Source organism: Streptomyces sp. NPDC102278, from assembly GCF_044766345.1.
GTDB lineage: Bacteria > Actinomycetota > Actinomycetes > Streptomycetales > Streptomycetaceae > Streptomyces.
On sequence record NZ_JBIWLV010000010.1, the window covers coordinates 1 to 83,673 of the forward strand.

At 69.8% G+C, this 83,673-nt stretch carries 84 protein-coding genes, 16 pseudogenes and 1 CRISPR repeat array; of the genes and pseudogenes, 53 read left to right on the top strand and 47 right to left on the bottom strand.

The genetic code is table 11. The features are described from left to right. Positions 1-301: 301 nt before the first annotated feature. Positions 302-757: direct repeats of the CRISPR family, unit length 29 nt; unit sequence GTGCTCCCCGCCGACGCGGGGGTGATCCG. Positions 758-768: 11 nt separating this feature from the next. From ACIRO3_RS23145 to ACIRO3_RS23160, 4 genes and pseudogenes are all read left to right on the top strand, one after another. After that, positions 769-1,422 (top strand): tyrosine-type recombinase/integrase, encoded by a 654-nt coding sequence (locus tag ACIRO3_RS23145; protein WP_404139643.1) that lies wholly within the window; start codon positions 769-771, stop codon positions 1,420-1,422. Then, a pseudogene (locus tag ACIRO3_RS23150) lies at positions 1,419-2,275 on the top strand (tyrosine-type recombinase/integrase). Before ACIRO3_RS23145 ends, ACIRO3_RS23150 begins: the two are co-directional and overlap by 4 nt. 161 nt (positions 2,276-2,436) lie before the next feature. After that, positions 2,437-2,817, top strand: a complete 381-nt coding sequence (locus ACIRO3_RS23155) for a hypothetical protein (protein ID WP_404139646.1) — start codon at positions 2,437-2,439, stop codon at positions 2,815-2,817. A 26-nt stretch (positions 2,818-2,843) separates the two neighbouring features. After that, positions 2,844-3,110 (top strand): annotated as a pseudogene (locus tag ACIRO3_RS23160) (ATP-binding protein); the annotation flags it as partial. An 89-nt stretch (positions 3,111-3,199) separates the two neighbouring features. Here the strand turns inward: ACIRO3_RS23160 and ACIRO3_RS23165 are convergent. The 3 genes and pseudogenes from ACIRO3_RS23165 to ACIRO3_RS23175 form a co-directional block, all read right to left on the bottom strand. Beyond that, positions 3,200-3,625, bottom strand: a complete 426-nt coding sequence (locus tag ACIRO3_RS23165) for a hypothetical protein (protein WP_404139649.1) — start codon at positions 3,623-3,625, stop codon at positions 3,200-3,202. A gap of 358 nt (positions 3,626-3,983) precedes the next feature. Next, positions 3,984-4,604 (bottom strand): SMI1/KNR4 family protein, encoded by a 621-nt coding sequence (locus tag ACIRO3_RS23170; protein ID WP_404139652.1) that lies wholly within the window; start codon positions 4,602-4,604, stop codon positions 3,984-3,986. A gap of 169 nt (positions 4,605-4,773) precedes the next feature. Beyond that, positions 4,774-5,034 (bottom strand): annotated as a pseudogene (locus ACIRO3_RS23175) (transposase); the annotation flags it as partial. 130 nt (positions 5,035-5,164) lie between these two features. Between ACIRO3_RS23175 and ACIRO3_RS23180 the strand changes: the two are divergent. The 8 genes and pseudogenes from ACIRO3_RS23180 (at position 5,165) to ACIRO3_RS23215 (ending at position 11,836) form a co-directional block, all read left to right on the top strand. Beyond that, entirely contained in the window at positions 5,165-5,497 is a 333-nt protein-coding gene (locus tag ACIRO3_RS23180) for a transposase (RefSeq protein WP_404139655.1), read from the top strand. Then, entirely contained in the window at positions 5,479-5,655 is a 177-nt protein-coding gene (locus ACIRO3_RS23185) for a winged helix-turn-helix domain-containing protein (protein ID WP_404139657.1), read from the top strand. The genes ACIRO3_RS23180 and ACIRO3_RS23185 overlap by 19 nt, the downstream gene beginning before the upstream one ends. Before the next feature lie 127 nt (positions 5,656-5,782). Further along, complete coding sequence (locus tag ACIRO3_RS23190; protein WP_404139659.1) at positions 5,783-6,307, top strand: transposase; 525 nt, start codon at positions 5,783-5,785, stop codon at positions 6,305-6,307. Positions 6,308-6,391: 84 nt separating this feature from the next. Continuing rightward, a complete protein-coding gene (locus ACIRO3_RS23195) occupies positions 6,392-6,652 on the top strand; it encodes a helix-turn-helix domain-containing protein (RefSeq protein ID WP_404140273.1) in 261 nt (86 codons plus the stop codon). Positions 6,653-7,559: 907 nt separating this feature from the next. Beyond that, positions 7,560-7,793 (top strand): hypothetical protein, encoded by a 234-nt coding sequence (locus tag ACIRO3_RS23200; protein WP_404139662.1) that lies wholly within the window; start codon positions 7,560-7,562, stop codon positions 7,791-7,793. 506 nt (positions 7,794-8,299) lie between these two features. Further along, positions 8,300-8,749 (top strand): GYD domain-containing protein, encoded by a 450-nt coding sequence (locus ACIRO3_RS23205; RefSeq protein ID WP_404139665.1) that lies wholly within the window; start codon positions 8,300-8,302, stop codon positions 8,747-8,749. Between the two features lie 30 nt (positions 8,750-8,779). Next, a pseudogene (locus ACIRO3_RS23210) lies at positions 8,780-9,385 on the top strand (HNH endonuclease family protein); the annotation flags it as partial. 78 nt (positions 9,386-9,463) lie between these two features. Next, positions 9,464-11,836 (top strand): ADP-ribosyltransferase domain-containing protein, encoded by a 2,373-nt coding sequence (locus tag ACIRO3_RS23215; protein WP_404139668.1) that lies wholly within the window; start codon positions 9,464-9,466, stop codon positions 11,834-11,836. A 553-nt stretch (positions 11,837-12,389) separates the two neighbouring features. Here ACIRO3_RS23215 and ACIRO3_RS23220 read toward each other — a convergent pair. Beyond that, positions 12,390-12,611: a hypothetical protein gene (locus ACIRO3_RS23220; protein ID WP_404139671.1), complete on the bottom strand. Its 222-nt coding sequence runs from the start codon at positions 12,609-12,611 to the stop codon at positions 12,390-12,392. Between the two features lie 11 nt (positions 12,612-12,622). Here ACIRO3_RS23220 and ACIRO3_RS23225 point away from each other — a divergent pair, with 11 nt between their 5' ends. Together ACIRO3_RS23225 and ACIRO3_RS23230 are read left to right on the top strand one after the other, a co-directional pair. Next, positions 12,623-12,892, top strand: coding sequence for an Lrp/AsnC ligand binding domain-containing protein (locus ACIRO3_RS23225; RefSeq protein WP_404139673.1), 270 nt, complete (start codon positions 12,623-12,625; stop codon positions 12,890-12,892). Positions 12,893-12,979: 87 nt separating this feature from the next. Then, the gene (locus ACIRO3_RS23230) at positions 12,980-13,615 is read left to right on the top strand and encodes a hypothetical protein (protein WP_404139676.1); all 636 of its coding nucleotides are present in this window, start codon (positions 12,980-12,982) and stop codon (positions 13,613-13,615) included. Between the two features lie 218 nt (positions 13,616-13,833). Here ACIRO3_RS23230 and ACIRO3_RS23235 read toward each other — a convergent pair. Then, positions 13,834-13,911: pseudogene (locus tag ACIRO3_RS23235) on the bottom strand (IS5/IS1182 family transposase); the annotation flags it as partial. A gap of 192 nt (positions 13,912-14,103) precedes the next feature. Continuing rightward, complete coding sequence (locus tag ACIRO3_RS23240) at positions 14,104-14,733, bottom strand: winged helix-turn-helix transcriptional regulator (protein ID WP_404139678.1); 630 nt, start codon at positions 14,731-14,733, stop codon at positions 14,104-14,106. A gap of 81 nt (positions 14,734-14,814) precedes the next feature. Between ACIRO3_RS23240 and ACIRO3_RS23245 the strand changes: the two genes are divergently transcribed. The 3 genes from ACIRO3_RS23245 (at position 14,815) to ACIRO3_RS23255 (ending at position 16,474) form a co-directional block, all read left to right on the top strand. Then, the gene (locus tag ACIRO3_RS23245) at positions 14,815-15,567 is read left to right on the top strand and encodes an MBL fold metallo-hydrolase (protein WP_404139681.1); all 753 of its coding nucleotides are present in this window, start codon (positions 14,815-14,817) and stop codon (positions 15,565-15,567) included. 23 nt (positions 15,568-15,590) lie between these two features. Further along, positions 15,591-16,235, top strand: coding sequence for an NAD(P)-dependent oxidoreductase (locus ACIRO3_RS23250; RefSeq protein WP_404139684.1), 645 nt, complete (start codon positions 15,591-15,593; stop codon positions 16,233-16,235). A gap of 89 nt (positions 16,236-16,324) precedes the next feature. Continuing rightward, entirely contained in the window at positions 16,325-16,474 is a 150-nt protein-coding gene (locus ACIRO3_RS23255; RefSeq protein WP_404139687.1) for a hypothetical protein, read from the top strand. Positions 16,475-17,248: 774 nt separating this feature from the next. On the opposite strand, the gene ACIRO3_RS23260 is transcribed toward ACIRO3_RS23255, so the two are convergent. Further along, positions 17,249-18,112 carry a hypothetical protein gene (locus ACIRO3_RS23260; protein ID WP_404139690.1) on the bottom strand — a complete coding sequence of 288 codons (864 nt, stop codon included), beginning with the start codon at positions 18,110-18,112 and terminating at the stop codon, positions 17,249-17,251. A 749-nt stretch (positions 18,113-18,861) separates the two neighbouring features. Here ACIRO3_RS23260 and ACIRO3_RS23265 point away from each other — a divergent pair. Then, positions 18,862-19,146 (top strand): annotated as a pseudogene (locus ACIRO3_RS23265) (tRNA (adenosine(37)-N6)-threonylcarbamoyltransferase complex transferase subunit TsaD); the annotation flags it as partial. Between the two features lie 411 nt (positions 19,147-19,557). Here ACIRO3_RS23265 and ACIRO3_RS23270 read toward each other — a convergent pair. Continuing rightward, complete coding sequence (locus tag ACIRO3_RS23270) at positions 19,558-20,382, bottom strand: alpha/beta fold hydrolase (protein ID WP_404139693.1); 825 nt, start codon at positions 20,380-20,382, stop codon at positions 19,558-19,560. A gap of 216 nt (positions 20,383-20,598) precedes the next feature. Here ACIRO3_RS23270 and ACIRO3_RS23275 point away from each other — a divergent pair, with 216 nt between their 5' ends. Together ACIRO3_RS23275 and ACIRO3_RS23280 are read left to right on the top strand one after the other, a co-directional pair. Continuing rightward, positions 20,599-21,459 carry a helix-turn-helix transcriptional regulator gene (locus tag ACIRO3_RS23275; RefSeq protein ID WP_404140276.1) on the top strand — a complete coding sequence of 287 codons (861 nt, stop codon included), beginning with the start codon at positions 20,599-20,601 and terminating at the stop codon, positions 21,457-21,459. Between the two features lie 635 nt (positions 21,460-22,094). Further along, the gene (locus tag ACIRO3_RS23280; RefSeq protein ID WP_404139696.1) at positions 22,095-22,547 is read left to right on the top strand and encodes a hypothetical protein; all 453 of its coding nucleotides are present in this window, start codon (positions 22,095-22,097) and stop codon (positions 22,545-22,547) included. A 44-nt stretch (positions 22,548-22,591) separates the two neighbouring features. Here ACIRO3_RS23280 and ACIRO3_RS23285 read toward each other — a convergent pair whose 3' ends face one another. Beyond that, the gene (locus ACIRO3_RS23285; protein WP_404139699.1) at positions 22,592-23,041 is read right to left on the bottom strand and encodes a hypothetical protein; all 450 of its coding nucleotides are present in this window, start codon (positions 23,039-23,041) and stop codon (positions 22,592-22,594) included. Between the two features lie 526 nt (positions 23,042-23,567). On the opposite strand from ACIRO3_RS23285, the pseudogene ACIRO3_RS23290 reads away from it, so the two are divergent. Continuing rightward, a pseudogene (locus ACIRO3_RS23290) lies at positions 23,568-23,899 on the top strand (transposase); the annotation flags it as partial. Here the strand turns inward: ACIRO3_RS23290 and ACIRO3_RS23295 are convergent. Continuing rightward, entirely contained in the window at positions 23,877-24,626 is a 750-nt protein-coding gene (locus ACIRO3_RS23295; protein WP_404139701.1) for a hypothetical protein, read from the bottom strand. The pseudogene ACIRO3_RS23290 and the gene ACIRO3_RS23295 sit on opposite strands and share 23 nt — an antisense overlap. Positions 24,627-25,171: 545 nt before the next feature. Next, complete coding sequence (locus ACIRO3_RS23300) at positions 25,172-26,074, bottom strand: hypothetical protein (RefSeq protein WP_404139704.1); 903 nt, start codon at positions 26,072-26,074, stop codon at positions 25,172-25,174. Between the two features lie 490 nt (positions 26,075-26,564). Between ACIRO3_RS23300 and ACIRO3_RS23305 the strand changes: the two genes are divergently transcribed. From ACIRO3_RS23305 to ACIRO3_RS23330, 6 genes and pseudogenes are all read left to right on the top strand, one after another. Then, on the top strand, positions 26,565-27,794 hold the full coding sequence (locus ACIRO3_RS23305; protein ID WP_404139707.1) for an NAD(P)/FAD-dependent oxidoreductase: 1,230 nt from the start codon (positions 26,565-26,567) through the stop codon (positions 27,792-27,794). 18 nt (positions 27,795-27,812) lie between these two features. Further along, positions 27,813-28,757 (top strand): sigma-70 family RNA polymerase sigma factor, encoded by a 945-nt coding sequence (locus tag ACIRO3_RS23310; RefSeq protein WP_404139710.1) that lies wholly within the window; start codon positions 27,813-27,815, stop codon positions 28,755-28,757. Between the two features lie 701 nt (positions 28,758-29,458). Further along, complete coding sequence (locus ACIRO3_RS23315; protein ID WP_267802321.1) at positions 29,459-29,674, top strand: hypothetical protein; 216 nt, start codon at positions 29,459-29,461, stop codon at positions 29,672-29,674. A 445-nt stretch (positions 29,675-30,119) separates the two neighbouring features. Further along, a pseudogene (locus ACIRO3_RS23320) lies at positions 30,120-31,120 on the top strand (IS110 family transposase). Between the two features lie 35 nt (positions 31,121-31,155). Further along, positions 31,156-31,461, top strand: coding sequence for a hypothetical protein (locus tag ACIRO3_RS23325; RefSeq protein WP_404139713.1), 306 nt, complete (start codon positions 31,156-31,158; stop codon positions 31,459-31,461). Next, a complete protein-coding gene (locus ACIRO3_RS23330) occupies positions 31,458-31,769 on the top strand; it encodes a hypothetical protein (protein WP_404139716.1) in 312 nt (103 codons plus the stop codon). Before ACIRO3_RS23325 ends, ACIRO3_RS23330 begins: the two co-directional genes overlap by 4 nt. Positions 31,770-31,981: 212 nt before the next feature. On the opposite strand, the gene ACIRO3_RS23335 is transcribed toward ACIRO3_RS23330, so the two are convergent. After that, entirely contained in the window at positions 31,982-32,419 is a 438-nt protein-coding gene (locus tag ACIRO3_RS23335) for a hypothetical protein (RefSeq protein WP_404139719.1), read from the bottom strand. 260 nt (positions 32,420-32,679) lie between these two features. Between ACIRO3_RS23335 and ACIRO3_RS23340 the strand changes: the two are divergent. Next, a pseudogene (locus tag ACIRO3_RS23340) lies at positions 32,680-32,936 on the top strand (dihydropyrimidinase); the annotation flags it as partial. 44 nt (positions 32,937-32,980) lie between these two features. On the opposite strand, the gene ACIRO3_RS23345 reads toward ACIRO3_RS23340, so the two are convergent. Beyond that, on the bottom strand, positions 32,981-33,262 hold the full coding sequence (locus ACIRO3_RS23345) for a hypothetical protein (RefSeq protein ID WP_404140308.1): 282 nt from the start codon (positions 33,260-33,262) through the stop codon (positions 32,981-32,983). Here ACIRO3_RS23345 and ACIRO3_RS23350 point away from each other — a divergent pair. Further along, positions 33,179-33,527, top strand: a pseudogene (locus ACIRO3_RS23350) (NAD-binding protein); the annotation flags it as partial. The gene ACIRO3_RS23345 and the pseudogene ACIRO3_RS23350 sit on opposite strands and share 84 nt — an antisense overlap. Here the strand turns inward: ACIRO3_RS23350 and ACIRO3_RS23355 are convergent. After that, positions 33,497-33,859, bottom strand: coding sequence for a helix-turn-helix domain-containing protein (locus tag ACIRO3_RS23355; protein ID WP_361784528.1), 363 nt, complete (start codon positions 33,857-33,859; stop codon positions 33,497-33,499). The pseudogene ACIRO3_RS23350 and the gene ACIRO3_RS23355 overlap by 31 nt on opposite strands. Before the next feature lie 84 nt (positions 33,860-33,943). On the opposite strand from ACIRO3_RS23355, the gene ACIRO3_RS23360 reads away from it, so the two are divergent. Continuing rightward, a complete protein-coding gene (locus tag ACIRO3_RS23360) occupies positions 33,944-34,429 on the top strand; it encodes an NAD(P)-binding domain-containing protein (protein ID WP_404139722.1) in 486 nt (161 codons plus the stop codon). Between the two features lie 76 nt (positions 34,430-34,505). On the opposite strand, the pseudogene ACIRO3_RS23365 reads toward ACIRO3_RS23360, so the two are convergent. Continuing rightward, a pseudogene (locus ACIRO3_RS23365) lies at positions 34,506-34,747 on the bottom strand (dienelactone hydrolase family protein); the annotation flags it as partial. 160 nt (positions 34,748-34,907) lie between these two features. After that, complete coding sequence (locus ACIRO3_RS23370; RefSeq protein WP_404139724.1) at positions 34,908-35,183, bottom strand: alpha-amylase; 276 nt, start codon at positions 35,181-35,183, stop codon at positions 34,908-34,910. Positions 35,184-35,624: 441 nt separating this feature from the next. Between ACIRO3_RS23370 and ACIRO3_RS23375 the strand changes: the two genes are divergently transcribed. After that, complete coding sequence (locus ACIRO3_RS23375) at positions 35,625-36,161, top strand: TspO/MBR family protein (protein ID WP_404139727.1); 537 nt, start codon at positions 35,625-35,627, stop codon at positions 36,159-36,161. Here the strand turns inward: ACIRO3_RS23375 and ACIRO3_RS23380 are convergent. Beyond that, positions 36,098-37,339: a UTRA domain-containing protein gene (locus ACIRO3_RS23380; protein ID WP_404139730.1), complete on the bottom strand. Its 1,242-nt coding sequence runs from the start codon at positions 37,337-37,339 to the stop codon at positions 36,098-36,100. The two genes, ACIRO3_RS23375 and ACIRO3_RS23380, sit on opposite strands and share 64 nt — an antisense overlap. Before the next feature lie 17 nt (positions 37,340-37,356). Here ACIRO3_RS23380 and ACIRO3_RS23385 point away from each other — a divergent pair, with 17 nt between their 5' ends. Then, on the top strand, positions 37,357-37,881 hold the full coding sequence (locus ACIRO3_RS23385; RefSeq protein WP_404139732.1) for a hypothetical protein: 525 nt from the start codon (positions 37,357-37,359) through the stop codon (positions 37,879-37,881). 192 nt (positions 37,882-38,073) lie between these two features. Here ACIRO3_RS23385 and ACIRO3_RS23390 read toward each other — a convergent pair. The 3 genes and pseudogenes from ACIRO3_RS23390 to ACIRO3_RS23400 form a co-directional block, all read right to left on the bottom strand. Further along, positions 38,074-38,244 (bottom strand): annotated as a pseudogene (locus ACIRO3_RS23390) (transposase); the annotation flags it as partial. Positions 38,245-39,020: 776 nt separating this feature from the next. Beyond that, positions 39,021-39,758, bottom strand: coding sequence for a response regulator (locus ACIRO3_RS23395; protein WP_404139735.1), 738 nt, complete (start codon positions 39,756-39,758; stop codon positions 39,021-39,023). After that, positions 39,755-40,594, bottom strand: coding sequence for a sensor histidine kinase (locus ACIRO3_RS23400; protein ID WP_404139738.1), 840 nt, complete (start codon positions 40,592-40,594; stop codon positions 39,755-39,757). Before ACIRO3_RS23400 ends, ACIRO3_RS23395 begins: the two co-directional genes overlap by 4 nt. Positions 40,595-40,709: 115 nt before the next feature. Here ACIRO3_RS23400 and ACIRO3_RS23405 point away from each other — a divergent pair, with 115 nt between their 5' ends. Continuing rightward, complete coding sequence (locus ACIRO3_RS23405; RefSeq protein WP_404139741.1) at positions 40,710-41,420, top strand: ABC transporter ATP-binding protein; 711 nt, start codon at positions 40,710-40,712, stop codon at positions 41,418-41,420. Continuing rightward, positions 41,417-43,726, top strand: a complete 2,310-nt coding sequence (locus ACIRO3_RS23410) for an FtsX-like permease family protein (protein ID WP_404139744.1) — start codon at positions 41,417-41,419, stop codon at positions 43,724-43,726. The genes ACIRO3_RS23405 and ACIRO3_RS23410 overlap by 4 nt, the downstream gene beginning before the upstream one ends. 151 nt (positions 43,727-43,877) lie before the next feature. On the opposite strand, the pseudogene ACIRO3_RS23415 reads toward ACIRO3_RS23410, so the two are convergent. Beyond that, a pseudogene (locus ACIRO3_RS23415) lies at positions 43,878-44,177 on the bottom strand (response regulator transcription factor); the annotation flags it as partial. Positions 44,178-44,249: 72 nt separating this feature from the next. Here ACIRO3_RS23415 and ACIRO3_RS23420 point away from each other — a divergent pair. Next, positions 44,250-44,495 (top strand): hypothetical protein, encoded by a 246-nt coding sequence (locus ACIRO3_RS23420; RefSeq protein ID WP_404139747.1) that lies wholly within the window; start codon positions 44,250-44,252, stop codon positions 44,493-44,495. Between the two features lie 499 nt (positions 44,496-44,994). Here ACIRO3_RS23420 and ACIRO3_RS23425 read toward each other — a convergent pair whose 3' ends face one another. From ACIRO3_RS23425 to ACIRO3_RS23445, 5 genes and pseudogenes are all read right to left on the bottom strand, one after another. Next, positions 44,995-45,639, bottom strand: coding sequence for a LysE family translocator (locus ACIRO3_RS23425; protein ID WP_361772191.1), 645 nt, complete (start codon positions 45,637-45,639; stop codon positions 44,995-44,997). An 866-nt stretch (positions 45,640-46,505) separates the two neighbouring features. Further along, positions 46,506-47,489: a hypothetical protein gene (locus ACIRO3_RS23430; RefSeq protein WP_404139750.1), complete on the bottom strand. Its 984-nt coding sequence runs from the start codon at positions 47,487-47,489 to the stop codon at positions 46,506-46,508. 247 nt (positions 47,490-47,736) lie between these two features. After that, positions 47,737-47,997, bottom strand: a pseudogene (locus ACIRO3_RS23435) (hypothetical protein); the annotation flags it as partial. 324 nt (positions 47,998-48,321) lie between these two features. Then, the gene (locus ACIRO3_RS23440; RefSeq protein WP_404139753.1) at positions 48,322-48,549 is read right to left on the bottom strand and encodes a hypothetical protein; all 228 of its coding nucleotides are present in this window, start codon (positions 48,547-48,549) and stop codon (positions 48,322-48,324) included. A gap of 420 nt (positions 48,550-48,969) precedes the next feature. Beyond that, positions 48,970-49,198: pseudogene (locus ACIRO3_RS23445) on the bottom strand (isocitrate lyase/phosphoenolpyruvate mutase family protein); the annotation flags it as partial. Between the two features lie 475 nt (positions 49,199-49,673). Between ACIRO3_RS23445 and ACIRO3_RS23450 the strand changes: the two are divergent. Then, on the top strand, positions 49,674-50,468 hold the full coding sequence (locus ACIRO3_RS23450; protein ID WP_404140279.1) for a class I SAM-dependent methyltransferase: 795 nt from the start codon (positions 49,674-49,676) through the stop codon (positions 50,466-50,468). Positions 50,469-50,476: 8 nt separating this feature from the next. Beyond that, a pseudogene (locus ACIRO3_RS23455) lies at positions 50,477-50,699 on the top strand (MFS transporter); the annotation flags it as partial. Between the two features lie 574 nt (positions 50,700-51,273). Here the strand turns inward: ACIRO3_RS23455 and ACIRO3_RS23460 are convergent. From ACIRO3_RS23460 to ACIRO3_RS23470, 3 genes are all read right to left on the bottom strand, one after another. Then, positions 51,274-51,957 (bottom strand): hypothetical protein, encoded by a 684-nt coding sequence (locus tag ACIRO3_RS23460; RefSeq protein WP_404139756.1) that lies wholly within the window; start codon positions 51,955-51,957, stop codon positions 51,274-51,276. 509 nt (positions 51,958-52,466) lie between these two features. Next, positions 52,467-52,838: an STAS domain-containing protein gene (locus tag ACIRO3_RS23465; protein ID WP_404139759.1), complete on the bottom strand. Its 372-nt coding sequence runs from the start codon at positions 52,836-52,838 to the stop codon at positions 52,467-52,469. Next, positions 52,835-54,268 (bottom strand): PP2C family protein-serine/threonine phosphatase, encoded by a 1,434-nt coding sequence (locus ACIRO3_RS23470; protein WP_404139762.1) that lies wholly within the window; start codon positions 54,266-54,268, stop codon positions 52,835-52,837. Before ACIRO3_RS23470 ends, ACIRO3_RS23465 begins: the two co-directional genes overlap by 4 nt. Positions 54,269-54,766: 498 nt before the next feature. Here ACIRO3_RS23470 and ACIRO3_RS23475 point away from each other — a divergent pair, with 498 nt between their 5' ends. Together ACIRO3_RS23475 and ACIRO3_RS23480 are read left to right on the top strand one after the other, a co-directional pair. Continuing rightward, positions 54,767-55,006 carry a hypothetical protein gene (locus ACIRO3_RS23475; RefSeq protein WP_404139764.1) on the top strand — a complete coding sequence of 80 codons (240 nt, stop codon included), beginning with the start codon at positions 54,767-54,769 and terminating at the stop codon, positions 55,004-55,006. Positions 55,007-55,192: 186 nt separating this feature from the next. Continuing rightward, a complete protein-coding gene (locus tag ACIRO3_RS23480) occupies positions 55,193-55,627 on the top strand; it encodes a hypothetical protein (RefSeq protein WP_404139767.1) in 435 nt (144 codons plus the stop codon). Here the strand turns inward: ACIRO3_RS23480 and ACIRO3_RS23485 are convergent. Together ACIRO3_RS23485 and ACIRO3_RS23490 are read right to left on the bottom strand one after the other, a co-directional pair. After that, on the bottom strand, positions 55,611-56,096 hold the full coding sequence (locus ACIRO3_RS23485; protein WP_404139768.1) for a hypothetical protein: 486 nt from the start codon (positions 56,094-56,096) through the stop codon (positions 55,611-55,613). The genes ACIRO3_RS23480 and ACIRO3_RS23485 overlap by 17 nt on opposite strands. Before the next feature lie 5 nt (positions 56,097-56,101). Further along, positions 56,102-56,530, bottom strand: coding sequence for a hypothetical protein (locus ACIRO3_RS23490; RefSeq protein ID WP_404139771.1), 429 nt, complete (start codon positions 56,528-56,530; stop codon positions 56,102-56,104). A gap of 68 nt (positions 56,531-56,598) precedes the next feature. On the opposite strand from ACIRO3_RS23490, the gene ACIRO3_RS23495 reads away from it, so the two are divergent. Beyond that, positions 56,599-56,724, top strand: coding sequence for a hypothetical protein (locus ACIRO3_RS23495; RefSeq protein WP_404139774.1), 126 nt, complete (start codon positions 56,599-56,601; stop codon positions 56,722-56,724). Between the two features lie 98 nt (positions 56,725-56,822). On the opposite strand, the gene ACIRO3_RS23500 is transcribed toward ACIRO3_RS23495, so the two are convergent. From ACIRO3_RS23500 to ACIRO3_RS23510, 3 genes are all read right to left on the bottom strand, one after another. Next, positions 56,823-57,113, bottom strand: a complete 291-nt coding sequence (locus ACIRO3_RS23500) for a hypothetical protein (protein ID WP_404139776.1) — start codon at positions 57,111-57,113, stop codon at positions 56,823-56,825. A 66-nt stretch (positions 57,114-57,179) separates the two neighbouring features. Then, positions 57,180-57,440: a hypothetical protein gene (locus ACIRO3_RS23505; protein ID WP_404139779.1), complete on the bottom strand. Its 261-nt coding sequence runs from the start codon at positions 57,438-57,440 to the stop codon at positions 57,180-57,182. After that, positions 57,377-58,030 carry a hypothetical protein gene (locus tag ACIRO3_RS23510; protein ID WP_404139782.1) on the bottom strand — a complete coding sequence of 218 codons (654 nt, stop codon included), beginning with the start codon at positions 58,028-58,030 and terminating at the stop codon, positions 57,377-57,379. The genes ACIRO3_RS23505 and ACIRO3_RS23510 overlap by 64 nt, the downstream gene beginning before the upstream one ends. A 125-nt stretch (positions 58,031-58,155) precedes the next feature. Between ACIRO3_RS23510 and ACIRO3_RS23515 the strand changes: the two genes are divergently transcribed. After that, positions 58,156-58,572, top strand: a complete 417-nt coding sequence (locus ACIRO3_RS23515) for a DUF4232 domain-containing protein (RefSeq protein ID WP_404139785.1) — start codon at positions 58,156-58,158, stop codon at positions 58,570-58,572. Between the two features lie 52 nt (positions 58,573-58,624). On the opposite strand, the gene ACIRO3_RS23520 is transcribed toward ACIRO3_RS23515, so the two are convergent. The 4 genes from ACIRO3_RS23520 to arsM all read right to left on the bottom strand — a co-directional run bounded on the left by ACIRO3_RS23520 (position 58,625) and on the right by arsM (position 61,613). Continuing rightward, the gene (locus ACIRO3_RS23520) at positions 58,625-59,422 is read right to left on the bottom strand and encodes an immunity 49 family protein (protein ID WP_404139787.1); all 798 of its coding nucleotides are present in this window, start codon (positions 59,420-59,422) and stop codon (positions 58,625-58,627) included. A gap of 59 nt (positions 59,423-59,481) precedes the next feature. Then, positions 59,482-59,967, bottom strand: a complete 486-nt coding sequence (locus tag ACIRO3_RS23525) for a hypothetical protein (protein WP_404140311.1) — start codon at positions 59,965-59,967, stop codon at positions 59,482-59,484. Next, positions 59,865-60,581 carry a hypothetical protein gene (locus ACIRO3_RS23530; RefSeq protein ID WP_404140282.1) on the bottom strand — a complete coding sequence of 239 codons (717 nt, stop codon included), beginning with the start codon at positions 60,579-60,581 and terminating at the stop codon, positions 59,865-59,867. The genes ACIRO3_RS23525 and ACIRO3_RS23530 overlap by 103 nt, the downstream gene beginning before the upstream one ends. A 159-nt stretch (positions 60,582-60,740) precedes the next feature. Further along, positions 60,741-61,613, bottom strand: coding sequence for an arsenite methyltransferase (gene arsM, locus ACIRO3_RS23535; protein ID WP_404139790.1), 873 nt, complete (start codon positions 61,611-61,613; stop codon positions 60,741-60,743). A 106-nt stretch (positions 61,614-61,719) separates the two neighbouring features. Here arsM and ACIRO3_RS23540 point away from each other — a divergent pair, with 106 nt between their 5' ends. The 5 genes from ACIRO3_RS23540 (at position 61,720) to ACIRO3_RS23560 (ending at position 65,939) form a co-directional block, all read left to right on the top strand. Beyond that, entirely contained in the window at positions 61,720-62,109 is a 390-nt protein-coding gene (locus ACIRO3_RS23540; protein ID WP_404139793.1) for an ArsR/SmtB family transcription factor, read from the top strand. Beyond that, the gene (arsB, locus tag ACIRO3_RS23545; protein WP_404139795.1) at positions 62,106-63,233 is read left to right on the top strand and encodes an ACR3 family arsenite efflux transporter; all 1,128 of its coding nucleotides are present in this window, start codon (positions 62,106-62,108) and stop codon (positions 63,231-63,233) included. The genes ACIRO3_RS23540 and arsB overlap by 4 nt, the downstream gene beginning before the upstream one ends. 1 nt (position 63,234) lies before the next feature. Continuing rightward, the gene (locus tag ACIRO3_RS23550) at positions 63,235-63,645 is read left to right on the top strand and encodes an arsenate reductase ArsC (protein WP_404140285.1); all 411 of its coding nucleotides are present in this window, start codon (positions 63,235-63,237) and stop codon (positions 63,643-63,645) included. A 170-nt stretch (positions 63,646-63,815) separates the two neighbouring features. Next, complete coding sequence (locus ACIRO3_RS23555) at positions 63,816-65,090, top strand: APC family permease (protein WP_404139798.1); 1,275 nt, start codon at positions 63,816-63,818, stop codon at positions 65,088-65,090. A gap of 66 nt (positions 65,091-65,156) precedes the next feature. Then, positions 65,157-65,939 carry a TSUP family transporter gene (locus ACIRO3_RS23560; protein WP_404139800.1) on the top strand — a complete coding sequence of 261 codons (783 nt, stop codon included), beginning with the start codon at positions 65,157-65,159 and terminating at the stop codon, positions 65,937-65,939. Between the two features lie 215 nt (positions 65,940-66,154). Here ACIRO3_RS23560 and ACIRO3_RS23565 read toward each other — a convergent pair whose 3' ends face one another. After that, positions 66,155-67,342 carry an MFS transporter gene (locus ACIRO3_RS23565; protein ID WP_404139803.1) on the bottom strand — a complete coding sequence of 396 codons (1,188 nt, stop codon included), beginning with the start codon at positions 67,340-67,342 and terminating at the stop codon, positions 66,155-66,157. 292 nt (positions 67,343-67,634) lie between these two features. Between ACIRO3_RS23565 and ACIRO3_RS23570 the strand changes: the two genes are divergently transcribed. Further along, complete coding sequence (locus ACIRO3_RS23570) at positions 67,635-68,084, top strand: spore-associated protein (RefSeq protein WP_361772215.1); 450 nt, start codon at positions 67,635-67,637, stop codon at positions 68,082-68,084. Between the two features lie 538 nt (positions 68,085-68,622). After that, a complete protein-coding gene (locus tag ACIRO3_RS23575; protein ID WP_404139806.1) occupies positions 68,623-70,260 on the top strand; it encodes an NlpC/P60 family protein in 1,638 nt (545 codons plus the stop codon). Between the two features lie 158 nt (positions 70,261-70,418). Here ACIRO3_RS23575 and ACIRO3_RS23580 read toward each other — a convergent pair whose 3' ends face one another. Next, positions 70,419-70,955 carry a helix-turn-helix domain-containing protein gene (locus ACIRO3_RS23580; RefSeq protein ID WP_404140288.1) on the bottom strand — a complete coding sequence of 179 codons (537 nt, stop codon included), beginning with the start codon at positions 70,953-70,955 and terminating at the stop codon, positions 70,419-70,421. An 84-nt stretch (positions 70,956-71,039) separates the two neighbouring features. Between ACIRO3_RS23580 and ACIRO3_RS23585 the strand changes: the two genes are divergently transcribed. Further along, the gene (locus ACIRO3_RS23585) at positions 71,040-71,900 is read left to right on the top strand and encodes a class I SAM-dependent methyltransferase (protein ID WP_404139809.1); all 861 of its coding nucleotides are present in this window, start codon (positions 71,040-71,042) and stop codon (positions 71,898-71,900) included. Positions 71,901-72,595: 695 nt separating this feature from the next. On the opposite strand, the gene ACIRO3_RS23590 is transcribed toward ACIRO3_RS23585, so the two are convergent. Beyond that, complete coding sequence (locus ACIRO3_RS23590; protein ID WP_404139812.1) at positions 72,596-73,294, bottom strand: restriction endonuclease; 699 nt, start codon at positions 73,292-73,294, stop codon at positions 72,596-72,598. Positions 73,295-73,385: 91 nt separating this feature from the next. Next, on the bottom strand, positions 73,386-73,580 hold the full coding sequence (locus ACIRO3_RS23595) for a hypothetical protein (protein WP_404139814.1): 195 nt from the start codon (positions 73,578-73,580) through the stop codon (positions 73,386-73,388). A gap of 365 nt (positions 73,581-73,945) precedes the next feature. Between ACIRO3_RS23595 and ACIRO3_RS23600 the strand changes: the two genes are divergently transcribed. Genes ACIRO3_RS23600 through ACIRO3_RS23610 form a run of 3 tightly spaced genes read left to right on the top strand, consistent with a single transcriptional unit; the run spans position 73,946 to position 77,430 of the window. Continuing rightward, positions 73,946-75,139, top strand: a complete 1,194-nt coding sequence (locus ACIRO3_RS23600; protein ID WP_404139817.1) for a lycopene cyclase family protein — start codon at positions 73,946-73,948, stop codon at positions 75,137-75,139. Between the two features lie 27 nt (positions 75,140-75,166). Then, positions 75,167-75,877 carry a class I SAM-dependent methyltransferase gene (locus ACIRO3_RS23605; RefSeq protein ID WP_404139820.1) on the top strand — a complete coding sequence of 237 codons (711 nt, stop codon included), beginning with the start codon at positions 75,167-75,169 and terminating at the stop codon, positions 75,875-75,877. Further along, on the top strand, positions 75,874-77,430 hold the full coding sequence (locus tag ACIRO3_RS23610; protein ID WP_404139823.1) for an FAD-dependent oxidoreductase: 1,557 nt from the start codon (positions 75,874-75,876) through the stop codon (positions 77,428-77,430). The genes ACIRO3_RS23605 and ACIRO3_RS23610 overlap by 4 nt, the downstream gene beginning before the upstream one ends. A 73-nt stretch (positions 77,431-77,503) precedes the next feature. Here ACIRO3_RS23610 and ACIRO3_RS23615 read toward each other — a convergent pair whose 3' ends face one another. The 4 genes from ACIRO3_RS23615 to ACIRO3_RS23630 are packed head-to-tail and all read right to left on the bottom strand — an operon-like array spanning position 77,504 to position 82,180. Further along, a complete protein-coding gene (locus ACIRO3_RS23615; protein WP_404139826.1) occupies positions 77,504-78,496 on the bottom strand; it encodes a DUF5914 domain-containing protein in 993 nt (330 codons plus the stop codon). Continuing rightward, complete coding sequence (locus ACIRO3_RS23620; protein WP_404139829.1) at positions 78,493-79,464, bottom strand: phytoene/squalene synthase family protein; 972 nt, start codon at positions 79,462-79,464, stop codon at positions 78,493-78,495. Before ACIRO3_RS23620 ends, ACIRO3_RS23615 begins: the two co-directional genes overlap by 4 nt. Then, on the bottom strand, positions 79,461-80,999 hold the full coding sequence (locus ACIRO3_RS23625; RefSeq protein ID WP_404139832.1) for a phytoene desaturase: 1,539 nt from the start codon (positions 80,997-80,999) through the stop codon (positions 79,461-79,463). Before ACIRO3_RS23625 ends, ACIRO3_RS23620 begins: the two co-directional genes overlap by 4 nt. After that, entirely contained in the window at positions 80,999-82,180 is a 1,182-nt protein-coding gene (locus ACIRO3_RS23630; protein WP_404139835.1) for a polyprenyl synthetase family protein, read from the bottom strand. The genes ACIRO3_RS23625 and ACIRO3_RS23630 overlap by 1 nt, the downstream gene beginning before the upstream one ends. Positions 82,181-82,872: 692 nt before the next feature. On the opposite strand from ACIRO3_RS23630, the gene ACIRO3_RS23635 reads away from it, so the two are divergent. Then, positions 82,873-83,139, top strand: coding sequence for a hypothetical protein (locus tag ACIRO3_RS23635; protein ID WP_404139838.1), 267 nt, complete (start codon positions 82,873-82,875; stop codon positions 83,137-83,139). 76 nt (positions 83,140-83,215) lie between these two features. Here the strand turns inward: ACIRO3_RS23635 and ACIRO3_RS23640 are convergent, their stop codons facing one another. Beyond that, entirely contained in the window at positions 83,216-83,566 is a 351-nt protein-coding gene (locus ACIRO3_RS23640) for a MerR family transcriptional regulator (protein WP_404139841.1), read from the bottom strand. Positions 83,567-83,673 lie beyond the last annotated feature (107 nt).

The window sequence follows — 83,673 nt, forward strand, 5'->3', positions numbered from 1 at the left end:
CTTGATGCTCGTTTCGTCAGCCATGCCCCGACTCTACTGCGAGTAGAGGACGGGTGCGAGGGGTTCCGAGCCCAACGGCACCCCACTGCACCCCGGGGCCGGCGCCCAACGTGGCGGGGCTTGCCAACGACCGCCGTGCGCCCCAGCTCCAGCCACAAGGTCCGGCCCTCCCGGCCGATTCGAAACCAGCGACCAACAAGCGGCCCCACGGCAGCTCGGCGCTCCGTAAGCTCCGACCATGACCGACCGAGCAATGGTAATCGAATTGCAAATCCTCTGAGAAGGGGCAGGTCGCGAAGGGGTGCTCCCCGCCGACGCGGGGGTGATCCGGCCTTCAGGAGGGTCAGGCGCCGCCGGTGGATGTGCTCCCCGCCGACGCGGGGGTGATCCGTCACACGAGACGGTGGTGCGAGCGCTGCGGGAGTGCTCCCCGCCGACGCGGGGGTGATCCGGCCGGCATCGACCTCGGCCGGCTCGGTACAGCGTGCTCCCCGCCGACGCGGGGGTGATCCGTCGGGTACCGGTCCGGCGAGGGTGACGAGGCCGTGCTCCCCGCCGACGCGGGGGTGATCCGCACACCGACCCGTGGACGCCCGAGCAGATCGAGTGCTCCCCGCCGACGCGGGGGTGATTCGCTGGCGGCGTGCGCGACCGGCACCCACCAGGAGTGCTCCCCGCCGACGCGGGGGTGATCCGAAGAGGACCCCGATGTCCCACATCATGCCCGAGTGCTCCCCGCCGACGCGGGGGTGATCCGGCCTGGGACTCGTGCCCTACAACCGGCGACGAGGGCAGGTCTTCCTCTACTCCGACGCCGACATCACAGCGATCATGGCCGCAGTCAAGGAGACGATCCCCCAGCCGTTGCGGGCGGCGACCTATCACACGCTGATCGGGCTGCTGGCAGCGTCCGGCCTGCGCATCGGCGAGGCCATCAAGCTGGACCGCGACGACATCGACTGGGTCGAAGGCGTTCTGCACATCCGTGAGTCCAAATTCGGCAAGTCCCGACTGGTCCCTCTGCAGGACAGCGCCACGAACGCGCTGCGCGAGTACGACAGGCTGCGCGAAGATCTGATGCCCAGGCCCAAGGGCCCCGCGTTCTTCATCTCCCTCACCGCCAAACGGCTGATCTACGCCTGCGTCCATCCGGTGTTCCGCGCCCTGGTCGACACCGCCGGCATCGGGCTCGACGCCCCGCACAGACCTCGATTGCACGAGCTTCGACACACCTTCGCCGTTCGCACCCTGCTGCATTGGTATCGCACCGAGGACAACATCCAGGCAAGGATCCCGTCACTGTCGACCTATATGGGACACTGCGAACCGGCCTGCACCTACTGGTACTTGTCGGCGGCCCCAGAACTGCTCGCTCTGGCCGCCGCCCGCCGCGACAGCGTCCGGAAGGCGGCCCGCCCATGACCCTGATCGCTCCCACCCTGCAGGCGTTCTTCACCGACCGGCTCGCCCGCCAGCGCCAGGCCAGCCCCCGCACCATCGCCGCCTACCGCGACGCACTCCGCCTCCTGCTCGGCTTCGTCCAGCAGCGGATCGGCACCCCTCCGGCAAAGCTGGACTGGAACGACCTGAACGCGGACGTGATCTCCGCGTTTCTCAATCACCTGGAGGACGAGCGCGGCAACAGCACCAGGACCCACAACGTCCGCCTGACCGCGATCCGCTCCCTGTTCTCCTACGCAGCCCTCCAACATCCCGAACACGCCCTGCTCATCCAGCGGGTCCTGGACATCCCGCCGAAGCGGTTCGACAAGAGGACCGTCACGTTCCTGACCGGCCAGGAGGTCGACGCGCTGCTGGCAGCACCGGATCCGAAACGCTGGGAAGGACGACGGGACAAGGCCATGCTGGCGCTGGCCGTCCAGACCGGCCTGCGCGTCACCGAACTCACCAGTCTGAACTGCGACGACATCACCCTGGGCGACGGCGCCGCCGTCCGCTGCGAGGGGAAGGGACATAAACAGCGCACCGTCCCACTCGACCGACCCGTCCAGAACCTGCTGCGATCCTGGCTGAACGAACGCGCCGGTCACAGCGGCGACCCCGTACCCACACCCAGACCGCGGCGCGAGCCTGCCCGTCGCTGCTGGACAAGAGCATCCACCCGCACGTCCTGCGGCACAGTTGCGCGATGGCGCTGTTGCAGGCCGGCGTGGACACCACGGTCATCGCGCTCTGGCTCGGCCACGTCGGCGTCCGCTCCACCGACGCCTACGTCCACGCCGACATGACCATCAAGGAGAAGGCCTGGCCCTGACGGCACCGGTCACCGCCCGGCCGGGTCGATACCGCCCCGCCGACAAGGTCCTCGCGTTCCTCGACCGCCTGTGACTATGCCGAGGCTTTCTCAAAGGGTTTGCTTTCGCGGAGGGCAAGGTGCGAATGTCGGGTCGGCACCGCGGGCAGTCGAAGGAGCAGATGGTGGCGCTCGTCAAGAAGGGGTCCCGGCGCTTCGTCGTGGACGGCGTCACCTACCGTTGGCGCATCCGCCGCAAGCCGACCTACTGCCAGGCCAACGGCTGGACTCCGTTGACGTTCGCGGTCGAGGATGCTGCAGTCCCGGGAACTACGCTCGTTGTCCAGACCGACCGCCCCCACCCGGAGAACTGGTTCGGCCTGCCGACGAAGCCGGTCCTTCCAGTGGATGTCGGCCAGGCCATTCGGACCGCTCTCGCCCGAGGCTGGACGCCACGCGTCAGCGGATCGCCCTTCCACCTCGAAGTCTCAAGCGCAAGCAAGACAAGCGAGGACCCGGCTCGCGCCAGCGACATTCTCGGCATAGTCGCGGGCTCGGCATAGGTCGATCTATGCCGATATCCGCATAGATCGACGAACTCGGCTACATGGAACTCGACCGCCGCGGCGCCGAACTCCTCTTCCAGGTCCTGACCGAACGCGAAGAGAAGAACAGCGTCGCCATCGCCTCCAACGAGTCCTTAGGTGGTTGGACAAAGACCTTCACCGACCCCCGCCTCTGCGCGGCCATCGTCGACCGCCTCACCTTCAACGGCACCATCATCGAGACCGGCACCGACTCCTACCGCCTCGCCAGCACCCGAGCCCGAGCCGAAGAATCGGCCAAGGCCGGCTGATCCCTGCCACTGCCTACATCGACGGCCCGCCGCCCTCCGGGCGGCGGGCCGTCCTGGCCGAACCCAGTCGTTCCGCCCGGCAGGCTCACTCAATCCACCGTCCGTGAAGCGGCCGCTTCGATGCCTGATGCCCGCAGCCTTCGCGCCAAGAGCTCCATCTCGGGCAGGGTCCCTGAGTACTGCCCGGTCAGGACTTGCTCCAGCACGGCCTGGACTCCGTCCAGGCCGATGCCGAGTTCCGCCCGCAGCACCCGCATGATGGCGGCGTTCCTCGTCTGCGGGGCTACCCGCAACGTTGCCCGCCCGTGCTCAGAGAGCAGTCGGCCACGCAGTTCCTCCGGCAGGTCACCATCACACACAGCCAGGGCAAACCCGCAGGCCGGACACGTCGACTCAACATCCCACCGCAGTACCTCGCCCACCAGTGCCTGAACACCGCACCACTCCGCCTGGGCACCGCACCCCTGGCACACGGCGGAGTACCTGATGGACTCAACCAAGATCGACTTTTCCATAATCCCACCCCTCAAGAGGAGAGGTTAGACGGCAGACGGCGAACGTCTTCCGGGGCACCAGCATGTCCCCTGACACCCGAGCCAGCGGTCCAGGCCGCGCTGGTTCATGCGCTGACGCTATCTCTCGTGAACATTCCGAGGCCCGGTGATCACCAACTGACGCCCAAACCAGCAGACAAACGCTGCTGCTGAACATGAACAAAGCCAGACGAGGGCGCCGCGCCGGGTCTGGAGGAGGACCCGGCCACCCGGGCCGGTCGGGGTGAAGACGAGCAGCCGGTGTCCGTCGTTCTCCAGACTTTGCCCTGTCTCATGAGACAAGGGCGCTGCGGAGATATCGGTTCCGAGTCCCGTCGTCTTACCCCTCTGCGACCTGCCACGCCGGAGTTTCCCGAGCTCTGGCTCGGGGGCCCCCGGGGGCGCTTGCGACGGTCGCCGGGGAGACGAGTCCCAGCGCTTCGTTGTCCTTGCCGTCCCGCATGTGGTTGAGCCACCGTTCGTACCAGCTAAGGAAGTCCTGGGCCGAGGAGACGTTCGGAGGCCAGAAGCCATCGGCATTGCCGGTGACCATGCGGCCGATGAGGGGCCCGGTCACACCGATGAGGCACAGGTCGGAGCAGCCCATCTCGACAATGTGGAGGAACAGATCCCCTCGCAGCGCGTCCGGGTGGCTCACGTGATGGAATCCCCGCGGGGTGCCGTCCGGAGGTTTGCGGTCCATGGTGTAAAGCCTGCACTCCTCCAGCGGAAGCAAACCGTAGAAGGGGCCGGCGCCGCTGCCCCCGAGTTCGACAAGGAACTTCCGGTAGGCCGACGGCAATTCGATGTGGTATTCCGACTCAAAGGCATCGGCTTTCGAAGAGTCGATACGTGGGCCGAGGCGAAACTGGTGGCGCTCCGCGCACGCGGAGTGGCTACGCTGCGCCTGGTACGGCACCTTCGCCAGCTTGGAGCGTATGCGGGATATGCGGGAGTCCATCGGAGGATCTCTTCTTTCGACTGCCGCCACCCTACTGGCCCACCCGAATGAGACACCCCCAAGTGTCCGGAGAACCGTCGAACTTCTGCTCAAAGGCCAGAGCCGGCCCCGTACGGGGCGGGGTCGGGATGGTCTCGGCGGCCTTCGCCAACATCGGTTCCACCGGGGGGACCAGGCGGTGGAGCCTGGCCCATACCCGGGCCTTGCTCCACTCGGAGAACCGTCGGTGAGCCGTCGCTCCGGACGGGCCGAAAGGAGCCGTGGGAAGCTGCTGCCAGGTACAACCCGACGTTGCCACGAACACGATCGCGGCAAGCACCTCCCGGTCACCATGCCGGCGCCGTCCACCACCCTGAGGCCGCGACGGCGCCTCCGGAACCACCCGCTGGAACAGCACCCACAACTCGTCCGGCACCAGCCGTTCAACTATCCCACCATGGCCGACAGCCTATCGCGAAGGCCAAATGAGATGACTTCTACTGATCTTTTCGTTGGTTCGGTGGGTGTGGTGGCCTCGTGGGTGGGAGGCTGTCGGGGTGGCTTATCGACCTTCGTCTTCTGTGGCCGGTTCTTCTGTTCCTCCTTTGTCGCGCCCGCAGTTGGCGGAGGCGCGTCGTGTGCGGGCGGTCGAGTTGTTCGAGGACGGCATCTCGAACGCGGACGTCGCGACGGCGGTGGGGGTGTGTGCCGAGAGCGTGCGGCGTTGGCGGCGGCTGTGGGAGCAAGGCGGTGCTCCGGCCCTGCGGCGACGGGCAGCCACCGGACGCCCGCCCAAGCTGGACGACACCCAGGTCGAGACAGTCCGGGCCGCGCTGGAGCAGGGCGCCCAGGCGCATGATTTCGAGGCCGACCTTGGACCCTGGAACGAGTCGGCATGGTCGTGGAGCGCGTGACGGGGGTGTCCCTGTCGAGGGCGTCGGTGTGGCGGCTGCTGACCGGCCGGCTCGGGTGGAGCCTTCAACGACCGGAGCGGCGGGCGGTCGAGCGGGACGAGTCGGAGATCGTCCGCTGGATCGCGCACGAATGGCCGCGCATAAAAAAGGGGCCGTGAACACACGTGCCTGGATCGTCTTCCTCGACGAATCAGGCGTCTCACTCCTCCCACAGGTCCGCCGCACCTACGCGCCCCGGGGCCGCACCCCGCTCCTGCGGACCACCTGAACTGGAAGCGCGCGTCGATGGCCGGGGCCCTTGGCTACCACTCCACCGACCCCGACCGTGGGGCCCGCCTGTGCTTCCACCTCAAGCCCGGCAGCTACGACACCGCCGGGCTCGTCGAGGTCCTCGAGCAGATGAAGATGTTCTACCGCGGCGAGCGCGTGGTCCTGGTCTGGGACGGCCTGTCCGCCCACTGGAGCCGGGCGATGCGGGCCTGGGTCGCCGAACAGGACTGGCTCACCATGGAACGACTACCCGCCTACGCTCCCGAGCTGAACCCGGTAAAACTGCTGTGGTCCTCGCTCAAGAAGCGTGAACTCGCCAACCTCGCCGGCGACCACCTCTCCGATGTCACCGACGCCACCGAACAAGGCATCCACCTCATCAACAACAACCCACAACTTCCGTGGTCATTCCCCACCCACACCGGTCTCACCATCCACCCACCACACCCACCGAACTTACGGATCAGTAGTTGCCTCGACCAGAAACGTTGGCTTTGTAATCGTGTCGGTTTGACCTGGCCATTGACAGGCGGGTTGTGAGGCTTGCCGCCGGAGGTGGTGCTGGTGGCGCGTCAGCCCGAGGTGCTGGTGCGTTCGCTGGAGCCGGAAGAGGCACAGCGGTTGGTGAAGATCACGCGGACGGCGAGGAATCGAGTTCGGTTACGTAGGGCGGGGATTGTGCCGGCCTCGGCGCAGGGGCGCAGCGCCGCGGACGCGGCGGGAATGTTCGCGGCCACTGCGCAGTACGTGCGGCAGGTACTCCACGCGTTCAACGAGCAGGGGTTCGCGGCTTCGGACCCAAAATGGAGCGGGGTCGGCCACCGAAGTTCGGCCCCCCGGTCCGTGAGCTCAGCCAGTCGATGCGTACGCGGGTGCTATCGATAGCACGCCCAGCCTTGCGCGTGGTTCTGCTCAAGTTTTGCATACGCCCCCCCGCCGTACTGCAACCTACAGGCGTGGTTGAGATCCATCTCTCGCACGCGGTAGGTCGCCCAGCCATAGGGCGCGCCCATCCACATCGAGTCCACGCAGTGCCATCCCCTCGCGTGGTTCTCAACCAAGCGGGCGACGCTGGCGTCCCCCGGAGCGACTGTTTTCTGACAGTAGGCGCCCAGGTTGATGCCGCCGAGGCGGGTGGCCGCCGAGGCCGACGGAGCCATGACGGCCAATCCTGACGTGACTATGACCGTGACGGCCGCTGCGCTCAACCAGTTCCGTAGACCCATGTCAGCCCCTCCTGTCGCCTCAACGTCCCGCCCCTTCGCGGACCGAGAGCAAGTCTGCCCCTCGCTAGGTACGGACTGGAAGAAAAACACCGGATTTGTCCTACACCTATCCACAGCGTGTCCCCCGGGCGCCACGACGCACCCACCGGTGACCGTGTTGAACAAGGCGTCACAAGGAGTAATCGACAGCTGGCCGAGCGTGGCGCTGCGCGTCCGCGTCGATGTCGGCACCAAGGTGCTGACCGGCAAGCGGAACCGGCTTGTGGAGCACGTTCCGGCCGAACCCGGTCCTTGGTCGACCGCGCGACCTTGACCAACCGATGCGCCTGCTCCGGCTCCAACGGCCACACGAACCGCTCAGGCTGACGAGCCACCAGCAGCGTCCCAGCCGCCACCAGCAGCGGTCAGCCCGACACGATTACCACCCCAACCTTTCGTGACGCGGCACCAGCTGGACTGGCCGCGAGCAAGACCAGGGCGCCACGGTCGGTCTCCCACATCGCACTCAATGGGGTGGAACTGGCGGCGTCGCGCAACTCGTCCCCGCATTGATCGGTTCCCGGGATATGAGCGACGAGAGCGTGGTCACGATCGAGATCCGAGGCCACGAGAAGGCGGCGCTCGAAGCGGTGCACCGGATCTCTGCCCTGTTCCTGTCCAGCGGGCCGTGCCGGCTGCGGCGTAAGCCCGGCGAGGACGAAGTAGCGGTTCTCGTCCATGCGGACGTCGGCAGGCGTGCCGGTGAGGGCGGCTACCTCGATCCTGACGAGGCGGAGGGCGTAGACGCGTTTCTGCGGTGAACTGGCTCACCCAGCGGGGTGAGCCGTCTCCAACCGCCGGTCAGCGCCAAACCGTCCAGAGCCGCAGGAGTCGATCGAGGTCTCCAGCGAGAGCCAGGGCATAGATCCGTGCCCGGGATGCTGTGCTCATAGATGCTCAAACGATCCCGCATGAGCGGTCGAGCTTCGCCGAGATCGGTGAAACGCGACACTTGCGGGCCCGTTCTCAGGGGCGTCGGCGTGCGGAGCGGCCGGGGCGTCCCGGACGCGGGAGCGTGGCGCGCACGGCGGCACCGGGGATCGGTGGGCATGCCGAGCTCCCCGGCGGCCGGGGCAGGCCGTCGTACGGTCACGGGCGCGGGTGTCCGTGGCCCGGGGCGGGTAGTCCTGGCCGCGGAGTTCGGCAACGCCCTACAGGACGCGCCTCCGCGAGGGGCACCATGTGGTCACGCGGACCGAACCGTACGCGGACGTATCAGCCACCGTGCACGAAGCAGAGCCAGAGAGCCTGGGTAGGTCGCGCACCCGTGGCCCTGGCCGTCCCGGTCATCGTCTCCGGCCATCCGGGGGATACGCGGGCCGCATCCGGCGCATTTCCCGCCCCGCCGGGCATCCCTTGCTGGAACGAACTGGAACGAAAGGGAGACATGATGCCGCTCTATCTATCGAGGTTCAGCTACACACCGGAGACTTGGGCGAGGCTGATTCTCAACCCCGAGGACCGCGCAAAGGCTGCTCAGTCGTACATCGAGTCCGTTGGCGGGAAGCTTCACGGCTTCTGGTACGCCTTCGGCACGCACGACGGCTACAACCTGTGGGAGGCACCCGACAACGTGTCCATGGCCGCGGTTGCGCTGGCGATCAGCGGAGGCGGCGCGCTTAGCTCGTTCGAGACGACAGTTCTCCTGACCGTCGATGAAACCATGGCCGCCCTGCGCAAAGCCGAACGAGTCCAGTACCGGGCGCCGGGCGCGTAGCGGTCGCACCACTGCCCGCTCCGTCCACCCCTGCCCACCACCGTCCACGCCGCCGAACAGCGGCCGGCCGCCGCTCCGCAGATCGTGCCGATCGGCGTCGCGGTCTCCGCGCTCCAGCTCGCTACCGAGGACCGGACCGGCTACCAGCGCACCTCCTTCGAACACTGGAGTACCGGCGCCAACGCCTCGGACGGCTGCGACACCAGATGGAGGTCCTGATCGCTGAAGCGGTCGAGGCTCCCGAGGTCGGGCCCGGTTGCACGCTGACGGGTGGGGTGTGGTGGTCATACTACGACGAGCGGCCGGTGACCTCGGCAAGGGCGCTGGACATCGACCACATGGTCCCGTTGGCCGAGGCCTGGGGCATCGGGGCCTCTGCCTGGACGGCCGCGCGCCGCGAGGCGTACGCCAACGACCTCGGTCAGGAGGCGTCGCTGGTGGCGGTCACGGCCCGCTCGAACCGCCAGAAGTCCGACCAGAACCCGGCCGAATGGCTGTCTCCGGCCGCGCCGGTACGCCTCGGAGTGGACGGCTACCAAGCTGCGGTGGGGCCTGGCCGTGGACGCCCTGGAACAGGACCGCCTCTACGACTTGGCCGTGGGCTGCGGCGGGGACAACGTCACCTACACCCCCGCCCCGTCTCGTAAGCCGTGTTGTCAGTGCCGGCGGTTAGGTTCGGGGTGTTGTGAGGGTCGTTTCGACGAGGGGTGGACGATGACCGCGAGCAGTGCGCAGCCCGGGCTCCGGGTGGTGCTGACGGACGTCAACGAGCGTGTGGTGGAGGCGTGGCGGGCGGCGTTCGAGGACACTCCGGGCATCGAGATCCACCGGGGATCCATCCTCGACGAGGACGTCGACGCCTGGGTCACCCCGACCAACTCCCGCGGACGGATGGACGGCGGGGTCGACGCCGTCATCAGGCGGCACCTCGGTCCCGGCATCCAACTGCGGGTGCGGCGCGCGATCCGCGAGCGGTTCGCCGGCGCCCTCCCGGTGGGCAGCGCCGTTTGCGTCCCGTCGGGAGCGGATGTTCCCCGCTACCTGATCTCGACGCCGACCATGGTGAGCTCCTCGCAGAACGTGAGTGACACGCTGAACGTGGCCCTGTCCTGCGCCGCCGCGTTCCAGGCCGTGCACCGACAGAACCGGAAGGTTCCGGGCAGCATCCGCTCGGTGGCGCTGGTGGGCATGGGTGCGCAGACCGGTCGGGTCCCGGCCCGGGTGTGCGCCAATCTGATGTGGACCGGCTACACGCTCTTCCACGACCACTGGTTCGAGGACGACGACGAGCTGCGCGCCACGATCCTCACGCAGCTCAGCGGCATCGAGAACGCGCCGGTCGAGGAGCGGGTGCGCATCGTGCCGCCGAAGGCCGCGACGCCCGCCGAGCCCGCCGACCACTCCGCCCAGATCGTCCCTTCCCCGACGACCACGGTCACGATGACGACCACGACGACGACCACGACGACGACCACGACGATCGGAAGCACTCCTCCCATGACCGACGCCACCGACCCCCTCGCCCTCACCGAGCTGTTCCACGGCGGCGGGGAGCCCTGGCTCCCCCTGCTGAAGCCGGTCATCGAGGCGCAGCCGAACGCCGGCGGGTTCATCGGGAAGGGGCGCGGCCCCGAGGTCGTACCGGTCCGTGAGCTGACCTTCCAGGCGCTCAAGCCCCATCCCCCGCACAAGTGGAAGGTCGTCGTCTTCGGCCAGAACCCGTACCCGCGCCAGGAGAGCGCGACGGGCATAGCCATGTTCGACAACACCTTCAACGACTGGAAGGACAGTCAGTTCGGCAGGGTCGTCAGCATCCGCTGCCTCATCAAGGCCGCGGCGATGTGGAAGTACGGCATCGCCAAGAAGACGCCCATCGCCGACGTCCGCGCGCTGTTGAAGGAGCGGGAGACCGTCCAACCGCCGGAGTGGTTCCAGGCGATGCTGACGCAGGGCGTGCTCCTGCTGAACGCCTCGCTCACCGCCAGCGGCGACGGGGCGATGGGCGCCGACCAGCACACGGCGTTCTGGCGGCCCGTGGCCGAGCGCATCGTCGAGGAGATCCTCAGGTCGAAGCAGGACGCCGACGAGGAGGACCGCGGGGTCGTGTTCGCCTGGTGGGGGGCGCACGCGCGCAGCCTGAAGAGGGTCGTCCTGCGGCTCCAGGAGAAGTACCCGGACGTCGAGGTCCGGCACATCGACCACGCGAACCCGGCGGCGCAGGGCGACATCTTCTGCGAGGGCGACCACTTCGCCCAGGTGAACGAGGCCCTCGCGTCCTTGGGCGCCGACGGCATCGACTGGCTGCCGAGCAAGGGCTGGAACGAGGGGGCGGTCGGCGCCGGCTCGGACGGCGGCGTCGCGGCGCGCATGGGCGCCTTCATCGAGTCGACCATGAACCTGCACCAGATGTACCTGGAGCGCCTCACCAGCGTCAAGGACGAGGGCCTGGTCCTCCCCGCGATCACCGGTGTGTTCGACACCCCGCTGATGGACTTCCGCAACGCCGTCGCGCCCGTCGCGGAGACGCTGGCCGGGCTCGCGGGGCACATCGACCGGTCCCTCGACTTCGGCAAGCGTCGGGCGGACGGGACGACCGGCGGGCCGTCCGCCGACGCGGTCTCGGCGTTGTACCTCTACACCTGCGAGTCCGCCTTCTACCGCGAGATCAACGCCGTCCTCCGCTCCCCGGACCGCACCAGGATCACGCCCTACCTGCCGTACCTGCGGCTGCTGTTCTCGGCGATCTCGGAACTGCCCGCCCACACCCAACCGCTGTGGCGCGGGGTGTCGTTGGACCTGCGGGCGCAGTACCCGGTGGGTCGGACGGTGACGTGGTGGGGCGTCTCCTCCTGCACCTCCGAGCGGAGCGTGGCCCGGTCCTTCCTCGGCAGCCGCGGCAAGCGGACGCTCTTCGAGGTGACGCCGGCCCAGGCGGTCGGGATCCGGAACTTCTCCGCCTTCACCGGAGAGGAGGAGTACGTCCTCGCACCGGGCACGCAGCTCAAGGTGACGGACGTGCGGAGCGAGCGCGGCGGACTGTGCACGGTCAGGTTGACCGAGGTGGAAGCCGCTCCCCTGGTCTCCTGAGGCCACCGCTCGGCGGTGGTCCACGTGCCGGCGGGCGCTGCACGGTCGAAGGCCCTGGCACCGCACGGCCGACCCGCCCCGCACCCCGTACCCGTTCCGGTGCCGGTGCCGGTGCCGGTGCATGAGAGAGCTGTGCCGGGCCACGCACGGCGTCACCAGCCCTGGCATCGCGGCGCTGTGCCACCAGACCTACCGCTGACCTTGAGTCCCCGCCGCCGCGGCGGCAGGGCTCAACCTTCCTACGCGGCGCCGCTCGAACTGCGCTGCGCCTTCTCCAGGCGTGATGAAGAACTCTGTGCGTTCCTGGTCGGTGGCGTCAACGAGTCGGGAAGGCCCTTCGAGGAAGCAGCCGGCCGCCGGGCATGATCCCAGTCCCGGTGCCGTCACAGGACGACTCGGTGCCCGGCATCACCGGAGTGACCACGTCTCGTCGAATTGAGGCCGTCGGTGCCGGGCCGGAGGGAGGGGCCTTGCTGGTGAGCCGCGCCCGCCTGGACTGCACGTCAGCCGATGGGGACACGCCGGGCGACCCCGTGCGGCTTTCCTGTCGGACTCAGCGAGGCAGGAGGGTCCCGAGCGCTGACTCTGTCGGGTCGAGCGGTACGGCGGCCTGGCGCAGCGAGCGAAGCGTGCTGCCTTGCTGTCGGCGAGCCATCTGATGCCCCTGGAGCACCAGGGCGAGGACGTGCTCGCGCAGGCCCGTCTTGCTGGCGGCGATGCGCTTCCCGGTGGTCCGGCCAGCCGTCGGTGCGAGCTCGCCGGGCGGCCCGTACATGAGAAGCCTCCATGTCCGAGACCATCACCATGCCGCTCACCCCGATGACTCCCCACGCGGTGATGAGTGCCTTCAACTACCTCCGGGCGGTCGAGGCCGGCGACACCGGAGCCGTGCTGCGGGTGGTCATTGAGGACCTGGAGGCGTACGAGGTCCTGGTGCGCCACCGGATCCACGCCATCCCGGGCATCGCGTCGATCGAGTCGAGCTTGGCGTACGGCAGCGTCAAGCAGACCCGGACCTACCCCCGGCCCCGCCCCGGACATCCGACCCCGAAATGACCGCCGGTCAGCTGCCGTGCCGCGTAAGGGCGTTGTCGGGGTAATCACCGATGGTGGCGGCGCGGGGGCCGGCCGCAGGGTGGACCCATGACAGAACGAGCTGCACGACTCACCCGGTTCTCCTTCCTCGCGGCCCCCGTCCTCCTCGTGGTCTACGGGGCCGTACGCCTCCTGGTGAAGGGGTCCAAGGAGCCCGGCGCCGCGTGGATCACCGGCCACTTCGCCTTCCTCTTCGGGGTGTTGTTCTTCGGGGCGGCCTGCGAGGGGCTGCGCCGTACGGTGGCCGCTTCGGCCGGACCGGCCCGGCGGCGGGTGGCCCGGGCCGGGGCGGTGGCCGCCCTGGCGGGCGCGGCGGCGGCCACCGCCCAGGCCGTGATCGACCTGTACGCGGGGTTCCGGGCCGCCGACAAGCCGGAGATGAGCGAGATCTTCGCTCGGGTGCAGGACGTTCCCGGGGTGATGCCGGTGGTGTACACCGTCGTACCGGTCTTCCTCTACCTGGGGACGATCACCCTGCTCGCCGCGCTCAGGGGCCCGGGCGCCATCCGTTCGCTGGTGCTCTTCGTGCTGGGCACGGCCGCGATCGCGGCGAACCTGGACTTCCTGCCGCTCGGCGGCCTCTGCTATCTGCTGGCCTTCGCTCCCCTGCGCAGCCGCGTAGCCGGGCCGCACGCACCGGTGGCGGCCCGCCCGGTCCCGGTCGCCGGCGCCCCAACCCGGTGACCCCTTGTCCACCACAGTTCGCAACGCCGGCCGGTCGTCCTGGCTTGTCACGTCGAACGCAGCGATCCGAGCCGCGGCGACGTGCTGCTCGTTCCTGCCGCTCCAGCAGATGGCCCGCTCGGCCCCCCGCTCCAGCGCGTTGGTTCGTCCGACCCGTTCGCAGACGGAGCAATCCAGGTTCAGTTGGGCACGCGGGGACGGCCTGGCGGTCGTCGAGGCCTCTGGGTGCGGATCAGGTCGGCGAGGTGGTTCAGCGATCGGGTGGACAGCGGGATCGCGGCAGGGTAGGACAGCAACGAGGCTTTCGGGAGGGGCATCTTTCTTGGTCGATTGCTTGTCTTACCGGGAGCCTCACCCGACCCCGCGCTCTACCCCGATACGCGCCCTCAGCTGCCCAAAGCCAGTTGGAGAACGCTCAATGGACCGTTTTTGAGACCGGCGCAGACTCGGTGGAGCTTGAGATCGCAGGCCCGCGAGCGGACGGTCGATCAGCGGGGCAGGATGCGCATTACTGCCTCGTGTTCGCCGCTGAGCCGCAGGCCTTGCTGTACTGCGGCGCTCAGATCGAGGTCGCCGAGCAGGGTCGCGGCCAGCAGGTGCGGCGGTCCGGTCAGTGATGCGGTGGGGTGGTCGACACGGCCGGCGTGTGTGTGCACCGAGCCGTCCTTGACCTCGATGACCAGGTCTTCGTTGCCGTCAGCGTGCAGTTGCAGGGCGATTGCCGGCTGGTCGGGGCGGTGGTCGGTCAGTGCCCGGGCGGGCATGTCCAGCCAGTGGGTGCGGAAGGTGTCGTTGCCGGCCGGCTCACGCAACAGCGGAATTCCCCATCGGCTCAGTTCCCGCAGCACCGGCTCCAGCGCGCGGCCCCGTTCGGTGAGGGAGAACAGGGTGGTGGCCACCGGTGGCGGGGCGGCCTCGCGGTGGATCAGGCCGGCTTCCTCGAGTTCGCGGAGCCGGTCGACCAGCAGGTTGCTGGCGATCCCGGGCAGACCGTTGCGCAGGTCGGTGTGCCGGCACGGACCCAGGGCGAGCAGTTCACGGACGATCAGCAGGGTCCATCGGTCGCCGACGGTGTCCAGTGTTTTCGCGATGCCGCAGTACTGCCCGTAGGTGCGCATGCCACCACCCTACATCGTGGTGTTGAGATTCAAAACTCTCTTGTTGACTTTCTCAACAACGTCGGTCTAGCGTCGCTGCCCATGACCACCACCCTTTCCGTGCGTCGGCTGGCCTGGGCCGGCGTCGAGATCCGTCTCGGCGACACCCGCCTGCTGATCGACCCGCTCGAGAACGTCGCTCCGTTGGCGCCGGCGATGGGGCCGCCACACCGGCCGGTCGACCCGGTCGATACCCCGCCCGGCACCCACGCCCTCATCACCCACCTGCACCCCGACCACTACGACCACGATCTGATCGCCCGGATCGCGGCCACTGGCACGATCGGCTGCCACACCCCGAGCGCGGCGGCGCTGCACGAGGCGGGCATCACCCCCGTTGCCCAGGACCTGGGCCGGTCACGGCGCATCGGAAAGCTGACCGTCACCCCGGTGACCTCGCTGGACTGGCGCGGCAACGACTGTGACCAGGTCGCCTGGGTCGTCGAAGGCGCCGGCCGGCGGGTCATCCACTGCGGCGACACCCAGTGGCACGGCAGCTGGTGGCAGATCGCCCGCGACCACGGCCCGTTCGACGTCGCGTTCGTCCCGGTCAACGGCGTCATCGCCCACTTCGAGGGCTACGCGGCCAACGTCCCGGCGACCATGACCCCCGAGCAGGGCGTCGAAGCCGCCGTCGCACTCGGCGCCGGCACCGTCTGCGCCATGCACTACGGCCTGTTCCACAACCCGCCGTTCTACACCGAACAACCCGACATCGAGCAGCGCTTTCAGCACGCCGCCGACGAGCGGGGCATCACCGCGGCCATCATCGCCGACGGCCGGCCCGTCCTCTGACCATCAGAAACAAGGAGCAACACATGAAGATCATCCTGTTCGGTGCCGGCGGCAACATCGGCCGGCCCACCACCGAGGAATTGCTGCGGCGCGGCCACACCGTCACCGCGGTCACCCGAGCCGGCCACGTCGACGGCCTCGAACACAAGGCCCTGACCGTGACCACCGGTGACGTCACCGACCCCGCGGCGGTCGCCGGCCTCGCCGCCTCCCACGACGCCGTGCTCTCGGCCGTCGGCCCCCGGATCGGCCAGGAGAACGACCGCGCCACGATCGTCGGTGCCGCCCGTGCGCTGATCGACGGACTCCGCCGAGCCGGCGTCACCCGCCTGGTCACCATCGGCGGTGCCGGTAGCCTGCGCACGCCGACCGGCGCCCGGGTCATGGACGACCCGGCCTTCCCCGCGCTGTGGAAGGCCAACGCCGAGGCCCAGTCCGAAGCGCTCGACCTCTACCGCGGCGTGCACGACCTCGACTGGACGTACGTGTCGCCCGCCGCGGTCATCGGAGCGGGCGAGCGGACCGGGGCCTACCGCAGCGCCGGGGACACCCTGCTCACCGACGACGACGGCAACAGCCGCATCTCGTACGCCGACTACGCCATCGCCTTGGCCGACACGATCGGGAGCGGCACCGCGATCCGCCGCCGCATCACCGTGGCGTACTGAGCCATGAGCAACGACGCCGCCGGCCGGCACACCCGATTCATCGTCCTGCTCGCGGCGCTCGTGGCCCTGGTCCGGGCAGGTAGCCGTCGATGGACAATGGTCCCGGAATGGTCTCCACCGAATCGGCCTGGCTGAACACGGTCACCCGCTCCGGACAAACCGAAGCGGAGTTCCTCACCCGCCTCCACCTCGACACCTCGACACCTCGACACCTCGACCACCGTCTCGGACAACCCTGACGCCGTGGCCATCCGCGACGACAACTTCGCCAACAAACTCAACATCGTGCTCAACGGCCTGGCCGTCCAACTCAGCCACTGAACAACCCCCGGAGCGGGCGCCGCCCCGCGAGACGGCGGTCAGCCGGCTTGCTGCAACCCAACGGCCGGAAGACGAACAGCGGCCTGACCGCTCCAGCCATCACCTCGACCAAGAGGTCGTCACCCAAGACGCCGCGCAGCTGAGTGGCCGATCGGCCCGGGGCCATCTCCTCCGCGTCCCCGCCGCGTTCCTCCTATTTGCCAGTGACCCGTTTCCCGGGTGGCGCCTCGATGGCGTCGGTGATGGTCATCACCAGCCGTTAGGCCATCACCGGCTTGCGCGCCTTCCCCGAGAACTTCGGCGAACTGCTCAGCCTGAGGCGGATATCCGGACGCCATCGGCAAGAAGCTTCCCCCTTCGCCACCGACCTCCATCTTTCCCCGCTCAGCGCCGACTCTTTCGCCGCGTCACCTTGGATGCTGTCGCCCCGGCCTTCACACAGCCGACCCCAGGGCGGGCCGCGTGGCCGTCCTCGGTGTCACCGCCGCCGCGAACGGGTGGAGCCCGTCCGGCCGCGCCGGTTCGGCGACACCGGCCCCGCCGGAACAACTGGGCGGGGCCTGAACCCCGGTCGGAGCGCGATACCGACGGCCGGTCACAACGTGCGCCGGCCCGTATCGGCGCGAGGAACGGCATGCCCGCACCGACAGGAGCCAGCGTGGATTGCACGGCACCGTCCCCGCGGTCCGGTCTCAGACCGGGCCCAGCTCCGGGTCGCGGGTTTCGTGGACCTCCCAGTGGCCTGCTCGGTCGGAGAGGGCCGCCCGGCGCCACGCCATTAGCACGCAGGCTGACACGGCCACGATCCCGGCGAGGACGGCTGTACCCAACGCTGCACCCCAGGACATCGGCACCGCCAGTACGAACACGACGAGTCCGTAGGACAGCAGCATGCCGGCGAGCCAGGGCCAGTGGGCTCCGGGCAGCACGGCGGGGGGCGCGGGGGACAGCACCGTTCGGCGCTCCAAGTCGGGCTGCACGGGGGCGGCGGGGGCGAGGACCCGCTGGAATTCCTCGCGGTCCATCTTCAGCCACGCCACCTCGCCCTCGTCGGTGACGAAGACGACCGGCTGGGCATTCCCGATCAGACGCCAGTTCCGCGCGCCGCACAGCCGGCCCGGCCGTTGTCCCATGCGCGCCGCGAGGAGGGCGAGCCTCCTGGGCTCGACGGTCGGGGGACCGAGCAGCACTTCGGAGCCGTCCTCCAGTTGGATGCGCAGTTTGTGGTCCGATGTCACACGGACCGTGCCGTCCGCGGAGCCGAACGACGTGTGCTCGCCGCGCCGGGCCGCGGCGACTCGCGCTCGCACGGCGGGCAGTGCCGCCCCGCCGGCCGCGTCCGAGAGGAGCAGTTGAGCGGCGGTGTCGGCCTGCGGGATCCGGAACCTGCGCGGTGCCAGGACGAGCAGCAGGAACCCTCCGGGAATGATGGCGATCAGGGCACCGAAGGTGGGCAGGGAGAACGTGAGCGCAGAGTCCGCCTTCGCGTACCGGCCGATGTCGTTGCCGACGTCCACGACGCCGCCGAGTTCGGGCGCGGTCGGGGCATACAACACCTCGACCGGCTTGAAGGAAGGGCGCGTTCCTTTGGTGCCCGAGGTATCCGTTCACCACCTCGACCCGTCCGGCCTCCACGCCGTCGCCCCGGGCATGGACGGGGACTTCGACCGTCACGTCACCGCTGTACACCGGAAACTTGGGGTCCTCCTTCTGCAGCCGGTGGACGGCGACGATGCTGCCCTCGGCCACCTCGGCGCCGGCTTTCTGTATCGCCGCGATGCGCTTGAGATCATCGCCATCCGGACGGAGCGCCAGCTCGGTCACCACGGACAGGGCCGGCAACACCGCCATCACGCCCAACAGCCAAGACACGACTGTGAACCGGCTGAATCGATCCCAGGGCAGCCGCGCGGGCGGCGCCGGCACCGAGTCGACCTCCCTGGGCGACATGACCCTGACCGGCCGAGAACCCGACCACACCCACCCGGCAGCCAGCACCAAGGCCACCGCTCCGAGCACGGCCACGTCCGGCCGGTACACCGACATACCCGCGCGGAACAACAGCGACCATGTGGCCAGCACCGCGAACAGCAGCGGGCCCCGCACCCAGATACCTGGTTGTCCAGGCGTTTCTCCCCATGCCCGGAAACCTAGCAACCCCGTTGCCCAGAGCCGCCGGTGGCGGCCCGTAGGGGGAGATCGGACGAGCTGGGATACCGCGGGTTCGAATAACGCTTCCTCAGCAAGGCCCCCTCCCGCCGGCCCGGCACCGACGGCGTCAATTCAACGAGACGCGGTTACTCCGGTGATGCTGGGCACCGAGTCATCCTGTGACGGCGCCGGGACTGGGATCATGTCCGGCGGCCGGCTGCTCGCACACGGGGTTGCGTCGAGCAGGGACGAGCACACGCGGTTCGGCGGGGGCGTGCCGGGGCCGCGGCCCGCGCGCACCTGCTTGCCTTCAACCCGATCACACGGGAGGCCCTGGACCAGTCGGGGCTGCGGCTCCAGGACATCGACGCTGTGGCCGTGGCTACCAGGGCCGGACCTGTCGGATGCCCTCTGGGTGGGGCTGTCCGAAGTGAAGACTTGAGTTCCCCGTCGTTTATCGGCCCCTCTGCTTGGAGCACGACTCCCCCGAGCCGGGCCCGTCTCGGAGCAAGGTCCCCCACCACAGCACCGGAACGGGAGTGAACGCCCTGGCCCGCTCCGGGGGTCTCGCCGCGCGGCCGAAGGTCGGGGAAGCCCGCTCCGGTGCCCGGTAGGCTCGCCACACCCGCGCCGACATGGAGTGCGCCGGGCAGGGCCGTGCGTGAACGAGCTCGCCCCTCGAACTCCGGGACACCGGCCCGACACAGCTCCGGCAGCCCCTCGCGGTCCGCCGGGGCCTTTCGTCGACCCGGCGCCTGGGACCGGGCCGCTACGCGGTGTCGATCGCCGCCCGCCGCCGCGTTCAAGCCGTCGTCTGTTACCGGCCGCTCCAGAGGTGTCCCGAACGGTGCTACGCCCGGCCGCCGCGGGTGAACCGGCTGACCAGCTCGACGAATTCGTCCTCCTTCTCGAAGAACGCGACGTGGCCGGCCTCGATCTCCGCGTACGTGCTGTGCGCGATGGCGGCGTGCAGCTCGCGGCTGTTCTCCACCGGGACGGTGATGTCCAAGGTGGCGCCGATGACGAGTGTCTCGGCCTCGATGCGCGGCAGCAGGGCGCGGATGTCAACGCGGGTGTCGAGGTCGACGTGGCGCAGGGTGCCGGGGGTGGCCGGCATGTTGGGGATGAGGAGCTCGACCTGCTCGCGGCCGATCGCGTTGAGGAAGCCCCGGCTGAACCCGGTCATGGCGATGGAGCGGCCGAAGGCGGCCGGGTCGCAGGCGCCGAGTTGCTTCCACAGAGTGAAGAGGTTGCGCAGGTACTCGTCCCCGTCTGTGTGGGCCCAGCCGGCGACCAGGATCAGTCGGCGCACGAGATCGGGGCGCAGCGCGGCGACGGCGCCGGACACTGGCGCGCCCATGGAGAAGCCGAGTAGGTCCACCGGCCCGGTGCCGGCGTCCTCGATGACGGCGATGACCTGCGCGGCAAGCCCCTCTACGGTCAGCGGGCCGCCGTCGTCCGTGGTGCGGTCGCTGCCGGAGAGGTCGGGGGTGATCACCGTGTGGTCGGCGGTGAAACGGGGCCGGGTCTGCCCCCAGTTCACGGCGGAGCCGCCGGAGCCGGTGCCGTGGACGAGGACGAGCGCGGGGCCCTCGCCGGCGCGCTCGTAGGAGACCTCGGCGTCGGCGACGCGTACGGTGGCGCTCACGGTGGTGGCGGTGAGGGTCGTGGGCATGGCTGCTCCTTCTGGTGCGTGGGGCGGGGGCGTTTTTCCCTCCGGCTTCGCCCACACTGCCGCCGCGTAGCCGGGGGCGGGAGAGGCCCCTCGAACCTGGGACCGCCGATCCCTGGATACGAAACTTGTCGCGGCCTGCAGCGGGGCCTGCTGCGGGACGGGTTGCTCCGGGGGGCTCCGGGGGGCTCCGGGGGGCTCCCGGGGGGCTCCGGCATGATGATCCACATGACGATTGATCGCCGTGAGCTCGCCGACTTCCTCCGCCGTTCGCGCGAAAGGGTGCGCCCGCAAGACGCGGGCCTCAGCGTCGGGCCCCGACGGCGCACGCCCGGGCTGCGGCGTGAGGAGGTCGCCCAGCTCGCGGGCATGTCGGCCGACTATTACATCCGGCTGGAGCAGGCCCGCGGCCCGCAACCCTCGCCGCAGATGCTGTCCGCCCTCGCCCGCGCCCTGCGCCTGGGCGATGATGCGCGCGATCATCTCCATCTGCTCGCCGGGCACCGCCCGCCCGCCGCGCGGGTCGCCGGCGACCAGGTCGGCGCGGGCCTGCTGCACCTGCTGGACGCATTGTCCGGAACGCCGGCGCAGGTCCTGAGCGACCTGGGCGACGTACTGGCCCAGAACGAGATGGCCCGCAATCTCCTGGGCGGCGTGTGCACGGTGTCCGAGCACGGCCGCAACGTCGTCTGGCGGTGGTTCGCCGACCCGTCAGCGCGGGAGGCGTATCCGGCCGGGGAACACGAGCAGTACAGCCGGCTCCACGTGGCGGACCTGCGGGCGGCCGTCGGCCGGCACTCCTGGGACCCGGCGGCCATCCGTCTGGTGGAGCGCCTGCGGGAGGCCAGCGAGGAGTTCACCGCCCTGTGGGAACTACACGAGGTCGCCGTCCGCCGTCACAGCCGCATGCGGGTGATCCACCCGATCGTCGGCCCCGTGGACCTCGACTGCCAGGTCCTCCTTGCCCCGGAGGGCGACCAGCGCCTCCTGCTCCTGACGCCCCCGCCCGGCACGGACACGGCGGAACGCCTGAACCTCCTCCGGGTCGTCGGCACGGAACAGTTCGCGCAGCCCGGGTAACGCACCGGCCGCGGACTGGCCGGCACCGCTCATACGTGTGGGTGCCACCGCGGCCGCGCTCGGCTCGCTCCTCGCATTGATCCTTGGGATCTCGCGCACGACGCTGGCGAAAGCCCGACCGGCGCCTGCCCCAGGACAACGCCCACGTCATGAACGCGCGCGCCGCACGACGCACCGGCGACGACAAGGACCGGCCACCCACCTGCCGACGGTGTGGAGCCCAAGCCCTGACGATCGGCGGCCCCGAAGGCGGAGTCATCGCGCACGAAAGGACCTGCCCCAACCGGCGCGAAGGCGAACCGGCAACCCGCTCGCCCCACACCACCTGGCTACTCCGCCTGCCCGGCCTGCACCGCCTGCCGGAGCGGCGGGCCCAACCACGGTGCGCCGCTCCGGCAGCCCGGGGGTGCGCTCCGATACGCGGGCGCACTCCCCGAGGGGGCGCGTCCGGCTCGGGACAGACACCACGTGAGCAAGGTCAAGGGGTGGCGGCGGGCGAGGACGGCCCACCCCCCGTCACGCCCGCCCGGGACAGGAGCCCGTCGCTCCTCGACCACAGCAGCGTCGATCGGTGCGAGAAAGCGCTTCGTTTGAGGATCCCCAAACGATCAATCCGCCCGTTTGAGGAGACCTCCATGCCGTACCTGATCCCGGCCCGCACCCCGCTCGCCCCGGAGGAAGTCGACCGCACTTTCGACCACCTCCTCGCTCTGCAGATGGGCGGCGGGATCTACGCCTCTGACCGCACGCCGAACACTCCAGAGCTGGCCTTCCTGTTGCTGCGGCTCGCCGAGAACATCGTCTTCCCCACCACGGGGGCGACGCGGAGCCGCACGCGGACTCCTTCGCCCTGGACGAGGTCGGGTGCATCCTGCTGTCCGCCCTGCCCTACTACGGCCGTGCCGGGCATCGCCCGCAGCATCATCCGCTTCGTCGAGAACGTCATCCCGACCCTGACGACCACGGAGACACCCGCGCCACCCTGGAGGCCAGGCGCGACGAGCACCTGGCATGGGCTTTACCGACCCTGGGCTGCCGAGCCCTTCTGGCCTCGCCTGGCTCTCAGGGCTGAGGGAGCGGCATGGTGAGCTACCCTTCCCGCCCTCACACGGGCCGCCTGACCGGGGCCGGTTCAGCCAGCCATGGGGTTCCGCGCGCCGTCCTGGCCGATTGTCCCGAGCGGAATGCAGTTGTCCGGGACTCCGATAACCCCCTCGCACAGCTGGGCCCGGGACAGGTCCGCCTTCTCCGGTACCAGCTGCCAGGCAACGATCCAGTACGGGGTGTCAGCCTTCAGGTCCCCGAACTGGTTGTGTATGCCGGTGCTGTAGTCCTCGTTGCGTATCTGCTCCCCGGTGTAGTACTTGCTCCCACCGTCCATGCCGCCGCAGGCGATCAGGGTCCGCGCCTGCTGGGCCGCCTTGCAGCCGTCGTACTTGACCACCCAGTTCTTGGGATGCGGGGCCTTCATGGGGCGCCCGGGAGTACTGGTGACCTTCAGTATGAGCTGGATGTGCGTCAGGCCCTGGGGTGCCGGGGACTCAGGAGCGTCGGGGCTGAGCTCGGCGTGCGCGATCCGCACGGAGTGCGGATACGACCCGCTCTTCACGGACAGCGCCGGCCCTCGCCCCTCGATCCACTCGGCTGCCGAAGAGGGGGACTGGCTCGCCAGGGCGGACGCCCCGGGCGTGACTCCTGTGTCCGGGGCGGACCGGTCCGGTTGCGCTGAGGCTCCGCATGCAGCCAGAAGCCCGCCGCATGCCACGGAAAGGCCGCCTCGCACCCACCGGTTCCGACGTATGTGCCCATCGTTTCCCATAAGTCCCCCTACTACCGGGGCGCTCTCCCGACCACCCCTCTTGATCTTGGAACACACACTAGCGAAGCGGCCGGTCGCGCTTACCCCTGCGTGGGAACAGGTGGACGCTCCACACGCGCAGTCGTACCTGACCGTGCACATTCGGATGTACGCCGACACCGCACCGTGCAGTCCATGACCGGGCGTCCGTAGCCACGCGGACGATGCGCACTGGCGCGGTGGTGCGCATCCACCCGGTGCGCCTCCACTCGGTGGGTGTTGCGCACCGGTGCGGCCGGCGGTGCGAGCTGCCTCGGCGCCGAAGTCGGCCCAGCCGGCGGCGAAGAAGGCCCCGCAGGACATCTACAACGCCGAGGACCGCGGACACTCCGAACGGGCCATCAAGACCTTCGTCAAGCTCTACGGGGCGAAGTTCCCCAAGGCCGTCAAGAAGATCACCGACGACCGGGACGAGCTGCTGGCCTTCTACGGCTACCCGGCCGACACTGGATCCACCTGCGGACCACCAACCCCATCGAATCGACCTTCGCCACCGTCCGGCTGCGGACCAAGGTCACCAAAGGCGCCGGCTACCGCGCCGCCGCCCTCGCAATGGTCTTCAAACTCGACGTCCAGGCGCAGCCGCTTGAGGCGCAGGGGGTGGCGGTAGGCGCCGCCTCGGTCGATGGAGGTCTCCGCGACCAACTCCGGGCGGACCAGGGTCGTGTCCAGGGTGTCGCGTGAGCCCCAGGTGGAGGCGAACCGCACTCCCGTCCACGGATGTCCTGGGGCGGCGGGCGCCAGGTGTTCGGCGACGAGGCGGGACGCGTCGGGGCGTAGGGGGACGGTGCGGCCGATGCTGTGGAAGCAGCCAGCCCGGTCGTGGCGGCCGAGGACCAGGAGCTGTGGGCGGGTGAGGGTGTCGGTGATGGCGCCGATGATCGCTTCGGTGGTGTCGCGTCGTCTGATCTTGATCCAGGCGCGCGCCGGGCAGGTAGCGCTGACTCGTCCGCTTGACGACCAGGCCCTCCATCCCTGACACGTCGGTCCAGTCCTCCAACCACTCCCGCGCCTTCACCGGATCCGTGGCCATCGGACACAGCGTCCACGGGGCCGTCAGTCCCCGGGCCGTGAAGTTGACTTCCATGCGCCGGCGGCGCTCCCGGTACGGCAACGCGAGCAACTCGACGCCTTCGGCCTGGAGGATGTCGAACGCCACGAAGTAGGCCGGTGTCCGGGCGGCCTGGGCGGGGGCGGCGGCCCGGCGTTGCAGCGCCTCGAAGCTGAGCCGGCCCGCCTCCGGGTCCCAGACGAGCAACTCGCCGTCGAGGACCAGGCCGTCCGGCAACTGCTCCTCCGCCGCCGCCACGAGGTCGGGGAACCGGTCCTGGGCGAGCGCCTGGGCGGGCCTGGATCAGCACCCGCCCGCCCGGCCCGGCCGAGGTGAACAAGATCGCCCGGTGACCGTCGAACTTCTGTCATGCGCTGTTGAACAGTCCGTGGGTACTGTCCACACCCATGTCGATCACGGACTGCCAGGTCCACTTCGCCCTCCGCGATGTGCCTTGGCCTCGGTGGCCACGCCGCTGATCCCCGGGCTGCCGCTACCTCGCTGTGGCGGCGTTGCAAAGAGGCGAGGTCGCCGAGGGCCGAGCCGTGCCTGTCGGCGTCGTCCTGCAGGGACGCGTGCAGGCGGCGTGCCCGGATCGCCTGCCCGAGGTCTCCCAGGGCTTCGAGCTCGTGGGCGATGCCGCCGAGCAGGACCACATCGCGCGGGCCCGTACCGTCGAGGATGCGTATGAGTGCGGCGCGGGCCAGTTCGGTCCGCCCCTGGCGGCGGGCCAGCGCCGTCCAGGTGAGGTCGTACGCCTCGTGGGGATCCCGGCCGTAGTCCGACCAGTCGATGTCGGCCGCTCACTGGGCGAGCGCTCCTGGGCAATCAGGGAAACCGTCGAGCAGGAAGTGGACATCGGGGTCGGCCTCCCGCAGGGCCCGCAGCATCGCGTGGTCCTCCGCCATGCCGTGCAGGCCGACCAGGACCGCGGCGAGGCGGAGCTCCGGGGTGTTGCCGCGGTCGGCCGCCTCCTGCCGCAGGAGTGCGCGCAGGAGCTGAGGGTCCCCCGGCTGCCGGTCGTACTGGGCCGCGCGCAGGGCGGTGGCCCGCCGGACCGGATCGTTCGCGATCGTGTTCCAACAGTCCTGGTCTGCCCGCATCCGGACCAGATCGGCCCGACCGGGAGCGAGTACCGCCTGCCAGAGCGGCGGACGCGGAAGCCGGTCCAGCGATTCGTACGCGCAGCCTTCGTCCGCGTTCACCAGGAGGAACTCGGGCTCGGTCCGCAGGAGGCATTCCTGGAGCCGGCGCAGCAGTTCCCGTCTGGGGACCCTGCGCAGACCCAGCGCACTGAGCAGCGTGCTGCGATCGGCGTCCAGCCCAGGGCCGTAGGAGTTCCGGATCTCGTCTTCGGTCCGTGCGAAGACATCCTGCAACTCCTCGTCATCGGCTTCGGGGTCGAGGTCGGTGTAGTCGTGCCAGCCCGGCAGACCGATGACGATCTCCAAAGCCTCGTCCAAGCCGGCGCCGATGAGGCCCGCTCCGCCCTCGGAACTCGCGTACAGCACGGGCCCATCGGCGCACAGGAAGAAGGTCCCACCAGTGTCGTCGCCCGCCACGGCCCTCAGCGGCGCCCCGCTCGCCAGCCGGACCTCTTCCACGTGCTCGGCCCCGTCAAGATCGAAGTCGAAGGCGCCCGCGGCCAGCCTCACCAGATCGGGATCCCGGCGCAGGACGGTGAGTACGTGGTCGGGGTGTGTCATGGCCGGACCGTAACAACCGCCGCTGCACCGGATGGGGCACGGTCTCCGCAGCGGAGGGTCTACTCAGCAAGTCCGGCCGGATACCGGACACCACGAAACCCTGTCCATAACTTCTGCTCATACACCAGTCCGCCCAGGTGTGGCGCCATCGCGGGTCTGGGTGAAACGCGCTGACAGGCCCTCAATGAGGATGCATACGGCCCGGACGGCCATCGCGCTCGCCCCTGGCCTCGCACTGGTCGTCTACGCGACCGGCACCCTCCCGCATTGCCCTGGCCGCCGTCCATCTGAAGCTCCAGGTCCTGCACCGCGCCGAACTCATGGCCAGTGCCGTCGTCGCCGCAACACCGACATACGCGGGGCGATCACCTTTTACTCTGTGGCTCACGCCTTTCACCCTGTGGCTCACGTCACATCTGGTTCCTGTCAGGAATCGGGGGGCTGTCCCGCTCAAGTCGCCGAGAGCCCAGCGAACCGACAGGAGCATCACATGAAGCACCGCATCGTCGTCCTCGGCGCCGGCTACGCCGGGACCTACGTGGCCGGGAACCTGGCCCGCCGACTTTCCCCGGCCGACACCGAGATCACCATGGTCAACGCCGAGCCGGACTTCGTCGAGCGGCTGCGGCTCCACCAGGTCGCGGCCGGCCAGGAGATCGAGAACCGTAAGCTCGCCGACATCTTCGCCGGCACGGGGATAAGACTGCGCCTGGCCCGTGTCACCACCGTCGACCCCGAGCGCCGGGTCATCACCGTGGCCGGCGCTGATGGCGGCACCGACGAGCTCGGCTACGACACACTGCTCTACTCGCTCGGCAGCCACGGTGACGACCGCGGCGTCCTGGGAGTGGCCGAGCACGCCTACGATGTCGCGGCCCGGCCCTCGGCCCTGCGCCTGCGCGAGCGCTTGGACGGCCTGCGGGAAGGCGGGAACGTGGTGGTGGTCGGCTATGGCTTGACCGGCATCGAGACCGCGACTGAGATCGCCGAATCCCGTCCCGGCCTGTCCGTGACGCTGGTCGCCCGCGGCGAGTTGGGCGCCCAGCTCTCCGCCGGAGCCCGCGGCCACCTGCGTCTGGCCTGCGACCGGCTGGGCATCACCGTCCGGGAGCACACCAGCGTCGAAGCCGTCGAAGGAACTCGGGTCCTGTGCACCGACGGCACCGCCCTGCCGTCCGACGCGACGGTGTGGGCGGCAGGGTTCGCGGTCAACCCGATCGCGGGCGCCGCCGGGTTGGAGGTCACCGCGGACGGCCGGATCCTCGTGGACCGCACCATGCGCTCGCTCTCCCACTCCAACGTCTACGCCGCCGGCGACAGCGTCTACGCCGTCGGCGACAACGGCCGGCCGCTGCCGATGTCCTGCGCCACGGCCGGCTACACCGGCATGCAGGCCATGAAGGCCATCGTGGGACGCCTCACCGGCAGCAAGATCGGACACGTCAAGCTGGACTACCCGGGCAACCACATCAGCCTGGGGCGCCACGACGGGATCCTGCAGATGGTCGACCACGAGGCCCAGGCGAAGCCGAAGTACATGGGCGGCCGCAAGGCCGCGCGGATCAAGGCGGGCATCCTCAAGATGTCGCTGTGGACAAACTCGCACCCGACCTTCTGCATGCCCAAGCGCAAGCGCCACCTGGCCAACGCGCCGCAGTCTTCCGCCGCCAACACGGTCCCGTACGCGCTGGATGACCCGGCCGGCAAGGCGGTCGCGTAGCCGCCTAGGGTGATCCGCATGGACACCGTCAGTTTCGGCACCAGTCGGTTCGAGGCCAGCCGGACCCGGCTGGCCTCGCTCGCGTACCGTCTGCTCGGCTCGGGCGCCGATGCCGAGGACGTCGTGCAGGACGCGTTCCTGCGCTGGCAGGCCGCCGACCGGGAACGGATCGACGTGCCGGAAGCGTGGCTGACCAAGGTCGTCACCAACCTGTGCCTCGACCGGCTCCGTTCGGCACAGGCGCGCCACGAGCGAACAGCCGGCGCCTGGCTGCCCGAACCGCTCCTGGAGGGTGATCCGATGCTCGGCCCTGCTGACACCTTCGAGCAGCGCGAATCGGTGTCCTTGGCCGTACTGACGCTGATGGAGCGCCTCTCGCCGGTCGAGCGGGCCGTCTACGTCCTGCGCGAGGCCTTCTCCTACAGCCACGCCGAGATGGCCCAGATCCTCGACATCACAGAGTCCGCCAGCCAGCAGCACGTCCACCGGGCCAGGACCCGGGTCGCCGACGAGCGCCGCCGCAGCGGCGAGGCCGACCCCGCGTCGGCACGCCGGATCGTCGAGGAATTCCTCGCCGCCGCCGCGTCCGGGCGCACCGAGCGGCTGGTGGCGCTACTCACCGACGACGTGATGGCACTCTCGGACGGCAACGGCCTGGCCAAGCGGCTCGTGAAGTACACGACACCCGAGCAGGTTGCCTCGTACGTGCGGGCCGGCTTCAAGCCGACGCCGGCGAAGCGGCGGCTGGCAGGCGGCGCGCCCACCTTCCACTTCGCGCTGGTCAACGGCTCCCCGGCCGTCCTCGCCGTAGTCGACCACCGGGTCGTGGGCGCCGTGGCGTTCGAAGTCCGTGACGGGAAGGTCGCGTCCCTGCGCGGCATCGGCGCAGCGGTCCGGCTCGGGCGCATCAACGAAGCCTGGAGCCGCCACGAACCGGACGCGCCGGTCCTCGCCACATGGTGACCGGATCGGCTGACCAGGCTCGCCTACGAGTCAGGCCCAGTCCCGGCCCGGTCGCACCACCGCGGCGACACCGTCCCGGGGCGCCGGCGGGTACTTCAGCCAGGCCATGAACAGGCCCAGATCTCGGCTTGATTTCGTCGCGCAGGATGGCGGGGCATCCCAGTTCGGCCGCGAGCGCCCATGCGAGGGGTGGGCTTCCCGGGCCTGCTGCCTGCGCGGTGACGTAGGCGTAGCCGGGCACTCCATCCCGGCCGACGCCGAAATGCGGCAGGCCAGGCTGTACCGAACCTGCCGGAGCCGGCAGTTCGGATGGTGGCTCCGACAGCACAGAACACCCAGACGCGCCCCCAACTCCCCATCAATCGAAGCAATCCAAGGCAATCAGCCCGGGCAGCTCGCCTCCGAGTAGCCCGAATCGATAGATCAAGCCACCTGCTTGATTTAGCCCTTGCGCGCCAACCTGGCGGACCGTAAATTTTTACGGCCGCCGGGTTCTGCCTGGCCGCCAGGTTTTGCTCGGCAGTAAGAGAACCACGGAGCAAGGAATGAGCCGGCACAAAATGTGCCGCTGACTCGCAGACGCGGGCCAGCGGGCATTCATCGCTTGGTCGCACCTCCACAGCGAGGGGCACCGCCCAGGGAGACCTATGCCCTCGGCCGGATACCAAGCGAGCCCGCTCGCGCTTCGAGGAGATCTCACCTTGTTCGACCGCCTTGCTGACGTACTCACCCAGGCCAAGACGCTCCGGCTCGTCATCGACTTCTTCACCGTCGTCGTCCGCATCATCCCCGCTCTGCTCGTGGTGATCGCGCTCGTCCCCTCCTTCGCCTCCTTCGGCTTCCTCTCCCCCGGCCCTCGGCGCTCCCTGCTGGAGATCGTGGACCGCCTCAGGAAGTGGACCCTGGCCCAGCACTAGCGCCCGACCCCCGGGCCGGGCACCCTCCCGGCCCGGGGGCGCACATCTCCCCGGCCCTGCACAGGCATCGCCCCACTACAGGATCATGGAGGGGTGGCGCGGGGCCCAGCGAGACCTTCATGGGCGGCCGACCCGCCCGGGCGCAGCGTGCAGCGATCACGCAACGCCGAGCCGACGCGATCGACTTGAAGCTCGCCGCATCGACTGGCTGACGATCGGCCGGAAGCTCGCCGCCACCCGTCGATCAACAGCGACGATGTCGTCTACCCGCAGGGGTACGGGATTGAGGCATACCGCAAGGGACTTGAGCCCCCCATTACCGTCTTCAGCGGCTCCGCGATGGGGCCTCCGGCCTTCGGGTCCGGCATGACTTCCCCCCCTCGTTGCGGTTGATGATCCGGGGGGGGGTGGTGTCACCGGGCCCGGAGCCATCGACGAACCGCTGATGAGGGGCTTGAGCACCGGCTTCACCCGAGCCGGAAGAGCTCTCCGTAACGTGGGTGTGGCAGCTCGGTACCGAGGCAAGGCCGGACGAAGGCGTGAGCGGAGGGGCCTGCACGTGATCGACACCGGCGACATCGACGTCTTCCTCGGCCTGGACGTCGGCAAGGGCGAACACCACGCCACCGCTGTCACCCCGGCCGGCAATAAGGCCTTCGACAAGCGACTACCCAACACCGAACCCAAGCTCCGCGGGCTGTCGCCAAGCTGAAGGCCAAGCACGGAACGGTGCCGGTCGTCGTCGATCAGCCGGCCTCGATCGGCGCCCTGCCGCCGGCGGTCGCGAGGGACATGGGCTGCCCGGTCACCTACCTGCCAGGGCTGACGATGCGACGGATCGCCGACCTCTACCCCGGGGAGGCCAAGACGGACGCGAAGGACGTCTTCATCATCGCGGACGCTGCCCGCGCCATGCCCCACACGCTGCGCGCGATCGACGGCGAGGACGAGACCATCGCCGAGCTGGAGATGATCGTCGGGTTCGACGACGACCTGGCCGGCGAGGCCACCAGGGTCGCAAACCAGCTGCACGGCCTGCTGACCCAGATCCATCCTTCGCTGGAGCGCGTGCTGGGGCCGCGGTTGCAACATTTGGCCGTCCTGGCCTTGCTGGAGCGGTTCGGGTCACCGGCCCAGATCCGCAGGTCCGGCAGGCGACGGCTGGCCACGCTGCTTCAGTCCACAGCCGCTCGAACTCCTCTGCGGAGATCTCGGCCGCCTGCGGCTGGTCCTGCCAGCCGTCCATGGGACCTTCGGCGAGAACGCCGTACTGCCGTTCATAACGGAACATCGCCGCGAGATCGGCATGATCACGCAAGCGCAGCACCTCCTCCAACGAGGCCGCCGTCACCGGCTGCGAGTCCTGCCCTCGGACCGCAACCTGTCGTCGCTCCTGGAGCCTCCACGGACTATCGTGGCGAGGGTCGACCGCAGGAGGAGACGTGACAACCGCCCCCGGGCGCCCTCACGGGGTGCCCCCGATGCCCGAGCGCAGCATTCCCGCTCTTCGTGCCGCGATCGCCGCGCACGCCCCTGAGCTCTTGGCCGATTTCGAGGCGAACTGGCGGGCGAAGATCGGCGACACTTATGACATCAGCGCGGCTCCGGCCTTCCTGGCCCGGTGGTGGGGCGAGTACGCCCTGGCCCGCGACCCGGACCTGGACCGGCACGTGCGAGACCTGGAAGAGCGGGCCGCCCAGTCGGCAGACCCGGACAAGGCCATGGCCTTCCTGGAAGAAGCAGCACAGATCCACAACCGAGTGAGTCGGCTCGGGCCCGGCGAGTGACCGACGAGCTCACCGGCCCGCCATGGGCCACCGACTGGACCAAGAGTGCCTCCGAATACCGCGACAGCCTCCCCACCACCGTCCAAGAGCAGATCATCGACGCGGTCACCGAGCTGAAGTGCTCCCGCCACCCCTACCGTGACGATCACCTCGACACGACGAAGGTCAGCATCGAACCCGTCCGCTCCACCCAACCCCGCGGGGCGCCCCTCCTCTACTTCGACAACGGGCGCGGATGGCTCAGGTACGTCTTCACCCCACGCTCAGCCGATCCCCAGATCGTCATCGAGACCCTCTTCTGGCAGTAGGCCCGCCGGCACCCGCGGCAGCGCAGTCGCCCGCCAACCGCGTCAAACCAGTCGGCGCCGCCCGCTCACACGAGCGCGAGGGATTGGGACTGCTCTCACGCCCTTCGGGATGCCGAAGCCGGCCTTGTCCCTGAGCCACCGAACCAGCGGCCCGCCCCGCTCCGTCGCGGCGGCGAGCTCAGTGCCGCACGGCTCCTCGCTCATTCACCCCGTCAGTAGGTGGGGCAGATGATGGTGTGGGTGACAGCCAGGATTCGTGCGGCCTTGGTCAGGCCGTGGCCGTCGGGATGGGACGGGCTGGTCCAGCGCTTGTTGGTCTGCTCCGTCTGCTTGACCGGGTCCTTCGGGTGGTCCTTGACCATGCCGCAGGTGTCGATGCCGCGGCTGATGGCCTTGTCATCCTTGGCGTGAACGATGTCCTTGTCGATGGCGTTGAGTCCGTCGAGGAAGGCCTGCCTCTGACTGCCCTTCGGCTCCGGGGGCAGGCCTGCAGCCGCTCGGACCGCATCGCGATCGGCCTGCCGCCCCGCTGTCGAGGGCGAGCTGGTGGGCTTGTCATCCGCCTTGGGCCCCGTGGTGACAGCCTCGGCGCAGCCGCTGAGGGTAATGAGCGAGACGACGAGCAGTGCTGTGATGGCGTGTGTGCGCATTGCGCCACTCTGTCGGGATGTTGGGCCGTCAGGTGAACTTGTGACCCACCCGTGACTGCGCGAAAGTCTCTGCGGTGCACGGCGCCTGGCACCCGGAACCGAAGTTGCGGCGCTACTGACCCACCGCGTTGCCTCAGCATGTCGGTTGGACCGAACCGTCGGCCGACTCGCCCTCGTCCCCTTCGGCAACAACGGCTCCGGTGCCGCCCGCTGCTCGTCCGTGGGATCTCCCCGACCCATGAACCGTGATCGTTCACAGCGGGCGTGTCTACAGCGACGACGGGCAGATCCTGCGCGCCATGCAGCGGGCCTCCGGCAACGGCGGCCTGATCATGATGCAGGGCGGGAACGGCATCGCCATCGACCTCCTCGTCGACCAGGCCCTGGCGCGCGGGGAGACCGATCCCCGCCACCACGGCGAGGTCCTCAATATGTTGCTGGAGGCCGAGGCCACCCACCGGGCCGGCCGGCCGCCCGGGTGGCCGGCTCGCCGCCGTGCGTGGTGCACGTGCCGGCGCGTACGGACAGCACTTCATCCCGGCGGTCAGGGAACGGCTGACGTCACCGACTCCATAGCCGGCCCCTGCGTTCCGTCAGGGCCAGGGAGATCGAGACCAGGAGGTCGCGGTCCTCGGCCTCCGCCGAGCGCATGGCGGCCACCACGAGGTGGTTCTGTTCGTTCTCGGGCGTCGCCTTGCGGGCGCGGTCATCGGCCGCCGCCTCGAACATGGCGGCGAGGCCGGCGGCCACGGCTTCGCGCTCCGTGGCCCCGTCCTCCTTTCTCTCCTGGGCGACGTCACCGAGGAAGGAGTGTTGGAGAGCGCCCGCATCCACAGGGCACACGCCCTGTCGGCCTTGACGAGCTCGGATACGACCAACCTCGAAGCCACTCTGTACCCGCTCGATCAGTTCCGTTGTGCGTGTGTCCCTGCGCCTGTACGACGATGATTTCGCGACCGCTGTGCACCGCACTCTGCGTGCCGCTCGCCCCGAGGCCCTCACCCGCAGTCGAGCCGCGCATTCCTCCAGCCACGCGGCGGCCCCGCACCAGCCGTCGGGCGGCCGGCGGGCAGGCCCTCAACCGTGCGGGGCCCCGGCCGCCTCGAGGCCCTCGCGGCGCATCCGTTCACCGCCCCACACACCGAGCGCCCCGAGCGCCTGGTTGAGCGTGCGCCCGTGCTCGGTCAGGGAGTACTCCACCCGCGGCGGCACCTCGGCGTAGACCTTCCGGTGCACGAGTTGGTCCTCCTCCATCTCGCGCAGGTGCTGGGTCAGCATCTTCTCGCTCACTCCGGGCAGGCCCCGCCGGAGCGCGGCGAAGCGGCGTACGCCATGGGCGTGGAGCTCCCACAGGATCAGTCCCTTCCACTTGCCGCTCACCACGTCGAGCGCGGCGTCGATGCCGCAGATGTACGGCCCACGCCTCGGCGCCTTGGACATCACTGATCCCCCTTACTTAAAGGTAAGTACCCCAGGAAATAGTGGGTACTTCCGAGACTAGAGGTGCTCGCCGAGCATGGAGGGGTGAACGAACAACAGCACCACACCACCAGCCCGAACAGCGCCGTCACCGTCATCGGGCTCGGCCCCATGGGCCAGGCGATCACCCGCACCCTCCTCACCGCAGGCCACCCCGTCACCGTCTGGAACCGGACCGCCGGCCGGGCCGCCGGCGTCGTCGCCGACGGGGCGACGCTCGCGGCGACACCGCGCGAGGCGGCCGGGGAAGCGCTGCCGGAACTGCTCGCCTCCGCCGACTCGATCGGCGCCATCCTCAGGGCCGCAGAGGAGACCCCGGGCGCCGCGTTGGACGCCGACGAGCATCCCGGCGACCTCAGCACGGTCACCATGATGGGTGCGACGGCCGACCACATCGTCGAGACCAGCGCCGCACTCGGCCTCGACCTCGCTCTCCCGCTGGCCGTGCAGGCCCACTACCGGCACGCGATCGGGAACGGACACGGCGGTGACAACTGGACTCGCATCATCGACGGCATCCGGAACGCCTGAAGCATCGGTGGCTTGAGTCGAGGAAAGGGCCAGTGCGCGACGCCGACCAGGCCTGGCACCAGCATGCTTGCCTGGGTCATGCCCCCAGGTCCTTCCTCACGGGCAGGCACTCGGCGAGCAGGTCGATGACGTCGCGCCAGGCTCGCTGCGCGTGCCGTGGGTGGTAGCCGACGCCGGGGACCGTGGGGTGGTCGACCGGCGGGTGGTGGAAGGCGTGCAAGGCGCCGCCGTAGACCGCGAGGCGCCAGTCGACGCCCGCAGCCTGCATCTCGGCGGCGAACGCGTTCCGCGCGCGGGCGGCATGATCGGGTCCCGTCCTTGTGCCAGTCCAGGAACTGCACCCCGTCCCCGAACACGCCGCTGGCGGCGCGGTGACTGATCACGGGGGTACGGCGGTGTCACCCGACTGACCGAAGCGCTCGTCGACGCCTTCCGTGAGGACCTCTCAGGCGCTCGTCCGGCCCGTAACCTATGGGGCTCAGGAGCTGTCAGCGGTAACGAAGGCGGGATCGCACGTCCGCAGCCCCGTGACGTAGTTGCCTCCCGTCCCGTAGCCGGAGAAGGTCGCCCAGCCGCCGGGTTCGATCAGGCGGCACGGGGCCCACTGGCCATTTGTGTACTCGACCGTGACGGATGCGGTGTCGCCGCAGCCGTTGTGGACGTCGGTGTAGCGCCAGCTCTGGAAGTACTCCACGCACTCCGGAGCCGGCGAGCTGGTGGTCGCCAAAGCGGCCGGGGCGGTAGCCAGGGGCATCAAGAGACCCGCTGCGGTCACGGTGGCCAGAACGAGGGGACGTAATACGCGTGTCATCCGGTTTGCCATGTCCCGCATCCTCGACTCACCATGTGCATCGATGCAAGTTTCTGAAAAGGTTTTCAGTCAAGATCCTTTTCTGTGCAACTTAAGCAGCTCAGAGGTAACTTGGCGGATTCGAGGACCTTGCAGCCCCAGGGGCCGGACCGCCGACGATTCCCGCAGTCTTGCGGCAGCGGCCTTCGTCCGGGCACGAACTGAGGGCCGGTAGGGCTGCGTCATCCCCTTGAACACCATGCCTTCGAGACCGGATACGTCCGTCCAGGGTCAGCGCCGACCGGTGACCATCCGGGTCGCGTGCGCCGGACCGACGAAGGAGGAGAATTTCAACAGATGGGACGGGTAGGAGGGTCACGTCAAACAGCGAGGGGAGTACGCGTGATGGCCCATCCGACCGGTGACGGACAAGAGTCACGCAGCTCTTGTGAACGCCATGAGCCACGTGCGCCGCATCGGGCAGGCGCCTGGTCGCTGCTTGGGCTGCTGGCCGTCTGCTACGCGGTGGCCGGTCTCGGCGCGTGGGCCTCGGCCGACGCAGGGTCGGTGTACGCGTCCCTGGTTCGGCCTGGCTGGGCTCCGCCCGGTTGGCTTTTCGGTCCGGTGTGGACCGTCCTGTACGCCTCGATCGCCGTCGCCGCCTGGCTCGTGCTGCGCCGTCCTGCCGGATCCACACGGACGGCCATGACTTGGTGGTCCGTCCAGCTCGCCCTCAACCTCGCCTGGACACCGCTCTTCTTCGCGGCGGGCCAGTACGGCCTCGCCTTCCTCGACATCTGCCTGCTGCTGACTGCCCTGGCGCTCACGCTGACGTCCTTCACCCGCCACCGCAAGAGCGCCGCCCTGATGCTCGTCCCCTACGCAGCGTGGGTCGCCTTCGCCACGGTGCTGAACCTCTCGATCTGGCTGTCCAACACCTGAGAGGACCGCGAGGGAGAGGGCCGAGCCGGTGAATACCTCGCCTGCCGGCGGCCGGAGGCCGAGGCCGGACTCGGACCGGATCGCATCCCAGCCCTCCTTTGCGGCCCATCGATCACCGGGTGACACCGGCCGGGGATCCTGGAGGTATGGCCCGACGTCGGGTGCGTGCCTCCTGCGGAGCTGCGCTGCCGCCGAGGACGGCCTGGCGTCGGTACTGCGGTGCATCTGCCGGGCCCAGGCCTACCGGAACCGGCAGATCGCCGAACGGATCTGGGGACCTGGGCTCCTGCTCGGCGAGGCGACGACGACCGGCGACCGGCGACCGGCGACCGGCGACCTTTCCCCAGCCGGCTACGCCACACCCCCTGCCAAGGGCCGGCCGCACCCACCACGCGAAGTGCATCAAGGACGCGTCCACCACGACCGCGCACCACACGCTCGACACACAAAACCGGCACCCCCTCCCCCATACCGAACTCAGCCGCCTCCGCTGTCGTCGGCATCCTCACGGTGACCTTCTCACCAGCGAACCCGGGAACCGGCCCATCAGAGGTCATCGCGCCCAGCACACCGCCAACCAGCTTCCCCGGCTGGTCCAGCCCACAGGCTTCAACCACATCCACCGGATAGAAGGCCTCCTGTACCTGCACGACATCCCCGTCGATCAGGGCATGCCTGCCACGACGGACCACGAGCATGCCGGGCTCCAGCCCCAGCAGCGCGGCAATATCGGCAGGGGCGGCGATGCGCTCCAGAGCCAGGGAAACCACGCTGCCGCCCACACCCGCACTCACACCCACACCGGCCGCCGGCCACCGCTGTCTCCCACGGACCCATATCGCCACCAGGCCGCAGCACAGCGCCTTACTGGCCAGGGGAACACGAACACGGCCGCGACTGCGCACCACCGTCCCCACCCGCGGCTTCCGCACCACCAGACCGCGCTCGACCAGATCCCGGTAAGACCGCTCCACAGACGGCTTTGACTCACGATCGCGCCGCCCGCATGTCGACCGCCGCCGGACTGCGGTCGACAGCGTCCCGGGGCGGCAGGACGATGGAAGGAACACGGGGCACCCGCCAGTGGCCGGCACTTGCGGCCCGGAGCCGCGTAGGAGTCCCGACACGCGGGAGCGGCCCTCTTCGCACACGTTCCCGCGCTCCCGACTCGGGCCCATCCTGGAAGGAACGCACCATGCGCAGCTACCGAATCCGGTGCCTGATGGCGGCTCCTCCCTTGATCGTCTCCTCGCTCGCCATCGGGCCGGCCGCGTTCGCACGAACCATTCCGGACGCTGTTCCCGCGGCGTCCTGCCAGGTCGTACCGAACACCGTGATGCCCGGAACGGTCGCATTCGACCTCCGCGGCTTCAGCGGCGATGTTGTGATCACGAACACGGCCACCGGGAAATCCGACAAGGTCAATGTGTTCAACAGCAACCGTTTGCTCTATACCGGCGGCCAGCCGACAGGCGACTACACGGTGACGCCGGCCGGGGGCCAGCCCGTCCCTTGCACCGGAAGCGGAGGTGCAGGCGAAGCCGACCAGGAGAAGGCACAGGAGCAATACCGGGCGGGTTTCCAGCAGGGACTCAGGGACACCCTGGCCACCTGCGAGAAGAACCCGCCGAAGAACCTCGCCCCGGACCCGAACTGGCAGTCCGGCTACGACAAGGGCGCCGAGACCGCGATCAACAGCAAGCGCTGCACCGACAACTGAACGGCCCCGCAGCGCCACCAAGGGCAAGTGTCGGAGCGCCAGCGAGCCTCGCACCCGCCCAGGGGAACGCCGCGCCAGGGCGGGGAGCCCTGAGGGGCCCGGCGCCCCGGGCGGAAGAAGAGCGCATTGAGCACCACGAACGTCCAGCGCCGTGGCACGGTCCTTGTCAGCGTCACCGGTGAGGCTCTGCCGGGCACCGAAGCAGGGAGGCAGGTCCCGCCAGGGGAGACCGGTCCGCTGCCGGAACAGAATCCCATTGATCACACGAAGGTGGCATTGCCGGCGTCCACCCCGCCCGCGATTCACCGGCAAGTGCGGCTCCAGCCGAGCCCACTCCTCATCCGAAAGATCTCCCCGCCCCATGTCCCACGGAACGACTGCCCAGCGGGAGCGTCACACGACCCATCGGACAGCCCCTGGCCTGCGGCGTCGGCCTGGACCACAGGTTCAGGCCGACACTGCCTGATGGCTTTGCTTTGAGTCAGCGGGGGCTGACGCTGAAGCGCTGGGCAAGGCCCGCCGGTCGTTTGGATGACGATGATTACCCCGCCTTCACGACGTCGCCCTCCGGGGCATGGAGTGCCTGGCAGTCGAGGTCCACGGGTGCCCCAACCGGCGCGAAGGCGAACCGGCGGCCCGCTCACCCCACACCGCGCACGAGATCGGGGCGCATCGCGGCGACGGCGCCGGACACTGGCGCGCTCCTGGAAGACGGAAGCAGCCCCAAGCCGGGCCATGGTGCGTCACCGGTGAGCCAGGAACGGCTGTCGAGGGGGCGGGGCAGTCGGGTTCGAGAGCGCGTTGGTAGTCGGTGATGAACGTGTCTGGGCCCGTCGTCTGGCGGTGGTTCGCCGACCCGTCAGCGCGGGACGCGTATCCGGCCGGGGAACACGAGCAGTACTGCCGGCTACGGGAAGCGCGTTCGGCCCTGAGGCGGGCGCAACGTTCGCGGGCTGCAGGCGCGGACCGCGTCGCGGACGGCCGGGGCGGTTGCCAAAACCTCTGTGCCAGAACCCGTTCTCGTGAACAAGGCCACCATGACATTCCGCATCCGCGCACGCCGGCTAGTCAGCCTCTGTGCAATCCGGATGCTCTGGAACCCTCTGCTGTTTCGAGGGAGCAAAGGACGTTGATGCAGTTCATCGAGTGTTGCCTGAGGGCGGTCCGCTGCTGGTGTCGCCCGGTGCGACGAGTCCGGTTTCGTAGGCGAGGACGACGGCCTGGGCGCGGTCGCGCAGGTTCAGCTTGGCGAAGATCCGGGCGACGTGGGTCTTCACGGTCGCTTCACTGAGCGTGAGGTGCCGGGCGAGTTCGGCGTTGGACAGCCCCCGGCCCATGAGTGTGAGCACTTCGTGTTCGCGTGGCGTCAGGGCGGCAAGGTCGCGGTGGACGGCGGGAATCGTGGTGCCGGTGCGGGGCCCCGGTTCGGCTGCCGGGGAGCCAACGGCGAAGCGTTCCACGAGGCGGCGGGTGATCGTGGGTGCGAGGAGGGCGTCGCCGGTGTCGACGAGGCGTACGGCGGAGGCCAGGTGCGCGGGGGTGACGTCCTTGAGGAGGAAGCCGCTGGCTCCGGCAGCGAGGGCGGCGTAGACGTACGAGTCGAGGTCGAAGGTGGTCAGCATGATCACCCGGCAGTCCGGGGCCTGGGCAAGGACGCGGCGGGTGGCCTCCAGGCCGTCCATGTTCGGCATGCGGATGTCCATCAACACGACGTCGGGCCGCAGTTCCCGTACAGCGATGACGGCCTCGACCCCGTCGGAGGCTTCGCCCACCACGTCGATGCCGCGGGCGGTGAGGATCATGCGGAACCCGGTGCGCAACAGTTCCTGGTCATCGGCGATCACCACACGCGGGGCGGGTGCGGTGGGCGTGGTCACGGGCGGTCCAGGGGGATGCGGGCGCGGACGCGGTAGCCGCCGCCGAGGCGACGACGGGCGTCGAGGTCGCCGCCGTAGACGGACACCCGTTCGCGCAGACCGAGCAGTCCGCGTCCGGCGCCGTCCGCTCGTTTCTTGGCCGGCTCCGTCGGGGCGGGCGCCGTGCCCGACAGCACGCTCGGGCCGCTGTTGAGCACCTCGACGCGCAGGGAGTTGTCCGCGTAGCGCACCGTCACTTCGGCCTTCGCTCCGTCGCCGTGCTTGAGGGCATTGGTCAGGGCCTCCTGGACGATCCGGTAGGCGGTGACGTCGATCCCGGTCGGCAGCCGGCGCGGTTCGCCGGAGATCCGCACCTCGACGGGCAGCCCGGCGAAGGCGATCTTGTCGATGAGCGGGGTGAGCCGGCTCAGGCTGGGCTGCGGCGACAGGTCCACGTCGTAGGGCTCGTCCTCGCCGTCCTGTGCGGGGGCGAGGAGGCCGAGCAGGTGACGCAGCTCGGTCATGGTGGTGCGTCCGGCGCTCTCCACGGCGCTCATCGCGGCCGCCGCCGCCTCGGGCAGGGTCGTCAGCACCTCGCGGGCGGCGCCTGCCTGGACCACCATGACGCTCACGTTGTGGCTGACGATGTCATGCAACTCGGCTGCTATCCGCGCCCGTTCGGCACCGATGGCGGCCTGCGTCGCGCTCTCGCGCTCGCGTTCCAGCAGCCAGCCGCGTTCCTCGATGGCCTTGCGGTACTTACGCCGCTCCCGCGCCGCGGTCGCGTACAGCCACCCTGCAACGCCAACTGCCGCCACCAGGGCGATGAGCAGCCCGATCGTCCACGATTCCCCCACGCGATCATCTTCGCAGGCTGAGGCCGCGGCTTCGTACATCGCCAGGATGACCCGCGCGAACGGATACATACGGGGGCCGATGTTGCGCACCCGCCACCGGCCTAGATTTCGGGGCATGAGAAACGATCACGATGGTGCCCGGCCGACGGTGGTGCGGCTGGACGGCGTACACAAGGAGTTCGGCGACGCGAAGGCCCTGGACGGGCTGTCGCTGGAGATCCGGGCGGGCGAGGCGGTCGCGGTGATGGGCCCCTCCGGCTGCGGCAAGTCCACCCTGCTCAACATGGTGGCCGGTCTGGACCGGCCGACGTCGGGCACGGTCGAGGTACAGGGCCACGACTTGGGCGGGCTGAACGAGACGGGCCTGGCGCTGTTCCGGCGGCGGAACGTAGGCATGATCTTCCAGTTCTTCAACCTCATCGACGACCTGCCCGTCCTGGACAACGTGGCGCTGGCCGCGCAGCTGACCGGCGCCCCGGCCAAGCAGGCGCGCCGCCGGGCCTTGGAGCTGCTGGACGAACTGGGCGTCGCCTCACGCCGCAACAACTACCCTGCGACGCTCAGCGGCGGCGAGCGCCAACGCGTCGCCGTCGCGCGGGCATTGATGAACCGTCCGGCCCTGCTCCTCGCGGACGAGCCGACCGGCGCACTGGACAGCCGGGCGGGCGAGCAGGTGATGGACCTGCTGATCGATCTGAACCAGATCGGCCAGACCCTGTTGATCGTCACCCATGACCCGCAGCTGGCCACCCGCTGCGCCAGCCGGCTGGTGGAGGTCGCCGATGGCCGCGTCGCCCGCGAGAGCACGCTGGAGGTGTCCGCATGAGGGCCGTGTGGAGAGCCTCGCGCGCGGCGGTCAAGCGCCGCCGGGTCCAGACCTTTGTGATCGGGCTGGTGGTGCTCTGCTCCACCATGACCGTCCTGCTGGCGCTGTCCCTGCTGACCGCCGCCTCCAGCCCTTTCGACAAGGCGTACGCCGAACAGCGCGGCGCGCACACTGCGGCGTCCTTCGACACCACGAAGGTCACCCCCGAGCAGTTGGCAGGGACCGCGAAGCGGCCGGGGGTGGAGGCCGCCGCCGGGCCGTTCGGCCAGGCCGTCGTCGACATCCCCACGAATTGGCTGTGGATGGCGGGCGGCTCCCTCACCGTGGTGGGCCGGGCCGACCCGGGGGGCGCGGTGGACCGGATCGATCTGCTGGAGGGCCACTGGGCCACCGCACCCGGCGAGATCGTCGTCAACTGGTCGGCCCAGGGCTCTCCCGGTACCGAGTACCTCGGTACGGAGCTGAAGACGCCCGGCGGAGCGACGCTGACCGTCGTCGGATTCGCCACCAGTATGAGCAAGTCGGCGAGCGCCTGGGTCTCACCCGCCCAGATGACCCAACTGCACCCCACCTCAGGCCAGATGCTCTACCGCTTCACCGACTCCTCGACCGAAGCCCAGCTGAGAGCCTCGCTTTCGCGGGCCACCACAGGGCTCCCCGAGGAGGCCCTCACCGGCGCGCAGACCCACCTCGTCCTCAAGCAGGCCTTCTCCGCGCTGGCCGACTCCTACCTCCCGTTCATGACCCTCTTCGGCATCCTCGGGCTCATGGTCTCCGTCCTGATCGTCGGCAATGTGGTCAGCGGGGCGGTCGTCTCCGGATACCGGCACATCGGGGTCCTCAAGGCCCTGGGCTTCACCCCCAACCAGGTCGTCGCCGTGTACCTGACGATGCTTTCCATACCGGCTGTGGCGGGCTGCGTCCTGGGCACCTTGGCCGGCAACGCACTGGCCGGGCCGATCATGAAGGTCGCCTTCACCGGCATCGAGGTCGGCCGGGCCACGGTCGGCGAGGTCAGCCCTTGGCTGTCCGTCGTCTGCCTGGTGGGCATGCCCGCCCTGGTCCTCCTCGCCGCTCTGGTGCCGGCCCTGCGGGCGCACCGGCTGCCCGCCGCCCGGGCCATCAGCGCCGGCGGCGCACCGAGGACCGGGCGCGGGCTGCGCGTCCAGCGACTGCTCGGCTCCACCCGGCTGCCGCGCCCGGTCAGCCTGGGCCTGGGCCAGCCCTTCGCCCGCCCCGCCCGCACCCTGCTGACCCTGGCGGCCATCGTCCTCGGCGTCACCACGGTCACCCTGTCGACCGGACTGACCAGCACCCTGGTGGCGTACGGCAACATCGGCAAGGAGGACGGCGGCGCCCGCATCCAGGTCACCACCGGCGGATCCGCCGACGACCGTACGGCACCCCGCCTCAGTGACCAGGAGATCGAGGCACGGCTGAGCGCCCTGCCGGGTGCCCGGGGGGTACGGGCCCGCGCACTGTCCCAGGCGAACATGACCGGCCAGAACCAGTCCGTCTTCGCCGATTTCTACCGCGGCGACAACTCCGTGTACGAGCACAGCATCGTCCGGGGCCGGGCCCCGCACGCCGTCGGCGAGATCGTGGCCGGCCCCGCCTTCCTCACCCAGCGCGGCCTGGAGATCGGCGACCGGACCACTCTCGAACTGAACGGCAGGAAGATCCCCGCTACCGTCGTGGGCCAGGTCATCGAGGGCAACGCCCGCGCCCTGGAGTCCACATGGGAGACCCTGACCCGGCTCGCCCCGGACACACATGCCACCGAGTACACGGTCCGTCTCGCCCCGGGCGCCGACGCCCGCGCCTACGCGGAGGCGGCCGGGAAACTCGACCCGGCCCTGCACGCGTCCGTACTGGACCCCGGCAGCGCGGGTACCGCCACCGTCATCGCCTTCTCCACCGTGTTCACCGTGCTGCTGACCCTCGTCGCCTCGCTGGGCGTCTTCAACACCGTCCTCCTCAACACCCGCGAACGGCGCCGGGATCTGGGCATGCTCAAGTCCATCGGAATGACGCCCCGGCAGGTCATCCTGATGACGGTGACCTCGGTCGCCGGACTCGGCGCGATCGGTGCAGTGCTCGGGATCCCGCTTGGAATCGTGGCCCATCGCCTCGTCGTGGACCACATCGGCGTGATCGACTTCCCCGCCTACATGAAGGACGTCTGGCACGCCCCACAACTTGCCGCGATGTTCCTGGCGGGCGTGACGATCGCCGTCCTCGGCGCCCTCGTCCCTGCCCGGGCAGCGGCCCGCACCACCATCGCGACGGTGCTGCACACCGAGTAGCCCAGCACCTCGAAGCAATCACGACGAGGCACCCTGGTCCAGAGTCACCCCGACCACAGTGCGTCACACAGTCCTGAGCCGCCCCCCGCCGGAGGCGGCGGCAGGGCTGCGCGAGGAACGGATCAGGAACCGGGGTCGTTGTCAGACGCGCTCAGTCGGGGAGCGTGACGAGCCCCGCCTCATAGGCGGTGATCACGAGCTGAACCCGGTCCCGGGCCCCCAGTTTGGTGAGCAGGCGCGACAGGTGCGATTTGGCGGTGGCCACTGTGAGGAAGAGGTCCTCTGCGATCTCGGTGTTCGACCTGCCGCGCCCGACCAGGGTCAGGACTTCCCGTTCCCGGTCGGTGATGCCCTCGACCAGCCGTGGGGAGCGTGCCGGGGCTGTTTCGGGGCGCCCGGCGAAGTCCGCGATCAGACGGCGCGTGACACTTGGGGCGATCAGCGCGTCGCCGATCCTCGGCCCCAACGGAGCCGGCAAGTCGGTCTGGGCCTCGGCGTTCTGCTCCGGCACGCCGCCGGGACCATGCTCACCAGCGTCTTCACTCTGCTGATGCTGCCCACCATGTTCTCGGAGAGCAACCGCTGGTCGGCGGACGTCAGACACACGATGGTGTCGGCCGCCTGGGCTCGTCTGGCCCAAACCTGGGAGCCGGACCCCGGATCTCTGGGCTACACGGCCACGCTCTCCGGCTCCTGGACCGTGTACGCCCTCTGGCCGCTGGTCGCGGTCGGTCTCGCGGTGGTCGTCGTACGCCAACGCGACGTGTGAACGTGTCTGCGCAACGCGGGTTCACTCCCCGGAGACACAGGAGCAAGCCCCTCGAAGCTTCTCGCAGCCCTTGAACATCATCGCCGAGGAACTTGACAACCGCCCCCGCGAGATCCTTGGTTACCGATCACCGGCCGAGGGCGCCGTTGGGCAGGTACTGCCTCAGGGGTCGGTTCGTGTTTTTCGTTGATCCCGCGCTTCCAGGGGCTGCGGGGCTTGCAGAAACAGACGAAAAACACCCGTGGCCGCGGTGAGATCTCGGTGCTCGGCCATCGCCCGGCCTCGGTCCCAGCTCAGGGAACGTCGCAGCTGCTTCGGGATGCCGAGGATCGAGCGTGGGGGGTGCGGCGGCCGGCGCGCAGGGTGGAGGCTGGTGGGTCAGGCTTCGAATCTCTCCCACGGCCCTCTCTGCGGCCGATGACAGGGCTCTCACGACCTTCTGTCCGATCAAGTCCACGCCGGCAGCCCCAGCCTGGCGTCACGGTGACCGCTGCCGGTTTCAGGCGGAGACGGGGGTACGGGAGAGCGCGGTGCGCAGCGCGAACGCGCCGAGGAGGCCGCCGGCGGTGAGTCGCTGGGCAGTCATGGCACGTGGCCGGGCGGTGAGAAACCCGGAGACGCGTGCCGCGCCCAGCATGATCAGAGCGTTCACGGAGACCCCCACGACAATCTGCACCCCGCCGAGCTGGAGCAGTTGCCCCCAGGCGGGTCCTGCCTGTGGGTCCAGGAACTGCGGCAGGAGAGCGGCATACATCAGAGCGATCTTGGGGTTGAGCAGGTTCGTCAGCAGGCCCATCGAGAACAGGCGGGCGTCGGACACAGGGGCCAGGTCCGGGTCCGGATCGAAGGGCGAGCGACCACCGGGCTTGAGCATGCCCCATGCGAGGTAGGCCAGGTAGGCGGCACCGGCAAGCTTGACCACCAGGAAGGCCAGCGGCACGGCGGCGAACAACGCCGACAGGCCCGCGGCTGCGGCCAGCAGGTAGCACACGAATCCCACAGCGGTCCCACTGAGGCTCACCAGGCCCGCCCTGCGCCCTTGGGTGATCGCGCGGGAGGCGAGGTGGATCATGTTGGGTCCCGGGGTCAGGGCCATGCCCAGTTCGATCATGGCCACTCCCACGATGGCGGGCAAAGTGATCACCGGTCAGCCTCCTGATCATTGGTCGGGCTCCGGACGCGAAACCGAGCGCCGACACGCCAGGAACGGCTCCGGCGGCCCAGCATCGACGCTTGTCCAGCGTCAGGAGAATACGGCCTCCCTGCTCGCCGCCTTCACGCACCCCGACGATGCACTCGGCCCACCGACGTCAGCTCCAACTCCAGCCCCAACTGTGCGTGCCTACCGTGGCCGCGGATGAACCGTCCTGAGTTCTCCTACCTCTCAGAAGCTTTCCTGACCGGCAGCTTCGGTCACCCCCGGCAGGGGATCAGCTCAGCGCCACGGAGGGGGTCCCTGACGGGTCCTGGGACGCCCTCAGGACCAGCGCTACTGATCTCACACTGCCCGCACCTCTCGGTCACCGGGCAGGTCGAAGAGCGCCTCGTGTCCCCTTGCCCGAAGCCACTGAACGGCTGCCGGCTCCCTCGAACCCGCAGCCGTTCCGCCCGGTCCCTCTCGGAGAAACGCCGGCTCGTCCACGCCCCCATGGCCTCCACCCCGCTCAGCAGCCGCCCACCGAGTTCATGGAACGACGCCGTGATCCGAACAAGAGCATCCGCCCAGCGATCCACCAGGCTTCGCCCAATCGCAGGCAGTCAGACGGGCTCTGCCGCGTCGCGCCGCCCGACTCCCGACTTCCGACTCCTGGCTCCTGGCTCCTGGCTCCTGGCTCCTGGGGGGCGGCTACCGGCGTCCTGACCCCCAACGGCCCCGCGGTTGCTCTGAGGGCGTTGAAGACTCCGTTGCGAAGTTCCCATAGGTCATGTAGCGATCACATCGCGAAATTGTGCCCCTCTGGGAGCGATCGGTCACTCACACGCGTCTGAGTCGCCGCACTCGTGCACGTGTCATGCCGGGGGCTTTTGCAGCCAGTCCGCTTCGGTGGTCCAGAACATGTGGCGCGCACCGAGGTAGTCGTGGGCGAAGTCCGTGAACCGTTCGCGGGTGTACGGCTTACCGGTCTTGGGGTCCTTGGCGTTGATGTCGGGTTCCTGGACTGCCATCGCGACGAGGGGCAGGGCATCCTTGTATGCGTGGAGGAACTTGTAGGAGTTCTCCATCTGGTACTCCCGGTCCGGCAGGGTGTCCGGTCCTCCGATGCCGATCTTCTTGGCCTTGGCGAGGTCGAACATCTCCTTCATGCGCTGATGGTCGTCGTCATCCGGCAGGAAGTTGATGTACTGGATGAACTGCGTTTTGGTGAAGACCTTTTTGCCGTGACGCATGTTGTCGATCTCGGCATCGATGTACGACTTCGAGGTGTACTTGGTCTGATCCTTCTTGGTGTCCACCTCAACCGCGGTCTCCGGAAGGTTCACCCCGGCGAGCTTGCCGTCGAACTTCTCCGCCATTGCCGTCAGCATGGCCTGGAAGTCTGCTCGCACCTCTTTGTTCCACTGCGCGGCCATGGCCCCATGCGTGGTGGGGTTGTCAGGGTTCTCATCAACCGTCGGCGCGACCCCGCCCTCGTCCTTCACATATTGGGGAACGTTCGCGTCCTTCACGGCTACATCGAAGAACCGATCCTGAACCTGGACGAACAGCTTCTTGTGACGTTCCTGGAGATACTTCAGGGCATTGTCCAGCCGCGACCACTCGTACTCTCCTTTATTCCCTTCAAGGGCTTTCCAGGGCGCCACCACCTGTACGCCGCCGATGTCCGTACGGTCAATCATGGCCTTGACCCTCGGGTCCTCGCCGGACGTGGCATCCTCGAATGCGCCGAGCGACATGTACAGATTGTCCGTCACCTTGCCATGGGACACCGAGGCGGCGGCTTTGTCGGGGGCGGGAACCGCGGCCGCCACCCCGACGATGGCCGTCAAAGCCACGGCCGTAAGGACAGCAGATCCCACTGCACCACGTTGCATCATCATGAACGAGACGCTAGGGGAATTTTCTAAGTGAAAGATAAGAGCGTCCGTCGCGGCGATGCGGTGCCATCCATGAGGGAATCAACCACGAACTTGTGCAGCGCCAGTTCGCCGAGCTCACCGGCTGATTGGCCAGGTCTTGGAGCATGGGGCGGCCAGTTGGTTGGCCACCGCCTCGAGACGAGTGTGCGCGGCTGGTCGCCGGTCAGCGGCCGTCGGTGGACAGGATGAGGAGGAACTGGCCGCCGCCGACCTCGATGTCGGCGGCCACCGGCAGCCCCGGTACCAGCCGGGAGAAGCGGTCCACCAGCCAGTCCGCCGCCTCTTGGGCGTCCTTCCTGGTCGGGCAACGGCCCACCATCTCGCGGCCGCCCTTGCGCTCCAGCCTCTCGGCAACGGTGATCAGCGGAGCGGGTTCGACCACGTACAGGCGCTCCGGCCAGGCGATGACCACCTTGACATCGCCGACCTCCTCATGGACCACCACACCCCGCAGCGCAGGCCTTGGCCGACGGGGTGAACGACATCCGACTCGGCGCGGTGCTGCGCGCGCACTCGCCCCGAGAAGGTGCCGAGACCGTCGGCGAAGCCGGAGGCTCGGCCGGCAGACCATCCGCAGCTCTCGCCGCAGCGAGGTCCGTCTTGGGCATAGCGAGTTTGGAGAGGACCGGCTTAGTGTCCGACGCGGGCTCACTGGCCGCCGACGTACAGCCAGAAGGGCAACCAGATCCCATCTGTGGGCTTCGACTACGACGACACGGAGTAGGAGTCGCGGACTGCGGTCCGCCGGTCAGGCGACCTCCTGATGCTCGGGCGCCTTGCGCGTCTTCACACCCCCAACGATGAGCGCCAGCCCCACGGCGACGACACCGAGGTACGCGGTGGACGAAAGGTCGACGGCCTTGTGCATCCAGCCCCACTCCGTACCGAAGAGGGTCTGCGAAGCGAAGCTGACGAGCCCCTGGGCTCCTATGACGTAGCCGATGCTTTCGACGGTGTATCCGATGGCTGTTCGCACGGATCAACCCTCTCGCGGCAGTGCCGCCAGATCATCCTCCACAGGACCGAGAACACGGTAGGCCAAAGGATGCAGTCGCTTGTCGAAAGCACCGGACAGCATCCCGCCACAGCAGAGGAGCGGCCGGCACCAGACGGCTCGAAGATCACGCCCTACGCCCAGGGCACGGGGTCGTCGACCCCAGTCACCCGTCATCGGGCAATAGATAGCGGGCAGTTGGCAGGCCCGGAGCGTCTGACCGGTCACCTGTGCCCCAGGCCTTATGCGAAGGCCGGCGAGGGTAGAAGGAGTCGCCCTTCTTCCTGGGCGTACCCAGGCTCTCCCAGCTCACCGCCCGCACAGGCCGAGCTACCGAGTGGCCGGCATTGGAGCTCGGGTGCGCCCTTCTCCAAGAGCCGCACCCGTCGCTCGATCAACTCTTCAGGCCGCCCACGGTCCGAGCATGTCCTTCGTCGCATCCGTCTTTGCGAACTGGAGCAGCGGGCCGTAGATGATGCGGCCGACGCCCAGGCGGAAAGCGCTCGGGACCCGGCTTGACCGGATGGGCGGTGGCGTTCACGGGAATTGCGACGGCGCCGCCGGCTGCTACGCGGAGGTCGTCGTCGTCCTGAAGACGCACCGGATAGCCGCTGTCGACGCCGGCCTGCTCCGGCCATGATCCGTCGGCGCTCCCCGCCCCGAGACCGGCCACGAGGGTTACCTCGAACCCGACGGAATCGCCGGGGCCGTAGTGGCCGCGCGGGCTGTCCCCGACCGACAGCATCGGCGTCGCCACGAACTGGCCGGCACCCGATACGCTCCCCCACACGGTGCCGTCACCCCTCGTCGGGGTCAGAGGCCGGCAGGTTGAGGTGCGAACGGGCTGCGTAGGATCCGCAGGCCGGCGCCCGGGTCGCGGTGATCCTGATATCGCAGGTGCGCGGTGGCGCGGTGCCAGTCCAGGTTTCCGACGAGCCGGCTCTGGAGGGTATCGACTTCTCTGGTGAGCAAGGTGGGGTCGGTGTCGGCGAGGTCGGCTCCGAGGCACGCGGTGGGACGGCGCGGCGGGGGTGGGGCTTTCTGGAGGCGACGTTACTGTTGCCGCTGTGACGGGAAGCGATGCCGACCGGCGGTGGTCCGAGTCCATGCCGGCGGCCTACGAGCAGTACCTGGTGCCGGTGCTCTTCCGGCCCTTCGCCGAGGACCTGGCCACCCGAGCCGCGACACTCCGTCCTCGGCGTATCCTCGAACTGGCTGCGGGTACCGGCGCTTTGACGTCGCTCCTGCTCGCGGCGGCACCGTCGGGCGAAGTGACGGCCACCGACCTGAACGAGGCCATGGTCGTCTTCGGGTCGACCCGGGCCCCCGGCGCAACGTGGCGGCAGGCCGACGCGCAGGGGTTGCCGTTCCCGGACGGAGCCTTCGACCTGGTGGTCTGCCAATTCGGCGTGATGTTCTTCCCTGACCGGGTCGCGGCCTTCACCGAGGCTCGTCGGGTGCTGGCCCGGGGCGGCCGGTTCCTGTTCAACACCTGGGGCCCGCTCGAGACACACGCCTTCGGCGCCGCGGTACAGGCGGGGCTGGAACGGGCCTTCCCGGCCGACCCGCCACAGTTCCTCCCCACGGTCCCTCACGGCTACTGCGACCCCGCCGTTGTGGTCGCAGACCTGGCGGCCGCGGGCTTCGCCGTCGAGGACGAGCAGGAGCTGACGTTGGAGGGCCGGGCCACGTCGACCGCCGACCTCGCCACCGGATTCCTTACCGGGACCCCGGTGCGCGCCGCCGTCGAGGAGCGGGGAGACGGGCCGGCCGTCCGGGCCACCATCATCGAAGAGATGACGGCCCGTCTGGGCGACGGGCCGGTTGCCGCCCCGATGACGGCGTACGTCTTCCGCGCCATGGACTCAACACTCGACACGCCCGCGCCGAAGAGGGCGTGAGCCGGCTCGCCTTCGAACCGGCGCTGGACCCGGTGGGCGCGATCTGTGTGCTGTCTCTCGCGGCCGGGCCGGCCACGGCGAGGCAGCATCTTCACCCTGCTGTCTCGGGTGCCACAGCAACCACAGGTGGGCAGTGTCACCTGCATCGTGGGCGCGGTGGGCGGCCTGGACAGCTTCGTGCCGCCGCTGGTCCTGGGCGCGGTGTGCAGCGTCCAGGACTTCTACTCGATGGTCACCAGGCCGATCGGCCGGTGATCGGTGATCGGTGATCGGTGATCGGTGATCGGTGACGCATACGACGGTCCAGGTGCCGGGCGTCTTCGGGTAGCTGCTCTGCCGGGCGGCGACGCGTTCCTGCGTGACCGGGCCGCCGAGGTGCGCGCGGACACGGTCGTCGGGTCAACCCCAGAGAACGGATCTGTCGCTATTTTGGGGGTAGTTGGGCAACTCTCCAGTGTGATGGGTGGCGTTCAGGTCGGGGATCTTCTCCGCCGGGTGTCGCGGTGAAGGTCGATCAGCTGGTTCTGACGGATGTGGAGGTCCGGGTCGCCGTGCCGTCAGGGGCCGTGTCGGCGGCTTGTCCGGGATGCGGGCGGGCGGAGATCTTCGAGAGTGCACTGCTACTGGCGTCCGGCACAGACCCTACGCCCGGGTCCTCAGACGGGCGGAGGGCCGCCACCGTCGCGCGACAATCCAACAATCCCCGGCCGATGGCCAACGGGTGAGCCTCCCATACCGGGGGCTCCTACCGGGGGCTCCCCACCCTCACGTGACCGGGCCGTCAGCCGCTCCGACCGACTGTTCGTCAGGCGTCGACGTAGTTGGTCAGGATGCAGCCCTTGACGATGGCCGGCTGGGTGGTGGACTGCGGCGTAGCCGCGTAGTGGGGCGCGCAGTTCAAGCCGAGTGTGCCGAGGGACAGCATCTCTCTCTCGTCGCTGTCGGTCGCGAAGATCCGGGCGGCGAAGTTCTGGCCGATGAACCAGCGGGTTCGCGTGTCGCCCTCGCCCGCGGCGAGCTTCGCTGCCTGGCGTGCCTTGAAGGCGGCTTCGAAGCGGGCCATGTCGCTGACGACGAGCAGTTCGTGACCGTTGGCGCTGGCGTCTCTCCCGTCGCAGGTGACCCGTTCCTTGATGCCCCACTCGGCGTTCGTCTTCGCCATGTCGGCAGCGGCGTCCTCGGAGGCGGCGTCGACGTCGCTGAAGGTCGTGTCCTTGGGGTTCGTGGAGGCGGACGTGCAGGTCGTGACGTTGCTGATCAGCCGTATCAGCTCGTCCGTACCGGCCACCTTGGCGAGCTGGGCTTCCGCCCCGCCGCTCGCGCCCGCAGTGCCGTCACCATCCGAGCCACCTCCCGCTTGCCCCCCGTTCTTGGCGGCGGGTACCGGGCCGCTCTGGCCCCCGGACGATCCCGCGTCGTCGGCGCAGGACGAGGCGCCCATGAGGGCAAGGAGAGCGGCGGCGGCCGCGACGGCCTGTTTGGTACGCATGAGGGACCCTTACCTGAGGTCGGGAATTGAGACCACCGGAACCTAGCCGAAGTGATCAACGGACGGCAAAAGACCACGACATGCCTTGCGGGCGGGCCCGGCGGTCGCACGGCGTGAGTGGTCCAGCGCCACGTGGCGCACCTGGACGAAGCCGCACACATCGCCCCAGATGCGCAGTCGGTCGACTGGGGTCCACCGCATGCACACACATCGACCCGCCGACCCCATCGCCCCGGGCAGGAGCAGGAGTTGGAGAAGGTCACCGAACCGTTGCATCGGTGGGAGTCCGCTCGCGGATGCCGGAGCGGAACGGCCCGGTACAGGTGCGCCGCTCCGGCACAGTCCCTAACCTCGTGATCCGAGGAAAGGTCACTCCTCGCGGCGGATCGCGGGCCTATCAGTCGACGCCCAGGGCCTGAGCCTGACGCCGCGACAGGGCCCGGGTGTGTCCCGGAGCCGATCTCAGACGTTGAGCCCGGTGTGACCCCCGGCCCATCTTCCGGGACGGCTTACGCGGTGGCCCTGTCTTGGCTGGGGGTGTGCGCGACGAGGGCGTGGGCGGCGGTGGGGTGGGCGGGCAGCAGAGCGCTGAGGCCGGTGAGGTCCAGCATCCGCCAAAGGCGGTCGGGGACGGCGGCGAGGACCAGGGTGCCGTCGGCGGTCTTGGCGCAGCGGAGGATGCCGATCAGGGCGTTGAGGCCGGAGGAGTCACAGAAGGTGACGGCTGCGAGATCCAGGATCAGGTGACGGTGGCCTTGTTCGATCAGGGCCAGTGCCTGGGCGCGCAGGTGGGGGGCGGTGTCTATGTCGAGGTATCCGGCGACGTGGGCCAGGGCGAGGTCGCCGTCGGTGTGCTGTGCGGTGAGGCGGAAGTCGGTCACGGGCGGCTCTCCGGCGTCTCGCCGGCGGGGGCGATGGTGTGGGCGGTGGCGGTCGCGGTGAGGCCGTCCGCGGCGTCGGCGAGGGGGACGGACAGCGCCAGCAGGGCGACGTCGTCACCGACCCCGTGGGGCATGGCGTCGATGAGGCCGACGGTGTCCCCTACGACCTCCGCCGCGCTGACGGGCCCGGTGCGCGCGGCGAGGAAACGGGTCAGGCCCTCTTCTCCGATCATGTCTCCGCCCAGGGTGCGGGCCTCGGTCAGCCCGTCGGTGTAGAGGAGCAGTCCTTCACCCGGGGCGAGGTGAACGGTGAGGGAGGCGAAGTGTGCGCCGTCGACGGCGCCGATGAGCATGCCTCCCTTGGGCTGCACCGCTTCCACTGCTCCGGAGTGGCGCAGGTGGTAGGTCGGGGGGTGCCCGCCGGTGGCCACCGTGACGATGAACCCTTCCTTCTCGTGCGGCTCGAGGACGCCGAAGACGGCCGTACAGAACCGGCTGCCGATGGCGGGGTCGAGGAGCAGCGCGGTGTTCAGCGAGGTGAGGACGACGTCGGGGTCGGGGGCGATCAGGGCCGCGGCGCGCAGGGTGTAGCGGGTCAAGGAGGTCAGAGCGGCGGCTTCGGGGCCCTTGCCGCACACATCGCCGAGGAAGAACGCCCACCTCTTCCCGTCGAGGGGGAAGACGTCGTAGAAGTCACCGCCCACGTTCTGCGGGGAGGCGGTGGCGTAGTGGCAGGCCAGCTCCAGCCCGGGCACCACCGGAAGCGCCGGCGGCAGCAGAGTGCGTTGAAGGGTGGAGGCGAACGCCTCGATGGCGCTCTTGTCCCGCTCGGCGCGCTGCCGAGCCTCCTCCTGCTCCCGGCGCCGCTCCTGCTCGGCGCGCAGGGCGTTCAAGGCGGCCAGGCGGACCTCCATCTCGTCCAGCACGATCGCGGCCAGGTCCGCGAGGGTGGCGGTGTCGTCCTCGGTGATCAGGCGCGGCCTGGTGTCGAGGATGTTGACGGTGCCCAGCCGGTGCCCGTCGCCGGTGATGATCGGAGCCGCGGCATAGAAACGGACGCCCATCGGCCCGGTGACCAGAGCGTTGGAGCACGCCACGGGGTCGGTGAGCGTGTCCGGGATCACCAGGATCTCATCGGCCAGGACCGCCGAGCCGCACAGGCCCGGCTCGCGGCCGATCTCGCTCACGTCGTCCAGACCGTGGGCGGCCTTGAACCAGATCCGGTCCTCATCCACGATCGTCACGCTCGCCACCGGCACCTTGAACAACCGGGCCGCCATCGCCGCGACACGGTCGAACGCACCGTCCGGCGGGGTATCGAGGATGTCATAGCGGCGCACCGCATCCATCCGAGCCGCCTCTTCCACGGCACTGAGCGCCACCCGCCCCGGCATGCCCGCCGGGCTGGTCGCGTGTCCCGCTTGCGGCATCGTCTACATCTCCTCGCCGCGCCGGCGTCGATGCCGACGACTGCGGCAGCCTAGACCAGCCCCCCGTCGTCAAGAAACCAGAGCTCGAGACGAACGGCTTGAGCTATGGGCTACCGGCATACGAATCCACCGCCTCTGAAGGCGGACGGCCCCCGCGTGTCCCTTGCCGCTCTGGCTGATGGAGGAGAGGCCCAGCAGGAGCGCTCCCTCTAGGCCGGCCGCCCTCCGAAGGCCCCCACCCCGGCGACCGGCTGACCGACCGTGAGGCCGCCGATGTCCTCGGCCTCGCGCACCAGACCGTCCTCGCCTACGCCACCACCGGGTGCCTGCCCCCGGCGAAGAGCTGTACGGGCGGCGCTGGTGGACCCGCCGCGATGTCGACGTCCGCCGCGCGGCAGGCGACCAGCGCAGCACCCCCCGGGAAACCGCCGTCCGCGCCCTGGCCACCGAACTCGCCGGGCCGGACAGCGCGCAGCCCAGCGCACGACGGGCGCGGCCGTGGAGCTCGCGCCGGCCGGTGCGCTCGCCACCCAGTGCTACTACAAGGTCAACGCCAGCGACGGTCTGCTGATCCGCAGCGGTCCCGGCACCAGCTACTCGGTCGTCGGGTCCTACGCCAACGGCTCCACGATCCTCGCGTCGGCGTCCACCACCAACGGTTTCCGCACGGTGGGCACCAACCGCTGGGGCTCCTCGGCGTACACAGTCCGCATCGTCAACCTTCCCTGCGAGTCCTGACAGGGACCCGCGCCGAGGACACCGTTCCCCAGCCCTTCAACGGACCGCCGGCCGCCGGAAATCCCTCCTGCGGCCGGCGGCCCGTCCGCTGCCTCCGACCGGCCTCCGAATTCATCACTGAGCTTCTTCAGCGTTGCAGCTCCAGAGTGAGGATTTCTTCGATGGCTGACCGCGCATCCCTGGACTTTGGCCGCGGCACTCCTGGCGGCGGACGCGGGCGGGGCCTGGGCTTGGCGCCGGCAGAAGGCCACCCGGTGGGAGGAGGTCCGGGCGAGCGGTCTGCGCTACGCGCTCGGACACCTCGAGGGCATCTATCCCCGGACGTTCGAGTTACAAGGAGGACGGATGGGCGCCGGCAAGACCGTCGACATTCCGGACCCGCACGTCCTCAGCGGCCCCGGCGGGCAGGTCCACGATAACGACGTCCTGGTCCTGCTCACCAACGGCCGCGTCACCGCCGACGCCGTCACCTTCGCGAAATCCCAGCGCTTCCACCTTGTCGACCGAACTCTCCTCGCCGAGGACACGGCGGCCGCCTACCGCGCAGTTCGAAGGTCCGACTGTCCGCACCACGCGGGGCAGGGCGGTTCACCGGGCCGTCGGGTCACTGCTGGAGCTTGAGGCGGAAGGCCGGGCAGACATCGGGGTCGCTGTCGTCGTAGACGAACACCCGCTCGGCGTCGATGCCGATGGAGAGCTTGTCGAGGGTGTCTCCCGAGGTGACATCGGACGGATCGTCGAACTGCATCCGGATTAGGGACCTGCCCTTCGGCGGGCGGGCATCCTCCACTTCCCATGTGCCGGAGCCGGTGAAGGCTTTGCCGGGCTGGGATGTGTGGAAGTTGCCGGTGGGCCAGTTCGCAGCCGTGAGGTTACCCCCTCTGTTGGAGCCAGGGGTGGCCGTGAGAGTGAGATGGACGCCCTCGGCTTCATGGGAGCCTTCGTAGGTACCGACGAGCTGAGCGGCGCTCGTCGTCGTCGACGCCTCCGGGACACAACGTTTGAAGGCGTCCGAGCCGCAGGCGGTAAGCGAGCCGACCAGGACGGTCAGGGCTGCCGCTGTGCGGCGGATGCGGTATCGGTGGTGCACAGGGACTACTTTCCGTCTGCCAGGATGCGCTCGGTCCAGGTGATCTTCTGATCGATGGTGGACAGCATGCCCTCCTCGCGGTTCGTCTTCTCCAGCCAGTCGTAATAGCCGATGTAGTGGAGGAGCGATTCGTTGCTCGTCTTGTTGTTCAGGGTGTACTCCACCACCAGCGAGCCGTCAGGATCCTGTCCCCTCACGTTGTAGTCGAGGGAATACGAGCCCACGAAGGCCTCGCCGAGGTGCTCCTCGTCATTGGTGAAGATCGCCGGGAGGTCGGTGGTGACAAGCTTCCTGAGCGCGCCGATCTTCCCGTCCTTGGAGATCGAGTGGCTGACGGTGCCGTCCTGGTTCGCCGCCCCCTTGTCCCTCCAGTCGACGAGGGTGTCGGCCCGGAGCTGGTCCATGCTCACGCTCTTCTTGATGAGCTCCGTCATCCTGTCACCGTCGTGGTACTCGCGGCCTCGTGGGCCGTTGCACGAACGACGGCGGGACCAGGTCGCGGATGGCGGTCACGATCACCGCCGCTCCGACCATGGGCCGGGCGGAGCACAAGAGCCTGCTGCGGGAGACGCTGGTGTACATGGCCCGCGAGTTCGGGTACGTCGACGCGGAGGTGGATCGACTGTAGGCGGATTGCCGCACCCCTCGGGAGATGGGGGCCCAAACCACCGGGTGCGTGGGCCGAGCCCCACAGCCGGACAGCGCGGGAGTTGCGCTGATGCCAGGTCACCCGGCGACGTCCCAGGCCTGTTCCTTGTCGGCAACGGCGAGGCGATCGTGTTCCGACCGGGCGGCTTCGAGTAGACATCGCCAGGACGTGGCCAGAGGGCGCCCGGTACACAGGACCTTGGCTCTGTTCTGGGCCGCGCCGTCCACGAAGAGCTCGTCCGGATCTGCGGTTCGGCACACCGCTCGCTCACCCAGGTCTCCCGATCTTCCCCGTCCACCCCGACGCCGCCCTCCCCCGGGCCGGCGCAGTCCGAAAGCGGTACGGCAAGCACGCGGGGCAGGGGACATCTTCGTATGGCTTCCATCCCTAGGGTAAAGGGGCCTTGACGGTTGCCCCGCGCTTCGTAGCGGGGCTCAGCCGGTGGCCGAGCAGCCGGGCATCGCCGGCAGCGAGGCCTCGCCGCTCACAGCGCTGATGCGCCGCCGGATCGCCGCGAACATCGCGGCCCGGTCTTCCCTGATCGGGTAGTCGAACCGGTCGTAGCGCAGCTGGAGGGTGGCGGTGTGGTCCGGGGACTTCAGGAGAACCAGGCCCAGGCTCTCGCCGGGAGTCAGGTCGCGGTGTCCGCGCAGTTCCAGGGGCAGTCCGTGCTCCGGGCCGGTGAGGGCCTGCACCAGCTCGGCCCGGCGCAGGCCGGTCTCGGAGTCGTGGTCCAGCTCCAGGATCCACCACTCCCCCAGCCGGGCTTGTGACCAGTGACGACCTGCGGGACGGCGACGGTGTGCAGGAGGCCGAGGCGGCGCAGCAGCCCGCTGGGGAGCCAGGCCGCGTCACGCCAGGTGGATTCGTACAGGAGCGGCTGGCGCTCGTCTTCCCACCGGCGTTCGTGGACGGTCCAGGTGTCGCCGGCGAGCCAGCCGGCCTCGCCTCCGTGGTCACGGATTCGTTCGGCGAGAGTGGCTTCGGCCTTGTGCAAGGCGCGTCGGGAGGGGCCGGTGAGATGGGTGCTCGTCGGCTGTCCGAGACGGCGGAGTTCGATGCCGCGCTCACTTCGTGCGGTGATCCGGCACCCGTTGAGTCCGTGGATCTCGTCGTCGCCGGTGCCCACGGAAACGCGGGCGGGCAGGAGGCCGGCCTGCAGGCCGTCGAGACTGGCGTTGCTCCCCAGGTGGAACCGGATGCCCTCCGCGGTGGGCTGCACGTACCGGATGCCGAAGGGGTACTCGCAGAAGTTCCTCTGGGAGCTGAGGACCCAATAGAACACCTGAGACTCGAGGAGGAGTTGCGCAGGGTGGGATGGTGCCGGGATGAGGGGCGCGCTGGGTGGCAGGGCAGCGCTGTGGTCACGAAGGGGCTCCCTCACGGGCGGGCGGCACGGAGGCGCGGGCGTTGACGGCTCCGGGCTCGGTGACCGTCAAGGTCTCCTCCCCGCAGGGCGCGCCCGCCGGCGTCCGCGTGATCACGGTGACCAACAACGTCTCCACCTCGTGCGGCCTGGACTACCACCCCGCCATCGGCTTCAGTGCCAAGGGCGCGGCGCTCGGCATCCAGGCCACCGCCCCCGAGGGCCTGGGCGGCGCGCCCGCGTACCCGGTGCGAGCCGGCGCCACCGCGTACGCCGCCGTGAACCTCAACCCCTCGGGCGGCAACGGCCCCGTCGCCGACGAGATCAACATCCTGGCCGACGGCTCGCACATGCCGAACGCGGACGGCGTCAGCCTCCCGCTCGCCAAGCCGGGCAGCGTCGTCAAGCCGAAGGTGGGCCTGTACCGCACCACCGCAGACGACTCACTCAAGACGCTCTGACGCACTGCGCACTCCGGCCGATGCCGGCCTCGACGCCAACCGATGCCGGGGCTTACGTGTCGAACTCGCCGACCCAGCTCCGGTTCAGGAGCTGGGTCGGGAGGTAGTCGGAGACCACTTCGATGGGAAAGTCGCCGTCGAAGGCGAGGCACGCCATGGCCAGGGGGCCGATCGCCCACAGGCCGGTGACGTCGAAGTCGCGGTCCTCCTGGTTCCAGTACGTCTTGTGTGCTTCGAGCGCCTCGACCAAAGCCTTGTTGAAACCGTCGTGGTCGCGCTTGACGAACCGGTAGAAGAGATTGATCGGCGGATACGAGACCTGCTGGAGCCACTCCCGAGGCGCGATCCGGACCACGTCGGGATGGGACAGCCGAAAGGCCGCGGTCAGCTCCTCCACCATCTCCGCCTGCCGGTGCGTCCAGTACGCCTGGAGCGCCCCGACCCAGTGGTACAGGTACTCGTCGTGCATGGCCCCGGACGCGCGGAGCCTGTCCACCGGAACCGCGCACAACTCGGTCATGCGTTCCTGGTCACGGCAGATGACCGCGAAGAAGAAGGCGTCCAGCCAGTTCGGCGCACTGGCGAACTTCTTGGGGCCCATGGCCGGAAGTCGCCGGATCCCATGGTGAATTCGACACTCGACGGTTCCCTCGGTTGCTGCGGTGATCCGGAACAGCGCGGAACCCACCTGTGCGGCATTGACCACCGCTTCCCAGGTATCGATGGCCCCGCCGACCGGATCCACGGCCGCGCGTGCACCCACGACGATCCGGGCAGAATTCCACAGCGCGTCGATCATTCGCGGTGAATTCTCCAGGGATTCGATCCGCTTGATCACCGAGCTTGTCATTCGCTCCGCATAGCGATCGTCACCAGGTTCGGCGTCTCCGTGGCGCTCAACAGTGACGGTCACTCGATCTCCCTGATGTCGAACTTCTGCTTGGTGTAGCCAGTGTACGTACCGGCATTGCCCTGCCCCTTGACCACAATGTAGTCAAGGCGCCCGTCATCGAGGGCCACAATGAGCTTCTCCGCGAGATCGCCGTCGCTCTCGAACTTTGGGTTCTCGCCCCTGAGTTCCATCTGCTGGATGATGTCGAGAAAATAGGTACGAGAGCCTTGGGAATGGCGGGCGCCATCGACGATTCGCTCACCCAAGGCAGTGTCGACATTGCTCTTCGCCTCTACGACGATGAACTTGTCACCCTGCTGCCACACCTGATCGAATTGATCCCTGCCGCTCTTCGGTCCGTGCAGCTTGAATTCCGTGGCGTTGGGATACGTTTCGGGAATCATGTGGTGGCGCGCGATGCCTTCCCCGTACAGCTCGCTCGCCTTCGTCGCCAGGGCATGGGGACCCCTGTGCGCCGCCGCCGCTTCGTCCAGATCGGCCACCAGATCCAGACGCGCCGATGATCCCTTCCGCCGACATGCGCGTCCTCAACTTGAGCCACCCGCGCTGACCGGGACGGTACCGGGAGCCGGATTCCCTGATCATCAAGCCCTCGACGCCTGCCGCTCCCCACGCCGGGTCCAGCCTGCTGCGGTCCGTCGCGGCATCGGCGGTCTGCCGGGCACAGCGCCCAGGGCGCCCCGAGGCCGAGGGACGCGAAAAGGTTCTCCAGTGCGCTCCTGCGCCGGTGCAGGAGCTGGTCCGTGAGGACGCTGCCGGAGAGCTCGAGCAGCTCGAAGGTGATCAGGTGGGCGGGCTGCTCCCGGGAGGCGCGCTCAGCCCTGGCGCCGCGGAGTCCAGCCCGGTGCTGCAGGGCGGTGAAGTCCAGCCTGCCTTTGTGCCAGACCACCAGCTCGGCGTCGACGACCGCCTCGACGCCGAGCGGGGCCGCCGCCCGGGTAATCCCCGGGAAGGCCGGTCCGAGATCGGCACCACGGGTCTGGAGATACGGCTTGGGGCCGGTGAACACGAGGGCGCGGAACCCGTCCGCCTTCTGCTCGAACAACACCGGCCTTGCCCCGGACGACGGCAGAGCCGTCACGGAGCGGGCCGGCATCGGCTCGACCGGCGGTGAGAAGTGCACTATCCACTCCTACGCCTTCCGCGCCCCACCCGCCCGCCGCGCGGCCCGCGGCTCACCAGGTGCGCAGCAAATGTCCGGACCCGACAGAGCACTCCATTGATCACCCGGCGGTGATCACTCCACCGGCCCCGATCAGCTCTCGCAGCCGCAGCCGGCCGCGGCCTTCGTGTCTGCAGGAGTGGCCGCAGGGTCGGTGACCTCCTCTGCGGGGGTACAGCAGGCGGCGGTCGCGAGGGGCGCTGCGCTGGTGCCGGTCTTCAGCGGTTTGACGGCCCGGACGATGGCGGAGTGCATGCCGTCCGCGACGCCGTGAGTCGCGGTGATCTCGATGTCCGTGAACCCGGCCGCTTCGAGTCCGGTGCGGTATTCGGTGAAGGACAGGGCGCCGGCGATGCAGCCGACGTAGTCGCCGCGTTCTGCCCGCTGTTCGGGGGTGAGGGTGTCGTCGGCGACGACATCGGAGATGCCGATGCGGCCGCCGGGGACCAGGACGCGGTAGGTCTCGGTGAAGACGGCCTGCTTGTCGGTGGACAGGTTGATGACGCAGTTGGAGATGACCACGTCGATCGTCGCGGCCGGGAGCGGGATGGCCTCGATGGTGCCCTTGAGGAACTCGACGTTGGTGGCGCCGGCCTTCTTCTGGTTGGCCAGTGCGAGAGCGAGCATTTCCTCGGTCATGTCCAGCCCGTACGCCTTGCCGGTGGGGCCGACGCGGCGGGCGGAGAGCAGGACGTCGATGCCGCCGCCAGAGCCGAGGTCCAGGACCCGGTCTCCTTCGTGGAGGTCGGCGACCGCGGTGGGGTTGCCGCAGCCCAGCGAGGCGGCGACGGCGTCGGCGGGCAGGGTGTCGCGCTCGCCTCCGGTGTAGAGGGCGGAGCCGAAGTTGTCGTCGATCTCGATCGCGGCCGGTCCGCAGCAGGCGGTCCCGCCCTCGGTGACCTGGATCGCGGCCGCCGCGTAGCGCCGGCGGACGGTCTCGCGCAGATCGGTGGACTGTTCGGTCATGACCTTCACTCCTCATGGGCAGGGCCTGGCGGGGCCCGGACTTCGCTGGATTCACGTTCTTCGATTCAACCTTGCGCCTTGGATCGAAAAACGTCAACATAGAGGCATGTCGAAACAAGAACTGGTGGTGCTCGGTCAGGACGCGGCCGACGGCTGCTGCCCGACCCTGCTGACCGCCCCCCTGGACGAGGAAGCGGCCACCGGCCTGGCAAAGGTGTTCAAGGCCCTGGGCGACCCGGTGCGGCTGCGGCTGCTGTCGATGATCGCCTCGCGGGACGGCGGGGAGATCTGCGTCTGTGATCTCACCCCGGCCTTCGACCTGTCGCAGCCGACGATCTCCCACCACCTGAAGCTGTTGAAGCAGGCCGGGCTGATCGACTCCGAGCGGCGGGGCACGTGGGTGTACTACCGGCTGCTGCCCGCCACCACCGACAAGCTCGCCGCCGTCCTCACCCGCCCCGGCGTCCCCGCCGAACCGGCCGGAACCGCCCCGTGAGCGACACGAGAACTGCGGCGGCGGGGCCGGTGGCCGGGCGGCTGTCGTTCCTGGACCGCTTCCTCGCCGTGTGGATCCTCGCCGCGATGGCCGCCGGACTCGGTCTGGGCCGGCTCGTGCCCGGCCTGGGCGACGCGCTCGCGAAGGTCACCGTCACCGGGGTGTCCCTGCCGATCGCGCTCGGGCTGCTCGTGATGATGTACCCGGTCCTGGCAAAGGTCCGCTACGACCGCCTCGACACCGTCACCCGCGACCGTCGCCTGCTGATCCCGTCCCTGGCCTTGAACTGGGTCGTGGGGCCGGCGCTCATGTTCGGGCTCGCCTGGGTCTTTCTGCCGGACCTGCCCGAGTACCGCACCGGCCTGATCATCGTGGGCCTGGCCCGCTGCATCGCCATGGTCATCATCTGGAACGATCTCGCCTGCGGCGACCGCGAAGCCGCCGCCGTCCTCGTCGCCCTGAACTCCGTTTTCCAGGTCATCGCGTTCAGCGGACTCGGCTGGTTCTACCTGAACCTGCTGCCCGGCCGGCTCGGGCTGGAGCAGACCACCCTGGACGTGTCGGTGTGGGAGATCGCCCGCTCGGTGCTGATCTTCCTCGGCATCCCGCTGCTGGCCGGGTTCCTGACCCGCCGGCTCGGCGAGAAGGCCAAGGGTCGTACCTGGTACGAGGCGAAGTTCATCCCCCGGGTCGGGCCGTTCGCCCTGTACGGGCTGCTGTTCACCATCGTCGTGCTGTTCGCCCTCCAGGGCGACGCCATCGCCTCCAAGCCGTGGGACGTCGCCCGAATCGCGCTGCCGCTGCTGGTGTACTTCGCGCTCATGTGGGCCGGATCCATGGCCGCAGGACGTGCGGTCGGCCTCGACTACCCGAAGGCGACCACGCTGGCGTTCACGGCCGCGGGCAACAACTTCGAACTCGCCATCGCGGTGGCCATCGCGACCTTCGGCGCCACCTCCGGCCAGGCCCTCGCCGGAGTCGTCGGCCCCCTCATCGAGGTCCCCGTCCTCATCGGACTCGTCTACGTCGCCCTCGCCGCCCGCCGCTACTTCCCCCGGCCCGCACCGACGGCCACCCCGGCCGCCAGCCCGGCCGCCACCCCGGAAGGCTCCGCCCGTGTCTGACATCCCTCCCGCCGCGAAGCCGTCGGTGCTGTTCGTATGCGTCCACAACGCCGGCCGCTCCCAGATGGCCGCCGCCTTCCTCACCCACCTGGCAGGCGACCGGGTCGAGGTGCGCTCCGCCGGGTCCGCACCGTCCGGCACCGTGAACACGGCCGTGGTCGCCGCGATGGCCGAGGCGGGCATCGACATCTCCGCCCGGACCCCGAAGATCCTGACCACCGAGGCCGTCCGGGCGTCCGACGTGGTGATCACCATGGGTTGCGGAGACTCCTGTCCCGTCTTCCCCGGCAAGCGCTACCTCGACTGGGAGCTGGAGGATCCGGCCGGGCAGGGCGTCGAGGCGGTCCGTCCGATCCGGGACGAGATCGAACACCGCGTCCGCGGCCTGATCGCCGAACTGCTGCCCTGCTGACACCACCCGCGGCCGCACCGATCCGGACCCCCGATCGCCGCTCGGCACCTCGGCACGGTCGCCGCCGGCTCCGGTGCTGCGGCGACTTCCGCCCGTCATCCTCCCCGGCTACGGTGCGCCGGGTTGAGGACCGTTCAAAGGTTGAGGACCGTTCAAAGAAGGAGTGAGCGATGAACGCGCGGAGCGTGCCGGCGGCCGCAGGCGGGATGAAGCGCCGTCTGGGGGTGTTCGACGCGGTGGTGATCGGTCTGGGCTCCATGATCGGAGCCGGAATCTTCGCGGCGCTCGGCCCAGCGGCCGGGGCCGCCGGTTCCGGGCTGCTGCTCGCCTTGGCCCTGGCCGCGGTCGTGGCCTACTGCAACGCAACGTCCTCGGCGCGGCTGGCCGCCCTCTACCCGCAGTCCGGCGGCACCTACGTCTACGGCCGGATGCGCCTGGGCGCCTTCTGGGGCTACCTGGCCGGCTGGGCGTTCGTGGTCGGCAAGACCGCCTCCTGCGCGGCCATGGCCCTCACCGTCGGCGCCTACCTCTGGCCCGGCCAGGCCCACGCGGTGGCCGTGGCCGCCGTCGTGGCGCTGACGGCGGTCAACTACACCGGGGTGCAGAAGTCCGCCCTCCTGACCCGCGCCGTCGTCGCGGTCGTCCTGGCCGTGCTCGCCGCCGTGGCCGTCACCGCCCTGACCTCCGCGGGCGCGGACACCGCACGGCTGGACATCGGCCCGGACGCCACCGCCACCGGTGTCCTCCAAGCCGCGGGCCTGCTGTTCTTCGCCTTCGCCGGATACGCGCGCATCGCCACCCTCGGTGAGGAAGTCCGCGACCCCGCCCGCACCATCCCACGCGCCATCCCGATCGCCCTCGGCATCACCCTCTCCGTCTACACCCTCATCGCGATCGCCGCCCTGACAGTGCTGGGTCCTGCCGGGCTGGCGGACGCGAACGCCCCGCTGTCGGACACCGTGCGGGCCGCGGGCGCCGATTGGCTGGTGCCGATCGTCCGCGTGGGCGGCGCCGTCGCGGCCCTCGGGTCCCTGCTCGCGCTGATCCTCGGTGTCTCGCGGACCACGCTGGCGATGGCCCGTGACCGGTACCTTCCGCACACCCTGGCCGCCGTCCATCCCCGCTTCGGCGTTCCCCACCACGCCGAACTCGCCGTCGGCGCCGTCGTCGCCCTGCTCGCCGCGACCACCGACGTACGCGGCGCCATCGGGTTCTCCTCCTTCGGCGTCCTGACCTACTACGCCATCGCCAACGCCGCCGCTCTGACCCTCACCGTGCAGGAGCACCGGCCCCACCGGCTCATCCCTGTCGCCGGCCTGGCCGGCTGCGCGGTCCTGGCCTTCGCGCTCCCCCTGAGCACCGTGATCCCCGGTGCCGCGGTCCTCATCCTGGGGGCCGCCCTCTACGCTCTGCGCAAGCTCAGGACCGGCAACACCGGCCATTGACGCCCCTGCCGCCCCCGCCTTGCCGCCGGGACCGATACTGGCCCGGGTGATCTCAAGGGGGCAGTGGTGGACTGGTGGCTCGGACTCGGTGGACTGGCGGCAGGACTGCTGATCGCGGTGGTCACCGCACCCGTCGGGGTATCGGGAGCGGTGTTCCTCCTGCCGGTCCAGCTCAGCCTGTTCGGGGTGCCCAACCCGGCGGTCACCCCCACCAACCTGCTCTACAACGTGATCGCGGGCCCCGGCGCGCTGTGGCGCCATCACCGCACCGGCCGCCTGTGGTCCCCCCTCACCCGCCGCCTCCTTGCCGGAACCCTTCCCGGCGTCGTGGCCGGAGCCGTCATCCGGGTCTTCGCCCTCCCCGGCCCGACCGTCTTCCGCCTCCTGATCGCCGCCCTCCTCCTGCCCCTGGGCCTGTGGCTGTGCGCCCGCACCCTGCGCCCGGCGAGCACCGGGCCCGTCCGGGAGCCGTCCCCATGTGCGCTCAGCGCGCTCGCCCTGACGGTCGGAGTCGTCGGCGGGATCTACGGCATCGGCGGCGGCTCCTTGATCAGCCCGGTCCTGGCCGGCCGCGGCATCCCGGTCTCCCGCGTCGCCCCTGCCGCCCTCGCCGCGACGTTCGCCACCTCCATCGTCGGCGCCGCCACCTTCGCCCTGCTCTCCCTGGCCCACAGCGGCGCCATCGCACCCGACTGGTACCTCGGCATCTGCTGCGGTCTGGGCGGCCTGGGCGGCGGCTACCTCGGCGCCCGCCTCCAGCCCCACCTCCCCGAGAGCCTCCTGCGGCTCCTCCTCGGCAGCCTCGCCGCCGGGGTCGGCACCCTCTACGCCGTCCAGATCCTCACCTGACCTGGGTAGACCTGCGATCCGGGAACAGGAAGGGGCCACGACCTCGGCGCGCGACGCGATGCCCGGCACCATCACGAGGGTGGTCCTCGGCGACGTCACGCGCAGGTGGAGTTCCAGGCCGGACCCCATCGCCCTCGCTGGACGAGATCCCGGACACAGTGGTCGATTTCGCGCGCCGCGCGATGAACTCGCCGGAGGGGCGCGGTACTACCTGGTCATCCCGTCACTTCCGCGGTCATACCCTGCTGCGGCCGGGTCCGCATGCCCCAGCGGGCAAGGGATGGGCCGGCAGCGCCCAGCGCCGCGAAGAACAACGCCAGCAGCAGCCAGCCGGTCGTGCCGAGGCCGAGCACCACGGTGGTGAGGATCGCGGGGGCGAGAGCCTGGCCCGCGTTGAAGCCGAGGCCCAGGAGACCTTGGTACTGGCCCTGGGCATGGTCGGGGGCGAGACCGAAGCCCAGGGCGAAGCCCGCCGAGGACTCCCAGACCTCTCCCAGGCTATGGACGAAGATCGCCGCCAGGACCAGTCCCGCTGCCGCCCAGACCGGGGTGTACGCAGCCAGTGCCATCATCGGGCAGCTGACGAGGAAGAGCAGCCCCGCGGTGCGAAACGCCCTGCCGCCGTCGTGCGGGGTTTCGATACGGGAGCCGATCCTGGTCTGCATCAGTACGCAGAACGCGGCATTGATCGCGAACAGTGCCGCCACCGTCCAGCGCGGCGCTTCGGTGTGTTCGGAGATCCAGATCGGCAGGAGCAGGGAGACCACCGGGTATTGCAGCCCCATGGCCCCGTAGAGGGCGGTGAACGTCAGGAACGGGCGGTCCGTGAAGGCGAGTTGGCGACGCTGCTGCGGCGGGGCGGCCGGCACCGGATAGCGGGGCAGCAGGAGCAGAAGCACCGCGCACAGGGCGAAGCTCGCCGCGTTGCCGAGGATCAACGTGAGATAGGCGCCACGGGTGTCCGCGGCCAGCGCCAGCCCGGCACCCACCGTTCCGAGAATGACGCCCAGGTTGACGAAGGTGCGCAGCTTCGCCCGGAACAGGGCCGGGCGATCACCCCCGACCCGGACCACCAGAGCGCCCCAGGCCGCCCCACCAACCGCCGCGGCGATCTGGTCGACCGTCGCGATGATCGTGAGCGCGGCCCAGCTCTCGACGAGGACGAGGGCCGCCATCGACATCGCCTGGACCGCGAGGGCCGGCATCATGATCGTGCGCGCGCCGCGCCGGTCGGCGAGATGCCCTCCGGGTATCCCCGCGGACAAGCCGATCACTCCGGCGATGGTGAGCGCGGCGCCGACCTGCGCCGCGGGCAGGCCCACGACCGAGGTGAAATAGAGCGCCGACGCCGCGTTGAACAGACCGTTGCCGACCCGGTTGGTGAAACTGGCGGCGATCAGCACGCGCTCCGGCCTGCTGTCCCCCGCCATCCGACCTATTCGGCCGGTCAGGCCGCCCTTGATCATGGACGGCAGGCTAACAGCGGCCGCTGGTCCGGCAGTAGTCACGCCAAGATCGCGTGCCCGCATTGCGACACGGGCCCCGACGTAACGCGACAGTCAGAGCCATCAGGCGCAGCGACGACAAGAACGGCTGCACCGGTCGCATCTTCTGCAGACGACGCGGAACCGTTCGGCCGTCCTGCATGTCCCACCATGCAGGAGCGAGCAACTCCGATGACCACCAGGGGGAAACATGAAATTCACCCGTTCCGTCATGACCACCACCGCATTCGCCGCCCTGGCTCTGGGGGCCACGACCGCGCTGGCGGCGCCCGCCTCCGCCGCGCCCAACACCACGCCGCAGAAGGTCTGTGGAAGCGCCTACAAGACCGTGAACTCGGCCGCCATCGGCTCGCTGGGCACCGTCTACCTGACGTACAACGCCTCCAACGGCAAGAACTGCGTCGCGACCATCCGCAACAACCCGGGTGCGGCCGTGGACATGGCCCTCTGGATCGAAGTCACCGACACCTGGGAGCGGGGCGAGGACTACGGCCGGTACACGTCGTACGCGGGTCCGGCCTACGTGTACGGCAAGGGCCACTGCGTCGACTGGGGCGGGGGCATCAGCAACGTGCACGTGCAGGTGTACAACTCCAACTGTGGCGCGCGCAAGGAGCACCGGGTCACCGAGGTCCGCTGACCCGATCCTCCTCCTGACCCCTCCTGACCGCGACGTTCTGCGCCGTCGTGCGGTCGTCGGGGGCAGGGTCTCCGACCCGACGACCGCACGGGAACCGCCGTGATCCGCCTCGCCCCGGCAGACTCGCCGAGTTCTGCCGGGGCGAGAGCGCGTCCGGCCTCCTGTCTCGGGTGCGTGGCCGTCCGGTCGGCGCGTCGCCGCCACCGTCCCGGGGATGCCGGCCCGCGCCACCCCCGATACGCAATACGCGGACGGTTTCCGCGCGTTCTCCGGCTGCACCGGATCCAGCTTCGCCTCCTACCGCGAGATGGCCACCGGCTGGGCCGGCCGGGACACCACCGGCCGGCTATGCGCGGCGGGGGGCAACGCCCTCTGAGGCACACACCAAGTGGATCATTACCGCATGTCACATACGTCTCGACGCAATGTCCTTGCCGTCTTCGCAACTGCGGCCGCCTCCGTGCCACTCGGCACCTTGAGCGCCGCAGCCTCGCCCAGAACCTCGGTTGCGACCGCTCCCTCCCGCACAAACTCGGCCGTGGCCGCAGCGGCGGCTCCCGGGTCGCTCACCTCGCCCCGGTCCTCCGTCACGATCGGCGCACTGGATCCCACCTACTTCACGCGAGTCTCCCTCGCCTCCTTCACCACAAGCGTGCTGCCGGGCGCACCGGAGCGTCTGGAGGTCACCGCCGGCTCCCAACGCGTGGCCATCCTGACCAAGGGCGCACGCACGGTCATCCTGACGGGCCCCCAGCGCACCTTCAGCGAGAACAAGCAGCCCTTCGCCGACGACTTCCAGCGCACCCTCCCTGACCAAGCGCTCCCGGTCCCGGATCGCACGTACTGGGGGACGTCGCCCGCCGGCGGCAGCTGGTCCACCCTGGGCCCCGCCGACACCGACTACTCGGTGGTTCCCGGCAGCGCCACCATCACGCTCACCACCGACTACGCGAGCCGGCACGCCACCCTCCGGGACGACGAGATCACCGACGTCGACGTCCGCGCGGTCGCGCGGTTCGACAAAGTACCGACCGGCCAGGCCTGCTCGTACGCCCTGTCCTTCGGCTACCAGGACACCCACAACAACTACCGGGCCAGGCTGTCCTTCCTGACCTCGGGTACGGTCGAACTCCGCGTCGAGAAGGAGGTCACGGACACGGTCACCCAACTGGCCACGGCCACCCCCCTCGCCACCGCGGTTCCGGCGGGCACGAACTGGACGATCCGCGTACGCCGCGAGGGCGCCCGCATCCAGGCCAAGGCCTGGCGCACGGACACCACCGAGCCCACCGGTTGGGCCGCGGACGTCACGGACTCCACCTTCTCCAAGGGACGAGTAGGCCTGCGGGCGCTGGCCAACCAGGGCTGTACGAACCTGCCCGTCAAGCTGGTGGTAAGCCGCTTCCAGGTCGACGCGGCGACGTGGCAGCAACCGCCGACTGTCACCCACGACACCTGGGTACGAGTCCTCCCCGCGCCCTTCGACGGGACATGGACCCCTGCCTTGGAACAGATCGTCCGAGGCTGGGCCGGTTCCCCCACCCCCGACGTTCTGGCCCACGCGGCCGCGTTCCTCGCGGGAGCGCCCGCGGTCACCACCGCTGCCACCCCCGCAACGGGCAAACAGGTCATGGGCAAGGCCGGCTACGGCTACCTGGATCCGCAGGGATACCGCTACGAGGGCGCGGACTTCCACGAGTACATGAACCTCGGCTGGACCTTCCCCGACGGCACCCGAACGGGGCCTTCGAGCAAGCAGGTCGCCAACCTCGACTGCTCGGGTTACACACGCATGGTCTACGGCTATCACATGGGCGTGCCCATGGCCGCCGGCGAGGACACCTCGAAGACCCGCATACCCCGCAAGTCCCGCCACATGGTGGACTACGCCCCCGGCACCCGGATCGACCAGACCGACGGCACGAACCCGCCCGCCGCACAGCAACTGCAGCCCGGAGACCTACTCCTGTTCAACGCCGACTCGGGCGACGACACCGTGACGATCACCGTGGACCACGTCGGCATCTACCTCGGCCTCGACACCACCGGCAAGCGACGCTTCCTCTCCAGCCGCAAAACCGGCAACGGCCCCACCATGTCCGACCTGGGAGGCGCTTCACTTCTCGACGGACCCGGCACCTACGCGAAGAAGCTGCACACGGTCCACCGCATCTGACCCAAGCATGAGCACGCCGGGTCGGAGGGAAAGCCGTACAACTGCCGTCGAAGCGCGGCGCCTTCGGAACGCGTCGTGGTCACCCTCCACCCCACGGGCTACGGCCGCCTCCATCTCTGACGACAAGCTGGAGGCGGCCGTAGCCGGTGAGGTCGTGCTCAGGTGTGGAGATGGTTGCGCTCGCCGTTGTGGTCGAGGATGAGCAGGATCTCGGCGGGACCGCGGTCGCTGCGGATGGCGTGCGGGGTCATGGTGGAGAACGAGGCGGCCTGACCGGTCTCGACGCGAATGACGCGTTCGCCGAGGTACAGGACGACGGTGCCGGACAGCAATGTGAACCAGTCCCTGCCGGGATGGACGCCCAAGTCGTCGGGGATGACGCTGCCCGCCTGGTCGGTGACGCGCATCTTGGCGACGGTCAGTCCCTGGGGTCCGTCGTCCTTGGTGAGGAGCCAGGTGGTCAGACCGCGGGCCTCGTCGCGGTCGGGTCGGATGACGACGTCCGAGTCATCCGGGGACTCGACGAGCTCGTCGAGGGACTTGCCCATCGCTGCGGAGATGGCGGTGAGCTGGTCGAGGCTGATGCGGCGATGCCCGGTCTCGATGCGGCTGAGCTGCGACGGGCTGATGCCCGCACGCTCGGCGAGGTTGTCCAGCGACCAGCCGCGCGCCTTGCGCAAGGACCTGATCCGCATCCTGATGGTGGCGTCCAATGTCGCTTCTTGCTCCACCGGCAAGAGCCTAAGACATGCGGGCAGTGGTCGTCTTACCGTCGCAGCATGAACACACGACATGCCGGCACTGACGGCCGTATGGGACACGCGAGCGCGACCGGCTCCGACATCGCGATGGCGCGGTTGCTGGAACTGGACGCCGAAGTCCTCGCTTCCTACATCGCCGAACTGACGGGCCGGCTCGCGGAGCTCACGAGTTCCGCCCCGGCCCGGATCCTGGACCTGGGCAGTGGCCCCGGCACCGGCAGCCTCGCCCTCGCCCGCCAGTTCCCATCGGCGCATGTGACAGGGGCGGACATCTCCCCGCAGATGCTGCACCGCCTGCACGAGCGGGCCGCCGCACACGGAGTCGCCGAGCGAGTCACCACCCTGGAAACGAACCTCGACGAACCGTGGACCGAGATCAGTGAGCGCGGACCGTACGACCTGATCTGGGCCGCCGCGTTCCTCCACCACGTGGCCGACCCCGCCCGCACCTTCACCCGGGCCTTCGAGCAGCTCCGCCCGAGCGGGCTCATCGCCGTCACCGAGATGGACTTCTTCCCCCTGTTCCTGCCCGAGGACACCGGCTTCGGCCGGCCCGGCCTCGAGGCCCGCCTGCACGCCGTCACGAACACCCAGCCGCCCCACGAATGGGCCGGCTCCCTGACGGACGCCGGATTCACCGTCGAGGAGCGGCGTCCCTACGAGATCCGACTCGACCACGCACAAGCGGGGCCGTCCCTGAACGCCTACGCCCAGATCTGCCTGGCCAAGCTGCGCTCCCACGCCACTGACGTCTTGGACGCGGATGACCTGGCCGCCTTGGACGCCCTGCTGGACGAAAGCCAGCCGCAGAGCATCGCGCACCGCGAGGACCTGCGCGTGCACACGACCCGCACCACCTGGATCGCCCGCCGCCCCTGAACCGCGGTGGCTCCTCACTGACTTGGTGTTCGCCATGAACACCGCATCCGCCGCGGCCTTCGCACTCGTCGGCGCGTCCGCGCCACGTCGTGGCCGCATCCTGGCCATGCTGGGCCTGGCGCGGTTGATGGTGGTCCTGGGCACCACCCTTGCGGGCATCGCCCTGCCTCGGCCCAGACCGACACCTCGGCTTCTCAGACGGTTTGCGGCAGGGGTCATTACCGCACAGGCGCCGGCCACACGGCGCGCTACCCGGGTGGCGCGCTTCTTCCGACCGACCAGCCGGATCGTATCCTCACTGCATTGCCTCGCGGTGGCGTCGGGCGGTCCTCCGGGTGCTGCGCATGACGTTGGTGGCGACCCCGAGCAGCCAGGTTCCGTGGCTGGCGATGCCGTCTAGGGGCTCGCGGAGCCGCCATGCCTCAAGGAAAGGTGAGGGAGACGATGTCTTCCGCACCGGCGGGGTCGGAGGTCATCGGGCCTCCCCTCCTATCACCGCTGCGCCGCCAGCCGTGGCGGAGGCGGCGCCATCCGTGCGCGCCCACCGCATCAGAGCGAGCGCGACACCCTTGGCTCAGATCAGGGGGTCGGGCCCCTCGACCCAGCGCAACGCCGGCTGGTTGCCCAATGACCCCAATGCGCTGCTCGACTTGACGCGTCCCCGGCGTCGGCGGCATGCCCTGGTCGCCCGCGATTCAGAGCCCGGCCCGGCGGCCGGCTGGAGGGAGGGCGCGCAAGTAGTCCCACAGGGGGCGGGATCCGGCGGCCCATTCGGCGAGGAGGTGGCGGTCGACCAGGTGAAGACGTTGGGACTTCGCGAAGTCGGCGGCGTTGGCGGTGATGCGCCCGTTGGTGAGCATGACCAGGACATCGCCGTGGTGGACCTGGCGGCCGGTGCCGTTGAGCACGTGGAGGTCGGGGGTACCAACGGGTTTGCCCGACCAGCCGTCTCTCTTGTGCTTGCACTGAAGGACCCAGCGGCGTCCGTAGGGATCGGTCGCTATGACATCGGCGCCGTTGTCACCACGGCCGCCGACTTGCTGCGCGTCGGCACATCCGTCGCGCCGCATGAGGTCCCGTACCGCGTACTCGAACGCCCGGTGGTGAAGGCCGTCGAGCTGGGCGAGCGCGTAACGCAGACCGCTCGCCCGAACCTGGTCCCAACGTACCGCCTCCCTGCGCCGCCACGCCCAAGCGCCGGTCCCGGCGGCGGCCATCGACAGTACGGAGACCACGGTCCAGGGGTGGGCTGCCAGCCGGCGCAGTACGGTGGTGGCCAGGCTGAACGCGACCACGGCCGCGAGTACCGCGAGAGCCACCTGCTCAAAGCCCTGGTTCTTCCGACGCCGGGGCCGCCGGCCGGAGCGCCTGGCCGGGCGTCGACGCCCGCTCACCGGATCCTCGCCGGGCACGAGACGGCAGCCCGAGGTGAAGTCGCAGAGTACCGCCGGCCAGGCAGGAGAAGCCGTCGCGGCGAGGTCACGGTCACTGGTTGGCCTTGGAGACGCCGCCGACGAGTTGACCGAGGAAGTGGGCGATGCCCTGACCCACTTCGGTGGGCGCGAGCACGATGCCCAATGCCAAGACAATGAACACGGTCATCTTCTCGTCGAACCGGCTCCGGGCTTCGGTACGCCGGCGCAGCCGCAGTACGACGATGACCACCAGCAGTACCGCCACGTTGATCGACAGTGTTCGACGGACGCCCTCTCGACAGAGCCAGGGGAAGGTGTCGCAGTCGTGCTTCGCGTCAGTTCACACTTCGCTGGGCGAACTGTCACAGAGCTTCAGGGATGCCCCCCGGACTGTAGAGCCGTGGACCAAGACGATGTTCTGGACTGAGTGGGCACCGGCAGGCTGGTGGGCATGAGGCCCGGCCCGCGCGTGGTCGTCTCGACCGCGCAGAAGGGGTGGGTCCAGGGGCCACGGGGATGGTCCGCGCGTGTGCGCACCCGTGCCCTGCGGGGCCGGCCCTCCGGGAGCGGTTTACTGCATCCGCCGGGTTGCCCGGTGGGGAAGAGGGACGAGGAGCAGGAGGTCGAGAGGTGGGCTGGGACACTGACGTGACCGTGGTCGGGGCGGGGGCGGCCGGGTTGTCCCTCGCCGTCGGCATCGCGGAGCCCTTTCCCGCCGGCCGGCGCGCACCGCGCGTGGCCGTGGTCGAGGCGCCGCCCGGGCCGCTGCGTTCGTCCGGACGGACCTGGTGCTACTGGGAGTCGGGCGTGGGCCCGTACGACGGGTTGCTGGCGGCGAGTTGGAACCGGCTGCGTCTCTACGCCCCGGACGGGACGGTGATCGACCGCCCGCTGGGGGCCATGCGGTACAAGATGCTGAGGTCGGATCGGTTCGAGGCGGCCATGGTGGAGCGGCTCGGCCGGTGGGGTGTCGAGGTACGGCAGATGGCCGTGACGTCGGCGCGCGACGCGGGTGGCGGGGCCGTGGTGCACGGTCATGACGCGTCGGGGGCGCCGTCGGTGATCCGGTCGGGGTTGGTTTTCGATTCCCGGCCGCCGGGGCGGCTGCCTCCGGCCCGGACCGCGTTGCTTCAGCATTTCCAGGGCTGGTTCGTGCGGACGGCCCGGCCGGTGTTCGATCCTGGCGCGGCGATCTTGATGGACTTCCGGCTCCCCCAGCCGCCCGGCGGCCTCGCCTTCGGCTACGTCCTGCCCATGAGCCGGTACGAAGCGCTGGTCGAATACACGCAGTTCTCCCGGGCGGCGTTGGACAGGGCGGGGTACGAGCAGGCTCTGCGCCACTACTGCTCGGTGGTCCTGGGGCTGGGCGACTTCACCGTGCAGGAGCGGGAGCAAGGGGCCATCCCCATGAGCGACGGCGTCTACCCCCGTCGCGGCGGCCGTCGCGTCTTCTTCATCGGAGCCGCCGGCGGTGCGACCCGGCCGTCCACCGGGTACACCTTCGCCGCGATCCAGCGCCAGAGTCGTCACCTCGCCGCAGCGGTGCGCTCGGGCCGCTCCCCCGCCCGGGTCCCCGCCGTACACGGCCGCAGGGCGCGGGCGATGGACGCGGTGTTGCTGCGCGCGTTGGACACCGGCCGAGTCGACGGAGGGGCCTTCTTCACCCATCTCTTCTCCGCTGTACCGGCCGATCGGGTCCTGCGATTCCTGGACGGTGCGACCTCTCCGCTGGAGGACTTCCGCATCGGTCTGCGCACGCCCGTGCTGCCCATGGCTCGATCGCTCCTGGAACTGCCTCTGCTTCGCCGCTCCGTCCCTGCCTGAGTCTTCGATCGATGCTGAAAGGCTGTCATGTCAATTCTGTGCGAGGACGCCCTGGCGGTCGCCTTCGACCATGCCGCCGCACGCTACGACCTGCTGGTCTCGGCGAGTCCCGGCTATCACGGGCATCTGCGCCGCTCGGCCCGTCGCCTGGGTCTGCCCGACGAGGGTCGCGGTGCCCGTGTCCTTGACCTGGGGTGCGGTACCGGCGCCTCGACGGCCGCTCTGTTGACCACCGCGGGGCGCGCTCGGATCACCGCGGTGGACGCCTCGCAGGGCATGCTGGAGCGGGCTGCGGCCAAGGAGTGGCCGGGCGCGGTCCGTTTCGTGCGGGGGTCGGCCGATCGGCTCGCGGAGGCGGGCGTGGAGGGGCCGTTCGACGCCGTCTTCGCCGCCTACCTCTTTCGCAATGTGCCGGATCCCGACGTGACGCTGTCCGCGGTGCGCGCGGCGATGGCGCCGGGCGCACGGATCGCCGTGCACGAGTACGCGCTCAGCGGCAAACCGGTGGATCGGGCGCTGTGGACGACCGTGTGCCGGACGGTGATCATGCCGCTGGGCCGTGTGGGCGGGGACGCGCGGCTGTACGAGCACCTGTGGCGCAGTGTCCTCGGCTTCGACACCGCGCCAAAGTTCGCGGCACGGATGCGCACGGCCGGGTTCACGGACGTTCGGGTGTTGCCGCTGCCGGGGTGGCAGACGGGGATCACCCACACCTTCGTCGGACGGGTCGCGGCATGAGCGGGGCCTACCCGGGGCGGGACCGACGGGCCCGGCGTCTCGATGCCGGCGACGGGCGTGCGAAGGTCGAGACCGGCCGACCGCGGGTGGCCGTGGTGGGCGGGGGCATCGCCGGCCTGTCGGCGGCCACGGTGCTCGCAGAGCGCGGTGTGCACGTCACCTTGTACGAGCGGGAAGCCCAGCTCGGGGGTCGGGTGGCGGGGTGGGGGACGCGGTTGGCGGACGGGTCGGAGGCGACGATGAGCCGCGGCTTCCACGCGTTCTTCCGGCAGTACTACAACCTGCGGGCTCTGCTGCGCCGTACTGATCCCGGGCTCAACGGTCTGACGGGGTTGGCGGACTATCCGCTGCGCCACCGCGACGGCGGGCAGGACAGCTTCGCGCGGGTGCCGCGCACGCCTCCGCTGAGCGCGCTCGGCTTCGTCGCGCAGAGCCCGTCCTTCGGCTGGCGGGACCTCGCATGGATGAATCCGCGGGCCGCTCTGCCCCTCCTGGACGTGGGTGTGCCCGGGGTGTACGAAGCCCTGGACGGGGTGAGCGCCACCGAGTTCCTCGCCTCGATCCGGTTTCCCGAGGCGGCACACCACTTGGCGTTCGAGGTGTTCTCGCGGAGCTTCTTCGCCGATCCGGCGACCCTGTCGGCGGCCGAGTTGGTGTTGATGTTCCACATCTACTTCCTCGGGTCCAGCGAGGGGCTGCTGTTCGACGTGCCACGCGAACCGTTCCCGCAGGCCCTGTGGGACCCGCTGGCCGGGTATCTGGGTGGGCTCGGCGTGGACATCCGCGCGGGCGAGGCGGTGCGGGAGGTGCACCCGGCAGGCTATGAGCGGGTGGAGGTCGTCGCGGAAGCGGCGGCGGTCGAACAGTACGACGCGGTGGTGCTGGCTCTGGACACCGCCGGGCTGAGGACGGTGGTCGGCGCTTCGCCCCGGCTCGTGGGTCCGGCGTGGCGGGCCTCGATCGCACGGCTTCGGACGGCGCCGCCCTTCCTGGTGTCGCGGCTGTGGCTGTCGCGTCCCGTCGCGGGCGATCGGCACGGGTTCCTGGGCACCAGTGGATTCGGCGGCCTCGACAACGTGAGCGTCCTGGACCGGTGGGAGGGCGAGGCCCACCGGTGGGCGTTGCGTACCGGGGGTTCGGTGGTGGAACTGCACGCCTATGCGGTAGGTCCGTCGCGGCGGCGCCAGGACGTGGAGCAGGATCTGGTGGGCCGGTTGCGCGAGGTGTACCCGGAGACGGGGCGCGCCGGCATCGTCGATGTCCGGCACGAGTGGCGCGAGGACTGTCCCTTGTTCACGGTCGGCGGCTACCGGGACCGGCCTGGTGTGCGCACGGGTGACGCACGGGTGGTGGTCGCCGGGGACCTGGTGCGCACGGGTCTGCCCGTCGCCCTGATGGAACGGGCGGCCACCAGCGGCTTCTTGGCGGCCAGTGCCCTGCTGGAGCGTTGGGGGGTTCGGGGCGAGACGCTGTGGACGGTGCCGGATCGGGGCCGTTCCGCCGCGGCCCGGGCGCTGGCGGCTCTGGGACGCAGGGCGTCACGCGTGCCGTGAGGATCAGGTCCGATTGTGCGCTGCCAGGCCGCCAACGTCCCCGCGCCCCGGCGGTGGTGGCGATGGGGTCGGGTCAGCCGGGGAAGCGGCCGGTGCTGCGCAGTTCCCAGCGTCGTTCGGCGTAAGCCAGGTCGTCGCGCCACAGGCGGCCTGCGGCGTGGCGCATGAGGGGTCGTAGCAGGGGGGCGGCGGTACGGGCGAGCTTGAACCCGGGCCGGTGGGAGGTGGCGATCACGGCTTCGGTGACGCGGGTGCGGGGGCGGCCGTCGCGGTCGGTTCCCAGCGGGGTGGCATGTGTTTCGACGACGGAGCCCGCCCCTTCGCCGTCCGTGATGCGCATGACGACGGTACGGGGGCCGGGGGCGGTGAACTCCGCGGTCACGGGCACGACGATCCGCCGCGCCACCTTGAAGGAGACCTGCACCGTCAGGACATCGGACTCGGCGCCGTCGTCGAGGACGGTGAGGTCGACGAAGGAGTACGGGTGGAACCACGCCCCGTGCCAGGGGTCGAGGCGGTTGGCGACGATGTCCTCGGGCTCGCAGACGCCGGTGTCCGTGTAGACCGCGGTCAGCGAGGCGGCGGCGGGCGGGCGCAGGGGCACGGCGGGGGTGTCGAGGGGCTCTTCGCCGCCGTGCGGGTCGAGCCGTGCCCAGGCGAGGATGCCGTCGTCGTGGGCCGGGTAGGGGTTCCAGCCGGCGAAGGAAGCGCCGCCCAGGGCGAGTCCGTGCCAGGGGCAGACCAGGGTGCCGCAGCGTACCGGGGCCTGCGCCAGCGCCGCGCCCAGGTGCGGGCAGGCGCCGGGGCCGGCGACGAGGGCGCCGTCGGCGGTCCGCCAGGCGACGAGCTCGGTGCCTTCGACCGTGGTTCCGTAGCCGGCGTCCGTGCGGACGGCGGTGCTGGGACCGATCACGTACCAGTTGCCGGATGGCCGGGCCCGCGCCCGTTCGAGGGCGGCGGCGATGAGCCGGGGTGAGGCGTCCCGCCAGGTCGGTTCCTGGCGGTGCCAGGACACCGGGTCGCGACGCAACCTGACCGGGATGCGCCGTCGGGGTGCCGGGCTCATCGGGTCGGCTCTTCGACGACGGCGGGGATCGCGGGGGCGGGGCTGGTGAGGCGGCTTGCGGCGATGTTGGCCAGTCCGGCCGCCGCGACGACCGCCCTGCGGATGGGGGGGACCACGGAGCGGCGGTGGACGCTGGCGTACCCGTCGCGGGCGACGGCGTCGAGGATGTCGCCGTAGAGCACGAAGGCGGTGCGGACGCAGGGCCGGGACGCGGGTGCGAGCATGTCCAGTCCCGGACGGGCCCGCGCGTAGAAACGTCGGGTCAGGGCTGTCGCGGAACGCAGGGCGCGGGTGATGCGCGGGTCGTCGCGCCCGGTGCGTCTGCTCCAGTACAGCAGTTCGCGGTCCACGCCCTCGGCGGCCAGGAGGTCGGCGGGCAGGTAGACGCGGTCGCGGTCGAGGTCTTCACCGACGTCGCGGATGAAGTTGGTGAGCTGGAACGCCTCGCCGAGGGCGGCGGCGTGCGGAGCGGCCTCCTCCCGGGCGGTGACGTGGCCGAGCACGGGCAGCATCTGCAAGCCGATGACGGCCGCGGATCCGTGCATGTAGGTGCGCAGCTCGTCCAGTGTTCCGTAGTCGGTGACAGTGAGGTCGCTGCGCATGGAGGTGAGGAAGTCGTCGAAGTGGCTGTGCGGGATGCGGTAGCGGTGTGCGGTGTGGGCTACGGCGGCCACGACGGGGTGGCGGCCGGATCCGCCGTTGATTGCCGTGCGGAGGTCGTGCGAGAGGGTTTGAAGCCGTTGGGCGCGGTCGCCGGGCTCGGCGGGGGCGAGGTCGTCGACGATGTCGTCGGCGAGCCGGGCGAAGGCGTAGAGGGCGTGCACGGCGGGACGGCGGGAGGCGGGCAGCAGCCGGGTGGCGAGGAAGTACGTCTTGCCGTGTCGTGCGTTGAGGCGGCGGCATCCCTCGAAAGCCGTGCGCAGGGCGGGGTCGGTGATGGTGGCGGCCTCGAGTTCGCGTCGCGTCATGCGGTGCTGCCTTTCCTGGCGGTGGGCGTGCCTGGTGTGGTGCGGTGGCGGGTGCCGGGCAGGCCGGTGATGCGGGCGGCGGCGAGGCGGCCGGAGATCAGGACGGTGGGGACGCCGACGCCCGGGGTGGTGCCGCAGCCGGCGAGGACGGCGTTGGCGGTGCCGCGAACGAGATTGCGGGGGCGGAAGGGTCCGGTCTGGGGGAAGGTGTGGGCGACGGAGAACGGGGTGCCGGCGGCGTGGCCTTGGGCGGTCCAGTCGGCGGGGGTGACCAGGACCTCGGTGTCGATGGCGTCGGTGAAGCCGGTCAGGCCGCGGCGCTCCAGCTCGCGCAGCAGGGTGTCGCGGTAGCGGGGTCCGAGGTCGTTCCAGGTGGCGGGTGAGGGCCCGAGACGGGTGTTGGGGCATGGCGCCAGTACGTAGTGGGTGTGCTTGCCGGGCGGGGCGAGGCCAGGGTCGGTGGCGGTGGGCCGCGTGACGAGGAGGGACGGGTCGCTCATCAGCCGCCCGGTGCGGGTGAGTTCGTGGAAGGTCTGCTTCCAGGCCGCCCCGAAGGAGATCGTGTGATGGGCCAGATCCGGCCAGGTGCGATCGGTGCCGACGTGCAGAACGACAGCCGACGGGGAGTGCCGCAGGGCGATCGGCCTGCGCGGGTGGGTGCCGAGCAGCCGGTAGGAGACGGGCAGCTCCGGAGTCATGACGACCGCGTCGCAGGCGATGCGCTGCCGGTCGGTGACCACGGCGGTGATCCTGTCGCCCCTGCGTTCCAGGTGCGTGACGCTCTGCCCGTAGTGGAGGGTGGCGCCCGCTTCGGCGGCGGCCGCGGACAGCGCGGCGGGGACGGCGTGCATGCCGCCCTCGGGGAAGTACACGCCGGCGATCGTGTCCATGTAGGCGATGACGGCGTACGCGGCGAGCGCGCGGGCCGGCGGGACGCCGGCGTAGAGGGCTTGGAAGGAGAAGAGGCGTTGGAGGCGCTCGTCGGTGATGAACCGGCCGATCGCCGGTTGGAGGCGACCGAATCCGCCGAGTGCGGCGAGGCGGGCCAGGTCCGGGTGCAGGAGGGAGAGGGGCGAGTCGAAGTTGGTGTCGATGAAGCGCCCCATCTGCGCCTGGTAGAGGTCGTGCAGCCACCGGCGCAGACGCCGGTAGCCGGCCACGTCGCGGTCCCCGGCGAAGCGTTCGATCTCCGCTTCCATGGCTTGGGCGTCGGTGTGGACGTCCAGGCTGCTGCCGTCGGCGAACCGGGCGTGGTAGGCGGGGTGGAGGGGGTGCAGGGTCAGACGGTCGGACATCTTCCGGCCGACTGCCGCGAAGGCTTCCTCCAGCAGGTGCGGCATGGTCAGCACGGTGGGGCCGGTGTCGAAACGGTAGCCGTCGCGCTCGATGAGGCCGGCCCGGCCGCCGGGGAGTGGGTCGCGTTCAACGAGGGTGACGGTCCGGCCGGCGCCGAGGAGATGCAGGGTGGCGGAGAGGCCGGCGAGTCCTGCGCCGACAACCACCACATGGTCGGTGGGCCCGGTGATCCTCTTCATCACATGCCTTCGTGCAGGTCGTTCGGTTGTGTGGCGGTGGCGTCCTGGTGGGGGGAAGCGACCTGTCTCAACAGGTCGGCCAGGTGCCGGAAGGCAGGGCCCTCCAGGTGGGCGGCGGTGAGGTGGCGGTCGGAGGCGCGCACAAGACGTTCGATGCGCCGTTCGACTTGGGCCGGTGCGCCGGTCGACCGGAGGGCCTCGCGTACCCGGGCCAGTTCCGTCCCCGAGAGGGGGCCGCTACCCCGGCAGCCGTGCAGGATCTCGACAACGTCGGTGGCGCCGGTGGCGCGAGCTCGCGCGTGGGCCAACGCGAGAAGGTACGTCGCCTTCCCGGAACGCAGATCGTCCCCGCACGGCTTCCCGGTCACCTCCGGATCGCCGAACACTCCCAGGAGGTCGTCGCGCAGTTGGAAGGCGATGCCCGCGCATCGGCCGGCCGCGGCCAGGGCGCGGGTGGTGGACTCGTCCGCGCCGGCGAGGGCCGCGCCCAGGGCCACGGGCTGTTCCACGGTGTAGCGGGCTGTCTTCAGGCACACGGTGCGGATGGCCTGGACGGCCGAGCGGGAGGATGTCGCCTGGCCGTGCAGGTCGAGGTACTGACCCGCGATCATCTCCGTCCGCATGGCCCGCCAGATCCGCAGGACGTCCGCCCGAACAGGCGGGAGAAGGTCGACGGTGGCGACAAGGTCGTCCGCCCAGGACAGCGCGAGGTCGCCGGCGAGGACCGCGACCGAATGCGCGAACGGTCCTGCGGGGGCCGCGACCGAATGGGCGAACGGCGAGGGGTCCGGTTCACGCGGGGGCGCGCCCGACTGGAACTGCTGCGCGATCTGAGCGTGGAACGACGGCCTGCCGCGGCGCAACGCGGACTGGTCCATGACGTCATCGTGGACCAGGGCGCAGCTCTGAATGAGTTCGAGTGCGGCGGCGATGCGCAGTGCCCCGGCCACGTGGGTGTCCGTGCCGCCGCAGGCCCTCATGGCCCACCACAGGAACCGGGGCCGGATCCGGGAGCCGCCGTTGAGAGTGAAGGTGGCCAGCCGCTCGGCCACCTCTGTGGCGAACGTGGGGTCGAGCGAGCGGCTGTACGCGACAAACTCGGCGCACAGCCGCCCCAGTTCGCTCGTGACGGCGGCGGCCACGTTCGCGTCGACGGTGGCTGCGGCGGTGGGTCGAGGCATGTGCGAGGTCCGGGACGAGGCGATGAGATGTCGAGCAACCGACTTCGCGTGCATGAGTCCTCCGAGTCGTGAAGTGGTGCTTGAACCCTGTTCGCCGTTCACCCTGCTGCCGGATGCGCCCGCCGTACTCGCACCTGCGAACCTTGTATCCCCCGCCACGGGAGGGGCTCCGCCGGGACCGGCATCCCGTCCACCCGATGGGTGCACGAGCGCGTGCCGAGCGGGCGACGCCGAGCCGGGACGGTTGCGGACGTGGCACTCCGCGGATCGGTTCGAGCCGGCTGCCGGGCCGGGTGGGGCGGGGCGGGGCGGTGGAGGCCAACGGCAGGTCGGTCCGCCTGCCTGCCCGGCCTGCCTGTGCGACGGTCGGGGCGAGCCGAGCGTGTTGCCGTGGCGGGCCACATCCCCGGCTGCGGCGCGCGTCGTCATGACGTCGCCGCGCAGGTGGAGGTGTCGTCCGTCGGTACGGGCGAGGGTTGCCACGAGATGGATGGAGCGCACTGCGACCCGCCGACACGCCTGCTCGCCTGCTCGCCTGCTGCGCATCAGCCTGCGCGACAGCCGGGCCGAGTTCGTCTGCGAGGCACTCCTGACCACTGCGCATGCGCGACGGGCAAGTACAGGAGATTGTTCCCGAGGTCGATCCGCCGTTCGGTCTCAGCCTCCAAGCCTCACAGGCCAACGCCTAACGGTTGCAGTCGCCGGGCCTGCGGCCGGGCGACCGGCTGGTGATGCTGACGGACGGCATGCTGGAGCGAAACGCCAAGAGCCTCAATCCGTCCGGCCTGATCATCCGCAGCCGCGCACTGCCTCCCCGGGGAGCCGCCCGCACCCTCATCGGGGCGATCGTCGACGCCGTCCGCGGCGGCGGCAACTCCCGACGCGACGCCGCCACCGACGCCGACCTCACCGACGCCTCACAACCGTCCAAGACGGAACGGGCCGCTCCCGGGCAATGAACCCCGGGGGTGGGAGAGCAGGGCCGTCAGGGCGCGGACCCGACTCACGCCAACACCCGGGCGGCCACGTACCTCCTCAGTCCGCGGACGGCGAATCCGTCGGCGCCGCGGCGTTGCGGTACTCGGCGTTGAGGCGCTGCGCTTCTTCCAGCTGGTCTTCGAGGATGACGATGCGGCAGGCGGCCTCGATCGGCGTGCCCTGGTCGACGAGCTCCCGGGCACGGGCCGCGATCCGCAGTTGGTAGCGGGAGTAGCGGCGGTGCCCGCCCGCGGAGCGCAGCGGTGTGATGAGGCGGGCTTCGCCGATGGCGCGGAGGAAGCCCTGCGTGGTACCGAGCATCTCGGCGGCCCGACCCATCGTGTAGGCGGGGTAGTCGTCGTCGTCCAGGTGACCGCCCAGCGGGCCGGTCGGGGTCTCTGCCGTCATTGCACCTCTCTGTGAAACGCGTGGAGGGGCCCCGGTGCCTATGGCACCGGGGCCCCGAAGGAACTGCTACACCATCTACCGGCCCTGGAACTGCACCGGCCTACTGT

Bases quoted from the DNA above. Each gene is read 5' to 3' on its own strand.
- ACIRO3_RS23570 (WP_361772215.1), top strand. From the start codon at position 67,635: ATGAAATTCACCCGTTCCGTCATGACCACCACCGCATTCGCCGCCCTG.
- ACIRO3_RS23450 (WP_404140279.1), top strand. From the start codon at position 49,674: ATGCCGGCGGCCTACGAGCAGTACCTGGTGCCGGTGCTCTTCCGGCCC.
- ACIRO3_RS23245 (WP_404139681.1), top strand. From the start codon at position 14,815: ATGACCACCACCCTTTCCGTGCGTCGGCTGGCCTGGGCCGGCGTCGAG.
- ACIRO3_RS23280 (WP_404139696.1), top strand. From the start codon at position 22,095: ATGCCGTACCTGATCCCGGCCCGCACCCCGCTCGCCCCGGAGGAAGTC.
- ACIRO3_RS23495 (WP_404139774.1), top strand. From the start codon at position 56,599: ATGGCGGTCACGATCACCGCCGCTCCGACCATGGGCCGGGCGGAGCAC.
- ACIRO3_RS23220 (WP_404139671.1), bottom strand. From the start codon at position 12,611: ATGTACGGGCCGCCCGGCGAGCTCGCACCGACGGCTGGCCGGACCACC.
- ACIRO3_RS23405 (WP_404139741.1), top strand. From the start codon at position 40,710: ATGAGAAACGATCACGATGGTGCCCGGCCGACGGTGGTGCGGCTGGAC.
- ACIRO3_RS23270 (WP_404139693.1), bottom strand. From the start codon at position 20,382: ATGCCCACGACCCTCACCGCCACCACCGTGAGCGCCACCGTACGCGTC.
- ACIRO3_RS23585 (WP_404139809.1), top strand. From the start codon at position 71,040: ATGAACACACGACATGCCGGCACTGACGGCCGTATGGGACACGCGAGC.
- ACIRO3_RS23305 (WP_404139707.1), top strand. From the start codon at position 26,565: ATGAAGCACCGCATCGTCGTCCTCGGCGCCGGCTACGCCGGGACCTAC.
- ACIRO3_RS23250 (WP_404139684.1), top strand. From the start codon at position 15,591: ATGAAGATCATCCTGTTCGGTGCCGGCGGCAACATCGGCCGGCCCACC.
- ACIRO3_RS23185 (WP_404139657.1), top strand. From the start codon at position 5,479: ATGGTCGTGGAGCGCGTGACGGGGGTGTCCCTGTCGAGGGCGTCGGTG.
- ACIRO3_RS23620 (WP_404139829.1), bottom strand. From the start codon at position 79,464: ATGACGCGACGCGAACTCGAGGCCGCCACCATCACCGACCCCGCCCTG.
- ACIRO3_RS23555 (WP_404139798.1), top strand. From the start codon at position 63,816: ATGAACGCGCGGAGCGTGCCGGCGGCCGCAGGCGGGATGAAGCGCCGT.
- ACIRO3_RS23530 (WP_404140282.1), bottom strand. From the start codon at position 60,581: ATGCCGGCCCGCTCCGTGACGGCTCTGCCGTCGTCCGGGGCAAGGCCG.
- ACIRO3_RS23225 (WP_404139673.1), top strand. From the start codon at position 12,623: ATGTCCGAGACCATCACCATGCCGCTCACCCCGATGACTCCCCACGCG.
- ACIRO3_RS23470 (WP_404139762.1), bottom strand. From the start codon at position 54,268: ATGCCGCAAGCGGGACACGCGACCAGCCCGGCGGGCATGCCGGGGCGG.
- ACIRO3_RS23460 (WP_404139756.1), bottom strand. From the start codon at position 51,957: ATGCGTACCAAACAGGCCGTCGCGGCCGCCGCCGCTCTCCTTGCCCTC.
- ACIRO3_RS23190 (WP_404139659.1), top strand. From the start codon at position 5,783: ATGGCCGGGGCCCTTGGCTACCACTCCACCGACCCCGACCGTGGGGCC.
- ACIRO3_RS23385 (WP_404139732.1), top strand. From the start codon at position 37,357: ATGCGCAGCTACCGAATCCGGTGCCTGATGGCGGCTCCTCCCTTGATC.
- ACIRO3_RS23640 (WP_404139841.1), bottom strand. From the start codon at position 83,566: ATGACGGCAGAGACCCCGACCGGCCCGCTGGGCGGTCACCTGGACGAC.
- ACIRO3_RS23605 (WP_404139820.1), top strand. From the start codon at position 75,167: ATGTCAATTCTGTGCGAGGACGCCCTGGCGGTCGCCTTCGACCATGCC.
- ACIRO3_RS23230 (WP_404139676.1), top strand. From the start codon at position 12,980: ATGACAGAACGAGCTGCACGACTCACCCGGTTCTCCTTCCTCGCGGCC.
- ACIRO3_RS23310 (WP_404139710.1), top strand. From the start codon at position 27,813: ATGGACACCGTCAGTTTCGGCACCAGTCGGTTCGAGGCCAGCCGGACC.
- ACIRO3_RS23625 (WP_404139832.1), bottom strand. From the start codon at position 80,999: ATGAAGAGGATCACCGGGCCCACCGACCATGTGGTGGTTGTCGGCGCA.
- ACIRO3_RS23300 (WP_404139704.1), bottom strand. From the start codon at position 26,074: ATGACACACCCCGACCACGTACTCACCGTCCTGCGCCGGGATCCCGAT.
- ACIRO3_RS23370 (WP_404139724.1), bottom strand. From the start codon at position 35,183: ATGCCCCTGGCTACCGCCCCGGCCGCTTTGGCGACCACCAGCTCGCCG.
- ACIRO3_RS23375 (WP_404139727.1), top strand. From the start codon at position 35,625: ATGGCCCATCCGACCGGTGACGGACAAGAGTCACGCAGCTCTTGTGAA.
- ACIRO3_RS23165 (WP_404139649.1), bottom strand. From the start codon at position 3,625: ATGGAAAAGTCGATCTTGGTTGAGTCCATCAGGTACTCCGCCGTGTGC.
- ACIRO3_RS23200 (WP_404139662.1), top strand. From the start codon at position 7,560: ATGAGCGACGAGAGCGTGGTCACGATCGAGATCCGAGGCCACGAGAAG.
- ACIRO3_RS23610 (WP_404139823.1), top strand. From the start codon at position 75,874: ATGAGCGGGGCCTACCCGGGGCGGGACCGACGGGCCCGGCGTCTCGAT.
- ACIRO3_RS23355 (WP_361784528.1), bottom strand. From the start codon at position 33,859: ATGTCCAAGGCGCCGAGGCGTGGGCCGTACATCTGCGGCATCGACGCC.
- ACIRO3_RS23380 (WP_404139730.1), bottom strand. From the start codon at position 37,339: ATGGGCCCGAGTCGGGAGCGCGGGAACGTGTGCGAAGAGGGCCGCTCC.
- ACIRO3_RS23490 (WP_404139771.1), bottom strand. From the start codon at position 56,530: ATGACGGAGCTCATCAAGAAGAGCGTGAGCATGGACCAGCTCCGGGCC.
- ACIRO3_RS23615 (WP_404139826.1), bottom strand. From the start codon at position 78,496: ATGAGCCCGGCACCCCGACGGCGCATCCCGGTCAGGTTGCGTCGCGAC.
- ACIRO3_RS23335 (WP_404139719.1), bottom strand. From the start codon at position 32,419: ATGCGCACACACGCCATCACAGCACTGCTCGTCGTCTCGCTCATTACC.
- ACIRO3_RS23155 (WP_404139646.1), top strand. From the start codon at position 2,437: ATGGTGGCGCTCGTCAAGAAGGGGTCCCGGCGCTTCGTCGTGGACGGC.
- ACIRO3_RS23520 (WP_404139787.1), bottom strand. From the start codon at position 59,422: ATGACAAGCTCGGTGATCAAGCGGATCGAATCCCTGGAGAATTCACCG.
- arsM (WP_404139790.1), bottom strand. From the start codon at position 61,613: ATGACCGAACAGTCCACCGATCTGCGCGAGACCGTCCGCCGGCGCTAC.
- ACIRO3_RS23580 (WP_404140288.1), bottom strand. From the start codon at position 70,955: ATGCGGATCAGGTCCTTGCGCAAGGCGCGCGGCTGGTCGCTGGACAAC.
- ACIRO3_RS23325 (WP_404139713.1), top strand. From the start codon at position 31,156: ATGCCCGAGCGCAGCATTCCCGCTCTTCGTGCCGCGATCGCCGCGCAC.
- ACIRO3_RS23420 (WP_404139747.1), top strand. From the start codon at position 44,250: ATGCTCACCAGCGTCTTCACTCTGCTGATGCTGCCCACCATGTTCTCG.
- ACIRO3_RS23410 (WP_404139744.1), top strand. From the start codon at position 41,417: ATGAGGGCCGTGTGGAGAGCCTCGCGCGCGGCGGTCAAGCGCCGCCGG.
- ACIRO3_RS23540 (WP_404139793.1), top strand. From the start codon at position 61,720: ATGTCGAAACAAGAACTGGTGGTGCTCGGTCAGGACGCGGCCGACGGC.
- ACIRO3_RS23500 (WP_404139776.1), bottom strand. From the start codon at position 57,113: ATGTCCCCTGCCCCGCGTGCTTGCCGTACCGCTTTCGGACTGCGCCGG.
- ACIRO3_RS23240 (WP_404139678.1), bottom strand. From the start codon at position 14,733: ATGCGCACCTACGGGCAGTACTGCGGCATCGCGAAAACACTGGACACC.
- ACIRO3_RS23630 (WP_404139835.1), bottom strand. From the start codon at position 82,180: ATGCCTCGACCCACCGCCGCAGCCACCGTCGACGCGAACGTGGCCGCC.
- ACIRO3_RS23170 (WP_404139652.1), bottom strand. From the start codon at position 4,604: ATGGACTCCCGCATATCCCGCATACGCTCCAAGCTGGCGAAGGTGCCG.
- ACIRO3_RS23215 (WP_404139668.1), top strand. From the start codon at position 9,464: ATGACCGCGAGCAGTGCGCAGCCCGGGCTCCGGGTGGTGCTGACGGAC.
- ACIRO3_RS23275 (WP_404140276.1), top strand. From the start codon at position 20,599: ATGATCCACATGACGATTGATCGCCGTGAGCTCGCCGACTTCCTCCGC.
- ACIRO3_RS23255 (WP_404139687.1), top strand. From the start codon at position 16,325: ATGGACAATGGTCCCGGAATGGTCTCCACCGAATCGGCCTGGCTGAAC.